Origin of the sequence: Amycolatopsis sp. cg9 (assembly GCF_041346945.1) — a bacterium.
Classification (GTDB): Bacteria; Actinomycetota; Actinomycetes; order Mycobacteriales; family Pseudonocardiaceae; genus Amycolatopsis.
Window position 1 is genome coordinate 6,240,922 of record NZ_CP166850.1, and the last position, 114,677, is coordinate 6,355,598.

Sequence of the window (114,677 nt, forward strand, 5' to 3'; positions counted from 1 at the left end):
TGAAGTTGCGCCACCAGGATTTTGCGTCCGGTAGGCGGACTCCGATCGTGACGGTGTTGCCCGTGCGGCGGTAGCCGACCGGGGTGGTGAAGGTGCGGCCTGACCGGCGGCCGGTGTAGGTGACCTGGGTCAGGTGGCGGCGGACCAGGCGGCCCCAGCGCGGTGACGTCCGCAGTGAGCCCACGCAGGTGTTGACGCGAGCCACGGCGTTCTTCGGGAGCGGGCCTCGGTATCCCACGGCGGCCTCCTTCGTCGGTGCCGCCGTCCACCGTACCGGAAACCGGAGATGAGTATTCCGGTTACCGGTGGGGCTAGCTGGAGGTGGGGAAGTTGAAGCCCGCCTCCGTATGGGGCCAGCGGGTGGTGACGACCTTGGCGCGGGTGTAGAACCGCACCCCCGCCGGGCCGTGGATGGGGCTGTCGCCGATCAGGGAGTCTTTCCAGCCGCCGAAGGAGTAATACGACATCGGGACCGGGACCGGGACGTTCACCCCGATCATGCCGACCTTGACCTCGCGCTGGAACTTCCGTGCTGCCTCACCACTGCCGGTGAAGATCGCGGTGCCGTTGCCGTAGGGGTTGGAATTGATGACCGCGATCGCCTCCTCCACCGTCTCCACGCGCACGATCGCCAGGACCGGGCCGAAGATTTCCTCCCGGTAGGCGTCCATGTCCGTGGTCACGTGGTCCAGCAGGGACGGTCCGACGAAGAAGCCGTCTTCGTGTCCGGCGACGTGCAGGTCGCGGCCGTCGACCACCACCGTGGCGCCCTGCTCCGCGCCGCGGGTGACCGAGTGGATGACGCGGTCGCGGGCGGCGGCGGTGACGACCGGGCCCATGTCACTGCCCGGATCCGAGCCGGGGCCGACCTGCACCTCGCGGGCCTTGCGTTCCAGGATCTCCACCAGCCGGTCCCCGGCTGTGCCGACGGCGACGCCGACGGAGATGGCCATGCAGCGTTGCCCGGCTGAGCCGAACGCGGCCGCGGTGAGGTGGTTGGCGGCGTAGTCCAGGTCGGCATCGGGCAGGACCACGGCGTGGTTTTTCGCCCCGCCGAGGGCTTGGACGCGTTTGCCGGTGGCGGTGGCGCGCTCGTGGACGTATCGGGCGATGGGAGTGGAGCCGACGAACGACACGGCGGCGATGTCGGGGTGGTCGAGGATCGCGTCGACGGTGGTTTTGTCGCCGTGCACGACGTTGAAGACTCCGTCGGGCAGGCCGGCTTCGGTGTAGAGGCGGGCGACGTAGCTGGCGGCGGAGGGGTCGCGTTCGCTGGGTTTGAGGATGACGGTGTTGCCGGTGGCGATGGCGATGGGGTGCATCCACAGCGGGACCATGACCGGGAAGTTGAAGGGGGTGATCCCGGCGACCACGCCGAGGGGCTGGCGGAAGTCGTGGACGTCGACGTCGCGGGAGACCTGGTCGGAGAAGCTGCCTTTGAGGGCGTCGGCGATGCCGCAGGCGTATTCGACGACTTCGCGGCCACGCACGATTTCGCCGCGGGCGTCGTCGATGACTTTGCCGTGCTCGGCCGAGACGATCTTCGCGAGTTCGTCTTCGTGTTGTACGAGCAGCTCGCGGAAGGCGAACATGACTTTGGTGCGCTGGGACAGGGAGGACTCGCCCCAGGACTCGAAGGCCTTGGCCGCGGCGGCGACGGCGGTGTCCACATCGGACGGTTCAGCCAGCAGCACGGTGGCTTGCTGGTGGCCGGTGGCGGGGTTGTGGACGGGGGCGGTGCGGGTCGAGCCCGCGGGTGTGGTGGTGCCGTTGATCCAGTGCTCGATGGTGTTCACGCCTGCTCCTCCAGGTGGTGCCGCCGGGCCGGGTGGGCCGCGGCTTGAGTTCGGGTATCGAGTGCGGCTAACCGGCCGTGCGGTTCACAGCAGCCCCACCGCGGTGTCGACCGCCTTGGCGACGTCCCCGTCGTGCGGGTAGAGCAGCGATCGCCCGACGACCAGGCCCTGCACGGTCGGTAGCGCGAGTGCCCGCTGCCACGCCGCGAAGGCCGCGTCGGCGTCCTTGACCTCGCCGCCGAGGAGGACGGCGGGCAGCGTCGAGGACGCCAGTACCCGCTCCATTTCGTCCACCACCGGCAGCTTGAGCCAGGTGTAGGCCGACGAGCGGCCGAGACCGGCGGCGATCGTGATCGACTTGATCACGGCGTCGGGGGAGAGGTCGTTGCGCAGGCGCCCGTCGGCCCAGACCGACAGGAACGGCTCGACCAGCGCGATCAGCTTGCGGTCGGCCAGGTCGTCGACCGCCCGCGCGGTGTTCTCCAGGACGGCCGGCGTCGCCGGGTCGTCGAGGCAGATCCGGGTCAGCGCCTTGCCGCCGTCGAAGCGCATCCGCTCGATCGCTTCGGCGTCGTAGCAAGCGAAGCGGTCGTCGATCTCGAAGCTCGACCCGGCCAGCCCGGTGCGGTTCATCGAGCCGATCACCGTCTTGCCGTCCAGTACGCCGAGCAGCAGCAGGTCGTCGATGACGTCCGCGGTGGCGAGCACGCCGGTGACGCCGGGGCGCTCCAGCGCGAGGCACAGCCGCTCGAGGAGCTCGCCGCGGTCGGCCATCGCCGTCGGGTTGCCGCCCACCGCGTTCGCGCCGCGGGCGGGGTGGTCCGCGGCGATGATCATCGTGCGGCCCTTGTCGTTGAACGGCGACCCGGCCCGCACCCGGTTCGCGGCCGCCTCGGCGATCGCGCCCGGGTCATGCACGCGTTGCGCGACGATCCGCCGCAGCACGTCGGTCACAGTTCCACCCCCAGCTTCGCGGGACCCGGTCGGTCCGTGATCGACGATTCCAGCGTCCCAGGACTTTGTCAAGACATATGGACAACACGTCATCCCTACAGTGGACGCCGAGGCGGTAGCATCCGGGGATGGACAAGCCGGACGTCACGTTCGCGGCCTGGGATCCCGGGCGGGAGATCGTCCTGGACCCGGGCAGCCCCGAGCCGCTGTACTTCCAGGTCTCGCGGCAGCTGCACGCCGCGATCGAGGACGGCAGGCTGCCGGCGGGGGCCCGGCTGGGCAACGAAGTCGACCTGGCCGCGAACCTGCGCCTCTCGCGCCCGACCGTCCGCCAGGCGATCCAGACGCTGGTCAACCAGGGGCTGCTCGTGCGACGGCGCGGGGTCGGCACGCAGGTCGTCCGCACCAAGGTCGCCCGGCCGCTGCGGCTGAGCAGCCTGTTCGACGACCTCACCGGGCTCGGCGGCAAGCCGGAGTCGGCGGTGCTGGCCAACCGCGTCGAGAACGCCGACGCGGAGGTGGCCGAGCTGCTGGAGGCACCCGGCCTGGCCCACGTGCGCCGCCTGACGCGGATCCGGTCCACCGACGGCGAACCGCTCGCCCTGATGAACAACTACCTGCCCGACGGCATCATCGACCCGGCCGACGACGAACTGCGCGAACGCGGCCTGTACCAGCTGCTGCGCGCGGCGGGGATCCGCCTGCACGCCGCCGAGCAGCACATCGGGGCGAGGCTGGCGACCGGCGAGGACGCCGAGCTGCTGCACGAGGAGCCGGGGGCGGCCCTGCTCACGATGCAGCGCACGACCTACGACGACACCGGCCGGGTGGTCGAGTACGGCTGGCACGTCTACCGGGCGTCGCGCTACACCTTCAACCTTTCCCTGACGAACGGACCGCAGTAGCGGGGGAGCGGGACGGCCCCGGCTACTGTCCGGAAAGGACAGTGGTGCGGCGGAGGACGAGGACCACGGTGTCGTCGGCGTGCCGGACGACGTCGTGCATCCGGGTCACCAGCTCGCGGGGCAGGGTCGCGGCCGGGTGGGTGCGGTGGGACTGCGCGAGCGCCAGCAGCCGCGCCTGGCCTTCGTCGATGTCCTTGCGGCTCTCGACCAGGCCGTCGGTGTAGAGCAGCAACGTGTCGCCCGGCGCGAGGTCCAGCTCGACGAGCTGCTTGCTGCCCGGGTCGGGGAAGCCGACGCCGCGGCCGACCGCCGGGGCGGGCAGGAGCCGGGCGGCACCGTCCGCGGTGACCAGCACCGGTTCCGGGTGCCCGCCGTTCGCCAGGCGGGTGCGGCCGGTCACCGGGTCGGCGCGGGCGAGGACGACCGTGGCCATCAGGTCGGGTTCGATCGCGGCCAGGGTGCGGGACGCGCGCTGGATCAGGTCCGGGAACGGGTGCCCTTCCAGCGCCAGGGTGCGGATCGCGTGGGTGACGGTCAGGGCGTGCCGCGTCGAGGTGACGCCGTGGCCGACCGCGTCGACCAGCGTCACGTGGACCTGGCCGTCGGGCAGGACGAACCAGTCGTAGAGGTCGCCGCCGGTCGGGGAGTCCTGGTCGGTCGGGGAGTAGTGGACGGCCAGTTCCAGGCCCGCCACGGCGGGCGGGCGCGGGCGCAGCGCGTCTTCCAGCTCGCGGAAGATGACCGCGTGCGCGCGGCGGAGTTGTTCGTCCCGCTGCTCGAGGTCGACGTACATCGCGAGCACGCCGCTGTTGGTCTCCGCCAGCTCGTGCTTGAGCTGCCGCTGTTCCTGCGTCAGCGTGTCGGCGCGGGCGATCAGCGCGAGCATCTCTTCGCGCGTCGCCCGCTCGTCGTCGGGGTCGGCGGGCGCCGCGGGCCCGCCGCCGGCGAGGTGCCAGGTGAGCGTCTCGTCGTCGCCCCGCTCGGGCAGCAGCGGCAAGGCGTTGCGGCTGTGCTGGCTCACCGCGTGGTCGAGCCGCGCGGTGACGGCGAGCCGCCGGTCCGAGGCCGCCGTGGCGATGTCGACGGTTTCGCCCGCGGTGAGCGCGGGTTCGGCGAGCAGGGTCACGGCGAGCACCAGCCGCGCGCGGTCGCCGGGGCCGACGCCCGCTTCGCCGCAGGCGGTGCGCAGCCGCGCCCGGATCCGGGCCAGGTCCGGGCGCATCAGGCGGACCTGGCCGCGCGCAGGGCGAGCATGGCCGCGTCGTCGCGCGGGTTCCGGTGCCGGTGGGCGAGCTCGGCGGCGAGCAGCAGCAGGTCCGGGACCCGGCCGGGGACGCGCCACCCGGTGCCGACGCCGTCGGTGTGCAGCACCACGACGTCGCCGTCGGCCAGCTCCACGTGCCGGACCGGCGCCGAGGGCAGCGTGAACCCGACGATGCCGGGGGTGCTGAGCAGCAGCCGGGACGCGCCGCCGCCGATGCTCGCGCCGCTGACGTTGCCGACGCCGCAGAACTCGAGCCGCCGCGGCGCGATCCGCACCAGCGCGACCGCGGCGCCGCGGGTCGTGCGGAGCGCGCGGTGCATGTTCGTGAGCTGGTGGGGCAGCGGCCGGTCCGGGTTCTGCGTGAACACGCGCACCGCCGCTTCGGCGGCTTCGGCGGCGTCGGGCCCGTGGCCGAGCCCGTCGGCGACGACGGCGGTCCGGCTGCCGGTGACGTCGGCCAGCGCGACGGCGTCGCCACAGTGCTGCTCGCCTTCGCGCGCCAGGCGGAAGTGCCCGACCGCACCACCGGGCGGGGGCGGTGCGGGCGCGAGCAGGCGGGCGGCGGCGAGCGTGCCGGCCGCGGGCGAGGACGTGATCCGGAACTCGGTCGCCATCCGGTGCACCGCGCCGAGGCCGGTGCCGAGGGTGGCGGTGGTCGTGTTGCCGTCCAGCAGCCAGTGGTCGAGGTCGGCCATGCCGGGACCGTCGTCGGCGGCCAGCACGTCCACGCCGCGCCCGGCGAGCGTCCGCTGCACGAACACCGAGCCGCCGGTGGTGTGCTTGTCGATGTTGCCCGCGAGCTCGGCGGCCACGACCGCGGCGCGTTCGGCGAGCACGTCCGGCAGCCCGGCCGCGTGCGCGGTTTCGCGGGTGACGCGGGCGGCGGCGTACGCGGCGCTGGGGTGGTCGACGTGGATCCGGTGGGTCGGCTCGGCGGCGGTGGCGGTCACGGCTGCCAGCGCGCGACCGTGACGGTGGTGCCGCGGCCCGGCTCGGTGTCGAGGTCGAAGTCGTGGACCAGGCGGCGGGTGCCGCCGAGGCCGTGCCCGAGCCCCGCGCCGGTGCTGAACCCGTCGGTCATCGCCTGCTCGACGTCGGCGATCCCCGGGCCCTCGTCGCGGACCCGCAGCCGCACCCCGGTCCGGCCGGCGGTGTCGCGCACCACGCTGACGGTCATCGTGCCGCCACCCCCGTGGATGTAGGCGTTGCGGACCAGCTCGCTGGCCGCCGTGACGATCTTCGTCTGGTCGACGATCGAGAACCCGGCGTCGACCGCGGCGGCCCGCACGGCGTGGCGGGCGGTGAGGAGGTCTTCCTCCACGTGGACGGGGTGCTCGGCGGGCGGGCGCGTCCGCTCGTCAGGAAGCATGAGGCGCCTCTTCGGCGGCCTCGACGGGACGGCGCCAGCCCAGCAGCTCCATCGCCTGTTCCGCGTTCAGCGCGGTCCGGACCCCGGTCAGCTGCAGGCCGAGCTCGGTGAGCGTCAGCGCGACGGCGGGGCGCATGCCCGCCACGATCATCCGCGCCCCGAGCAGCTGCCCGGTGCCGGCCAGCTGCATGAGCACGCGGGCGACGAAGGAGTCGACGATCTCCAGCCGGGAGATGTCGATGATGACCCCGCGGATGTCCTCGTTCGCGATCCGCGTGGTCAGCTCGTCGGTGAACGCGAGGGCGGTCTTGTCGTCCAGGTCGCTCAGCAGCCCGCTGAGCAGGATGTCCCCGAGCCGCAGGATGGGCAGTCCGGCGTTCACCCGGTCACGCCCGGGTGGGCGGTGCCGTCGCCGATGAGGCGCATCGCGGTCGCGAGCGCGTCGGCGAGGGAACCGCGGGTGACGATGTGCGAGAGGTCGATGCCCAGCTGCGTGATGGTCTGCGCGATCGACGGGCGGATGCCGCTGATCACGCACTCCGCGCCCATCAGCCGGACGGCGCTGACGGTCTGCAGCAGGTGGTGCGCGACCGCCGTGTCGACGGTCGGGACGCCGGTGATGTCGATGATCGCCACCCGCGCCTCGGCCGCCTGGATCGCTTCCAGGAGGCTGTTCATCACGACCTGCGTCCGGGCGCTGTCGAGCGTGCCGATCAGGGGTACCGCGAGGACGTGGCGCCACAACCGCACGACCGGCGTGGACAGTTCGAGCACCTGGCTGTGCTGCTCGCGGATGATCCGTTCCCGGCCCGCCGCGTAGACCTCGAAGGTCAGCACGCCCGCGCTGTCGAGCAGTTCGTCGACCAGCAACGCGGCCCGGTAGCGCAGCGCCGAGTCCTCGGTGTGCCGCTCGATCGCACCCAGCATCGTGCGCTTGAGCGCGAGGATCGCCATGGCCGTCGCCCGCGGCTCGGCACCCGCGCGGGCCCGGCGCTCCGAAAGCGACGTCAGCGCGTCGCGGACCGCGGGATCCTGGTCGACGATCCGGGACACCGGGAGGGTGCCGCCGATCGCGGCGCCCAGCGCTTCCAGCAGATCCACGGCTTCGCGGCGCAGCTCCCGGCCGGTCCCGTCGCCCGGCTCCTGGCCGGCCCAGTCCCTGGCCAGCGCGGCCCGGTCCTCCGCCAGCACGCGCGCCACCACTGTGCGGACCTGGCTGTCGTCCGTGCCCAGCACCGAGCCCTCCTCCGGTGTTCGGGGCGCGCTCTGCTGTACGCCGACTTGACTGTTGTCATATAACAACAGTTGTGTCAGCGATGCAAATCCGGGGTCTCCGCCGCGAGGGCCCGGTACTCCGCCAAGCCCGCGGCGAGCGCGGCCCGGCCGGCCGGCGTCATCTTCGCCAGCAGGGCCTCGACGCGGTCCCGCCGCCGGGACCGCAGGTCCTGCAAGTAGGCGCGGCCGCGGTCGGACAGCCGCAGCGTCAGCTCCCGCCGGCTGCGCGCGCTGGGCAGGCGGTCGAGGAAGCCCACGGCCTCCAGCCGGTCGCACAGCCTGCTGACCAGCGGCGGGGTCGAATCGAGCAGCTCGGCCAGTTCCCGCAGGTTGACCCCGTCGCGGCGGTCGAGCGCGACGACCGCGCGCAGCTGCGACACCGACAGCGGCCGCGGCGACACGTCCCGGACGCCTTCGAGCACCGATTCGAACAGGCGCGCGAGATCGGCCACCTCGTCCGGGGCCTGCTCGCGGGATCGATCCACGGCCCCCACTCTGGCATCCCTATGCTGAACCGGCAGCACAGCTCACGCGAATCGCCGTAGACCGGCACGCCGGAGCGGCGCAGACTCGACAGACTTGCCCGCGCCCGACGCGCGCGGCACCCGTGAGCAGGAGGCAGGCGTTGGACAGATCCCTGGTGGTGGAGCGTCTCCTCCGTGACGTACCGCCGCACGACCTGACCCGGGCCTTGCGCGCGGCGCTGCGCGAGCACTTCGGCGCCGAGTCGGTGGAACTGCTGATGGCCGACTACGCCCTGACCGAGCTGTGCCAGGTGGGCGAGCAGCCCTACACCTCGGAGCCGATCCCGGTCGACGGAACCACCCCGGGCGCGGCGTTCGTCGCGCAGGCGGCCACGTTCGAGCCGGCCGCCGGCGGCGTCACCGGCTACCTGCCGGTCAGCGTGCGCGGGGACCGGCTCGGCGTCCTGGCGGTCACGCTCCCGGCCGAACCCGAGCCGCCTGTCTGGGCCGAGCTCGAGCGGTTCGCCGAGGCCGTGGCGCACGAGCTGTTCGTCGCCGACCGCGACACCGACCTCTACATCCAGGCCCGGCGCTCTTCGCGGCTGACGCTCGCCGCGGAGATGCAGTGGCAGCTGCTGCCCGGCCGCGCCTGCACCCGCGCCGAGTTCGCGCTCGGCGGCCAGCTCGAACCCGCCTACGCCATCTACGGCGACTGCTTCGACTGGTCGGCGTCCGCGAGCAAGCTCGCCGTCACGCTGATCAACGGCATGGGGGAGGGCAGCGAGGCGGCGCTGCTGACCAACCTCGCGATCAACGCGCTGCGCAACGCCCGCCGCGCCGGGATCCCGCTCGACGCGCAGGCCGAGCTCGCCGACCAGGCGCTCTACGCGCACTACCGCGGCGCCGAGCACGTGGCCGCGCTGCTGCTGGAGTTCGACCTCGCCACCGGTTCGGTGGCCGTGGTCGACGCGGGCTCGCCCCGGCTCTGGCGGCTGCGGGACGGGAAGGCCGAGCGGGTCCTGTTCGACGAGCAGCTGCCGCTCGGCACGTTCGACGGCACCATCTACGAGGTCGAAGGCTTCCAGGCGGCGGAGGGCGACCGGTTCGTGTTCGTCAGCGACGGCGTCTACAACGCGCCCGGCACGCACGACGAGCGCTACGGCGACCGCGAACTCGCCGAGGCGGTCACCGCGACCGCCGAACTGCCCGCGGCGCACGTGCCGGGCGCGGTCCTGCGGGAGCTGACGACGCGCCGCCACGGCGGCCAGGCGGAGGACGACGCGATGGTCGTCTGCCTCGACTGGTTCGGCCCGGTCCCGGTGGCGGGCAGCGGAGCCGGGATTTCGGTGCGCCGGGCGGACTAGGCGTGATCCGGACGGGGTCCGGATCACGCCTCCTGGCCCGTCTTCCGCATCAGTACGGCGAGGGAACGGGCGCCGACCACGAGCGTGCCGCCGCCCGGGACCGTCCGGGGCGTCGTCAGCTGGTCGCCCGCCACACCGCCCACCAGGACGCCGCCCACCGACCGGTGGAACACCTCGCCGGTGGTGGAGTCGAGGACGATCGCCCACTCTTCGCCGTACTCGCCGCCCGGGACGGTCATCGTGATGTCGTCCTCGTGGGCGTTGAAGCAGAGCAGGAACGAGTCGTCCACCACCTGCTCGCCGCGCGCGTCGAGGTCGGGGATCGCGGCGCCGTTGAGGAAGACGGTGATGCTGCGGCCGAAGCCGGCTTCCCAGTCCTGGTCGGTCATCTCGTCGCCGGCGGGGGTGAACCACGCGATGTCGCGCAGTTCGTCGCCGCGGCGGATCGGCCGGCCGGCGAAGAACCGGCGGCGGCGGAACACCGGGTGCCGGTGGCGGAGGCCGATCACCGCCGAGGTGAACTCGAACAGCTCGCGGTTGCGCTCCAGCAGCGACCAGTCCACCCACGACAGCTCGTTGTCCTGGCAGTAGGCGTTGTTGTTGCCCTGCTGCGTGCGCCCGAGCTCGTCGCCGTGCAGCAGCATCGGCACGCCCTGCGACAGCAGCATCGTGGCGATCATGTTGCGGCGCTGGCGGGCCCGCAGGTCGAGGACCTTCTCGTCCTCGGTCGGGCCCTCCGCGCCGCAGTTCCACGAGCGGTTGTCGTCGGCGCCGTCACGGCCGTCCTCGCCGTTGGCCTCGTTGTGCTTTTCGTTGTACGAGACCAGGTCGGCGAGGGTGAAACCGTCGTGCGCGGTGACGAAGTTGATCGACGCGAACGGGCGGCGGCCGTCGTTCTGGTAGAGGTCCGACGAGCCGGTGATGCGGGAAGCGAATTCGCCCAGCGTCGCGGGTTCGCCGCGCCAGAAGTCGCGGACGGTGTCGCGGTAGGCGCCGTTCCACTCCGTCCACAGCGGCGGGAAGTTGCCGACCTGGTAGCCGCCGGGGCCGACGTCCCACGGCTCGGCGATCAGCTTCACCTGGCTGACGATCGGGTCCTGCTGCACCAGGTCGAAGAACGTGGCCAGCCGGTCGACGTCGTAGAACTCGCGGGCGAGCGTGGCGGCGAGGTCGAACCGGAAGCCGTCGACGTGCATCTCGGTGACCCAGTACCGCAGCGAGTCCATGATCAGCTGCAGCGTGTGCGGCTGGCGGACGTTGAGCGAGTTGCCGGTACCGGTGTAGTCCATGTAGTACTGCGGGTCGTTCCCGACCAGCCGGTAGTAGGCCTGGTTGTCGATGCCGCGCATGGACAGCGTCGGCCCGAGGTGGTTGCCCTCGGCGGTGTGGTTGTAGACGACGTCGAGGATCACTTCGATCCCGGCCTCGTGCAGCGCCCGCACCATCGCCTTGAACTCGTGCACCTCGCTGCCCGGTGTCGCGGGCCGGATCGAGGCGGCGTACTCGTTGTGCGGCGCGAAGAAGGCGATGGAGTTGTAGCCCCAGTAGTTGGCGAGACCGCGCTCGGTGAGGGCGTGGTCGTGCAGGAACTGGTGGACCGGCATCAGCTCGACGGCCGTGACGCCGAGGGTCTTCAGGTACTCGAGCACGACCGGGTGCGCCAGCCCGGAGTAGCTGCCCCGCAGCTCTTCCGGGACGTCCGGGTGGAGCTTGGTCAGCCCGCGGACGTGGGCTTCGTAGATCACCGTCTCGTTGTAGGGCACCTTCGGCGGCCGGTCGTTGCCCCAGTCGAAGTACGGGTTGACGACCACCGCGCGGGCGGTGTGCGCCGCGGAGTCGTCGTCGTTGCGCTCCTCGGGGCGGTCGAAGCGGTAGCCGAACACCGACTCGTCCCAGTCGACCCGGCCGGTGACCGCCTTCGCGTACGGGTCGAGCAGCAGCTTGGCGGGGTTGCACCGGAGGCCGCGGGCGGGGTCGTGCGGCCCGTGGATCCGGTAGCCGTACTCCTGGCCGGGCCCGATCCCGGTGAGGTAGCCGTGGTGGACGAACCCGTCGACCTCCGGCAGCCGGATCCGGGTCTCGGTCCCGTCCGGGTCGAACAGGCAGAGGTCGACGCGCTCGGCGACCTCGGAGAAGAGCGCGAAGTTGGTGCCGACGCCGTCGTAATCGGCTCCGAGCGGGTAGGGGGAACCGGGCCAAGGCTGCACTGGGCCTCCACAGGTGCGCGAGCGAACCCCGCCCGGGTACCCGGCCCGCCCCGGCCGAACCCGTGACGTGGCTCTCCCCGCCCGGACGGCTGCCCGGGCGCGGGGCCGCCGTCGAGCGCGGCGGCCCCGCGGAGACGTCAGCTCAGCTTCTTCTTGGCCGCTTTCGCCTTCCCCTTCACGGTGCCCTTCGCGTCCTGCAGCGGCGCGTAGGTGCTGTACAGCGCGGGGTCGGGCTTGGGCGCGGTGCCCGGGCCGCCGAGCGGTTCGGGGTCCATCAGGTACTCGAGGCCGGCGTCGGTGGTCCAGCTGGCCCCCTTGGCGCCGTCGGGCCCGTCGGAGAGGTGCCAGATGGTGTGGTTGTGGGTCTGGTCCTCCTCGTCGAGCAGCGCGTTGGGCACGATCTCGTCTTCGAGGCCGTCGGCCTTGAGCTCTTCGATCGCGGCCAGCCACTGCTTCTGGTGGACGGTGTCGCGGGCGAGGTTGAACTGCAGCATCGCCTTGACGCCGGGGTCGTCGGTCATGTTGTAGAGCCGCGCGGTCTGCAGGCGGCCCTGCGCTTCGGCGGCGGCGTTGGCGCGGAAGTCGGCCAGCAGGTTGCCGGAGGCGACGATGTACTTGCCGTTCCAGGGGGTGCCGTTGCTGTCGGCGGGCAGCGCGCCGCCGCCGGCGACGATGGCCTGCTGGGGGTCCATGCCGCCGATGACGGCGGCCATCACGGGGTCCTTGACGGCTTCGGCCGTGGCGGTGGCGGGGGCCCCTTCGAGCAGGCGGGCGACCATCGTGGCGAGCATTTCCACGTGCCCGATCTCTTCGGTCGCGGTGTCCATGATCAGGTCCTTGTACTTGCCTTCGATGCGGCAGTTCCAGCCTTGGAAGAGGTACTGCATCGTCACGGTCATCTCGCCGTAGGCGCCGCCGATGAGCTCCTGGAGCTTGTGGGCGTAGACGGGGTCGGGCTTCTCGGGCTTCGCTTCGAACTGCAGCAGCTTGGTGTGACGGAACACGGTGTTCCCTCCGACGTCCGGGGTGGTGGTCGGACGGGGCTTTCCCGGTAAGGAGACGGTTAACCCCGGATGGCCCGGCGGGTCGGCGAGCACGGCGTACGCTCGGCTCGTGCAGATGTCGCCCCACTGGCCGTCCTCGGCGGCCGTCGACCCGGTGACGCGGACCGGCTTCCGCGGAGTGGCCGCGTTATGACCGCCGCCAGGGGCTACGAACACGCCGTCGTCCGCTACGCGTCCGAGGACGAACTGGTCGCCGTCGGCGTTCCGTTCCTGACCGCGGGGATCGCCGCGGGCGAACCGACCGTCGTCTCGCTGGATCGGGAGCACACCGAGCTGCTGCGTGCGGCGCTCCCGCCGGACGCGGACACGCACTTCCTGCCGATGGGCGACCTCTACGCGCGGCCCGCCGTCGCGATCCGGTCCTACCGCGAGCTGATGGCCGGGTTCGTCGCCGGCGGGGCGGCCGGCATCCGCATCCTCGGCGAGCTCCCGCGCGCCGCGATCGACACGTCGTGGGACTGGTGGGCGCGCTACGAAGCCGCGGTCAACCACGCCTACGACGAGTTCCCGCTGCGCAGCATCTGCGCCTACGACACCCGGACGACCCCGCGCCACGTGCTCGACGACGTCGCCCGCACCCACCCGTTCGTCGCCACCCCCGGCGGCGGGCACCGCGCGAACGACGGCTTCGTCGACCCGCTGGCCTTCCTGGCCGGCCCGCGGCCGATGACGCCGCACCCGATCCAGCGCACCGAGCCGCTGATCGAGCTCACCGACCCGCAGCCGCGCGAGGCCCGGCACGCGGTACTGGCCGCGAACAAGACCGACCTGCCCGCCGCCGAGATCGACGACCTCGTCCTCGCGGTCAGCGAGATCGCCGACAACGCCCTGCGCCACGGCCGCCCGCCGGTCACCCTGCGGATCTGGGCCGGCCCCGGCTGCATGGTGGTGACGGTGCACGACACCGGCGACGGCCCCGCCGACCCGTTCGCCGGCCTGCTGCCCGCCGAGCGCGAAGTCGGCGGGCGCGGGCTGTGGATCACGCACCAGATCTGCAGCCAGGTCACGCTCCACCGCGACGACACGGGGTTCACGGCCCGGCTGACCGCCGGGAACCCGTGGCCGGCCGGGGGCACGGACTAGCCGCTTCCGGGGCGCCGGGGCGCCGGGGCGCCGGGGCGCCGGGGGGCCGCGGCCGGTGGCGCGGGGTTGAGCGGTGGCGCGGGGTGGCCGGCGCCGCGGTCGTGACCGGTGGCGCGGGGGCGAGCGGTGGCGCGGGGGCGACCGGCGCCGCGGGCGCCGCCGGCTCGGCGCGGTCGTGACCGGTGTGACTGCTGGGGCTGGTGTTCCGGACCCGGACGCACCCAATGTGGCGTTCGGTGCGTCCAACGCACCCAACGCCACATTGGGGCGCATCCGGCGGCGGCCGGCGGCGCTGTCGCGGAGCCGGAGCCGGAGTGGGAGCCGGAGTGGGAGCCGGAGTGGGAGTGGGAGCGGGCCGACCTCCGACTTCGCCGGGGTCCTGGGCCGCTTCCGGTGCGCTGCGGGGCCCGTCGTGGCGGCATACGCTGTTCGCGCTCGATCCCGATCTAAGGAGTTCACTCCCCGCTTCCGTGTGCCTCGCGAAAGGGTCCCCGCCATGTCGCAGCAGGTCAGTCCCGAAACTTCGGCCGCGGACGGGGTGAACCGGCGCAGTGTGCTCGCCGGGCTCGCCGGCGGCGTCGCCTCGATGGGGCTGCTCGCTCCCTCCGCCGCCGCCGCGGAGAGTGCTGGGCGGCCGGTGCGTGATGAACGCGTCGAGGCGCTGCTCAAGAAGATGACCTTGGCCGAGAAGATCGGGCAGCTCCAGCTCGTCGGGGACGAGAACACCGCTCGGGCGGCCCTCGCGGACGGGCGGCTCGGGGGTGTCTTCTCCGTCGTCGGCGCGGCGAAGCTCAACGCCCTGCAGCGCCTCGCCGTCGAGGGGACGCGGCTGAAGATCCCGCTGATCTTCGGTCTCGACGTGATCCACGGGTACACCACCAACTTCCCGATCCCGCTGGCCCAGGGCGCGAGCTTCGACCCTGCGGTGGCGGCCGCGGACGCGACGGTTTCGGCGAAGGAAGCCCGCAGCAGCGGCATCCACTGGACCTACGCGCCGATGATGGACGTCACCCACGAGCCGCGGTGGGGGCGGATCGCCGAGGGGTACGGCGAAGATCCCTACCTGGCCACGAAGCTCGCCGTGTCGAAGGTCCGCGGCTACCAGGGTGACGACTACGGCAAACCGGACCGGGTCGCCGCCTGCGCCAAGCACTTCGTCGCCTACGGCGGGGCCGAGGGCGGGCGCGACTACAACACCGTCGACGTCTCGCTGCAGCGGCTGCACAACCTCTACCTGCCGCCGTTCAAGGCCAGCGTCGAGGCGGGCGTCGCGACCGTGATGGCCAGCTTCAACACCATCAGCGGCGTGCCGGCGCACGGCAACGGCTACGTCCTGCACGACGTCCTCAAGGGCCGCTACGGCTTCGGCGGGTTCGTCGTCAGCGACTACACAGGCATCCAGGAGCTGATCCTGCACGGCCTGGCCGGCGACGGTGCGGACGCCGCGGCGGCCGCGCTGCCCGCCGGTGTCGACATGGAGATGGTCAGCACCACCTACGCCGAGTTCGCGCAGCGGCTGCTGGACCAGCGGCGGATCACCCGCGACCAGATCGACGACGCCGTCCGCCGGATCCTGCTGGTCAAGTTCCGGCTCGGCCTGTTCGAACGCCCGTATGCGGACGAATCGGCCGAGGTGAAAGCGCCTTCGCCCGCGGCGCTGGCCGCGTCGCGGCAGGCCGCCGCGCGGTGCATGGTGCTGCTCAAGAACGACGGGCCGGTGCTGCCGCTGGCGAAGTCGGTCGGCTCGGTGGCGGTCGTCGGCCCGCTCGGCGCGGCGACCTACGACCTCAACGGCACCTGGTCGGGCCTGGGCACCGGCGCGGGCACGACGCCGCCGGTGACGGTGGTCGACGGGATCAAGGCCGCGGCGCCCGGCGCCACGGTGACCTACGCCGCCGGGTGCACCGTGGACGGCGGCGACACGAGCGGGTTCGCCGCCGCGCAGGACGCGGCTCGCGCGGCCGACGTGACCGTCGTGGTGGTCGGCGAAACCGCCGCGATGAGCGGCGAAGCGGCGGCGCGCAGCACCATCGACCTCCCGGGCGTGCAGCAGCAGCTGGTGGCCGCGATCAAGGAGACCGGCAAGCCGTTCGTGGTCGTGCTCGTCAACGGGCGGCCGCTGACCATCCCGTACCTGCACGACAACGCGCCCGCCGTGCTCGAGGCGTGGGCGCCGGGCGTGCAGGGCGGCCACGCGATCGCGGACGTCCTGTTCGGCGCGGTCAACCCGGGCGGCAAGCTCCCGGTCAGCTTCCCGCGCGCGGTCGGGCAGATCCCGATCTACTACAACCACGAGAACACCGGCCGCCCGGCCGATCCGGCCAACAAGTACACGTCGAAGTACCTCGACCTGGAATCCGGACCGCTCTACGAGTTCGGCCACGGCCTGTCGTACACGACGTTCCGCATCGACAGCCTCCGCCTTTCGGACACCCGGATGCCGGCTCGCGGCGGCCGGCTCCAGGTGAGCGTCCGCGTCGCCAACACCGGCGGCCGCGCCGGCGACGAGGTCGTGCAGCTGTACCTGCGCGACCCGGTCGCGAGCATCGTCCAGCCCGTCCGGCGGCTCCGCGGCTTCCAGCGGGTGACCCTGGCAGCGGGCGCGTCGACGACAGTCTCGTTCACGCTGACCCCGGACGACGTCGGGTTCTACGACAACGCCGCCGCGTTCCGGGTCGAGCCGGGCAAGATCGAGGTGTACGTCGGCGCCAGCTCGTCGGCGACGCTGACGTCGAGCTTCACGGTCGTCTAGGAGCGGCAGAGCAGCGCGTCGGGCGTCCGGCTCGACCCGATCCGGCCGGTGTAGGCGACCCCGGCGATGTATTCGCCGGGGTCGCACTGGCCCTTGTAGTTGCCCGAAGCGAAGTCGCCGCCCAGGTCGCCGGACGGGCGGTTGTCGCCGCGGTCGAACCAGACCGTGCGGCCGGTGTGGCCGAGCGGGGTGGGGGAGCGGCCGCACAGGACCGCCGAGACCGCCGCGCCCTTGACGCTGTAGCCGACGACCGCGTGGTCCGGCGGGCACTGCGCCTTCGTGTAGCCGGACGCCCATTCGGTGTCCACATAGGACTCGTTGCGGACCGTGACGTACGCCGTGGGCGTGGGGAGCGTGCCGGTGCAGAGGCCGCGGTTGCCGGTGTGCGCGAGGCCGGTGAGGCGCTGGCCGTCGGGGCAGGCTCCCTTGCGCGCGCCCGGATCCCAGTCCGGCTTCGCGCGGACCTCGCGGGAGGCCTGGAAGTCGGCGTAGTCCAGGTCGAGCATCGACCAGCGCTCGGCGGGCGGGATCTGCCCGGTGCGCGACGGCGCGTCCACCAGCCGCTGCCAGGCCGGGCCGCGCCAGTCGGTGCCGTCGAGGACGTCGATGCGCCGGCCCGCCGCGTCCCACGCCAGCAGGGACCAGCCATCGCCGGAGCCGTTCGTGTGGAAGCCGACCGCGGGCCAGTAGGCGAAGTCGGTGTCGGTCTCGGCGAGGTAGTCCACGAAGTTCTCGAACCAGGCACGGGAAGCGGCGTCGGTGGTACCCCGGCCTTCGCCGAACTCGCTGATCCACAGCGGCGCGGTGTAGTGCTTGCCGGTCTCCGCCTCGACGAAGAACGCTTGCCGGTAAAGGGTGTCGCGCAGCTGCTGGGGCGTGAGGTCGCGGTAGCGCGGGTCGTGCGTCTCGCCGACGCCGGTCGCGCCGGAGTGGTTCGGGCCGGTGTAACCGTAGAAGTGCGCGGAATAGACGAGCTTCCCGGAGTCGACGAGCGTGTGCGACAGGGTGCGCGCGGGCTCCAGCGTGGGGCGGCCGTGGGCGAAGCCGTCGATGGGCAGGCCGGTCCAGTTGATGCCCTCGACGATGATCAGCAGGTCCCGGTTGGCCTCGGTGAGGATCCGGTCGGCCACCTGCCGGCTCGCGCGCTGCCAGTCGGTCCCGTTGCCCCAGCCCCAGTTCGGGTCGTCGAAGGTGTTCCGGCGGACCTCGTTGTACAGGTCGGCACCGACGACGCGCTTGTTCGCGGCGTAGCGGCGGGCCATGAACAGCCAGTCGTCCTGCCACTGCTGCTCGCTCTGCGCGGTGTTCCAGCGTTCGTTGCCGTCGAGCCCGCAGCACCAGCGCGACGTCGTGGTGTGGTTGTTGAGGATGACGGCGAACCCGCGTGCGGTGAGCCGCTCGACGACGCGGTCGTACACCTGAAGCGGCGTCAGGCCGTGCAAGCCGGGGTTGGCGGGCAGGTCGGGGACCGCGGCGGTGTCGTGGATCATCGCGTTGGAGAACGGCAGCCGCACGCTGTTGAGGCCCAGGCGTGCCAGCCCGTCGACGACGGTGTCGATCGACGCGCGGTCCAGCCCGAGCGGGGTCTGGTAGGCGATTTCGCCGGCGTGGTGGCCGGCGGGGTCGGCCGGGTCGCCCGACCCGGTCCACGTCCCGCTCGCGCCGTGCCAGTTGGCGGCCTTCAGCTTGAACCGGTCGCCGTTGGCGTCGACGATGTAGCGCCCGCGGGTGCTGAGCGGCCCCACCCAGGCCGCCGCTTCGGCCCGCGCGGGCGGGGGAAGCGGAACCAGGAAGCCGACGGCCGACAGCACGGTGAGCGCGACACTGAGGAACCTCACCGGCGGAGGTTAACCACCCGCGCGGCCGGGTGTATACGCCCACGCGGGTGCGGTGATCAGGGAATCGCGGCCTCGATGTCGGCGAGCTGGGCCGCGATGAGCTCTTCGAACGCCGCGCCGCGGTCCGCGCCGAGGGGGCGGACGTCGCGGGCGAAGTGGGCCAGCGCGGGAAAGCGCTCGGGGTCGGCGCCCAGCACGGCGACGCGGAACAGTTCCATGCCCTGCTCGCGCTCCTCGGCCGTGATGGTGGTGACCCCGGCTTCGGCCGAGATCAGCGCGGCGATGAGGATCGCGAGCCGGTGGTAGCGCACCGGGATCTCCTCGTCGGGCAGGCCCGCCTCGCGCAGTGCCTGCAGGACCTGTTCCATGACCAGCCGGGAACCGTGGCCGCCCGAGGCGTAGCGGCCCCAGATCGCCGCGATCTGCGGTTGCGTGCCGAAGGCTTCCCGCAAGCGCAGGGCCAAAGCGGTGAGGCGCTGCTTCCAGTCGCCTTCGGGCCGGTAGCCGTCCACGGCGGACACCAGGATGCGGTCGGCGAGCGCGCGCAGCAGTTCCGTCTTGGTGCGGAAGTGCCGATAGAGGCTCGAGGAGTCCGTCCCGAGCGCGGCGGCCAGCTTGCGCACGCTGAACGACTCGGCGTCGCTCGTGCGCAGCAGCTCCGCCGCCGTGTCCAGGATTTCCTCGGTCGTCCAACGCCTGCGGCCTGCCATCGCGCCCCTTTCGCCGAGGCTCAGCATAGCGTATGCACTTGCTGTTGCACGCACCGCGTGCATAATGAGGACACATGGGGTCCGGTCGTCGGGCCCGTGCTCTGGGAGGACACCGTGCTGAATTCCGCCGCACTGAACGCCGCACTCGAAGACGTCCACCGCGCCGGCGTGCCGGGCTTGTTCGCCGAAGTCCGCGACGGCGGCGACGTCTGGCGCGGTGCCGCCGGGGTCGCCGACACCGAGACCGGGCGGCCGGCCACCGCGGACCTGCGCCACCGCGTCGGCAGCATCACCAAGACCTTCACCGCCGCCGCCGTGCTGCGCCAGGCCGAGAACGGCCTGCTCGACCTCGACCGCCCGGCCCGGCACTACCTGCCGGAGCTCGTCCCCGGCGACGCGATCACGGTCCGGATGCTGCTCGACCACACCAGCGGGCTCGCCGAGTACCTGCCCTACGCCTACCCGTCGCTACGGGCGTTCCCCGATCTGGCGAACACCTCGCCGCAGAGCCTGGACGACCACCGGTTCACGCGATTCGACCCAGCCGAGCTGATCCGCCTGGGCGTCAGCGCGCCGCGCGCCGGCCGGCCGGGCGGCACTCCCGGGTGGTACTCGAACACCAACTACCTGCTGCTGTGCGCGCTTCTGGAGCACGTCACCGGTACCGCGGCCGAGAAGGTCATCACCCGGGACGTCATCGAGCGCGCCGGGCTCCGGCACACCGAACTCCCGTGCGGCACGCACGTCGACGGCCCGCATTCGCGGCTTTACGAGTCCTGGTTCGGCATGATCGACCCGCCGCGCGACTACAGCGTCTACGACATGTCGTGGGTCGGGCCGTCGGCGTCGCTGATCTCCACGGTCGCGGACCTCAACCGCTTCTACGCGCGGCTGCTGGCCGGTGAGATCGTCAGCCGGGCGTCGCTCGCGCAGATGCAACGCACGGTGCCGGTGGTTTCCCAGGAGGGCAAGGTGATTCCGTACGGCCTCGGCCTGCACCCGACGGAGGCACCGGGCCGGCCGACGTTCTGGGGCCACGGCGGCACGGTCTGGGGCGGCGGAGCACTGGCCATGACCCGCGCCGACGGCGGGCGGCAGCTGGCCCTCGCGCTGAACCTGCAGCGGTGGAACGCACTCGACGCCTCGGGCCGCCCGCAGCCGCACCCGATCGACGCCGCGCTCGCGGCCTTCCAGCGGATCGCGCTGTACGGCGAGTGAGCAGCGGCCGCCGGCGCGGCCGCTGCCCGGCTCAGTTCACCTGGTGCACGGGACGCCGTCGAGGGCGCACGCCGTCGGGAGGCCGGTGCCCGCCGCGGTGAAGCCGAAGGTCACCGCGGCGCCGGTCTTGAGCGTCCCGTTGCCGCTCGTGTTCGCGAAGTCGTGGTGCGCGCCGGCCGTGGTGCGGACCGAGCTCCACGAACTCGCCACCGTCGTCCCGCCCGGCAGGTCGAGGCCGACCCGCCACGACGTCGTCGCCGTGGCGCAGCGGTTGGTGATGGTGATCTTCGCCGTGTAGCCGGTGTCCCAAGTGGACGCCTGGGCGAAGGCCGCCGACAGGCACGAGGCCGGGGGTGCCGTCGTGGTCGTCGACGGCACCGGGGGAGTGGTGGGCGGGGCGCCGCCCGCCGACTTGAGGAACAACGACTCCGCCGGGTCGGTCTTCGTCGCGTCGACGCCGTGGCCGCCGGTGTAGTCGCGCTGCTCGTTCGCCGCCCAGTCGGGGATCGGGATGCCGGCGACGTCGAGGTGGTGGAAGGCCGAACCGTCCCAGCCGAACTGGTAGACGCGGTGGCGATCCGGGTAGTAGGCGGTGTACGGGGCACCGGCGGTGACCTGCTTGGTCATCTCGTTGCCGAAGAAGACGTTGCGGTAGCCGGAAGAACCGGACCACTTGACCGCCTTCTGCCCGGCGCCCCACCAGATCGGGAACCACGTCGACGCGTCGGGGCCACCGCCGCCCTCCTCGCCGCAGTTGGCCGTGCAGTTGCCGGACCGGTGGGCGTAGGACACCCGGACGGTGTTGAGCTCGAACAGGTTGTTGCGCTCCCAGCCGCCGTGCAGGTTGAGGTCGGAGTCGAAGGAGTTGCCGATGACGACGTTGCCGGCGGCCGACCACTGGAAGGTGAAGTGCCGCAGCCGGGTCGAGGTGTTGCCCGCGTAGACCGAATCCCAGACGCGGGAGCCGCGGAAGTAGCCGTTGCCGCCCTTGCCCTTGTTCCAGGCGCCGTTCAGCTCGTTGTTCACGATCGAGAGGTTCTTGGCCTCTTCGGTGACGATCGGGTGCGAGCCGGTCATGTCCGTGCGGACGCCGCGCACCCAGGCGTCGACGGCCCACTTGAAGACGATGCCGTGCATTTCCGCGTCGGGGGCCATGTTGCCGTAGTTGTCGTCGGCCGCCGCCGGGTCCAGGCCGGGCATCGGCTGGGTGAAGCCGAAGTCCTCGAACCCGACCCCGAGCACGGGATCCACCAGCGGCGCGGCCTTCGAGTCGTAGGTCGTGCCGTCGATCGGCGCCGAACCGTCCGAAGTGGACGTGACCGGGACGTCGTACTCGAGCGGCTTGTCGACCGTGATCGTCCGGTTGGCGGTGTCGAGCGCGGTGATCCGGAAGATCTGCTGGCGCATGTGCATGTTCAGCAGCGGGAACCCGGTGCCGGTGGCGTTCTGCTGCTGGTAGAACTTCGTGGTGTTGGCCGCACGGACGTTGACGTACCCGCCGGCGGCCAGCTTCGCGAGTGAGCCGCTGGCAGCGAGGTACACGACGCGGTCGCCGGTGCGCGCCGCGAAACCGGTGTCACCCGGCTTGGCGCGCAGCTTCACCCCGGCCTTCCAGTGCACGTTGACGGTGCCTTCGAAGATGTCCTTGCGGTTGGCCGGGGCGGCCGCGTAGTCGCTGTTGTAAGCGGGATCGACGCCGCGGGACTGCACGCGGAACAGGCCGCGTCCCGGCCACAGCCAGCCGCCCTTGCCCGCGCCGGACGTCATGCCGTCTTCGTCCCAGTCGGAGCCGTCGGGCGTCAGCGTGTCGTAGCGGGTGGTGGCGTCGGGCCGGTAGGAGAACTTCGTCGCGTCCTTGCCGGCGCCGCGCAGGATCAGGTAGTCGGCGTCTACGTGCAGTTCGCGCGTGACGTCGAACTGCCCGGCGGGGAAGGTGATCAGGCTGAGCCTGGTGTAGCTCGCCGAGGGGGAGCAGGCCGACTTGATCGAGTCGATGGCGGCCTGGATCCCGGCGGTGTCGTCGGCGTTGTCACCGGGCTTGACGCCGAACTGGCCCGCGAGCTCGGCCGGGGTGATCCGGCAGGCCGCGTCGGGGTTGACGTCGGCGTCGCCGGGCAGGGCCGCACCGCCCCGGTACCCGGCTTTGCTCCAGTCGTAGAGCCCGGCGATCGGGGCCCGCCGGTTGGCGGCCCCGAGGTCGAGATCGGTGCGTGCGCCCGGCCCCGGCGCGGCATCGGCGCGGGGCGGGACGGCGTGGACGAGTGCGGCCGCGGTCAGGCACGCGGCCGCGCCGGTGAGGACGGCGCGAAGCAAGGGACCGTTTCGGGTCACCCGAAACCTCCGGAGACTGCTGGGTGGCGGAGGTGTTGCGGCGTGACACCCGGACCGATCCTTTATAAGTCACACTCCGGACATTCGTCAATGTATGTGAATGATGTCCATGTATGTGAACAAATCAGGCGCCGCGGGCGACGGCGGTCAGCAACGTCGTCAGCTGCGCGCGGAACCGGAGCGCGCTGTGCGCCCACTGCGGGTTCTCTTCGTAGAGCTGCCGCAGGGTCGGGGACGGCCGGGACAGCTGGAAGAGGTAGGCCGCGCCGCTGATGGCCGCCGTCAGCAGCGTCTTCGCGCCCGGTTCGGTGAGGTCCGCGGCCTCGGCCAGGGCTTTCGTCAACACGGCGTACGCCGAGGTCGCCGCGGTCTTGTACTGGCGGGCGCGCGCCAGGCGGACCGCCCCCTCCAGGCTGAGGACCACGTGCGTCTGCAGGTCGCAGAACAGCGGCAACCGCTCCATCGAGCCCGCGACGACGTCGGCCACTTCGGCGGCGGTCAGTCCGTGCCTGCCGTCGAGATCGGCCAGCAGCTGGTCGCGCCAATCGGCCCAGCCCTGTTCGGCCAGCTCCAGGAGGAGCTCTTCGCGGGATTCGAAGTAGCGGCGCAGCGCCGACGGGTGCAGGCCGACCCGGTTGGTCACCTCGGTCAGCGTGACCTCCCGCACACCGCGTTCGGCCGCGAGCTCGCGTGCCGCCGTCAGGAGTGCGGTCTTGCGGGTCTCTTTGTCCTGCTCGGAGCGGGCGCGCCATGATCTTCTTCGTGACCGGCGCGTCCCGCGGGCTCGGCCGGCGGATCGTCGAGCAGGCGCTCGCCGCCGGGCACCGGGTCGTCGCGACCGCCCGTGATCCGCGGACCCTCGACGACCTCGCCGCCCGGTACGGCGAGCAGGTCCGCGTCGAGCGGCTCGACGTCACCGACGCGGCCGCGGCCGAAGCCGCGATCGCCGCCGGGGTGGCCGCGTTCGGGCGGCTCGACGTCGTGGTCAACAACGCGGGGCAGGGGGACCGGGTGGCGCTCGAGGACACCTCCCTCGACGTCTTCCGCCGTCAGGTCGAGACCAATTTCCTCGGGACCGTGTACGTCACCAAGGCGGCCGTGCCGGTCCTGCGGCGGCAAGGCGGCGGCCGGATCATCCAGGTCTCGTCGGTGGGCGGGCGCGTCGGCAGCCCGGGGATGACCGCCTACCAGTCGGCGAAGTGGGCCGTCGGCGGGTTCAGCGAGGCGCTGGCCACCGAGGTCGGCCCGCTGGGCATCAAGATCACCGTGCTGGAGCCGGGCGGGATGCGCACCGACTGGGGCGGCGCGTCGATGACCACGCCACCGATCAGCGAGCCGTACGAGGCGACCGTCGGGGTGTCCGCGCGGGCGATGGCCGGCTTCGAAGAGCACGCGAACAGCGACCCGCGGAAGGTCGCCGACCTCGTGCTCACCGTCGCCGCGCTCGACGATCCGCCGCTGCGCCTGCTCGCCGGCAGCGACGCCTACGAGTTCGGCCGGGAGGCGTGGCAGCACCGGGTCGACACCGACGGGAAGTGGGCCGGGCTGAGCCGGTCCACCGACCACGAATCCGCCGATGAGGCCTGGCGCGGTCAGCGCGGCGCGAGCCTCCCGGACGTGCGGGCGTGACGCCGATGGGTGGTCGAGGTTCCGGACGGCCCATGACTGGGTAGCCCACAGGTGTGAGGCTGAGCAGGCTGTGCCTGCTGCGACGAGTGAGAGGTGATCACATGAGCCAGGGCGACGCCCCGGTCGGGCGATCGGTGAAGACGGCGGCGGCCGGCGTTCGGGATCTCGCCGCGGAGGCCGCGCGAGTGGGTGCGGCCGCGGCCGTGCGAGCGGTGGAGATCACCGACCGGAAACTGACCGAGAGCAAGGACGAGCTGACCAAGGTCGGCCGCGCGGCGACCAAGGACCTGGACAAGAGCACGCGGGCTTCCCGCCGTGACGTGCTGTCCGGTTCCACGGCCGCCCGCGACGAAGTGCTGGCCCGCGCGGCGAAGCTGCGGGACCCGGGCCGCAAGGCCGCGCTCGCGGTCGCGGCCGTGGTGGGTTCGGCGAACGAGTCCGGCCGCCGCCGGCGCAAGGCGGTGTCGACGGCCAAGCGCGACTTGGCCGCGGCACTCCAGGAAGCGAAGGGCGTGGCGCGCGGCGAGCGCACCAAGCGGACGCGCTGGCCCTGGCTGGTAGCGGCCGGCGCGGTGGCCGCGGCGACCGTGGCGGTCGTGCAGATCCGGCGGCCGAACCCGTTGGCGGAGCAGGAAAAGCCGGCTTCGGAACCGGCCACCGACACGGCGGCCACGCTGTCCGGCGACAAGCCCGCGGCGGTGCCGGCCGAGGCGCCGGTGGCCCCGAAGCCGACTCCGGCGACGCCGCCGACTCCGGCGGGGCCGACTGGGACGGCTGGGTCGGTCGGGTCGGCGGAAAAGCCGGTCGCGCCCAAGGCGGCTCCGGCGCCGAAGCCGGCGGAGGACACGAAGAACGGCCGCGAGCCGGCCGGGCGGAGCCAGCACAAGGCTCGCTAGCCCCGGTTTCCGCCGCCCGCACCCGAGTGATCACGGGTGCGGGCGGCGGTGTGTCCGGGTAAGCGCTTGCCGGGAGAGGGGGCTCCGGGCGAGTGGGCTCGTGCCGCGGCCGGATCAGCGCGAGTAGGCCTCGGCATGAGCGGCGCCGGGGCGTACGCGACGGGTCGGTGTGCTGGTGCGAGTGGGTTTCTGCGGCCGGGGGATGAGCGGGGACCGGCCGCGTCATGAGTCGTGCGGCGGCTAGGGGGCTGGTGCCGCGGCGGATGAGCGCGGGCCGACCTCGGCATGACCGGTTCCGGGCGAGCGAGACGAGTCCGCAGGACATCAGCACGCCGCGCCTCCCGGCCCGGGTGCAAGGGCTCGCCGGAACCCCGGTCAATCCCCGTCCGCCACCCGGATGACCGTCTTCCCGCGGGTCCGGTGCGCGAACTCCGCCGGCACCTCCGCGAGCGGGCGCACCGCGCCGACCCGGACCTCGAGGCGGCCGTCCCGGACGCGCTGGGCCAGGTCCGTCAGCCGGGTGCGGTCCGGTTCGACCACGAAGAACACCGCCCGGCCGTCCTGGGGGCGTACCCGGGGCGGTTCGGCGATCGTCACCAGCGTGCCGCCCGCGCGCACCAGGGCCGCCGAGTTGTCCAGGACCTCGCCGCCGAGGACGTCGAGGACCACGTCCACCTCGCCGATCTGCTCCAGGTGGGCCGGGTCGAAGAAGGCCGACGCGCCGAGGGTGAGCGCCGTTTCGCGGTCCGCGGGCCGGCCGGTGGCCAGTACGCGCGCGCCCGCCTCGCGGGCGAGCTGCACCGCCAGGGAACCGACGCTGCCCGCCGCGCCGTGGATCAGGACCGTCCGGCCCGCGGTGAGGCCGCCGTGGTCGAACAACGCTTGCCAGGCCGTCAACCCCGAGATCGGCAACGCGGCGGCGGTGACGTGGTCGACGTCCGCGGGCAGCGGCGCGAGGTTGCGCGCTTCCACCGCCACGTATTCGGCCAGGGTGCCGTCGCGGGTCCAGTCGGCCAGGCCGAAGACGCGCTGGCCGACGGTCAGGCCCGTGGTGCCGTAGCCGAGCTCCGCGACCACGCCGGAGAGTTCGTGCCCGGGCACGCTGGGCGCGCGGTCCCGGCCCGCGCGGTCGGTCCACGTGGCCGGCCAGGTGAGCTCGCCGGGGGTGAACGCGGCCGCGTGCACCCGCACGACGACGTCGTTCTCGGCGGCGTGCGGGTACGGCAGTTCGGTGAGGACCGGTTCCGCGGTGCGGTCCCGGACGGTGATGGCTCGCACGGCGATCAACTCCGTTCGAGGGGGTTGGCCGCCATCCGGGTGGCGAGGTCGTTGCGGATCGCCGCGGCGGCCGAGCTGTCCGGCTTGCGGTCCGCCTGGTCGCGGAAGCAGCGGAGGAACTCGCCGACGAGGTCCAGCCGCGGGTACCGGGCCAGCACGTCGGCGCGGAACCCCTCGGGCAGCTCGGTCACCCCGCGTCCGGCGATGTCGGCCGCGGCGGCCCTCGACAGCAGGAAGCCCTCGGGGTCTTCGGCCGGGTCCACCTCCGCCCACATGTGCCGGACGATCACCTCGGCGAGGCGGTCCCGCCGGGCGGCCGGCCAGCCGGCGCCGGCGGCGAACACCCACGCGACGTGGCCGCCGGCGACCTCGAACGGCTTCGTGTGGCTGTCGAACTCCGGGGCCAGCCCGACGTCGTGGAGCATGGCCGCGACGAACAGCAGCTCGGCGTCGAAGTCCAGCTGGTGCGCCTCGCCGAGCGCCGTCGCCCAGGCGTAGACCCGCATCGAGTGGTTCAGCAGTGACGGCGACGAGTACGCCGCCGCCACTTCGGCCGCGGTCGTGCCGGCCGGGCCTTCGGGAAGGGAGAGTTCCATAACCCCGAGGGTACGCCTTCCATTACAACCATTGTATGTAACGTAACTTACCGCCGCCCGGAGAAGTCGACGTCGCTGCAGAAGTAGTACGACTGGTCGAGGTGGCTCGCCTGCCAGATCGTGTAGACGACGTGCCGTCCGGTCCGGGTGCCCGCGTCGACGGCGAGCTGGTACTGCCCCGCGGGGGCGAAGCGGCCGGTCTGTGCGACCAGTTCGAGGTTGCCCCAGCCCAGCGGCTGGGTCGCCGGGCTGAACCCCTGCCGGGTGACGTAGACCCGCAGGTAGTCCGCGCCGTGGTGGGCCTGGTCGGTGACGGTGAGGGTGAACCGGTTGTCCTTCTTCGCCGTCTGCCACGCGCCGACCGCGTCGAGCGCGTTGTAGCGGGGGCTTTGGGTGCGGCCGCCGCTGCACAGCTGCCCGTCGGGGATCACGCCCTGGTGGTCGCCCGCCACGCCTTCGCGGTAGAGCCCGTTCCAGTTCCACATGGCGTTCGAGTCGGCTTGCCAGGCCTGCCAGCACATCGGGTCCTGCGTCGCCATCGCCGGGTTCTGGAAGTCGCTGCCCCAGCGGGCCCAGCACCCGTAGTTGCGCGACGGCGGGTCGGTGGCGGAACCGTGCGCCTCGGCGACGCCGGTGAGCACGCCGCCCAGCAGTACCGCGGCGGCCAGGGAAAGCCAGGTCTTCCGTCCGGGAACCACGCTGTCCTCCTCGAGTCCGGGCTGGATTGGGAGCGCTCCCACGAGATCGACGGCAGACGGTACGCCGGGTGTCCGGTTTCGGCTACCGGGCGGACACGGGTGAGGCAGCGAAGAAAGCGCTTTCTGCGACGCCGCGTCGCTGAACGATTCCTGAACGGCCGAAGGGGGACGGGTGCCGGGTCCCCTGATCGGGCCCGCGATCGGGGACCCCGCGTGAGCGTGCGGGCCCGCGGCTGCCCTTGCCGGGTGCATCCGGAAAAAATGTCACGGCGGGGCCGCGTCCTCGTTCGTGAAGGGGTGTGAGTCCTTCGACCCACCCACCCGGCAAATCGATGACAAATCGATGCAACCGCTCTAGGGTCGGGCGCGGGAGGAAGGAGACCCCGTGCCCGAAGACAGCCTGCCCGTGCTGACGGTGCGCGTGCGCACCGTGCCCGAAGCCGTCGTCGTCGCCGCGCAGGGCGACCTCGACCTCGGGAGTGCGCCGGTGCTGCGCGCCCGGGCCGGAGCCGCGCTGGACGGGCAGCCGGAGGCGCTCGTCGTCGACCTCGGCGGGATCGACTTCTGCGGTTCGGCCGGCCTGCAGGTCATCGCCGAGCTCGTCGCGGCGACCGCGGCCGCGGGTGTGCCGTTCGCGCTGGTCACCGACCGCCGCGCGGTGCTGCGCGCGCTGCAGCTCACGCAGCTGGACGACACCCTCGCCCTGCACCCGACGCTGTCGGGCGCTCTCGCGTGGCTTCGCGAGCGGGCATGAACGGGGGACCGGCCGGGTAGTCCTCCGCCATGGAAGCGGAGGCGCTGCTGCAGAGCCTGACCCGCGTGGTGACCGCGCTGGACGGCACCGGCATCCGGTTCGCCGTGGCCGGCGGCCTGGCGGTGTACGCCCGCGGCGGGCCGCCGTCGGACCACGACGTCGACCTGTTCCTCAAGCCCGGCGACGCGGACCGGGCGGCGGAGGTCCTCGCCGCGGCCGGGCTGCGCCGCGTGCACCCGCCGGAGGACTGGCTGACCAAGGTCTACGACGGCGAGATCCTCGTCGACCTGATCCACCGGCCCAACCACCGGCCGGTGACCGACGAGCTGCTGGACCGCGCCGCGTTCATGCGCGTCGGGTCGACCGCCGCGCCGGTCGTGTCCGGCACCGACCTGCTCGTCGACAAGCTGCTCGTGCTCGACGCGCACCGGTGCGACTTCGCGCCGCTGCTGCAGATCGCCCGGGACCTGCGCGAGCAGGTCGACTGGACCGGGGTCGCCGTGCAGGTGTCGGCGTCCCCGTACGCCCGCGCGCTCCTGGCGCTGCTGGGCGACCTGGCCGTGATCGATCCGGAGGAGGCTCTCGTGCCCGAACCACCGCAGTACCTCGTCGCCCGGCTGAGCCGGGCCCTCGCCGAAGACCCCCGCACCGCCGAGCTCGGCGTGCACGTGACCGTGCGGGGCGAGCACGTCCACCTGACCGGCGAAGTGACCTGCCCCGCGCGGAAAGCGGAGGTGGACGCCGTCGTGGGCGAGTACCTGACCGGGGAGCTGGTGCACAACGACGTCCGGGTCGCCGACGTCCGCGAACCGGCGAGCGCGGAGGAGATCGGCCGATGAGGATCGCCGCGGTCGGGGACGTGCACCTGGGCGAGGACTCCCGCGGCCTGCTCCGGCCGGCCCTCGAGCACCTGGACGGCACCGCCGACGTCCTCCTGCTGGCCGGGGACCTCACCCGGCACGGCACGCTCGACGAAGCCCGCGTCGTGGCCGAAGAGGTCGCGGGGCTGGGCGTGCCGGTCGCCGCCGTCCTCGGCAACCACGACCACCACGGCGACGCCGCGGAGGCGATCGCCGGCGTGCTCCGGGACGCGGGCGTCACGGTGCTCGAAGGCGACGCGGCCCGGTTCGACCTGCCGGACGGCTCGCTCGGCGTCGCGGGGGTCAAGGGGTTCGGCGGCGGGTTCGCCGGGAAGTGCGCCAGCCGCTTCGGCGAGCGGGAGATGAAGGACTTCGTCGAGCACACGATGGCCTCGGCCGAATCGTTGCGCGAAGCGTTGCAGAGCCTCGACACCGACGTCGTCGTCGCGCTGACCCACTACGCGCCGATCCCCGGCACCCTGCACGGCGAGCCACCCGAGATCCACCCGTTCCTCGGCTCGTACCTGCTGTGCGAACCGATCGACGAGGTCGGGGCCGACCTGGCGCTGCACGGGCACGCCCACTTCGGGTGCGAGCAGGGCGTCACGCCCGGCGGGGTCCGGGTGCGGAACGTGGCGCAACCGGTGATCCGGAAGGCGTACGCGCTCTACGAGCTCCACCCGGCCGAGCTGTCCGCGCGGCGCTGAGCCCGGGCCTTGACGAGCGGGGCGTCCCGGGACAGTTCGCGGAAGCCGACGCCGTAGTACAGCTCGCGCGCCCGGGGGTGGCCCGGTGCGCCGAGGCAGGCGACCGTCGCGTGCCCGGCGCCCGCCGCGCGCGCCAGGTGCATGCCGTGCAGGAGCAGCGCCCGGGCCAAGCCGCGGCGCCGGAAGCCCGGGTGCGTCCCGACCGGCTCGAACTCGGCCGTCTTGTTGGCTTCGTCGAGCCACAGGATCGCCGAGCACGCCATCGTCCCGTCCGGTGCCTCGACGAGGACGTGCAGGTCGTCGCGGTACGCCGGGGCTCGCCGGAGGCCTTCGTAGCTTTCGGCGGTGTAGGTCGTGGGCGCCCAGGCGGCCACGTGGGCCTGGACCGCGGCGTCCGGCCCGGCTTCGCCGGCGGTGCGGAACCGGTAGCCCGCGGGCAGGACCGGCTCGGCGAGGTCGGTGAGGTCGCGCTCGTTGAGCTGGGTCCAGGAGCCGGTGTCGCCGAGCGCGTCGGGGTCGGTCTCGTAGCCGTGCGCCGCCCAGCGCGCCAAGGCGAATTCGTCGGCGGTGCCCGGCAGCGCCGAGCGTTCGACGTCCCCCGCCGTGGCTTCGTACCAGGCGATCACCTCGTCGATCAGCGGGGCGTGGCCGGGGTGGACCTGGTGCGCGAGCGAAGCGCCGGTGACGTCCTTGACCGTGCCGTCGCTGCGCCGCACCCGGTGGGGGAGGCGCGCCCAGGCCCACGCCACCAGGTCACCGCCGGAGAACCACAGCTCGCGGCGCCAGCTCGTGCCGGCGGCGACGTGGTCCTTGCCCCAGTTCCAGGCCAGCTCGCCGTAGGACGCGTCGCCGTTCACCAGTTCGGGGCGGGTGGCGGTGACCCGCTGCGCGAGGCCCTGCATGAGCCGGAGGTCGTCGGCGGTCGGTCCGGTGGTCATGGAACGTCACAGTGTCAGGGCCGGGTGACGCCGTCGAATCGTTTTCAGCGGGACAGCAGTCTCCGCACGGCGGCCAGCGCGGGTGCCGCGCCGATGGCGGAGAGGGACGTTTCGGCCGCGAGCCAGCATTCCCGGGCCGCGCCGGGGTCGCCGAGGCGCAGCCGGGCCTTGCCGAGCACGACCAGCGCGTAGGCCTCGCCCAGCCGGTGCCCGGTGGCGCGGAAGCCGTCGACCGCTCGCGCCGCCAGGGTTTCCGCTTCCGCCGGACGGTCCATCGAGACGTTCGCCAGGCTGGTCCTGGCTTGCTCGGCGAGGAGCCGGAAGCCGCCCCGGCCGGCGTCGCGCAGGGCGGTTTCGGCGTGCCGGGCCGGCTCGATGTCTACAGTGGACAGTCCGATCCGGGTGCTGATCAGGCCGCGCAGGTAGCCGATCTTCTCCGCCAGCCGGTGGGCCTCCGAGTATTCGGCCAGCGCCGCCGCCGGGTCGCCGCTCTGGCGGTGGAGGTCGCCGAGCGTGGCCAGCGCGTCCACTTCGAACCGCTGGTTGCCCGCCTCGCGCGCCACCGACACGGCGAGCCGCGCGGCGGGCCACGCCTGTTCGAGGTCGCCGGTGACCCGGTGCACCGCCGCGAGCCGCACCAGCGCGTCGGCTTCGTCGTCGCGGGATCCCAGTTCCCGCAACGCTTCGAGTGCCTCGGTGAGAACGGTCAGCGCCCGGGCGAAGTCGCCGGAGACGCGGTAGCCGTACCCGAGGTTGCACAGCGCGATCGCGGCCGCGTGCGGCGAGCCCAGCCGCCGGCAGAGGTCGAGCGCGCGCTCGTTGTGCTCGACGCCCTCGGCGAGGCGGCCGTGTTCGATGAGCACCGCGCCCAGGTTGATCAGCCCGTTCGCGGCGCGGATCGAGGTGCCGCGCCGGAGGGTGCCGTCCAGGGCGGCGGTGAAGTGCTCGATCGCCCGGTCGAGCCGGCCCAGGTCCAGGTGCACGACGCCGAGGGCGTGCAGGACCGAGTCGGCGCCTTCGCGGGCACCGGCGGCCCGGTAGGACTCCTGCGCGGCTTCGAGCTCGCGGAGCGCGGCCTCGAGATCACCGCGGCTCCAGGCGAGGGCGCCGAGGCTGTGCCGCATGGCCCCGGCGGCACGCTCGTCCCCGGCCAGCCGCGCGGCGCCGAGGCCGGCGGTCGCGGCCGCCTGCCAGCCGGCGTCGAGCCGGTGCGAGTGGAAGAACCCGCGCAGGAGGTCCGCGGCCCGCCAGGCGAACGGCCCCGGATCGTGCCGCGCACACCACCGGATCGCGGCCAGGAGGTTCCCGTGCTCGGCCAGCAGCCACCGCCGCGCTTCGGCGGGCTCGACGGTTTCGTCGGGCTCGGGCGCGTCGGGCAGCCGCTGCAGATCGGGGTAGAGCGCGGCCGCGGCACTCGCGGCCGCACGCAGGTAGTGGTCGAAGAGGCGGTCCCGGGCGGCGGCGCGCTCGGCGGCCGTCAGGTCGTCGCGAGCCCGGCCGGCGGCGTAGGCGCGGAGGAGGTCGTGGAGGCCGAAGCGGTCGTCGCCGCGGGGCTGGACGAGGTGGCTGGTGGCGAGCTCGCGCAGGAGCGGCCCGGCGTCGTCCCGGGCGAGCGCGGTGGCTCCGGCGAGGTCGATGTCCGCGCCGGGGAGCAGGCCGAGCAGGCGGAAGAACCGGGCCGCGGCGGGCGAGAGGGCGTCGAAGGAGAGGTCGAAGGCCCGGCGGACGCCGAGCTGCTCGGCGCCGGGGATCGCCAGCCGGGCCAGCAGGTCGGGGCCGGCTTCGTGCGTCCCGCCGACGGGTTCGGGCTGGGTGGCCCCGGCTTCGCGCGCTCGGCCGGAGGGGTCCGCACCGGCCAGTGGGTAGCCGCGCGTGTCTTCCGGTGCCGCCAGCTCGGTGAGGTAGCCGCGCACCGAACGGTCCGGCCACAGGGCCAGGTTCGCTCCCACGATCCGCAACGCCAGCGGCAGCCCCGCGCACAGGCGCACCAGCTCGCGGGCCGCTTCGTCCTCCGCGGCCACTCTCTCGGGCCCGGCCACCGAGGCCAGCAGGGTGAGCGACTCGTCCGGGGGGAGCTCGGCCAGCTCGACCAGGCGGGTGTCCACCGTGGCCGCCAGGCCGGCGAGGCGGTCTCGGCTCGTGATCAGGACCGCGCAGCCCGGAGCGGCCGGGAGCAGGGCGCGGACCTGGTCGGCGCCGGCCACGTTGTCCAGCACGATCAGCACGCGGCGGTCGGCCAGTACCGAGCGGTACAGGGCCGCGGCGTCGGCCAGTTCGGTCGGGACGCCGCCCGGGCGGACGCCGAGTGCGTGGGCGAAGCGGGTCAGGACCTCCAGCTGTTCCAGGGCCGGGACCGCCGCGTAGCCCTGGAGGTCGGCGAAGAGCTGGCCGTCCGGGAAGTGGCGGGCCGCGCGGTGGGCCCAGTGGACCGCCGCCGTCGTCTTGCCGACGCCCGCCGGGCCGACCACCACGGCGATCGGGGGATGGGTGGCCGGGGCGCGGTCCGGGCCCAGTGTCGCGTCCAAAGTGGACAGCACCGCGGTCCGGCCGACCAGGGTCGTGACGTCCGGGGGGAGCTGCCGGGGGCGGAACTCCGGGACGCCGGGCTCGTCGGCCAGGACGTCCTGGTGGGCTTGCCGCAGCCGCTCGCCGGGGCTGACGCCGAGCTCGTCGGCGAACCGCCGGTGCACCGTGCGGTAGGCCTCGAGGGCGTCGGCGCGCCGGCCCGAACCGTGCAGCGCCCGCAGGTAGGACACCCAGAACGCTTCCCGCCACGGGTGTTCGCGCGTCAGCCGGCCCAGCTCGGTGGTGATTTCGGCGGCGTGGCCGAGATCGAGGCTCACCGCGAAGTACCGTTCCTGCGCCTGCAGCCGCTCTTCGGTGAGCTCGGCCAGGTCGTCCTGGCTCAGGACGTCGGCCGGGACGTCGGCGAGCACCGGGCCGCGCCAGCAGGCGAGCGCGGTGGCCAGCAGGTCGCGTTCGGTGTCCGGCCGGTCCGCCGCCCGCGCGGCGGCGGTCAGCTCGCGGAAGCGCAGCAGGTCGTGCTGCCCGGGTCCGGTCCGCAGCAGGTAGCCGGTCGGCCGGGTCTCGACGACGCCGTCGCCGAGCGCGCGCCGGAGCCGGACCGCGTGGACCTGGATGCTCTTGCGGGCGGTGTCCGGCGGGGCGCCGCCCCACAGCAGCTCGGTGAGCCGGTCGAGCGACACCGGGGTGTTCGGCCGCATCAGCAGCGCCGCCAGCAGGGCACGCACCTTGGGCCCGGTGACGGCGACCGGCACGCCGTCCCGCTCGACCTGCAGCGGTCCGAGCACCCCGAAGCTGAGCATGTCCTCCCCGCCCCCGCGGACCGGGCAAACCGGTCACCGCGGGTGAGCGTAGCGGGACGGGTTCAGCGCGTGATCACGGGCCGCACGACCGGCGGGGTCAGCAGCGAGCCGAACACCGGCTCGGGCTCGACGATCCGCAGTGCGACGTCGTCGAAGGCGGTCCAGCAGTCGAGCACCGCCGCGCTCGCCCGGTTGACGAACCGCGAGCCGACGCAGGCCGCGCCGCCGAAGCCGTAGGGCAGGTAGCGGGCCTTGTGGCCCTCGGGCGGCCGCGCCCAGCGCGAAGGGCGGTATTCGCCGGGCTCGGCCCAGACGTCCGGGTCGCGGTGGAGCAGGTACGTGCACAGGTAGAGCCGGTCGCCGGGGACCAGCGGGACGCCGCCCAGCTCGGTGGCGGCGGTGACCTTGCGCGACAGCAGCCAGGCGACCGGCCACAGCCGCAGGGCCTCGCTGACGCGGTGGGCGGCGGGCTCGGTGCCGCGGACCGGCGCCAGCGTGGTGCCCGCCGGCGTGCCCGGCCGCCAGCCCCGGTCGAGCAGCGCGGTCCAGGCGAACACCATCGACGCGGCCCGGCAGACCGCGCCGACCAGGCCGTGCAGGGCGAGGGCGACGTCGTCGGCCGAGCCGAGCGCCGCTCGCATCGCGTCCGGCAGGGAACCGGTGCGCCCGGCCGCCCAGCGGTGGAGCGCGGCGTCGGCGCGGCTGTGCGCGAGCCGCCCCCGCAGCCGGCGCAGCGTCGTGGCCGTCCGGTCGAGCCCGTCGGACGCGGCGAGGGCGTCCTGCAGGGATTGCCGGGCTTTCGCCGGCAGGCCGGGGAAGAGCTGTTCGCCGAAGAGCTTCAGGTAGCACCCGGTAAGCGCGCCCGGCCAGGTCTCGCCGGCTTCGGCGGACCGCCGCAGCTCGGCGGTGATGCGTTCGGGCGGGACGGCCTGCCAGGCCCGGTCCAGTTCCCGCGCGAGCGCGGCGTTGACCGGGCGGCTGCGTTCGGCACCCGGCACCCAGCCGGCGACGGCGCCGAACGTCGCCGCCTTGGCTTCGAACGGCGTGGTGGTCCCGGCCAGCGCCGTGCGGACCAGTTCGTCGCCGGACACCAGGTACCGGCCCGGTTCGAACCGGCGGATCGCGATCCCGTCGCCGGCCCACCCCTCGAGGGCGGCCCGTGGATCGGTGAGGAACCCGTCCGGTTCGGCGAGTGTCTGTCGCACAGCGGTCTCCCGGGGATGCGCCGCGGCCGGGGTCGTGGTGACCCCGGCCGCGGTGGTGATCAGTAGATCTCGTAGTAGAAGCGCCAGGCGGCGCCGAGCTCGCGGGTCCGGATGCTGCGCACCACGGAGCGGGCGAAGAAGCGGATCGTCGTCATGCGGGTTCTCCTCTTTTCGATGGGTGTTGCGATTACCAGCGGAGGCCGATGTTCGACGGGCCCGCGGGCCCGCCGACGTTGGCCTCGAGAGTTTGGGCCGGCACGTTGAAGCAGACCCAGGACGACGGCGGCGCCTCGGCGGCGAACCCGGTGCGGCACACGACGCCGTTCTGGCCGTGGACGATCCACTCGGCCGGTCCGCTGCCGTGCACGTCGGCGTCGACCGAGAGGGTGCCGCCCGGGAACCAGACCGGGTCCGTCCGGCAGAAACCGCTGTCGGGGCACGTCTTCGAGGTGCCGCCCTGTTCGGTGGCCAGTGCGCCCGGCGCGGCGAGCGCGAGCGCACCGGCGGCGACCGCCCCCACGACGGCCGCCCGCTTCCCTGATCGGTTCATGTCTGCCCCTCTTCCCCTGCGGTGACGGGGGCGGGCGCCACGGACCCCCAGTCCGCGGCGCGCGTCACGACGGACGCGGGAAAGTGCTCCCCCGTGTGTCCCCCTGGCCGCCAGACGACCGGCTCCCGTGCACCGGCACGTCCCCCCTGCCGGTGCGCTCCGGACCCCAGCCCCCAGGCTCCGGCCGTCTGGCGTAACCGATCTTGCCCGACGCCGGTTAAAGCCGGGCAAAACCCGGATACTCGGCGGGGAGGTGGTGGCGCTTGACCGGAACGGTGCTCGTGCGGGTGCTGCCGGCGGCCGCGCTGGTCGTGGTGCTGGTGCTGGGACTGGTGTGGGCGCTGCAGCGCCGGCTGGTCTACCTGCCCGACACCGCGCCGGTACCGGCCGCCGCGAGCGTGCTGCCCGGCGGCGAAGACGTCCGCCTCCGCACGGCCGACGGCCTGGAGCTGGGTGCCTGGTACGTCGCGCCCCGCGACCGCGAGCCGGCGGCCACGGTGCTGGTCGCCGGTGGCAACGGCGGCAACCGGGCCGGGCGCGCCCCGCTGGCCGCGAAGCTGGCGGAGGCGGGGCTGGCGGTCCTCCTCATCGACTACCGCGGCTACGGCGGCAATCCGGGCGGCCCCAGCGAAGCGGGCCTGGCCCTCGACGTCCGCGCGGCCCACCGGTTCCTGACCGAAGAGCGGCGGGTCCCGCCGGAGCGGCTCCTGTACTTCGGCGAGAGCCTCGGGTGCGCCGTCGTGACCGAGCTGGCCACGGCGCACCCGCCGGCCGGGCTGCTCCTGCGCTCGCCGTTCACCGACCTCGCGGCCGTGGGCGCCGAGGTCTACCCGTTCCTGCCGGTGCGCCTGCTGCTGCGCGACCGCTTCCCGGTCGAGGAGCAGGTCGCGCGCGTGCGGGTGCCGACGGCCGTGGTCCTGGGCGGCGCGGATTCGATCGTGCCGCCGGCCCAGAGCCGAGCGGTGGCGGCCGCGGCGTCGGCGCGGGTGGTGGAGGTCCCCGGTGCCGGCCACAACGACCCGGTCCTGCTGACCGGCCCGGAGCTGATCGAGGCGGTCCGGGCGCTGATCCCGCGCTGACCGGTCCGGTCCGGGCGGCGTCACCGCCGCGGGATGCCCGAGGCCGTGAACGCGGTCACCGCCCCGGAGTTCGGCGACGCCGGGTGAACCGCGTCACCGGCCCAGTTTCTTCAGCAGCTCCACCCCGTCGACGACCTGGTCGGCGGGCGGGGCGGGGATGTCGACCGGCTTGCCCCAGTCCCGGTAGTCGGTGGTGCCCTTGGCCGCCGCGGGGCCGGCGGAGAAGTCGACGGCGAACCGGACGGGCCGGGCCGCGGCGTCGAGCCACAGCTGCGCGGGCACCTTGGCGGGGCTCGGCTGCTGCGCGAGTTCGGGGAACAGCTCCGGCGCCTTCGCCGGGTCGAGTTCGAGCCGGTAGTGGTTGACGGGCACGTCGCCGAGCTTCGTCTGCCCGGCCGAGACGATCCGGCCGGTCCGCTCGATCTCCGCCAGGGCCCGGCCGAGGTCCGGCAGCTTGACGGCGAGGGGGACGCCGGCGCCCAGTGCCTGCGCGACCGGGTCGGCGCTGCCGGCGTCGGTGCCGACCCACGGCTTGCCGGGGACCGCTTCCTGCGGTGTCCGCGTGAAGGTCCGCTTGCCGAGCACCCGGGTCTCGCCGCCGTCGTACACCATCGACAGCGAGGTCTCCCCGCCGTCGAACCGGAGCGAGCCGGTGAGCTGCTGGGTGGTGGGCCCGAACACGGCGGTCGTCGTGTACCCGGCGGACGGCCCGTGGCCGATCCCGGCCCGGGTGGTCCCCACCAGGCCGGCGATGTCGGTGGCCGGGGGCGCGAGCGCGGGCGGGGCCGGCGGCGGCACCGGGGCCGGGTCGCAGGCGGTCAACGCCAGTGCCGCGGCGGCGATGGTCAGGACGGACTTGCGCACCCGGGCCCCCTCGAAGTCGTGTTCCGGGGGAAGGTAGCGGGGGAAGGTCACATTCCGGGCAGGGTGTGCGCGGTGGTCCCATCGCGCATAATGGGCCACTGACCGACTGCTTGGTATGTGCCGGGCACCACACGAAGGAGACACACTGCCGTGAACTCGTTCAAGGATCGCGTCGCGATCGTCACCGGGGCCAGCCGGGGCATCGGCCTCGGGATCGCGAAGACGCTCGTCGAACGCGGCGCCAAGGTGTGCATCACCGCGCGCAAGCCGGAGGCCCTCGAAGAGGCCGTGAACTCCCTCGGCGGCCCGGACGTCGCCATGTTCGTACCCGGGAAGGCCGACGACACCGACCACCAGGACGAGGCGGTCGCCAAGACGGTCGAGACCTTCGGCCGGCTCGACTACCTGGTCAACAACACCGGCATCAACCCCGTCTACGGGCCCACCCTGGACATCGACCCGGCGGCCGCGGCCAAGATCCTGGGCGTCAACGTGCTCGCGCCGCTGGGCTGGACCAAGCGCGCCCGCGACGCGTGGATGGGCGAGCACGGCGGCGCCGTCGTCAACGTCGCTTCCGTCGCCGGTCTCGGCGCTTCGCCGGGCATCGGCATGTACGGCGTCAGCAAGGCCGCGCTGATCCGGCTGACCGTCGAGCTCGGCGCCGAGCTGGGCCCGCAGATCCGCGTCAACGCCGTCGCGCCGGCCGTGGTCAAGACGAAGTTCGCGACCGCGCTCTACGAGGGCCGCGAGGAGGAGGTCGCCTCGGCGTACCCGATGAAGCGGCTCGGCGTGCCGGCCGACATCGCGGGCGCGGTCGCCTTCCTGCTGTCCGACGACGCGGGCTGGATCACCGGCCAGACCGTGGTCCTCGACGGCGGCGTGACCCTGGGTGGTGGCCTGTGACCGGCGTCGTCGTCACCGGCGGTGGCGGCGGCATCGGTGCCGCGCTGGCCCGCCGCTTCGCCGCCGGCGGCGCCCAGGTCGTCGTGGCCGACCTCGACGGCGACAAGGCCGGCGAAGTCGCTGCCGAGATCAAGGGCACGGCGTTCGTCGGCGACGTCGCGAGCGTCGACGGCGTCGCGAAGCTGATCGAGAGCGCCCGCGAGACGCTCGGCGAGATCGACATCTACTGCGCCAACGCGGGCATCGCGCCCTTCGGCGGCGCGGAAAGCCCCGAGGAGGTCTGGGCGCGCACCTGGGACGTCAACGTCATGGCGCACGTCCGCGCGGCCAACCAGCTGCTGCCCGCGTGGCTCGAACGCGGCGAGGGGCACTTCATCGCGACCGTGTCCGCCGCCGGCCTGCTGACCAGCCTCGGCTCGGCGCCGTACTCGGTGACCAAGCACGGCGCGCTCGCGTTCGCCGAGTACCTGTCGGCGACCTACCGGCACCGCGGGATCACCGTGCAGGCGATCTGCCCGCAGGGCGTGCGCACGGCGATGCTGGAGAGCACCGGCACCGCCGGCCAGCTGCTGATGGGCGCGTCGGCGATCGAACCCGAGCAGGTCGCGGACGCGCTGTTCGCGGCGATGGAGTCGAAGCAGTTCCTGGTGCTGCCGCACCCCGAGGTCGCGGACTACTACGCGGCGCGCGCGACGCAGACCGACCGCTGGCTCGGCGGGATGAACAAGCTGCAGCGCAAGGTCGAAGCGGCGCTCGAGGCGGAATGAGCTGGCAGCCGGAGGTCGACGAGCTGGCCCGGCGGCGCGAGCTGGCCGAGCGCATGGGCGGGCCGGAGAAGGTGGCCCGCCAGCACGCCGCCGGGCGTTCGACGGTCCGCGAGCGGATCGCGGCGCTCGCCGACCCCGGCAGCTTCGACGAGATCGGCGCGCTGGCCGGCACGGCGTCCTATGTGGACGGCTCGCTGGAGTCGTTCACCCCGGCCAACTTCGTCATCGGCACCGCGCGGCTCGACGGCAGGCGGGTGGCGCTCGGCGGTGACGACTTCACCGTCCGCGGCGGGGCCGCCGACGCGGCGATCATGGAGAAGCAGGTCTACGCCGAACGGCTGGCCCACGAGCTGCGGCTGCCGCTGGTGCGGCTGATCGAGGGCACCGGGGGCGGCGGCAGCGTCAAGATGCTGGAGCAGCACGGGTTCACCTACGTCCCGGTCAACCCGGGCTGGGACCTCGTGGTGGACAACCTTTCCGCGGTCCCGGTGGTCGCGCTCTGCCTGGGTCCGGTGGCCGGGCTCGGCGCCGCGCGGGCGGTGATGTCGCACCTGAGCGTCCTGGTCGAAGGCGCCGGGCAGCTGTTCGTCGCCGGGCCGCCGGTGGTGAAGCACGCGACGGGGGAGGACCTCACCAAGGAGGAGCTCGGCGGCGCCGACGTCCACCGGCGCAGCGGTGCGGTGGACCGGATCGTTGCGTCCGAAGCCGAGGCGTTCGCCGTGGCGAAGCGGTTCCTGTCGTACCTGCCGTCCTCTGTGGACACCCTGCCCCCGGTGACGGCCACCTCGGACCCGGTGGACCGCGCCGACGAGGGGCTGCTTTCGCTGGTGCCGCGCAACCGGCGCCGGCCCTACCGGTTGCGGCCGTTGCTGGACGGCGTCTTCGACGCGGGCTCGGTGTTCGACTACGCCGTGTCGGGCGGCTCGGCGTACGCGGGACTGGCGCGGCTGAACGGGCACCCGGTCGGCGTCCTGGCCACCGACCCCTACCGCGGCGCGACGCTGACCCCCGAGGGCGCCGACGTCATGACCCGGCTGGTCGACCTCTGCGAGACGTTCCACCTGCCCCTGGTGTCGCTGACCGACCAGGCGGGCATGGTGATCGGCGCGGCGGCCGAGCGGGCGGGCGCGATCCGCCACGGTGCCCGCGCGGTCACCGCGGTCTACCAGGCGCGGGTGCCGATGGCCGAGGTGATCGTCCGGCGCGTGTTCGGCGTCGGCGGCGCGGGCCAGGTCAACCGCCACCGCCTGGTCCGCCGCTGGGCCTGGCCCTCGGGCGACTGGGGCTCCCTGCCGGTCGAAGGCGGCATCGAGGCGGCCTACCGCGCGGAGCTCGACGCGGCCGACGACCGGGCGGCGCGGATCGAGGAGATCCGCGCGCGCCTGGACGCGGTGCGCTCGCCGTTCCGGACGGCGGAGCGCTTTTCGGTCGAGGACGTCATCGACCCGCGCGAGACCCGGTCCCGGCTGTGCGACTGGATCGGGGACGCCTACGCGGTGCTGCCGAAGCTGGCGGGCCCGCCGTCGTTCGGGACGCGGCCCTAGCGGACGCGGTACCAGTGCGGCCGGAGCGGTTCGAGCGCGACCGGCTCGCCGCCGGGCCGGTCGAACATCCGGACGCCGTCGCCGAGGAGCACCGGGACGGGCAGGGCGAGGATCTCGTCCAGCAGACCGGCTTCGAGGCATTGGCGGGCGACGTCGGCGCCGAGGACGTTGACGTACTTGCCGCCGGCGGCCGCCTTCGCTTCGGCGACGGCTTCCTTCAGGTCGCCGCTGAAGGTGACCCCGGGCGCGGGGGCGGCGGGCCGGTGGGTGAGCACGAACTGCGGCCCGTCCCAGCCCCCGCCGAACGCCTTGCCCTCGCCTTCGGTGCCGCGGTGCGGGTCGTCGCCGTCGTAGGTCCGGCGCCCGACGAGCAGCGCGCCGATGCGGGGGATGAGCTCGTCGACGGCCGGGTCGGGCCCGAGGTGCGGCGTCAGCCAGGACATGTCCCCGCCGGGGCCGGCGATGAACCCGTCGAGGGAGGTGCTGAAGGCGTAGAGCAGCTTGGCCATGGGACCTGCTTTCCGTGGTGGCTTCGGACGGGAGTACTGACCGGCCGCGCCACGGAAACTCATCGGTCCGGGAACTTCGGGGGACGGCGCTCGTTCCAGCTGGCCAGTCCCTCGGCCAGTTCGGGACGGCCGAACGACTCGATCATCAGCGCCGTGGCCTCCCGCGCCGCCTCTTCGAGCGGGAGGGACGCTTCCCGCTCGAACTGCCGCTTCATCACGGCCATCGAGCGGGGCGCGCTGTAGGTCGCCAGCTCCGTCGCGTAGGCGTGCGCGCGCAGCGGCAGCTCCTCGGCGGGGACGACTTCCTGGACCAGGCCGTAGTCCAGGGCCTGCTCCGCGGTGAACGTGCGGCCGGAAAGCAGCAGGTCACGGGCCCGCCCCTGGCCGACGAGCGCCGGCAGCAGCTTCGCGACGCCGTATTCGGCGATCAGCCCGCGCCGGGCGAACGCCGTGGTGAACTTCGCGCCCGCGGCGGCGAACCGGACGTCCGCCGCGCAGGCGATGACGAACCCCAGCCCGGCACAGCCGCCGTTGATCGCGGCGACCACCGGGACACCGACCGAGGCCGCCGCCAGGACGTCCCGGAAGTTCTCGTGCCCGCCGCCGCCGGCCGGCGGAGCGGCGGCGATGCCGTCGAGCAGTCCCAGGTCGGCGCCGGGGCAGAACGCCTTGCCCGCTCCGGTGACGACGACCGCGCGGACGCCGGGGTCCGCGTCGGCCTGCCGCAGCAGGGCGCCGTAGCGGGCCTGCATCGGGACGTCCATCGCGTTGCTGCGGCCGGGTTTGTCGAACGTCAGGGTCGCGACCGCGCCGTCCGCCGCGTACCGCACGCCAGCCACAGTGGACAAGGCCGCCTCCTCGGGGTCGGCCACCATACTAAGCGGTCGCTTCGGTCATGGCCAGGTCCCGGCCTGCTCCTGGGCCGCACCGGCGCTCTCGGCAGCGGTCACGCCCCCGGCCGGTTGCCCGTCGGGATCGTGATCGGCGTGGTCGTCGGTGAGCTGACCTTGTTCAGGAACAGCATCGCGATCGCGCGGATGAACTGGTCGAACAGGTAGAAGCCCGCCGGGGCGATGGGCAGCAGGCCTTCCCGGAACGCGATGTAGGCCGGCCAGCCGGTGCGGACCAGCGTCGCCGCTGCGTAGTCGCGGGGGAGGCCGAGCCAGTCGCCGACCGCGTCGCTGAGGACGTAGCGGACGAATTCGTTGAGGAAGCCGCGGGTGACGCCCAGGTCGATCTGCGCGGTCAGGCCGAGCAGGTCCTCCGCCAGCTCCTTGCCCTCCGTCGTCGGGGACAGCAGCGGGGTGAGCACCCGCGTCGACTGCGCGTCGGCCTCGGCCCACGTCTTGGGGATGAACTCGTCCCGGACGCCGAGCAGGTGGATGGCGACCTGCCACTGGTGCAGGAAGGCCTCTTCGTCCGCGGCCGACATCGGGACGCGCCACTCGAGCAGCTTCCGGTGCACGTAGGTGCCGAGGCTGTGGAAGGTCACCAGGATGTCGCCGTTGCTGATCGGGATCTGCTCGTCGGCGACCGCCCGCCAGTGCGGCGACTGCGGCAGCAGGTGGCGCACCGCGGCGTGCACGAGGCGCGTCTTGTTGGCGGTGACCACGAACTGGCCCGAGGGCTGGAACGCGTCGAGGTCACTCAGGTCGTAGCCGAAGGTGAACGTCTTCGCCGCGCGGTCCTGCATGTTCGCCCCGCCCGCGGACCAGTAGACCGACTTGGCCTCCCGCGGGATGACCGTGCTCATGATGCCGCTGCCCAGGCCGTAGAGCATGAACAGGTAGGTGTCCTTGCGCCGGTTGAAGTCGGCGGCGCGGCGCAGCTTCGCGGCGTCGGCCCAGGACGGCAGCCGGTTGACCTGCTGGAGGTAGGTGGCGAGCTCGGCGGGCAGGCCGGTGGGCAGCGGGTCGCTGTTGTCCACCCACGACCGCAGGGCGGTGTTGACCGCGGGGACCTGGCCGGTGTCGAGAACGCCGGCCATCAGCCGGTCCACCTCGTCGTCCCACGTCCACCACGGGTCCGCGCCCGCGGCCTGCGCTCCGGTCGACGCCCAGGCCGGGACGGCGCTCGCCGCGCTCACCAGCCCCAGCGCGACGCCGAGCGAAAGAACATTCCTTCGGCTGAGATTGCTCATTTACTTACCTAGCTTCCTCGGTAGGCAGTACCTGCTTTGAGCGTCGATAAACGAGAGGCGAGCGTGCACGTTCAGGAAGAGATTCCCCATTAACATAGCGAGGCCGGTCGCCGGTCGGCAAGAGCCGTGACCGCCTGAATCGGTCCGTCGCCGGGCCCGCGGTCCGGTTCGTGGTTGACTGGCACGCATGGCCCCGCTCCCGCGCACCCCCGCCCGGCGGCCGCGGTGACGGCCGGGCCGGCCGCGGCGGCCCGGCCGCGCAACCGCAAGCAGCTCATCGTCGAGGCGGCGGCCACGCTGTTCAGCGAACGCGGCTACCACTCGGCGTCCATGGAGGAGATCGCGGCCGGCGTCGGCATCACCGCGGCCGCGCTGTACCGGCACTTCCCGAACAAGTACGCGCTGTTCGCCGAGTGCGCGAACGTCATGGTGGACCGGCTCGGCGCGGCCCTCGCGGAGGTGCCGCCGGACGGGCCGCTCGCGGACGTCCTGGCCGCCGTCACCCGGGTCACCGTCGCCCACCGCGGGGCGGGTGGCCTGTACCGGTGGGAGGCCCGCTACCTCGACCGCGACGACCGCCGCGTGCTCAAGGGGAAGTTCGGGCACGTCGTCGGCCGGGTGGCGGCCGCGGTCCGCCGTGAGCACCCCTCGCCCGACGAGCACCTGCGGGCGGTGGCGGCCCTGGGCGCGATCGGCTCCGTGACGATGCACCACAACTCGATCGCCCGGCGGCGCGTCGAAGACCTCCTGCTGGCTTCCGCGCTGCGCGTCGCCGCGACCGACACCCGGCAGGCGCTTCCGGGCGGGCCCCTCGTCGAACTGCCCGCCCTGCCCCTCCCGCGCACGCGGCGGTCGGAGATCCTCGCGGCCGCCATCCCGCTGTTCGAACGGGCCGGGTTCGCCGCCGTCACCAACGGCATGATCGCCGAAGCCGTGGGGCTGGTGCCGTCCGGGCTCTACCGGTACTTCCCCGGCAAGGCCGACATCCTGGCGGCGGCGTGCCTGCAGGCGGCCGGCCTGCTGGCCCAGGCGGTCGAGCACAACCTGCGCGGCGTGACCGGCGCGCGGGACGCCCTGATCGCGCTGACGGCGACCTACGTGGCGTACAGCTTCGAGCACCACGCCCTCACCAGCGTGGCCGACGCCGAGATCGCCGGCTTGCCCGACGGCTTGCGCCGCCCGCTGGTGGCCGCGCAGCGCGAGCACATCGCCGTCTGGGAGCAGCACCTGCGCCAAGCCCGCCCCGACCTCGACGCACGCCAGGCGCGGGTGCTGGTGCACGCCGGCTTCGGCGTGGTGGTCGAGGCCGGGCGCCGCCTGCGGTGGGCGGACCGCCCCGAGCACCGGGCCGCCGTCGCCGCGATGTTCGTGAGCGCCCTGGAGCGGTGAAGGTCACGCCGGCGGCTGAGCCGTTCGGGTGGTGGTGTGCCCGGCGGTCAAACCGCCGCGGGGCGCCGGGCGTGGGCGCGGTGTCGGCCGAATCCCGGGGGGAACCATGTTCGAACGCACTCTCGCATCGGTGGCGCTGCTCGGCGCCGCCTGCTTGCCCGGCTTGCAGGCGCCCGCGGCCGCGGCCGGCTGCACCTGGGCGATGACACCGCTGGCGCTCCCGGCGCCGTACACCAGCAGCGACGTGTTCGCGGCGGCGGAAGGCGACTGGTTCGTCGGGTCCGTGCGCGGCGACAACGCGTATTCGCAGGTGCGGTGGCACGGCGGCCAGATCGTTTCGTCGTTCCGCCTGGCCGAGGTGCGCGACATCAACTCCTCCGGCGACGTCGTGGGGGACGGCGGAACCGGGGAGTGGTGGGCCGCGAAACCCGTCGTGTACCGCGGCGGCCAGTACGTGAACCTGCCCATGCCGCAAGGGTTCCGGTCCGCCAAGGCCACGCACGTCAACAACGCCGGGGACGTCATCGGCGTCGCCTACGGCGAGTTCGGCGGCGACGTCCACCCGGTGCTCTGGGCCGCCGCGCGGCCCGGCACGGCCGAGGTCCTGAACCCGGATCCCCAGCACCTCTACGACACCTACCCGGTCGACGTCGACGAGCAGGGCCGCGTCCTGCTCTACACCGACGTCGGCGAGCGCTCGGGCGAGGTGTTCGTCCGCGCCGCAGGCGGCGGCTACCGGCAGCTCCCGCCGCTGTACCCCGGCGGTTCGGTCCTGCTGGAGGCCTTCCACGGCGGCCGCATCGCCGCTTCGGTCGTGACGCCCGAGCTGACGATGGTCGCCATCGAGGCGGACCTGGACGGCCACGTGGTGCACACGACCGCCGAAGCCGCCGACACGCTGTTCGTCGACGCCGGCACGACGATGGCCGGCGTGGCCCACACGTTCGGCCCCGAGAACTACGAACTCCGCGTGTGGGAGAACGGCGTACCCACCGCCGATCTGGCCGGCGACCCCGATTTCAACGCGGCCCCGCGCCCGGCGGGCCTCACCGACGACGGAGCACTGGCGGCCACGATCACGTGGCCGGACACCGGCCGGCCCCGCGCGGTGGCGTACCACCGCGGCTGCTGACGCGCCCCGATGTGGCGTTCGGTGCGTCCAGCGCACCCAATGTGGCGTTCGGTGCGTTGGATGCACCCGACGCCACATTGGGGGCATCGGGGACCGGACGGTCAGCCGAGGGCGTACGACCGCCGGTCGGCCAGCACCGCCGCGAGACCTTCACGCAGGTCGTCGACGAAGTACCGGGGGACCTCCAGCGACGGGAAGTGCCCGCCCGCTTCGGGCGCGTTCCACCGGACGATCCGGCGGTACCGCTCCCGCGCCCACGGGCGCGGGCACTTCTCGATGTCGCGGGGGTACATGGTGATCGCCGCCGGGACGTCGACCCGGAGCTCGGGGTCGAGCGAGTTGTGGCTTTCGTAGTAGATGCGGGCCGCCGACGCGCCGGTTCGCGTCAGCCAGTACAGGGTGACGTCGTCGAGGACGCGGTCGCGGGAAATCGTCTCGAACGGGCTGTCTCCGGTGTCCGACCACTCGGCGAACTTGTCGAGGATCCAGGCGAGCAGCCCGACCGGTGAGTCGACGAGCGAGTAGCCGATGGTCTGCGGCCGGGTCGCCTGCTGCTTCGCGTACGCCGCGCGGTGGTGCCAGAAATCGCGGGTCTCCTCGGCCCACGCGCGCTCGACCGGCGTCAGCCCGTCCGTCGTCAGGCCGGGCGGTCCTTCGGCGAACAGCGTGTGGATACCGAGCACGTGGTCCGGGAACCGGCCGCCGAGGACCGTGGTGATGTTGCCGCCCCAGTCGCCGCCGTGGGCGGTGAACTCGGGGTAGCCGAGCCGGTCCATCAGTTCGACCCAGGCGGCCGCGATCTTTTCGGTTCCCCACCCGGTGGTGGCCGGCTTGTCGCTGTAACCGAAGCCGGGCAGTGACGGGGCCACGACGTGGAACGCCGGCGTGGCCGCGTCGCCCGGATCGGCCAGCTCGGCCACCACGTCGACGAACTCGGCGATGCTGCCCGGCCAGCCGTGCGTCAGGAGCAGGGGAGTGGCGTCCGCGCGCGGGGACCGGCGGTGCAGGAAGTGGATCCCCAGCCCGTCGATGGTCGTGCGGAACTGGCCGATCCGGTCGAGGCGCGCTTCGAACGCCCGCCAGTCGTACCCGGTGCGCCAGTAGTCCACGAGCTCGACGAGGTCGGCGAGCGGGACGCCCTGGCCCCACCGGTGCCGGACCGTCTCGGCCTCCGGGAGCCGCGCGGCGGCGAGCCGCGCGCGCAGGTCGTCGAGCTCGGCGTCGGTGGCGTGGGCTTCGAACACGTGCACGTCGCTGGTGGGACGGGGCATGAGACCTCCTGACCATTGCGGAACCGGCTTAGGTGGTTCTAACACGGCGCCGCACCCGGCTGCAACCGGCTAAGGTGGTTCCATGCGTGCTGAGTTCCCCGACTTCCGCCTCGGTAGCGTGCTGGCGACCAGCTTCACGGCGACGCTGACCGAGCGCCGCGGCGACGCCGTGGAGCGCATCCCCGTGCCGCGGCGGCTCGTCGACTGGCTGGCGGTGAGCGGCCTCGCCGTGGACTCCTGCACCGCCGCCCAGCTCGGCCTCGCCCGGGAGCTGCGGGAGTCGATCCACGCCGCCGCGACGGCGGCCGCGACCGGGGCGGCGCTCCCGGCCGCGGCGGTCCGGGTCATCAACGACCGCAGCACCCAAGGCCGGGCCACCGCCGTCCTGACGCCCGGGGGCGAGCGGCGGTGGCAGCTCAGCTCGCCGTCCCGCGTCGAAGACGCCCTCGGCGTGATCGCGGCCGACGCGATCGGCATCATTTCGGGCGAGCGGGACGGGAAGCTGGCCTTGTGCGCGTCGCCGACCTGCCAAGCCGCCTTCTTCGACACCAGCCAAAGCCGCACCCGCCGGTGGTGCGACATGAACACGTGCGGGAACCGGCAGAAGAAGGCGCGCTTCCACGCCAACCGCAAGAACGCCGGCGTCACGACTCCTTGAGCATGCTGCCCCGCCGCCAGATCGCCCGGATGTCGAGCGTGCCGCCGACGTCGGTCGTCGGATCGCCGTCGACGAGCAGGAGGTCGGCGCGCAGTCCTTCGGCGACGCGGCCGCGGTCGGTGAGGCCGAAGCGGCGGGCCGTGGTCGCGGTCGCGGCGCGCAGCGCCTGGGCCGGGGTCAGGCCGGCGGCCACGAGGTACCGCAGCTCCCGGTGCAGGCTGGCGCCGTGGGCCAGGCCGCCGAAGAAGGTCTCCGCCATGGACGCGTCGGTGCCCGCCAGGATGTCGACGCCCGCGGCGGCCAGCGCCCCGACGGTCGCCAGCACGTCCTCGAGCTCGCCCTGCGGGTAGCGGTCGTAGCTGGACCGCAGGGTTTCCTCCCACTTGCCGTCGAGGCGGCGGGCGACCCGGGGGTCGTCGGCGAGGTCGCTGCCGGTGATGCCCATCATCGACGCGTCGAGGCAGACGCACGGCACGACGAACATCCCCGCTTCGGCGATCAGGTCCACGATCTCCGTGGTGTGCGGGCGGTCCATGAACACGTGGACGACCCCGTCGACGCCGGCCTCGGCGGCCATCCGGGTGGCATCGAGGGTCAGGGTGTGGGCCACGGTGAGGGCGCCGTACTTCTTCGCCTCGGCGACCCCGGCGTTCAGCGTGGCCTGGTCGAGCATCGGCAGCCCGGGGTGCCCCTCGACGCTGCCGTCGTCGATCATGAACTTGATGTAGTCGGAGCCGCGGGCGAGCAGCTGCGGGACGAACGCGGCGGCCTGCTCCGGCGTGGTGGAGAACGGCATCAGCGGCATGACCGGCGGCAGGTCGCCGGCCGGCCGGAACCCCTCCGGCATCAGTTCGCTGGGGTGGCCGCCGGGCGGGGTGATGGCGAACCCGGACGACCGGATGTCGGCCACCGTGTCGTCCTCGCTGATGTGCGCCCGGTTTTCGCGGGTGTTCAGGCCCTGCATCTCCAGCTCGGTGGTGACGCCGAACCGCAGGGCCAGCGCCTGGGAGCCGGGCGCGGAGTGGACGTGCGCGTCGATCAGGCCGGGCAGCAGGGTCGCGCCCCGGCCGTCGACGACCTCGGCGCCGTCGGGCACGTCGCCGCCGACCTGGCGGATCTTCCGGCCGTCGAGCACGACGGTCCGCACTCCCAGCATCTTCTCGCCGTCGAAGACCCGGGCTCCGGTGATGGCGGTGGTGGCCATGGTGGCCTCGCTTCCTGGTTCGCAGTTACATACCTAATGATATGCAGTTAGCGACTGGCATGCAAATGCGGGAGGTACTACGATCCGGGGGTGAGCAGCGCGCGTTCCACCGACGACCTCCTGCTGGACCGGATCGGGCCGGCGTTGTCGCGGCTGCGCCGGCGCACCCCGGCTTCGGGCCGGGACCTGTCCCGCAACCTGGTGCTGAACGTGGTCGCCGACGCCCCCGGCGAGATGACCGTCGGCGGGCTCGCCACCGAGATGGGTGTCGCGCAGCCGGTGGCCAGCCGCACGGTCGCGGCCTGCATCGCCGACGGCCTGGTGCGGCGGGCGGCTTCCCAGGCCGACGGCCGCCGGACCGTGCTGGAGCTGACGGAACGCGGTGAAGCCGAGCGAGAGCGTTTTGCCGCCGAGCAGCGTGCGGCGTTCGAAGCGATCACGGCGGACTGGCCGCCGGAGGATCGCGTCCGGTTCGCGCGGCTGCTCGTGCGGTACACCGACGACGCCGGCGCCTGGTCCCGGAGCCGCTGACCGCGCCGTGTCCACTGTGGACGTGACCGGCCTGCCGCAACATTTCCACAACTTCCCCACTGACGGTGCCACCCACCATCGGCGGACGGCCCGCGTCCGCGGGCGACGTTCCTCTTGGGAGAGGAAAGGAAATGTCCACACGCCACACCACCCGGCGGAGAGCGGCTCTGGCGCTCGCGGCCGGGTGCACCGTGCTGGTGAGCTCGCTGGCCGGGGTGCCCGCCGGGCCCGCGCTCGCGTCGAGTCACCGGGAAGCGCCGCTGATCTCCGGCGATCCGCCGGTCGACAACACCGATGTGTACGCGTTCGTCAGTCCCGACAAGCCGGACACCGTCACGCTCATCGCGAACTGGTACCCGTTCGAGGAACCCAACGGGGGCCCGACCTTCTACCCGTGGGCCACCGACGCCCACTACGACCTCAACATCGACAACAACGGCGACGCGAAGGCGGACCTCACCTACCGGTGGGACTTCCGCACCGACGACCGGCGGGGGAACGACACCTTCCTCTACAACGACGACCCGGTGACGTCGCTGGACGACCCGGACCTGTTGTTCCGCCAGACGTACACGCTGACGCTGATCGACCGGCCGAACGGGCGGGTGACCACCCTGGCCAGCGGCGCGAAGGTCGCGCCGTCGAACGTCGGGCCGGCGTCGATGCCGAACTACGGGGTGCTGCGGAACCAGGCCGTCACCGGCATCCCCGGCGGCGGGCAGAGCTTCGCCGGGCAGGCCGACGACCCGTTCTTCCTCGACCTGCGGGTCTTCGACCTGCTCTACGGCGGCAACCTGTCCGAGGTCGGGCAGGACACCGTGGCCGGCTACAACGTGAACACCGTGGCGCTGCAGGTGCCCAAGAGCGCGCTGACGCTCGCGGGGAACCCCACCCGGAACCCGAACATCGGGGTCTGGAGCGACACCGAGCGCTACTCGATCACGCTGCGGTCCCCGGGAACGCAGCAGTCGAGCGGGTCCGAGGTCCAGGTGTCGCGCCTGGGGAACCCGCTGGTCAACGAGGTCGTGGTGCCCGCGGGGCTGAAGGACAAGTTCAACTCGCTGCTGCCGGAGCAGGACCGCACGGTGCCGGCGCTGGTGAACCGGATCAACGTCCCGGAGGTGCCCGCGCTCGTCCAGCGGATCTACGGCATCCCCGCGCCGGCCACGCCGCGCAACGACCTCGTGGAGATCTTCCTGTACGGGATCACCACGAAGTTCGGCACCCAGCTCGGGAACCTGGACCTCAACTCCCAGCTGAACAACCTCGACGTCAACCCGGCGAACTTCGCGCCGTCGGAGCAGCTGCGGCTGAACACGTCGATCGCGCCGGTCGCGCAGCCCAGCCGGCTCGGGTTGCTCGGGGGTGACCGCCAGGGGTTCCCGAACGGCCGCCGGTTGGCCGACGACGTGCTCGACATCAGCCTGCAGGTGCTGGAGGGTGCCGCCGTCAGCGGTCCCGTCCAGGCGCTCGCCGCGGGGGACCGCGTCGACGCGAACAACGTTCCGTTCGGCACGGCGTTCCCGTACGTCGCGCTGCCCAACAACAAGGCGGTCAACTCGCGCTGACCCGCCGCCCGGTGGCCGCCGGCGCGCCGGCGGTCACCGCCCCACTCCGAGAGGGATGTCCGATGTCCGATACACCACCGAGCGTGCGCCGGGGGCCGCGCGCCCGCATCGCCGCCGTCGCCGGGTTGCTCGCCCTCGGTGCCGCCGTGCTGCTCGACCCCGGGCCGCCGGGCCCGGCCGTCGTGGCCGCCGGTGCGCCGAGCGCCCTCGACCGGGCGATCACGACCGCGCGGGACAAGCTCGCGAAGCGCGACCACGATCCGCGGACGTGGGCCGAGCTCGGCGCCGCGTACGTCGAGGCGGCGCGCGCCAAGGCGGATCCCACCTACTACCCGAAAGCCGAAGAGGCGCTGCGCAAATCCGTGGCGCAGCAGCCCGACGGCAACGGGACCGCGCTGGCCGGCCTGGGCGCGCTCGCCAACGCGCGGCACGACTTCGCCGCCGCCCGCGACTGGGGCCTCCAGGCCCGGGACGTGCTCCCGGACAGCGCGGCGGTGTACGGCGTGCTCACCGACGCCTACACCCAGCTCGGCGACACCGAGGCCGCCACGACCGCGTTGCAGCGCATGCTGGACCTCAAACCGGGCGTCTCGTCGTTCACCCGCGCCGCGTACGAGTTCGAGCTGCACGGCCGCGTCGAAGACGCCCGGCACGCGCTCGACCGGGCGCTCGCGGACGCCGTCGACCCCGGCGACGTCGTGTTCTGCCGCCACCTGCTGGGAAAGCTCGCCTTCGACAACGGCGACCTCGACACCGCGCAGCGCCACTTCGACGCGGGCCTGCGCGCGGTCCCGGACGCGGCGCCGCTGCTGCAGGGGAGGGCGACCGTGCTGGCGGCCCGGGGCCGGACCGGCGAAGCGCTGGCCGGCTTCGAAGACCTCGTCTCCCGGCAGCCGAACCTCGACAACCTGCAGGAGTACGCGCTGCTGCTGACGTCGGCGGGTGCGCCGGAGCCGGCGGCCCGTCAGTACGCGGTCATCGAGCGGCAGCAACGGGTCGACGCCGAGGCCGGGGCCAATATCGACCTCGAGGCGTCCCTGGTCGCCGTCGACCGCGGGAACGCCCGGCAGGCGCTCGAACTCGCCCAGGCGGAGTGGGCGCGGCGGCAGCCCGTGTTCGTCGCGGACGCGGTGGCCTGGGCCCTGCACCTGAACGGCCGCGACGCCGAAGCCCTCACCTACGCCGGCCGCGCCGCGAGCACGGGCTGGCGCAGCGCCGCGGTCGCCTACCACCGCGGCATGATCCTCGCCGGGCTCGGCCGGACCGCCGAGGCCGTCGCCGCGCTCACCGAGGCGTTGCGGATCAACCCGCACTTCTCCGCCACCGGCGCACCGGCCGCGCGGGCCGCGCTGGCGAAACTGGGAGGGACCCGATGAGCCGCACCACCCGCCCCCTGCTCGGGGCCGTGGCGCTCTGCGCCGCCATCGCCACGGCGTGCACCGCGCCCGCCCCCGGTCCGGGACCCCGCTTCGACGACGAAACCGACGGCGGCGTCCTCCGGCAGCTCAGCTGCCTGCGGCACCAGCCGCAGGCACCCGGGCCCCGCTACACCGACGACGCGCTCCGGCGCACCGACGACACGCTCGCGGTGCTCCGCTACTACACCGCCAACGCGGGCAAGGCGTACTGCGACGGCGTCGCGCCCACGGAGATCGACAAGCAGTGGGCGGGCCTCTACGTGCGCCTGGGCGCGGACCGGAAGAACGTCGCCGCGCTGCTGGACCGGACCTGAGCGGCTTCTAGAGTCGCGGTGGTGAGACCCCTCCTCGTCGCCCTGGGCCTGACCGCGGCCGTCGCCGGCGGCACCGCCTGCTCGCCCGCCGGGCCGCCGGCCGCGGTCCCGCCGGCGCCGTCCGTCGTGAGCCCGCCGCCGGTGCGGGCGGGCTTCGACTACCAGATCGGCGGCGCCTACCCGCCGGCGGACGGTGTCGAGGTGGTCAGCCGCGACCACGCCGCCGCACCCGCCGCGGGGCGCTACACCATCTGCTACGTCAACGCTTTCCAGGCCCAGCCGGGTGCCGAGGGGGAGTGGGGCGACCTGGTGCTCCGGGACGCGAACGGCGAGCCGGTGATCGACGAGGACTGGGACGAGGCGCTGCTCGACCTGCGGACGCCGGACAAGCGCGAACGCGTCGCGGCGAAGGTCGGCGCCTGGGTCGACGACTGCGCGGCCCGGGGCTTCCGGGCGGTCGAGCCCGACAACTACGACAGCTACACCCGCTCGCACGGTCTCCTCTCCGCCGCCGACGCCCAGGCCTTCGTGCGCCTGCTGTCCGCGCACGCGCACGAGAAGGGCCTGGCCGTCGGGCAGAAGAACGCGTCCGAACTGGCCGGGCGGCGCCAGGAGAACGGGCTCGACTTCGCCGTCGCCGAAGAATGCGGTGAGCAGGAGAACTGCGACGAGTACACGGCCGCGTTCGGTGCCCACGTCGTCGTGGTCGAGTACACCGACGAAGGCCTCGCGACCGCCTGCGCCCGCTGGGGTGGCTCGCTCGGCATCGTCCGCCGCGACCGCGACGTCGTTCCCGCAGGCGCACCCGGGTACGTCCGGCGCACGTGCTGAGGTCGAAATGATCGAAGCCTTTGATCGATCGGAAACCCTTGTGCGATAGTGCTTTCCGCCCGTCAGTGCCGCCGCCGGAAGGGACTGCCCGATGCCGAACTCGCCGCGACCGAGCCGACGCATGGTGCTGGGGGGAGCCGGCGCCGCCGTCGTCACCTCCGCGTTCGCGCCGGTCGCCAGGGCCGCCGAGGTGCTCACGCGGCCGGACCTCGCGATCACCGGGCGGAGCACCGACCTCGGCACCGGCTGGCGGTTCGCCCTCGCGAACCCCGACGGCGTCACCGACCCGGACGGCCGCTTCGCCGATGCCCCGCGGCCCGGCTTCGACGACTCGGCGTGGCAGGCCGTGGACGTCCCGCACGACTGGAGCATCGAGCTCCCGCCGACCCCGCGGGGCGGCACCAGCAGCGCGTCCGGCTTCTTCCGCGGCGGCCTCGGCTGGTACCGCAAGTCGTTCACCCTGCCGCCCTCGCTCGGCGGGAAGCGCGTGTCGGTCGAGTTCGACGGCGTCTATTCGGACGCGCACGTGTACCTGAACGGCGAGCTGCTCGGCAACCACCCGTACGCCTACACCGGGTTCGCCTTCGACCTCACCGGCAAGCTGCACACCGACGGGCGGACGCCGAACGTCCTCGCCGTGCGGGCGGTGAACCCGCTGCCCAGCAGCCGCTGGTACTCCGGCAGCGGCATCTACCGCCGCGTCCGGCTGGTCGTGACCGACCCGGTGCACGTCGCCCGGCACGGCACGTTCGTCACCACCCCGGACATCGCCGGCGGCGGCGGGACCGTGCGGGTGGCCACGGACGTCGCGAACGACTCCGCCGCCACCGTGGTGGCCGAGGTGCGCACGACGGTCACCGACCCGGCCGGCCGGGTGGCGGCCGAGGGGTCGGCGACCGTGGCCGTCCCCGCCGGCCGGACGGCGACGGCGGTGACCACGCCGAAGGTCGCCGCGCCGCAGCTGTGGTCGACCGGGCGGCCCCGGCGGTACCGGGTGCGGACCGACGTCGTCGTGGCCGGGCGCGTGGCCGACACGACGACCACGGACTTCGGGTTCCGCCACTTCGAATTCCACCCGGACAACGGGTTCTCGCTCAACGGCGTGCCGATGAAGCTGCGCGGGGTCAACCTGCACTCGACGCAGGGCGCGCTCGGCGCGGTGATCGACGCGGCCGCGCTGGAGCACCAGATGCGGCTGGTGCTCGCGATGGGCGTCAACGCGCTGCGGACCGCGCACAACCCGCCCGACCCGCAGCTGGTGGCGATCTGCGACCGGCTCGGGATCCTGCTGATGGTCGAGGCGTTCGACTGCTGGCGGACCGGCAAGGTCGAGTACGACTACCACCGCGACTTCGACGCGTGGAGCGGGCGCGACATCGCGGAAATGGTGCACTCGGCCAAGAACTCGCCGTCGGTCGTGCTGTGGTCGATCGGCAACGAGGTGCCGGACGCGTCGATGGCGGGCGGCCCGGCCATCGCGGCCGGCCTGATCGCCGCGGTCCGGGCGATCGATCCGACCCGGCCGGTGATCATGGGGTCCGACCGCTACCGGAGCGTGCCCGCGCCGGGCTCGCCGCAGGACCTGATCCTGCGGCAGCTCGACGGCCTCGGCGTCAACTACAACACCGCGCAGTCGATCGACGGGCTGCACGCGGCGTACCCGGACAAGTTCTTCTTCGAGTCGGAATCGTCGTCGGAGACCTCGACGCGCGGGGTGTACCAGGACCCGGACCTGCTCAACACCGGGGAGAACCACACTCCGGGCAAGCGGGCGACGTCGTCCTACGACAACAACCTGGCCTCGTGGACCTTCAGCGGCGAGTACTCGCTCAAGAAGGACCGGGACCGGAAGTTCTGCCAGGGCCAGTTCCTCTGGGCCGGGCAGGACTACCTCGGCGAGCCGACCCCGTACGACGTGTTCCCGGTCAAGACGTCGTTCTTCGGCGCGATCGACAGCGCGGGCCTGCCGAAGGACGCCTTCCACCTCTTCCGCAGCCAGTGGACGGCGGAACCGATGGTGCACCTGGCACCGGTGGATTGGACCGGGCACCGGCCGGGCGAACCGGTCGCGGTCTGGGTCTACTCCACTGTGGACACCGTCGAGCTGGTGCTCAACGGGCGTTCGCTCGGCGTCAGGAGCTTCACCCGGAAGACCACTGTGGACGGACGGCCGTACCTGGAGACGGCCGAGCCGCCGGGCGACGACAAGAACGACCCCTCGGGCAGCTACACCAGCCCGAACGGCGGCTCCGGCAAGCTGCACCTGACCTGGACGGTGCCGTTCGAACCCGGCACGCTGACCGCGATCGCCCGCGCGGGCGGCCGGGAGGTGGCCCGCGACCGGATCGTCACCGCCGGGCCCGCGCACGCGATCACGCTGACCGCACCGGACCGGGCCGAGGGCGGCGCGATGGCGTTCGTGACGGCGTCCGTCGTGGACGCCAGGGGCGTGGTCGTGCCCGGCGGCGAACCGGTGCTGCGGTTCGGCGTCCGCGGTCCCGGGCGGGTGGCCGGGGTGGACAACGGCAGGCAGGAACTGGCGCAGAGCTACCAGCAGCCGACGATCCCCGCGTTCAAGGGCCAGGCGGTGGCGGTGATCGCGGCGACCGGCGGCCGCGGCCCGATCACGGTGACGGCGACCGCGCCGGGGCTGGTGCCCGGCCGGATCACCTTGCCGGGCACCGGCTCCGGGCAGCGCAACGGGCCCGGGGCGCGGGCGGTGGAGTCGCCCGCGCCGGTCGTGGTGACCGCCGCGGACGCGAGCTACTCCGGTGCGCCGGACACGCTGCCGGCGGCGATGCTGGACGGCGACCCGGCGACCGGCTGGTCGAACTTCTACCTGAAGCCGGCGACTGCCACGCTGGCCGCGGTGAGCCGGCCGCGGCCGCGGGACTGGGTGTCGCTGGCCTGGCCCGCGGCGCGGCGGATCGGCGTGGTCACCGCCCGGTTCGTCGTCGACGCGAAGCACGCGTTGCCGACGGCGGCCGAGGTCACCGTCCGCACCGCGCGGGGGTGGGAGCCGGTGCGGAACCTCCGGATCACCTGGGGGAACGGCTCGGGCGACCCGACGACGCTCGAGTTCGATCCCGTGGTGACCGCGGAGGTGCGGGTGACGTTGTCCGCGACGGGATTCCTGCGGATCAGCGCACTGGCCGCGAGCTGACGATCAGCGGCTGCAGGGCGCCAGTGCGTCCAGGCCCTGCGGTTTCTCGGCGTTGCGGCCGATCGCCGTGGCGATGCGGTTGATCGTCGCGACGCGCTTGTCCTCCAGCGGGCCGAGGATCGCGTTCTGGACGAAGTTCGCGCCGCCTTCGCCGGCGCTCGTGACGAGGCGGTTGTTGGCTTCGGCGATCTGCGTGTCCAGGAGCTCCAGGTTGCGCTGGACTTCGGCCTGGGCCTGCGCGGGGATTTCCGGGAGCCGGCTTTCCACGTCCGGGCAGGTGATCTGGCCGGCGGCGGTGTCCTGCGCGGGCGGGGGTGCGGGGGCCGGTGCTTGCGACGAAGCCGCCCCGGAGCCGGCCTGGCCGCCCAGCGAGCACGCCGCGAGGCCGCCGAGGTTCTGCGGTTTCTCGCCCTGCCGGCCGATGGCGATGGCGATCCGGTCGATCGTCGACGCGCGTTTGTCCTGCAGCGGCCCGAGGATCGCGTTCTGGACGAAGTTGGGCCCGCCCTGGCCTTCGGTCGTGACGAGCCGGTTGTCGGCTTCGGCGATCTGGGTGTCCAGCAGCTGCAGGTTGCGCTGGACCTCGGCTTGCGCCTGGGCCGGGATCGCCGGGAGCCGGCTCGCCACGTCCGGGCAGGTGATCTGCCCGCCCGACGCCGCGCTGGCGGCGCCGGGGTCGCCGACGGTCGTCGCGATCACCAGCGCTCCCGCCGCGATGCCGAGGCCGAGGGCCGCCGTCGCGATCTTCGTCCGCCGAGAGAGGCGGTGCCGTCCACCGGTAGCAGGCATGAATCACTCCAAGTTAGCGTGAACAGAGAGGGTCCACACGGGCAGCGCGCGGTTGTTCCGAATGGCGCGGCCGACTGGGCCGCGAAGGTCATCGTGGCGGCTCCACCAGCGATTTGTCCAGTGGGAAACGGCAAACGGAGAGATGCTGAACCATTCCGAACCGCGGTCCGTATTACGCAGTGAAAGGCGGCTTGTGCGATTCCCGCGAAAGCCGGGTCTTGACGTGGCCGCCGTCGCCTCCTAGCGTCGGCATACCGACCGGTCGGTGTCCAAAGGAGGTCACTGGATGAGCTGGTACGACGCGAAGCCCTGGCTCGCGAGCTACGACGAACGGGTGCGGGACGCGGGACCGGCCAAGCCGACGACGCTGCCCGAATCGTTCCGCCGCGCCGCGGACCACGTCCCCGACCGGGCGGCCATCGCGTACTTCGACGCGCGGCTGAGCTACCGGGACCTCGACCGGCTTTCCGACGGCGTCGCGCGCTACCTGACCCGGAACGGCTTCGCGCGCGGCGACCGGCTGGCGCTGGTGCTGCAGAACATCCCGCAGTTCGTGATCGCGCTGCTCGGCGCGTGGAAGGCCGGCGGGATCGTCGTCCCGGTCAACCCGATGTACCGCGAGCGCGAGCTGACCCACGTGCTCACCGACGCCGGCGTCAAGGCGATCGTCTGCTCGCAGCGCGGCTGGAACGCCTACATCGCGAAGACCGCCGAAGGCAGCTCCGTCGAAATCTCGCTCACCACCAGCGAACTCGAGTTCCAGACCCGCGACGACGAGCGCGTGCTGGCCAAGGTCGAGAAGGAGGAGACGCCGGGCGCCACCGAACTCCTCGAAGCCGCGAACACGCCGGGGGAGAAGCCGCCGGAACCCGCCTTCGCGCTCGACGACACCGCCCTGATCAGCTACACCTCCGGCACCAGCGGCACGCCGAAGGGCGCCACCAACACCCACGGCAACATCGGCACCAACGCCGCCGGGCTCGGCTCGTTCAGCGGCCTGCCCGCCGGTTCGACGCTGTTCGGGCTCGCGCCGCTGTTCCACATCACCGGCATGGTCTGCGAACTCGGCTCCGCGATCGACATCGAGGGCACCCTCGCCCTGGCCTACCGCTTCGAGCCGGGCGTCGTGCTCGACGCTTTCCTGGAGCACCGGCCGTCGTACACGGTCGGGCCGTCCACGGCGTACATGGCGCTGATGGCCCACCCGTCCTTCAGCCGCGAGCACTTCGCGTCCTTCGCGCTGCTGTACTCCGGCGGTGCCGCGCTGCCGCCCGCGGTCGTCGAGGCGTTCCGCGCGAAGACCGGGCACTACATCCACAACGGCTACGGCCTCACCGAGACCACCGCGGGCTGCGTCGTCGTCCCGGGGACCCTCGAAGCGCCGATCGACCCGGAGTCGGGCACCATCTCGATCGGCCTGCCGGTGCCGGACACGATCGTCCGGATCCTCGGCGAGAACGGCGAAGAGCTGCCGTTCGGGCAGCCCGGGGAGATCGCCGTCGAGGGCCCGATGGTCGTCCCGGGCTACTGGAACCGGCCGGACGCCACCGCCGAGGCCCTGCCCGGCGGGCGCCTGCTCACCGGCGACATCGGGTTCATGGACGAGCGCGGCTGGGTCTACGTCGTCGACCGCAAGAAGGACATGATCAACGCGTCGGGCTTCAAGGTCTGGCCGCGCGAGGTCGAGGACGTCCTCTACACGCACCCGGCCGTCCGTGAAGCCGCCGTCGTCGGGATCGCCGACGAGTACCGCGGCGAGACCGTCAAGGCGTACGTCAGCCCGGCGCCGGGAGTGGCCGCCGATCCGGCGGAACTCGTGGCGTGGTGCAAGGAACGGCTCGCCGCCTACAAGTACCCGCGCACCGTCGTGGTGCTCGACGAACTGCCGAAGACCACCAGCGGCAAGATCCTCCGCCGCGAACTGCGGGCGAGGGGCTGATGGTCGAGACCGCCCGCGGCGCGATCGCGCCGGAAGCGCTGGGCCGGGTGCTCATGCACGAGCACCTCTTCGTGCTCAGCCCGGAATTCGTCCAGAACTACCCGGAGCACGAAGGGTTCCGCGAGGACGAGCACGTCCCCGAAGCGATCCGGCGGCTCCAGGAGCTGAAGGAAGCCGGGATCGACACGATCGTCGACCCGACGGTGATCGGGCTCGGCCGGTACATCCCGCGCGTGCAGCGGGTCGCCGCCGGGACCGAGGTCAACATCGTCGTCGCGACCGGGCTCTACACCTACAACGACGTGCCGCACTACCTGCACTTCCGCGGGCCAGGCACGCTGTTGCAGGGCGAAGACCCGCTCGTCGGGATGTTCGTCGGGGACATCCGGGACGGGATCGCCGGCACCGGCGTCAAGGCCGGGCTCCTCAAGTGCGCCACCGACGAACCCGGCGTCACCCCCGGCGTCGAACGCGTGCTGCGCGCGGTGGCGAAGGCGCACGCCGAGACCGGCACGCCGATCATGACGCACACGCACGCCGGCACCCGGCGCGGGCTGGAGCAGCAGAACGTCTTCGAGGACGAAGGTGTCGACCTGAGCCGGGTGCTGATCGGGCACTCCGGGGACTCGACGGACCTCGGGTACCTCACCGAGCTCGCCGACCGCGGGTCGCTGCTCGGGATGGACCGGTTCGGCCTGGACCTGCTGCTGCCGTTCGAGGAGCGGGTGAACACCGTCGCGGCGATGTGCGAGCGCGGCTACGCGGGCAGCATGGTGCTCTCGCACGACGCGTCCTGCTACATCGACTGGCTGCCCGCCGAGCAGCTGCCCGTGCTCACGCCGAACTGGCACTACCTGCACATCACCCGGGACGTGCTGCCCGCGCTGCGGGAGCGCGGGGTGTCCGAAACGGACATCACGACGATGCTCGTGGACAACCCCCGGCGGTTCCTGTCCCCGGCGGGCTGAGCCGTTATCCTGGTGCGTCCGATCGGAGAGGGGGTCGCGCGGTGACCCGAGCAAGCACCCGGAAGCCGGGCGAGGCGACGGGCGACGACCAGGCCGCCGTGCCCCGGCGGCTGCTGGAGCACGCCACGAAGCTGTTCGCCAAGAAGGGCTTCGACCGCACGTCCGTCCAGGAGATCGTCGAGGCCGCGGGCGTCACCAAAGGCGCGATGTACCACTACTTCGACTCCAAGGACGACCTGCTCTACGAGATCTACGCCCGCGTCCTGCGCGAGCAGACCCGGCAGCTGGAGAGCGTCGCCGACTCCGGCGCGCCGCTGCGGGAACGGCTCGCCGCCGCCGCGTCCGACGTCGTCGTGTCCAGCATCGACAACCTCGACGACAACACGATCTTCCTGCAGTCCATGCACCAGCTGTCCCCGGACAAGCGGAAGGCGGTGCGCGCCGAGCGCCGCAAGTACCACGAGCGCTTCCGCGGCCTGGTCGAAGAGGGCCAGGCGTCGGGCGAGTTCCGCACGGACAAGCCGGCCGACGTCGTCGTCGACTTCTTCTTCGGCTCGGTGCACCACCTGGGCTCGTGGTACCGGCGCGGCGGCTCGCTGACCGCCCGCCAGATCGGCGACCACTACTCGGACCTGCTGCTGGCCGCCTTGCGCCCGCCTGGTTGATTGGTGCGGTGACCGATTTCCCGCCGCTGCCCGTGCTCGGCAAGCTGACGCCGGCCGAGCGCGAGCTGATCGAGGCCGCCCGGCGCGGCGAGGTGGCGACGCCGGACGCGCCCGTCCGCGCCGACGTGCTGCGGGAGCTGCTGCTCGGCCGCCGCGGCCCGCTGGACCCGCTGGGCGTCCGCGTCGAAGGCGCCCGGATCGCCGGGACGCTGAACCTCGACCGCGTCGAAGCCGAGGCCGGCCTCACCCTGACCGGGTGCGTGGTCGTGAACCCGGTCAGCGTGCGGCGGGGCCGGCTCCCGTGGCTCGACCTGTCCGGCAGCCGGATCGCCGGGTTCGACGGCGACGGCGTCCGGATCGATGACGACCTCCACCTCGCCGGCGTGCGCGCGACCGGCTCCGGCGAGTACGGCGCGATCTGCCTGCGGGACGCCCGGGTCGGCGGCCGCGTCCACCTCGGCGATGCCGACGTCACCGGCGAGGACGGGCCCGCGGTGTACCTCGACGGGCTGGCGAGCGCCGGCCTGCGGTGCGTCGGCCTGCGGGCGGCCGGCGACGGCGAGCTGGGCGCGGTCCGCCTGCTCAACGCGCACGTCACCGGCCAGGTCAGCTTCGACGACGCCGTGCTGACCAACCGGGACGGGCCCGCGCTGCACGCCGACGGCCTCGTCGCGGACGGCGACGTCCGGCTGGTCTCGGCGGAGGTCACCGGGGCCGGCGACGACGGTGCGCTGCGCCTGATCGGCGCCCGGATCGGCGGGGAAGCCGACCTCACCGGCGCCGTGCTGACCAACGAAACCGGCCCCGCCCTCGAGGCCGACCGCCTCCACGCCGGTGACCTGCGGCTCGACGGCGTCACCGCGCTCGCGGCCGCCGAGGGCGAGGCGATCAGCCTGCTCGGCGCGCGGATCGACGGCCAGCTCAACGCCGGCGCCGCGGTCGTCGTCAACCGCCGCGGCCGGGGACTGAGCGCCGACGGCATCCGGGTCGGCGACAGCTTCCACGCCGACGGACTGACAGCGCGGGCCTCGGGGGAGTACGGCGCGCTCTGCCTGCTCAGCGCGCACGTCGCCGGCAACCTCTACCTCGACGGCGCCGAACTGACCAACGACAGCGGGGCGGCGCTGAGCGGCGACCGGCTCGCCGTCGACGGCAACTTCCGCGCCAACGAGCTGACCGCGGGCGGGTCCGGGGAACCGGGCACGGTCCGGCTGCTCGGCGCCCGGATCGGCGGCCGGGTGGACCTCGAGGGCGCGCGGCTGACCAACGACGTGAGCCCGGCGCTGTACGCCGACGGCCTGCACGTCGGCGGCAACCTGGCCCTCTCGGGCGCGACGGTCACCGGCGCCGGCGAGGAGGGCGCGATCCGGCTGCACGGCGCCGAGATCACCGGCCAGGCGCTGCTCGACGGCGTCGAGCTGGCCAACGCGTCCGGTCCCGCGTTCCTCGCGGACGCCTCGCGGGTGGGCAACTACCTCGACTTCACCGGCCTGAAGGCGACCTCTTCGGCCGGGTGGGCCGCGGTGAGCCTGTCCGGGGTGCGGGTCGAAGGCCAGGTCAGCTTCGAGGACGCCGAGATCACCAACGATGCGGGTCCGGCGCTGCACGCCGACCGCTGCCGGGTGGCGGAAACCCTGTCGCTGAGCGGGATGCGGGCCACCGGCGCCGGTGAGGAGGCCACCCTCCGGCTGCTCGGCGCGCACGTCACCGGCCAGCTGAACCTCCTCGGCGCGAAGCTCGGCCACACCGCCGGCGGGACGCTCTTGAGCCTGGAGGACGCCGTCGTCGAGGGGGCGATCTTCCTCCCCGCCGGCGTCGTCTGCGCGGAACCGGCCCGCGGCCCGCACCCGGGGACGATCGACCTCGACGGGTTCCGCTTCGGCGCGCTCGGCGCGGCCACCTGGCAGGAGTGGCTGCACCTGGTCCGGTGGCACACCGCCGTCTACCGGCCCGGCCCGTACCAGCGGCTGGCCGCCGTGGAGCGGACGTCGGGCCACGACGGCAACGCCCGGCACGTGCTCATCGCCCAGCAGCGCGACCTCCAGCGGTGGGCGCCCGAAGGCATCGGCGGCTGGCCCGCCCGGCGGTTCCACTGGCTGTGGGGCGCGCTCGCGGGCTACGGCTACCGCGCGCGCCGCACGGCGGCGGCGCTGCTGCTCGCGGTACTCGCCGCCGGCGGCCTCGGGCTCTGGGCCGGGCAGGTGGGGGAGGGCGGCCACCACGCGGCCGAGCGCGTCGCGGACTTCACGGCCGCGGCCGGCACGCCGTGCACGACCGTGGAGCTCATCGGTGTCGGGCTGGACCGCGGGCTGCCCCTGTCCCCGGGGGTGCGCGGCCGGTGCGACCTCAACACCGGCCTGGACTCGGGCCAGGCGTTCACCGTCGCGATCTGGGCGGTCCAGGCGGCGATCTGGGCGCTGGCCACGCTCGCGCTGGTCGGCTACACCGGGCTGGTGCGCAAGACCGGCTAGTGCCGCCCGATGTGGTCCAGCAGCAGGGCGATGACCTCGTCCGGGGCCTCCATCGCCATCCACTGGCTCGCGCCCTCGAGGATCTGGAAGCGGTACTCGGCGTCGATGTGGTGCACGGTCAGCTCGGCGGCGCTCTGGCCGAGGTAGGGGTCCTCGCGCCCCCAGAGGTAGAGCGTCGGCACCGCGATCCGGCCCGCGGGGATGTCGAAATCGTCGTCGGTGGCGCCGCGGTACCAATTCAGCGTCGCGGTCAGCGCGCCCGGTTCGGAAAGGCGCGCGACGGAACGTTCGACGATTTCGACCGGAATCCGGCGGCTGTAAACAGCGCGTAATTGCGCGGCTTCGTCGCGTAAGAGGTATTTCTCGGCTTTGCCGACACCGCGCCGGAAGAACCGGATGTAGCCGAGGTCGTGGAACTGCCCGTCGTCGGTCGCGGCCGCCCGTCGCAGCGCCGCCGGGTGCGGGGTGGAGAGCACGGTCAGCGACCGCAGCCGCTCCGGGTGCGCGGTGGCGAGCGCCCAGGCGATCATGCCGCCCCAGTCGCGGGCGACCAGGTGGAACCGGTCCGCGCCCTGGCTGCCGGCGAAGGCGAGGGCGTCGCCGACCAGCTGGTCGAGGGTGTAGTGCTCGACGCCGTCCGGCCGCGCGCCCGCCGCGTACCCGCGCTGGTCGACGGCCACCGCGCGGTAGCCGGCCTCGCCGAGGGCGTGCAGCTGCTCGGTCCAGGCGTCGGCGAACTCGGGCCAGCCGTGCAGGAAGAGCACGAGCTCGCCGTTCCCGGGCCCGGCCGCGAGCGCGCTGTGCCGCCGACCGCCGACGGCGATCGTCAATTCTTCCAGCGTGCCGGGCACACCGGCATCCGTCGGCACGACGGCGAATTCCATGGCGCCCAGGCTAGATCGGGGCCGCCGGGAGAGCTATGGGGAGAAGGGCACTTTTGCCACCCTTTTGCCTCTCGCGTGGCCTGGCTCACAGAATTTTCGCTCAGATGAGCGAAAATTCCGTGACCGGGGGTGGCTCAGTTCTTCCAGACCACCGGGGACTTGTCGTAGCCGTCGCCCTTGTCGAAGGTCGCCGCTTCGACCGCGGAGCCTTCGCGGGCGCCCTGCAGGGTGCAGGTCTCGAACTTCGCGCCCGCCGTCGCGAAGTCCTTGCCCGCGGTGCCGGACTTGCAGCCGTCGGTGCTGCCGGTGATGATCACGCCGGTCGAGCGGCCGTCGGCGCCGAGGGCGCGCAGGCTCACCGACGCGTAGGACAGGTCGGCGCCGTCGACGTTCTCGACCGTCGCGCGCAGGTAGTACGGCGTGATGCCCTTGGCCTTGTCGCCGTACTTCGCCAGGTCGGCGTTTTCGCCCTTTTCGATCGCCGTCACGGTGATCGCGATGGTGCCGGACTTGGTCGTGCCGTACTTGAAGGGGACCACCGCGCGCTCGCCGAGCTTGAGTTCGGTGCCGGGCTTGGTGACGTCACCGGCCGGGGCGGCCGCGGCCGTCGACGACCCGGCGGTGGCCGGCGCGGGGGCCGCCGGGGTCTCGGACGGCGCGGCGGGGGCCGCCTGGCCGGACTCGCCACCGCACGCGGAGAGCAGGAGGGCGCCGGCGACGGCGGCGAGCAGGGCGGTGGAGCGGACGTGCTTCATGGATCTCCTCGTGCAACCCGCCGGACGGGTTCCGGCGGGGCGGAGCCGGAGCGCCGCGGCCGCCCCCAGGACAGTCGCGGCGACCCGGCGGGGTGCCCTCGCGGCTCCGTCAGCGGGACGCTAACCCGGGCGCCGCGCCGCCGGTGTGGGCCGTTCGCACCACACGCGGGTCACAGATCGTCGACGCCGATCAGGCCGTCCTGGATGGCGCGCGCGACGAGCGCGGCCTTGGTCGGCGCCTCGCGGCCGATGCGCGCGTACTTGACCCGGATCCGCTCCAGGTGGGAGTTCACCGTGCTGGGCGAGATCCCGAGCCGGAGCGCGACGAACTCCTTCGACTCGGACTGGAACCACTCGACGAGCACCTCGGCTTCGCGCGCCGAGAGCGCGGGCCGCGTCTCCGACCGGTCCCCGGCGAGCGCCCCGGCCAGCGACGGCGGCGTGTACGGCCGGTCCTGCGCCGCGGCCCGCGTCGCCTCCACCAGGTGGTCGGCGCCCTCGGCCTTCGTCAGGTAGCAGAGCGCGCCGAGCTCGAGGCACTGCAAGGCGACGTCGTCGTCCGCGCGCATCGAGTAGACGACGACCCGGCGCCCGGCCTCCGCGAGCCGCCGCAGGTCGCCGAACGCCGGCGCGGGGCCGCCCAGGTGCAGGTCGAAGATGACCACGTCGGCGGTCGCGCCCGCGCCCAGCCAGGCGGCCTTGACGTCTTCGCCGTCCGCGACGACGTCGATCGGCGGGTCGCCGGCCGCCAGCCAGAACGCCACGCCGGCGCGCACCGCCGGGTGGTCGTCGACCACGACGGCCGTCACTCGGGTCGCCACCGCGCCTCCATCCAGGTCTGTCCGTCCCGGGACTGGGACGCGACGGGGACCGCCGCCGATCCGCCGATTTCGGTGGTGCCGTCCGCGACGACCGCGACGCGGACGAGTTCGGGCGTGCGCAGGACGCTCACCCGGGCCCGCGTCCGGGCGGCGGCCAGCGCGGTGAGCACCGGCCCGGTCAGCTCGCGGCGCACCGGAGCCGGGACGGCCACGGGATCACCGCTGACGGCGAGCGCCACCGCGACCCCGCGCCGCTCGGCGACGTCGAGGCAGGCGGTGACCTCGTGCACGAGCGGATCGGGCACGTCATCGTTCTCCGCGAAGAGCCGCCGCAGCTGCGCGGCGGCCAGCCCGCACCGGGCCCGCGCCTCCGCCGTCCGGGGATCGACGGTCCCGTCGGCGAGCCCGGCCAGCAGCGGCAGGGTCGCCCCGAGCTGCTCGGCGAACCCGGTCCGCAGCGCCCGCCCGGCCTGCGCGGCGACGGCGGCCCGGGTGGCGAGCCGCTCCCGCTCGGCCCCCGCGGCGGCGGCTTCCCCCGCCCGCCGGTCGAGCAGCTTGATCAGCCCGGCGACGGCGAGCTGGAAGACGGTCACGCCGAACACCACGATGGCGGCATCCCCGAGCTCGGTCCGCGCGACGGGCCCGGCGACCAGGAACTGCGCCACGCTGGCGGCGGCGTGCACGCCGAGCGCGGTGACGAGCGCGGGCACGCGGTCGGCGAGCAGCACCAGGAGGTGCCAGCCGACGAGCCCGAAGGACCAGTGCGGTTCGCGGAAGAAGGAATCGGGCGGCAGCGCGGCGGTCGCGACGACGGAGGCGCCCAGGACGACCAGGGTGCCGGCGACGGAGACCGCTAGGGGCAGCGGCTTCCGCCGCAGCACCCACCAGGCACAGCCGGCGGTGACGGCGCCGAGGACGACGAAGGCGAGGTCGGCGGCGAGGGGCGGTCGGTAGGCGGACTGGTGGCGGAGGAGGGGACCGAGCCCGAGCCCGGGCTGGATGACGGCGGTGACACCGAGCAGCACGACCCGGATGGCCGCGGCAAGCCGGACAGCGGGTTCGGCGGGGAGCCGGGTTGGTGGGGCGGGTTCGGGTGATGTGTCGGCGTGGGGCGGCCGTGGTCCGGTGCCGGCTGGCTGGCCCGCCGGTTCGGCCGGGATCCGGCTCGGAGGGGCCGGTTCGGTTGGTGTGCCGGTGTGGGGCGGCCGTGGTGGGGTGCCGGCCGGTTGGCTTGCCGGTTCGGCTGGGGGCTGCCTGGGTGGGGTGGCCGCGGCAGGCCGGACGGAGGGTTCGGCGAGGAGCCGGGTTGGTGGGGCGGGTTCGGGTGGTGTGTCGGCGTTGGGGTGTCGTGGTGGGGTGCCGGCCGGTTGGCTTGCCGGTTCTGTCGGGATCCGGCTCGGAAGGGCCGATTCGCCTGATGCGTCGGTGCGGGGCCGCGATGGCGGAGCGGGCGGCTCGTCGACGGGGTCAGGCATGCGTCCGCCTCGGCGCCGCAGCGCTCTCCACAGCGGAGTCCGGTGCCTCGCCCGACCACCGCAACGTCACCGTCGTCCCCGCCCCAGGCCGCGACGTGATCTCCGCCGTGCCGCCGGCCGCGCGCATCCGCTCCACCACCGAGCCTCGCACGCCCCTCCGGGAGGGCGGCACCTGCGCCGGGTCGAAGCCGGCTCCGTCGTCCGCGACCGTCACCTCCACCCCGCCCGGCACCGGCGCCAGCCGCACCGAGACCGACGAAGCACCCGAGTGGCGCTCGGCGTTGCGGAGGGCCTCCTCCGCCGCCCGCACCAGCGCGAGTGCCGCCGAGGCCGGGATCTGCGGGACCGGGTCCCAGACCGCCGCCACCGGGAGCGACCGGCCCGTCGACACCATGCGCAGCCCGGCTTCGAGGTCGACCGGGTCTTCGCCGCCGGTCAGGATGGCGAGGTCGTGGGCCGCGTAGCCGGCCACTGCCGCCGGGTCGGTCGTGGCGCCCGAGGCGACCGCCAGGAAGGTCGCCGAGGCCGTGTCGTGCAGGAGGGCCAGGTATTCGCGCTCGCGGCGGCGGCGGTCCCGGCTCAGCGCCGCCGCCTGCTCGACCGCCGCCTGCCCGGCGCGGGCCGCGTCGGTGCGGGCGGCCGAGCGGCCGAGGACCACGTACGCGATGCGGGCGAGCACCGTCTCCACGACCACCCGCAGCACCACCGGCAGCCACGAGCCGGGACCGGTGACGGCTCCCGTGGCGAGCAGCGCCACCAGCGCCGGCCCGGTGAGCCGCGGCGGGTGCTCCCACTGCCACGTGATCGCGGTGATCGTCAGGACGTTGACCGCCCACAGGCTCGCCTCGCCGGGCACCGAGGTGAGCCACGGCTGAGCGGCGCACACCGCCCCGGCCCGCAGCACGGACAACGCGAACGACGTGCGCGGTCCGGCGAGGACGTCGGCGACGCCCGCACCGAAGGTCAGCCCGAGCAGGGCGAACGCGAGCGGGAGCGCGCCGCCGGGGGTGGCGACGACGCCGAAGACGCCGACGATCCCGGTCGCGACCGCCCGGGCCGGGCCGGCGAACTGGGCGACCGAGGCGCGGAGCTGGGATTCCACCGAGCCGGCCGGGCTGGTGGTCATCGCGCTCCCGGGAACGGCGGAAATCGGTCAGCCCGTTTCTACCAGCTGACGCCGTGACGGCCACCTCGAGGAACCGAGGTGGCCGTCACGAACGGGGGTCACGCGGGCAGGTTCACCAGGTCGGCCAGGCGGGCGCGGTGCCGGCCGGGCGTGCCCAGCGCCAGCTCGTCCGCCTTGGCGCGCTTCAGGTACAGGTGCGCCGGGTGCTCCCACGTCATCCCGATGCCGCCGTGCAGCTGGATCGCCTCCTCGACGGCCTTGACCGCGATCGGCGCGTTGCGGGCCTGGGCGACCGCCACCGAGATCGGCACGTCGGTGGCCGTGGCCAGCGCGTCGGCGGCGTTGCGGGCCGCCGCGCGGGCGAGGACCAGTTCCGTGTACAGGTTGGCCAGCCGGTGCTTCAGCGACTGGAACCCGCCGACCGGGCGGCCGAACTGGTAGCGGCCCTTCAGGTAGGAAACCGTCTCCGTCAACGCCCACTCGGCGACGCCCGTCTGCTCCGACGCGAGGATGCCCGCCCCGAACAGCAGCGCCTGCTCCAGTGCCGCGGCCGCTTCCGGGCCCGAGGCCACCAGCACCGCCGGTGCGTCCGAAAGCGACACGTCGGCCACGCGGCGGGTCAGGTCGAACGAGACCAGTTCCGACACCGTCGCGTCGCCCGCGGAGACCACGTACAGCCCGGGACCGTCCGGGCCCGCGGCCGGGACGACGAGCAGGTCCGCCACCGACGCGTCGGCGACCGTGCCCACCCGCCCGCTCAGCGTGCCCTCGGGGGAGGCGGTCACCGACGACGGGAAGCCCGCGCCCGGCGCCGTCGTCAGCGGCACGGCCAGCGCGCCGATCGCCTGCCCCGCCGCGAGCTTGCCGACGAAGTCGCGGTCGCCGGTGTTCAGCAGCGCCGTCGTCGCCAGCACGACGCTGCCCAGGAACGGCACCGGCGCCACGCTGCGGCCCAGCTCCTCGGCCACCACGGCGACCTCGCGGGCCGACGCGCCGTGGCCGCCCAGCTCCTCGGGCACCGCCAGCCCGGCCACGCCGACCTCGTCGGCCAGCGTGCGCCACAGCTTCAGGTCGTAGCCCTCGGCCGTCTCGACCCGCGCCAGCAACGCCGAAGCGTCGGCCTTGTCCTTCAGCAGGTCCCGGACCGAAGCCCGCAGGTCCTCCTCGACGTCCGAATACAGCAGGTCAGTCATCGGGGGAGGTCCTTCCAGGCGACGTCCTTGTCGACACGCGGCTCCGAGGGCAGCCCCAGCACGCGCTCGGCGATGATGTTGCGCAGGACCTCCGAGGTGCCGCCCTCGATGGAGTTGCCCTTCGCGCGCAGGTAGCGGTAGCCGGCTTCGCGGCCGGTGAAGTCGACGATCGCCGGGCGCCGGAACGACCAGTCGTCGTAGGCCAGGCCTTCTTCGCCGAGCAGCTCGACCTCCAGGCCGGTGAGCGCCTGGTTCAGCTCGGAGAACGCGACCTTCATGGCCGAACCCTCCGGCCCGGGCGCGCCCGCGGTCAGCTGCTGGCGCAGCCGGGTGCCGGCCAGCCGCAGCGTTTCGGCTTCGACCCAGCGCTGCACCAGCCGGTCACGCAGCTCCGGCGTGCGCAGCTCGGGCCGCTCGCGCCAGGTCTTCGCGACGATCCCGATCAGCCCGCCTTCGCGCGGCTGGACGTGCCCGCCGATCGCGACGCGCTCGTTCATCAACGTCGTCTGCGCGACCTTCCAGCCTTCGCCGACCGCGCCGAGGCGCTGGGCGTCGGGGATCCGGACCTCGGTCAGGAAGACCTCGTTGAACTCGGCCTCGCCGGTGATCTGGCGCAGCGGCCGGACCTCGACGCCGGGCGCGGTCATGTCGCACAGGAAGTAGGTCATGCCCTGGTGCTTCGGGACGTCCGGGTCGGTGCGGGTGACCAGGATCGCCCACTGCGACTCGTGCGCACCCGACGTCCACACCTTCTGGCCGGTGACGATCCAGTCGTCGCCGTCGCGGACGGCCCGGGTGCCCAGTGCCGCGAGGTCGGAGCCGGCGCCCGGCTCGGAGAACAGCTGGCACCACACCTCCTCGCCGGTCCACAGTGGACGCAGGTAGCGCTCGCGCTGCTCCGGCGTGCCGAAGGCGAGGATGGTCGGCGCGGCCATGCCGAGGCCGATCCCGATGCGGCGCGGGTTGTTGTCCGGCGCGCCCGCGCCGGTGAACACACCGTCCACAACGGACTGCAGTGCGCGCGGCGCGTTCTGCCCGCCGAGGCCGGCGGGGAAGTGGACCCAGGCGAGCCCGGCGTCGAACCGGGCCCGCAGGAAGTCCAGCCGGTCCGTCGACGCGGGGTCGTGCGCGGCGAGGAACTCGGTCGCCTGGCGGGTCAGGTCTTCGGCGGTGACAGTCACTTCGCGCCCTCCGAGAGGTACTTCTTCAGCTCACGCCGGGCGAGTGAGCGCTTGTGGACCTCGTCCGGCCCGTCGGCCAGCCGCAGCGTGCGGTTGCCCGCCCACATCGCGGCCAGCGGGAAGTCCTGGCTGACGCCGCCCGCGCCGTGCACCTGCACGGCCTTGTCGAGGATCCACTCGACGGTGATCGGGGTGGAGATCTTGATCGCCTGGATCTCGGTGTGCGCGCCCTGGTTGCCGACGGTGTCCATCAGCCACGCGGTCTTGAGCACGAGCAGCCGCTGCTGCTCGATCTTCACCCGCGACTCGGCGATCCAGTCCTGCACGACGCCCTGCTGCGCGATCGGCTTGCCGAACGCCTCACGCGAAATCGCGCGGCGGCACATGAGTTCCAGCGCCCGCTCGGCCATCCCGATGGCGCGCATGCAGTGGTGGATGCGGCCCGGCCCGAGGCGGGCCTGGGCGATCGCGAACCCGTCGCCTTCCCCGGCGATGAGGTTTTCGACCGGCACGCGGACGTCTTCGAAGATGACCTCGGCGTGCCCACCGTGGTCGCTGTCGTCGTAGCCGAAGACGTGCATGCCGCGCTTGACCGTCAGGCCCGGGGTGTCGCGGGGGACCAGGATCATGCTCTGCTGCTTGTGCGGCGCGGCTTCGGGATCGGTCTTGCCCATCACGATGAAGATCTGGCACGCGGGGTTCATCGCGCCGGAGATGTACCACTTGCGGCCGTTGACCACGTACTCGTCGCCGTCGCGCCGGATCGCGGTCTCGATGTTGCGGGCGTCGGAGGAGGCGACGTCCGGCTCGGTCATCGCGAACGCGGAGCGGATTTCCCCGGCCAGCAACGGTTCCAGCCACTGCTTCTGCTGCTGCTCGTTGCCGAACATGGCCAGCACTTCCATGTTCCCGGTGTCCGGCGCGGCGCAGTTGAGCGCGGTCGGCGCCAGCCGGATGCTGCGGCCGGTGATCTCCGCCAGCGGCGCGTACTGCAGGTTCGTCAGGCCCGCGCCGTGCTCGCCGGGGAGGAAGAAGTTCCACAGGCCGCGCTTGCGCGCCTCGGCCTTGAGCTCTTCCACGACCGGCGGCATCGCCCACGGGTCGTCGCGTTCGGCGAGCTGCTGCTCGAACACCGGCTCGGCGGGGTAGATGTGCGAGTCCATGAACTCGAGGAGCTTCCCGCGCAGCTCCTCGGTCTTCTCGTCGAACGCGAAGTCCATTTACTTCTCCTCTTTGAGAATCTCGTTGCCGTGCGAGATGAGCAGCGGGACACCGGCCCCGACGCCTTCGAAGCCCGCGCCGACCGTCTTGCCCTGCGTGTAGCGGTAGTGGATGCCTTCCAGGATCACGGCCAGCTTGAAGAACGCGAAGCTGACGTACCAGTTGAGCTGCGAGACGTCCCGGCCCGAGCGCTCGGCGTAGCGCCGCACGACCTCGTCGGTCGTCGGGTAGCCCGGCGCGGAGCTGGCGTTGGACACGAACTGCAGCGACACCTTGTCGCGCTCGGCGTAGGCCACCAGCAGCGCGAGGTCGGTGAGCGGATCGCCCAGTGTCGACATCTCCCAGTCGAGCACCGCGGAGATCTCGTCGGCTCCGTCGACCAGGACGTTGTCCAGGCGGTAGTCGCCGTGGACGATCGACGGCTTGCCGGACACCGGCACCGCGGCGGCGAGCCGGTCGTGCAGCTCTTCGATGCCGTCGAGGTCGCGGCTGCGGGAGGCGTCGAGCTGCTTCTTCCACCGCCGCAGCTGCCGCTCCAGGAAGCCGTCCGGCCGGCCGAAGTCGCCGAGCCCGACGGCGGCCGGGTCGACCGAGTGCAGGTCGACGAGCGTGTCGACCAGTGCGTCGGCGATCGCCCGGGTGCGTGCCTCGCCGAGCTCCGCGAGCTCGTCGGCGGTCCGGTAGGGCGTGCCCTCGACGAAGCTCATGACGTAGAACTGCGCCCCGATGACGTCGGTGTCCTCGCACAGCAGGAGCGCCTCGGGCACCGGCACGGCGGTGTCGCGCAGGCCCGAGATCACCCGGAACTCGCGGGTCATGTCATGCGCGGTCGGCAGCACGTGCCCGAGCGGCGGGCGGCGCACCACCCAGCGCGACCGGCCGTCGCCCACCACGTAGGTGAGGTTCGACCGGCCGCCTTCCACGACGTCCGCGGTCAGCTCCCCGGCGACCAGGCCGGGCCGGTGCGCGTCCAGGTGGGCGCGCAGGCGGCCCAGGTCGAGGCCCGGCGGGTCGGTCGGGTTCATCCAGCCTCCTCAAGCGTCTTGCGAGGGAGCATACCGACTAGTCGGTATGACGTACAGAGAGTGCCGGGAAGCGTCACTTTCCCTACGAAAGTGACGCTTCCCGGCGGTGTCACGCGAGGAACCGGGTGACCCACTCGGCGACGCAAGCGGGCTTCGCTTCGCCGTCGATCTCGACCGTCCACTTCGACACCGCCTGCTTGCCGCCCGGGATGTCGGTGACCTCCACCAGCTCGGCCCCGGCGCGCACCTTCGAGCCGACCTTCACCGGCTGCGGGAAGCGGACCTTGTTGAGGCCGTAGTTGATGCCCATCTTGGTGCCGTTGACCCGGTAGATCTTCGGCCCGAACGCCGAGAGCAGCGACAGCGTCAGGAAACCGTGGGCGATCGTGCCGCCGAACGGGCCCGCGGTCGCGCGCGGCTCGTCGACGTGGATCCACTGGTGGTCGTCGGTGGCGTCGGCGAACTGGTTGACCCGCTCCTGGGTGACCGTCAGCCACTCGCTGTACCCGAGGTGCTCGCCGACCGCGGCGGCGAAGGCGTCGAGGTTGTCGAATTCGCGCACGATGCTCAGTCCTTCGGTCCGCCGGCGACGTAGATGACCTGGCCGGACACGAATCCGGCACCTTCACTGACCAGGAACGACGCCAGGTTGGCGATGTCGTCGGGCGTGCCGACGCGCTGCGCCGGGATCTGCGACGCCGCCGCGGCCTTGAAGTCCTCGAAGCTCATGCCGAGCCGCTCGGCGGTCGCCGCGGTCATGTCGGTGGCGATGAAGCCCGGCGCGATCGCGTTCGCCGTGACGTTGAACTTGCCCAGCTCGATGGCGAGGGTCTTGGTGAAGCCCTGCATGCCGGCCTTCGCGGCGGAGTAGTTGACCTGGCCGCGGTTCCCCAGTGCCGACGTGCTCGACAGGTTGACGATCCGGCCGTACTTCTCCTGCGTCATGTACTTCTGCACCGCGCGGGTCATCAGGAACGAACCCTTGAGGTGCACGCCGAGCACGGAGTCCCACTCCTGCTCGGTCATCTTGAAGATCAGGTTGTCGCGGGTGATGCCGGCGTTGTTGATCAGCACGACGGGCGGGCCGAGCTCGTCGGCGACCCGGCCGACGGCCGCCTCGACCTGCTCGGCGTCACTGACGTCCAGCGCTACACCGACGGCCTTGCCACCCTTCGCGACGATCGCCTCGGCGCCCTGCTTGACGCCGGCCTCGTCCAGGTCCAGCAGCGCGACGGCGAAACCGTCCTCGGCCAGCCGCGCGGCCACGGCGGCACCGATACCGCGGCCGGCACCGGTGACCACGGCGACACGGGAAGGGGAATCGGTCACGGGGGACCTCCTCGTCGTTGAGAAGCGGGCTCGTGCCCGCGAGCCTACTAAGCAGTTGGTCACCCGACGATACGCGGGAGGAGTTCCCGATGTGGCGCAGGCATGCGCAGGATCATAGCCGTGTCGGACGGCCGGAAGCCCGGCTACTCCAGGTGGGGGAACCCGGTTCGGGTGGTCCGGGTGCGGCACCCTTGACTTGCCGCCCATCGCCCACCGCGGGCCGCCGGGGCCGGGAAAGGGGCGTGCGCCGCGCTCGCCGCACCCGGCACCGCTCCGGCGATGCCGCACCGCGGCGACCTCGAAGGCGGCGCCGACCGCATCCGCGGCGGCGACGGCCACGACTCGATCCACGGCGGCTACGGCGACGACCTGGCCAACGGCGATTCTGGCGGGGACACCGTCTTCGGCGACGACGGCGCGGACGTGCTGTGGGGCGGCAAGGGCGGCGCCGACGCGGCCAACCCGAACGACCGCGGCGTCAACGACTCGCTCGTCGACTACGTGCTCGGCGGCAAGGGTGCGACGACCGGCCCGTCGGTCGACCCGAACACCGGCGCGCTCGGCTCGGACATCATCGACTGGCGCCCGCGCGGGACGTACGGCTCACCCGGCTCGTCGACGTGTTCGGCGAACCCGTGGCCGCAGACGTTCGGCAACGGCAAGAACGCGGTCACGGTGGACCCGTGCTCGTGGTTCGAGCTGACGAACCTCGACAACGCCGACACTCCCCGGGCGCGGGCCAGGGCCCGGCGGACGTCACGACGGCGGGCACCCCGGCCTTCGACGAGCTGGCCCTGGTGTACCAGTCGGACCTGCAGGGCCACGGGGCCGGACCGGCGTTCCCGACCACCCCCGGCCACTTCGACAACCCGAACGCCTGCGCCCCCTGAGCGGGGACCGGCCAAGGCGGGCGCCCGGATCCCGGGCGCCCGCCTTCTTGCTGCGCGACGCCGCCAGGGCGGGGCCGCTGCGGGACTAGTCCGATCGGGTAGCGCGGTGGCGGAGGCTAAACCTCGCGACGGCACACGCGTGTGGCGTGCGACAACACGTTGTTTTCACACAGTTCGCGTTTTCGAACCAGCGATTCGCCCCCGACCGCGGGAGCGCGCTCGCCGGCCGAGTCATCGAGGTGGGGTCCGTGTCTTTTTCGGGATTGGTCTTCGCGCCCAGACGGAGATCGCTGGCGGCTCGAATGGTGTCGGTCACGACGGTGGTGGCGCTGGCACTCGGCGCCGCCACGGTGATCGAGACCGTCGCGACCGCCGCGCAAGCCCCGGTCGCGCCGGTGCACGTGGAGTCGCGGCCGGACGTGGTGTCCGCGGCCGTGTCGGCGCGGGCGCAGGGGTCGCGCGTCGAAGTGGAGTCGTTGCGCACCGAAACGTCGACGACGTGGTCGAATCCCGAGGGGACGCTGACGACGGAGGCGCACGGCGCGCCGATCCGGTTCAAGGACACCACCGGCCGCTGGCGCCCGGTGGACCTGGCGTGGCGCAAGAACGCGGACGGCACGGTGGCGCCCGCCGGTCACCCGATGGGGCTGGCGCTGGGGCGCAAGAACGCGAAAGCGGGCACGGCGTTCGTCGCGGCGGCCTCGGACCCCGCCCGTCAGGTCGAATGGCTGACGCCGTGGACGCTGCCGGAACCGGTGCTGGACGGCACCAAGGCGACCTACGCCGACGTCCAGCCGGGAATCGACCTGGTGATGCACACCCGCCGCTCCGGGTTCGAGTACGACTTCGTGGTCAAACGCCGGCAGGCGACCGCGCCGTCGTGGCGGATCCCGTTGCACCTCAAGGGCTTGACGGCGAAGCAGCAGCCGGACGGCACGATCGACTTCCTCGACTCGGCGAACAAGGTGCACTCGAGCATCCCGGTGCCGCTGATGTGGGACGCGGCGGTCGACCAGCGCAGCGGCGAACCCGTCAACCGTGCCAAGGTCGGCACGGCGGTGGAGACCGCGGGCAACGGCGCCGCGACGCTGGTGATCACGCCGGACCCGGCGTGGTTCACCGACGCCAAGCGGACGTACCCGATCACGGTCGACCCCACCTACGCCTCCGGCACGGCCTACTCCAGCTTCGACACCTGGGCCCAGACGGACTACACGACCGACCAATCGGCCTCCCCGGAACTGAAGCTGGGCACGTACAACGCCGGCGCGGTCAAGGCCCGCTCGTTCCTCAACTTCGCGGTCGCGCCGTTCAAGGGCAAGCAGATCGTCAGCGCGAACCTGTTCCTCTTCGAAACCTGGTCCTACTCCTGCACCGCGTCCGCGTTCGTGGTCAAGAGCTCCACCCCCGCGACCACGGCGACGCGCTGGACGTCGCAGCCGACCATCGGCGCCCAGTACGGCTCGGCCTCGTGGGCCAAGGGCCACGACGGGAACTGCCCGGCGGGCCGGGTGTCCGTGCCGATCACCGGCCTGGTCCAGGCGTGGTCGAACGCGACGTACCCGACCGGCGGCCTGACCGTGATGGCGGCCAACGAAGCCGATTCCAACTCGTGGAAGAGATTCCACTCCAGTGAAGGCTCGGCGGACCCCTACATCTCCTACACCTACAACCGGCCGCCCGCCGCACCCGCGATCCCGACGGTCACCGAAACCCTCGGCTACGCCGCGCCGGGCGGAGCGACCTACTACTACTCCGCCGGCCGACGGCCATGGGTGCAGACCAAGGGCACCGACGCCGACGGCAACACGGTCCGCTACGAGTTCGAGTACCACACCTCGACCGTGGTGTCCTCGACGACGCTGAAAGCCAGCTGCACAAGTTCGGCATACGCCTCCGGGACCACCGCGGGCTGCCGGCCCACCGCTGAACTCCCGGACAACACGGCCATCGTCGTGCGGGCGAGGACCTTCGACGGCTCGCTGCGCTCCGGCTGGTCGGGGTGGGTCCTGATCCGCGTCGGTTCGGCCGTGCCCGCCGCTCCGACGATCACCTGCCCGTACGCCGACGGTTCCTGGACCGACACGCCGCCCGCGGCGAACTTCACCTGCACGATCGCCGCGCCCGGTCCGGGCTTCAACGCCCCGGGATACGTCAGGGTCACCGTCGACGGCCAGCTCCGTCCCACCAACTTCACCGGCGGCGCACCGGGGCAGCTCAAGATCACTCCCTCCAGTGACCCGAACGTCGGCAAAGCGGTCATCACCCTGCCGAGCTCCCAGGGGCTGCACACCATCAAAGCCCAGGCCGAAACGCCGGCCGGCAAGCTGTCCACCGCCGCGAACTACTCGTTCGGCTACGGTGGCTCGACGTTGAGCAGCCCCGCGGTCAGCCCGCGGCTGACGACGACCGGCGCCGTCAAGATCGCCGCGTCCGGTCCGCCCAAGGGCAGCTCCGGCACGCCCACGGCGTCGGTGCGGTGGCGGCTGTCCGGCTACGGCGGTGCGAACGAATCGACCGGGTGGAACACCGCGGCCAGCGCCCCGCTGACGGTCACCGACAACGGCGCCGCCGGGGTGACCGTGGCGGGGACCTGGAACACCACCGCCGACACGCAGGACGGGCAGCTCGACGCCGACCCGAACACCGCCGGCGTGCAGCCGACCCCGCTGAACGACCGGCAGCCGGTGCTGCTGGACGTCCAGGTGTGCCTGACCTACACGAGCACGACGCAGTGCACCTGGTCGCAGACCAAGAGCAGCGTGCTGCGGGTGCCGCACGCGTTCGGCAACGGCTTCCCCACGGCCGACGTCGGACCGGGTCAGGTGGCGCTGTGGACCGGCGAGTTCGCCACCGAAGCGACGGACATCTCGGTGCCCGGCTACACCGGCGATCTGACCGTGTCCCGGTCGCATTCCACCTTCGCCGGCGCCAACGACACCGTCAGCGGCGTGTTCGGCCCGGGCTGGACCGCCGGGTTCGACGGCGCCGAAGCCGGCGTCGCGGGCATGCAGGTCATCGACAACACCCGGACCGACGGGACGATCGCGCTGGTCGACGGCGACGGTTCGTCGATGGTCTTCGAGTCGCCGAGCGGCAAGCGGCGCACCACCGCGACGCTGGAAGCCGGCACGTGGGTACCGGCGGAGGAGGACGCCGCCCAGGCCAGGGCCAAGCTCACGGTGAGCGGTGCAGGCGCCGAGACCGTCATCGCCTACACCGAGGACGACGGCACGACGACCACCTTCGTCACGACCGCCGCCACCGCGCCGTCCGCCACCGCGGCCGGGAAGTTCCGGCCGGCCGGCATCGCCGAGCCCGGGGTACCGGGAAAGACCGCGTACAGCTACGACGCCGCCGGCCGGGTCGCCCGCATCGTGGCGCCTTCGGCACCCGGTGTCGGGTGCACCGACGGGCAAGGCGGGTACACCAACGCGATCGGCTGCCGGTCGCTGCGGTTCGACTACGGCACTTCCGGCTCGGCCACCGGCCGGTTGACCGCCGCCTGGCTGGACATCTTCAACCCGGACAAACCCGGTGGCGCCGGTATGGATTCGATCAAAGTCGCGTCCTACGGCTACGACGCGGCCGGACGGCTCGCGACCGCGACCGATCCCCGCAGCGGCCTGTCCACCGCCTACGGCTACGACCCGGCCGGCCGCCTCACCTCGATGACGCCGTCCGGTCAGATCCCGTTCCAGCTCACCTACACCGCCGCACCGGACGTCAAGCTGGCCAACGTGAAGCGGGACCGGCCGGCGGGCGACCCGGCGGGCGGGACCGCCACCCTCGCGTCGTTCGTCTACGACGTACCGGTCTCGGGCGCCGGGCTGCCCGATCTTTCCCCGCAGTTCGTGGCCGGGTGGGACCAGCGGTCGGCGCCGGTCAAGGGGTTCGCGGTCTTCGGGCCCGAACACCCCGTCGGTTCCACCTCGCCGTCGGGGGTCGCCGCCGGTGACTGGGAGTTCGCCGAGCTGCAGTACGCCGACAGCGAGGGCTACACGGTGAACACCGCGGAGTTCGGCGCGGGCGCCTGGCAGTACACCGCCGTCGACTACAACGCCAAGGGCAACGAAATCCGGACGCTGGACCAGCGAGCACTCCGGCAGATCATCGACGGCCAGCAGACCGCGGCCGATCAGCTCGCGTCGATCACCGCTTACAACCAGGACGAAACCCTGATCACCGACAGCTACGGACCGGCGCGGATGGCGACCTTGCGGGACGGCACCGCGAAGCTCCTCCGCACGCACCGCAAGATCGAATTCGACCAGGGCGCCCCCAACGGCGGCGTCAACCCGGCCACCGGGCTGCCGTACCGGCTGGCCACGACCGAGACCACGTTCGCCAACGACCCCGGCACCGGCCAGGACGTGGAGGTGGTCAGCCGCACGTTGACCGACTACGCGCCCCCGGTGGCCGGCGACCCCGACGGCTGGGCGTCCGGTCTGCCCGGCCGGGTGACCACCGACGTGGACCTGAACGGCACGGTGTCGCCGGGCGACGTCAGCCGGGTCACCCGGTACGACGCCGAGAACCGGGTGGTGGAGACGCGCCAGCCGACGTCGGACGGGACGGACGCGGGCACCACCGAGACGGTGTACTACACGGCAGCGGCCACCACGGCGCACCCCGAATGCGGCGCGAAACCCCAGTGGGCCGGCCTGGTCTGCGCCAAGGTCCCGGCGGCGGCGCCGTCGGCGGGACCGCCGCTCCCGACGACCACCACGACGGGTTACGACTACCTGCTGGCTCCGTCCACCGTGACCGAGAAGTCGGGGGCCGTCACCCGCACGCGGACCATCGCGCACCTCGCCGACGGACGGGAAGCGGCGGTCACGACCTCGGTCACCGGCTTGGCCGGGTCGACCCCCACCACCACGAAGGAGACCGCCTACGACCCGGTCACCGGCGCCGCGACGACCACCACCGCCCGGAGCGCGGACGGCACCGTCGCGGCCGTCGTCACCAAGGGGTACGACGCTTGGGGGCGGCAGATCAGCTACCAGCCGTCCGGGGAATCGGCGACGACGACGGTCTACGACGCCGGCGGGTCCGTGGCGACCGTCACCGACGCGAACGGGTCCACCCGGTACAGCTACGACGGGGTGGACGCGGCCGGGGCCACCGAGCGGCGCGGCCTGCTCACGAAGGTCGAGGTGACCACGGCCGGTTCGACCTGGACCTCCGCCGGTGCCTACGACGCCGGAAGTGACCTGGTCACGCAGCAGTTGCCGGGCGGGATGACCCAGCGGACGGAGTTCGACAACACGGGCACCCAGACCGGGCTGACCTACACCGGAGCCGACGGCGGCTGGCTGTCCTGGTCGCTGGACAACGACGCGACCGGGCGGGTCGTGCGCGAATGGACGCCGGACGGCGCGGCCTTCACCGGGCCGGCCGCCGGCGACGAACCGGGCGACGTCGGCGACGCCCAGCCCTACGACCGCGGCTACGCCTACGACGGGGCCGGCCGGCTCACCGAAACCCGGGACCGGACGGCCGCGGCCACCGGCGTCGACGTCACCGATCCGGAGACCGCACCGGGCTGCGTCACCCGCGCGTACTCGTTCGACGGCAACGACAACCGGCTGGGCAAGGCGACCAGGCCCGCCGCGACGGACGGCTCCTGCAGCGGCACGGGCGGCACCACGGTGTCGCGCACGTTCGACAGCGCCGACCGGCCGGTCACCGGGTACGGCTACGACGAGCTGGGCCGCACCCGGGTCCTGCCCGCCGGGGACGCACCCCAGCAGGCCGGCGGCGCGGTGTCGCTCGACTACTACGACGGCGACCAGGCCCGGGCCATCACGCAGAACGGGGTCACCACGACGTTCACCCTCGACGCGCTGGACCGGCGGCTGTCCGAAACCGTCACCGGCGGCGGCACCACGACGGTGAACCTGCGGCACTACACCGACGGCTCGGACAACCCGACGTGGGTCAGCGCGGGCGACGCGACCCGCCGTTACGCGGAACTCGTCGGTGACGGTCTCGCGCTCACGGTGGACCAGGCCGGCGTCGGCTCGCTGACCCTGACCGACCCGCACGGGGACGTGGTGTCCACTGTGGACCTGCCGTCGGCCGCGAGCACCGCCACGGCGTTGAACGGCTGGAACGACTACGACGAGTACGGCAACCCGGCCGCCGCCAACACCAACCAGACCGGCCCGGCGGCGTACGGCTGGCACGGCTCGGCACAGCGGGCGGTGTCCGGCGCCGGCTTGACCCTCATGGGAGCCCGCCTCTACAACCCGGCGACCGGCTTGTTCCTCACCGTGGACCCGGTCCGCGGCGGCAACACCAACGCCTACAACTACCCGGCCGACCCGGTCAACACGGCCGACCTGACCGGCCAGATGAACAAACAGGAGGGCGGAGGCGGCGGCTGTGCCTGCAAGAACGGCACGAAGGCCAAGAAGAACGTCGTCAAGAAGCTGAAGAGAGCGAAAAAGCTGCTCCGCAAGGCTTCGGCGAAGGCCAAGCGCAAGCTCGGGAACACGCTGAGCAAGGCCTTGAACCGCATCCAGCGGGCGAACTTCCGGAGCATCGACATCGTCTGCTTCATCGCGATCATGTCCCTGATCTCGGCGATAGCCTGGTTCATCGGCTCCTTCACACCGTGGACGTGGTGGGGCATCGCAGCCGCCGCGGCGGCGATCGTGGCCGCGTACGCGTTCGTGCAAAACGCCTGCTTCGGCTGGACGAACTACCGGTTGTGACGGCTTGCCGTCCGATGTGAACCACGGCTGAAGGCGGCTCTCGCCGTACGGTGAGAGCCGCCTTCAGCTTTTCGCATTCCGCGTGTCCGGGGTCAGGTTCGCGTTCCGCGCCCTAGTCGGCGCCCGAGCGCATTCGCGTGTAGTCCTTGACTTTTTCGAGCGCGAAAGCGGTCGATTTGGAGTTCGGCGATATGACGGCTACGGCTTCGGCAAATTTCAACAACGTTTCGGGATGATGTACGATGCATGCTTTCGCAATAGCGGAGATGTGCGGTCGGGTTATCGGTATCTCTTCTACGCCGAGGTCGACACCAAGGGCCTCCATGAGCGTCTCGATGGCAAGATTCCGGCCGGCGAGTTCGCGTAGTTCGGGTACTCTTTCCAGGGCGTCGACGACTTCGTCGAGGTCTCTGGTGCTCGAAACCACGCGCGGCGACGGTCTCGTGTCGAGCATGGCTCTGGCTTGAGCGGTCGACGGACCGTCCGATCCCATCATCATGTCGACGATGTCCAGCAGTCTGACGAGAGCGCCTGGTTGCTTGCGGCATGCCAGAACGATGGCGAAGAGGTGTGGCCGTGCTGCCGGGTGCTCGGCGATGGCCAGACTGAATTCCAGATCTTCGGTGAGAATCTGGAGGGCGAGGCGCCGCCCGTCGGCTTCGCGAAGGGCTTTGAACTGAAACAGCTGGTCGACGAATTCCCCGAGTCGGCGGTGAAATTCCTGGCCACCGGGTAGTGAAAGATTTTCGCTCGCGGTCGAGGGGCTTCCGGCGCTGGTCCGCGACTCGGATGAGGTCGGGGGTGCATCGGCGACGGGCGTGGTGTGGAACGTGCCATCGTGTGCGTTCTGCCACAACTGCTCGAACGAATCGAGGATTGCTTCTTCGTTGCGAATGCGCCCCAGCTGGATGAACGCCGCAACGACCCAGAGCATCACGTTCCGGTTCGGCAGCTCGACGGTGATCAATGCCCTGTGGCAGGTGGTCGTCGAGAAGGGACGACTGCCGGTGCCGTCCTCGGACCAATTGTGAGCGATCCAGCGGGCGACTTGAGCGACGCTCGGATAGCCGGCTTTCGCGTGCAACTGGTGCAAAGCGGTATTGAGTGTTCGGAGCGGGCCGGGAGGCAGGTCCGGCTGGTGCCAAGTGCGGCCCATGGCGTCCTCCTCTCGTGGCATCACGCGACGTAACTCATCGTAAACCGGGTTGGTGACGATCAGCCCGCGCGATCGGAGTTCGTCGGGCCGATGGCGCTCGGACTTGGTCCGGAACCGCACTTGTGGGGAGGAGCTCAGATGGGCGTAACGAGTTGTCAGCGGGGATAAATTCGCTCCTGACCTGCTGGAATAGTGGGTCCTGGCGGTAAGGCGTACCTGGCGAGCAGGAGTGGGAGCGGACATGGACAGACCGCGTGCGCGGCGACGGTCAGAGAGCGGTGCGGTTTTGGACTCGGCCGGATGGAGGCAGCTGGCCCGCCTGGTCGAGCTGGCCTTCGCCGGTGAGCGCGAGTCGTTCGTGCGCATGCTCGTGGTCCTCGTTGTCGTCGCGTCGGTGGGGCTGGCGGCGATCGGCTTGCTCGGACCGACGCTCGTCGGGGGCGTCGGCGGCGGGGCGATGCTGCTGAGTGCGTTCCGCCGGCGATCATCGTTTTGGGAATCTTCGCGGCAAGTCCGCGGATCCTGTCCCCGATGCGCGGGTACGGCAAAGGCAATTCCCGAGATGTCCCGTGCTGTTCAGGGCGCTTCATCGGCGACGCAGTGAGCTTTCCTCGTCCCGGAAGCGCTGGACGTCGTCGTGCGGGCGGCGTACGGCATCGGCTTTCTCGCCTGGCTCGCCGACACCAGGGTCTTTCGCTTCCGACTACGCCTTGATCGCGATCTTCGACAGCCTTCTCCGTGGCGCCTTCCCTGCTCGGAAGCGGGCGAGGCGCTACCGTATCGGTACGTCAGCGAGAGGGTGATCAGGAGGCTGGGTGGCGGAGCACGGTGACGCACCGCCCTTCGAGCCGACGACCTATCGCGGGCCGCAGTTGCCGGTTCCACGAGAGCTGCCTCCCGATATCTCCGGGTTCATCGGCCGGACCGAGCAGCTCGACGAGCTCGACCGGCTGCTCGACGGTTCCAGGACCACGACCTCCGTCGTGATCTCCTCGCTCTCCGGCACGGCGGGAGTGGGGAAGACCGCCTTGGCCGTGCACTGGGGTCACCGGGTGCGTGAGCGGTTCCCCGATGGGCAGCTCTACGTCAACCTGCGTGGCTATGACGCGGAGGACCCTGCTGCGCCCGAAGACGTGCTGGCCGATCTCCTGCGTGCGCTCGGTATCGCCGAGGCCACGATGCCGGCCGGCCTCGATCGCAGGGCCAGCATGTACCGGTCGATGGTGGCCGATCGGCGCATCCTGGTCGTCCTGGACAACGCCCGTACGGCCGATCAAATCGAGCCCTTGCTGCCGGGAACGGTCAGCTGCTTCGTGGTAGTCACAAGCCGTGACGCCCTTCCGGGCCTTTCGATCACCCAGGGGGCCTCCCGGGTGACCGTCGACCTGCTTTCGCACGAAGACGCGGTGGAGCTCCTGCGACGGCGGCTCGGGAAGCGCGTGGACGACGAGTTCGCCGCGGCGGACGAGCTGGTCGAGCAGTGCGCGTGTTTGCCGATCGCGCTGCGCATCGTGGCCGAGCTGGCCCTGGCGAGGCCGCTGTCCAAGCTCGGCGACCTCGTCCGCGAGCTCGCCGATGAACAGCGGAAGCTGGCGATCCTCGGTTCGAGCGGCCACGCGCGTGTTGCCGTGCGTTCGGTGTTCTCCTGGTCGTACCAGCAACTGAGTCCGCTGCAGGCACGAGCGTTCCGGCTGATGAGCGTGCCGCCCTCCGGCTGCGCCATCGACGACTACGGGCTGGCTGCCCTGGTCGGGGGCATCACTCTCGCCGAGGCGGGCGATGCGCTGCACAGCTTGATGCGCGTCAATCTCGTCCGGGAGGCCACGGACGGCAGATTCTTCCTGCACGACCTGCTGCGCGCCTACTCCGCGGAATTGGGCCGGGAATCGTCACACCGCAACGAACGAGAACACGCGCTCGATCGCCTGTTCGTCTACCACACGTACATGTCATGTCGAGCGCTCGATCTGCTCAGCCCCCAGCACGGCCGCAACCGGCCGGCGATACCCGGACCGGCCGGGCCCGCGTTGAAGCTGAAGAACGACGAACAGGCCATAGCCTGGTTGACCGCCGAGCGGCAAAACGTCGTGGCCATCGCGAGGCGATTCCGCGAAAAGGAGCCCGGGGATCCGCAAAGCCCGGTCACCGCACTCTGCCAAGTTACCGCCGAGCACAATCTGGGGCTGTTCGCGCGCTACGTCGGTGACGTGCCCGGTGCACTGCAGCACTTCGAACGGGCGGGTAGAGCGCTGGCGTCCTCGGAGCTCACCTACCTGAGGCGGATCTGGCTGGACCAGGCCGAAGCTCTGTTGCTGGCCGGCCTGTCGAACGAGGCGGCCAACAGCTTGGACGAAGTGATCGCGGCCGCCGAGCACGCGGTCGACGAGGTGGATCTCGCAGAAGCTGAGCTGCTCCGCGCGGTGGCGGCACTGCTCGACGGGAACGGTCGCGCCGCCCATGAATTCGCGCATGCCGCCGAACGGAGGTTCTCGGCGAACGGGGACATCGGCTGGTCCGCGATCGCGGCGCTGACCCGCTTGCGAGCGGACGTCAAGCTCGGACTGGCGACCGGAGCGGTCACCGGCTGGCTGGCCGGCTGCGCGGTGCGACTGGCCGACCGCCTCCGAGCCCTGAGGCTGGTCGACGAGTCCGCAGCGGCGCGTCTTCTGGCCGTTCGGGTTCTTCTCCGGCTGAGCCGGGTGGGGGAGGCCGAAGCGGAGATGGCCAGAGTGCCGAAGCCGCGCTACATGACGCCGACCGACCACCAGGTCCTTCGCTGGCTCTGCCGGGCGGAGATTGCGGTCGCGGTGGGTGATCGGCGGCGCGCTCTTTCGTGCGTGCGCAACGGGCTCATCGAGCTGGATCACCGCAACGACCGCCCCGCCGGGCCGGATCTGGCCGGCGGCACCGCGATGCACGCCCGCGAACTGGGACAGCTGGGAATCCAGATGATGCTCAGCGACCGGACGGCGGATCAGGACCCGCAGCGACTCTTTGCGTGGCTGGAACTCGCACGCGCGACGGCCTACCGCTACGAGTCGCCGATCGACGACCCGGTGCTCGCCGAACGCGTAGACGCGTTCCGCCAGCTGACCCGGTCGCTCCAGCTGGCCCAGTTGCGGGGTGAGCCCGCCGCCGAGCTGGTCTCCCGCCACAACACTCTGCAGCAAGAGATCTCTCGCCTCGGCCGGCAGGCCAACACGCGCGGTGGTTTCCGGCGGCGGGCCAGCTTTTCCCAGCTCACGGACCAGCTCGGCGACCGCGCTTTCGTGAACTTCCTGGCGATCGGCGAGACCCAGCTCGCGGTCGTGATCGCCGATGGGCACGCCCACGTCGTGCAGATCGGCAGCCGTCGCCGCGCGGAGGAACTCGCGTGGGAGCTTTACGCGGACATCGATGCCTACGCCCCTGACGACTTGCCCCTGCCCCTCGCCGAGGTGGTGATCGCCTCGGCGCGTCGGCGAGCCGGATCCCTGGACGACCAGTTGCTCGCGCCGCTGGCGAAGCTGCTGTCCGATCGCGAACTGGTGATCGTTCCGAGCGGGCCACTGCATTCGATCTCGTGGGGAGCGTTGCCCTCGCTGCATAGCCGTCCGTACGTGGTCACCCCTTCCGCAACGGCGTGGCTGGCGGCGGATCGTCCGCCGACCCGCGACCGCGCTGGTGAGACGGTCCTGATTCGCGGGCCCGGCGTCGAGGCCGACGGGAGTGAGTTCGAAGACCTGGTCAGGCTGTATCCGCACGCCATGTCCTTGAGCGGGCGGGATGCCACCGTCTCCGCGGTGCTGGAGCGCCTGGACGGGGCGGGGATGGCTCACCTGGCGGTTCAGGGCCAGCATGAGCCGGAGAACGCTTTGTTCTCACGGCTCGAGCTGGCGGACGGTCCGCTGTTCGCCCACGACGTCCTCCGGCTCGGAACGCCGCCGGCTCAGGTGGTGCTGGCGGCGAGCGAGCTCGCCTTGACCCACGTCAGGCCGGGCGACGAGCCGCTGGGGTTCGCCGGCGCATTGCTGGCGTCCGGTGTCAGCACGGTCGTGGCCGCGGTGACAAGGGTCGGCCGGAACGCCGCAACGCAGGCCATGACCGAGTTCCATCGACGGGTCTCGGCGGGGAGTCGGCCGGCGAGCGCACTTGCCGAGGTGACGGCACAGGACCCGTACCGGCGACCGTTCGTGTGCGTGGGTGCCAGCTGATCGGTCTTCGCAACGCTTGCCAGGCGAGCAGGGCGGCACCGGAGATCAGCTCGCCGATCGCTGAGCCACGGGTTGGCCCAGCGTGACAAATCTACGGGTAGTACCGGTTTGAGTTGCAGCGTGGCCGTGGTGGCCAGGTCGCGGACCGCCACCCAGAGCTTCTTGAACCGGACCGGGTCGCCGCCGAGGTGCCCGACGATTCCGGACACCACCTCCCACGACGGAAGCTCGCCCCGCTCAGCAGGTTCCCGATCGTGGTGTGGGACGCGCCGGTCGCCTTCGCGATGGTCGCGGGCTGAGGGGCGCCGGAGCTCCGGCGCAGCACCCGCAGCTCGGTGCACAGCCGGACGACGGCGGCCCGGGCCATGGTCGGGGTGGATCACCGGACGAGGGGAGAACGACCGTGCCGCACGACGTGCTGTACCTCGGGCTGCCCGCGGTCTCGGCGCTGACGTGGCTCGCCGGGTCGGCGATGATCCTGCGCGCCGCGGGGGCGGCGATGAGGTGTCAGCGGGGGCAGGGGCCGAAGTACAGGCACTCGATCGCCGCGCGGGGGGCGAGGGAGGCGGCGTGGGGTTCCAGTTCGTCGAGCAGGGTGGTGAGGCGGTCGAGGTCGGCCTCGCCGCCGGGGGTGAAGGGGACGAACCGCTCCGCCGTGTCGTGGACGGGGCAGCCGTTGGTGTGCAGGTTGCCCGCCGGCACGAGGGCGAAGACCTCGGTGCCGGTGTCGTCGAACGTGAAGTAGCCCTGCAGGCGGACCGGGGTCGTCGTCGCGACCTCGTTGATGTGCCGGCCGCCGAAGCTGGCGGGGTAGTGCCAGCCGGCGGTGGGGTCGTCGGCGAAGCGGTCGTGGCCCGGGTCCCGCCCGCCCGCCAGGTGCCAGCCGCGCGCGAGGAGGAACTCGTGCACGGCGAGCTGGCGGGCGAACAGCGGGTCGGTCGTCATCGTGGGTTCCCTCCCGAACGCGGCGATGTACCCACCCAGTGTCGTCCCCGGCGGTCCGCCACGACCGGGTGACCACCCCCCGCTACACGATCCCGGCGCCGATCAGCTGCTCCCAGATGACGCTCTGGTCGACGACCTCGACGCCGAGTTTCTCCGCCTTGGTCAGCTTGCTCGCGCCGACGTCGGCGCCGGTGATGAGGAAGTCCGTGCTCGCCGAAACCGACGAAGCCGTGGTGGCGCCCGCCTTTTCGCAGTGGCGCTGGAACGTCGGGCGGGGCACCTTCTCGCCCGAACGCGGGTCGCTGATCGCGCCCGTCACCACCACCGTCTTGCCCGCCAGGGGCGCCCCGGCCGCGACGACCGGGGGCAGGTCCTCCTCGCGGACGTCGAGGGATACGCCCGCCTTCCGCAGCCGTTCGAGCTCCGGGCGCAGCCGGGTGAGGTGCTCGATCAGCGAGGCCGCGACCTTCGGGCCGATGTCCTCCACCGCCACGAGCCCCTCCTCGCCCGCCTCGGCGACGTCTTCCAGCGAGCCGAAACCCGCTCGGCACAGGCGAGCCGCGGTGCCTTCGGAAGCCATCGGGATCGCCAGGCCGATCAGCGCGCGGCGCAGGCCGACCGCGCGGCTCGCGTCGATCGACTCGATCATCCGCGTGGCCGAGACCTCGCCGACGCGGTCGAACTCCAGCAGTCTTTCCTTGGTCAGCCCGTAGAAGTCCGACGGGTGCTCCAGGATCCCCGCCTCCGCCAGGCGTTCGATCCACACCCCGCCGATGGCGTCGATGTCCGCCGCCGCCCGCGACGCCCAGTGGATCAGCCGGCGCACGGTCTGCGCGGGGCAGGAAACGTTGGTGCAGAACAGTTCCCGGCTGTTGCCCTGCTCGGTCAGCGGCTGCCCGCACGACGGGCAGGCGTCCGGCGGGACGATCTCCCGCTCGGCGCCCGTGCGCTTCGACGCGTCGAGCACGCCGGCGACGAACGGGATGACGTCACCCGCGCGGCGCACCAGCACGGTGTCGCCGATCTTGATGCCGCGGGCGCGGATCACCTCCTGGTTCGCCAGCGTCGCGCGGGTGACCGTCGTGCCGCCCACGAACACCGGTTCCAGCCACGCCACCGGGGCGATCTTGCCGGTCTTGCCCACGTCCCAGACCACGTCGGCCAGCACGGTCGTCTTCTCCTCGGCGGCGAACTTGAACGCCAGCGCGCCGCGCGGCGAGCTCGACCGGGTGCCGGCCGCGGCGTACGCGTCACGATCCGCCAGCCGCAGCACCGCGCCGTCGAGGTCGTAGTCCAGCTCGTTGCGCTGCTGCTCGATGGTGGTGATCGCGGCCTGCGCGGCGTCCGCGCCGGCGCAGTGCCGCATGTCGGCCGCGGTGAACCCGAGCGCCACCAGCGCGCGCTCGAGGTCGGTGGCCGCGCTGTCGGGGTCGGTGTGCAGGTCGAAGGCGAAGAACCGCAGCCGCCGCTCGGCGACCGTCGCGGGATCCTTCGCGCGCAGCGTGCCCGCGGCCGCGTTGCGCGGGTTGATCAGCGGCTTGTCCGGGTGCGCGGTGTTGTACGCGGCGAACGTGGATCGCAGCATGACGGCCTCGCCGCGGACCTCGACCCGGCCCGGCGCGTCCACCCGATCGGGGATGCCGTCGGTCAGCGCGCGCACCAGCACCGTGACGTCGTCACCCGTCGTGCCGTCGCCGCGGGTGACCGCGCGCGCCAGCCGGCCGTTCTCGTAGACGACGGCCAGCGAAAGGCCGTCCAGCTTCGGCATGACCACGACCGGCTGGCCGGGGAAGCGGTCGAAGAACGCGGCGACCTGCTCGGGCTTGGTCGCCTTCTCCAGCGACAGCATCGGGCGCGAGTGCCGGATCGGCGCGTGCAGCACCGCCGGCGCGCCGACCTGCTCCAGGGGGTTCGGGTCGGGCGCGAGCTCCGGGTGCGCCCCGATCAGGCTCCGCAGCTCGTCCTCGACCGCGTCGTACTCCGCGTCCGCCACCAGCGGCGAACCCCGGTAGTAGGCGTCGCGCAGCGCGACGACGCGGTCGGCGAGTTCCTGGATGCGTTCCTGAGCGTTCACGGGGAGGACGTTACCGGGCACCACCGACAAAACCGGGACCGTGCTGGAGGAGCTCCAGGCTTACGATGACGATCATGCGATTCGCCATCAAGACTTCGCCGCAGAACACCGAATGGGCGGACATGCTCGCCGTGTGGCAGGCCGCCGACGAGATCGAGCTGTTCGAATCCGGCTGGACGTTCGACCACTTCTACCCGATCTTCTCCGACTCCTCCGGGCCGTGCCTGGAGGGCTGGGTGACGCTCACCGCGCTCGCGCAGGCCACCAAGCGGCTGCGGGTGGGCACGCTGGTCAGCGGCATCCACTACCGCCACCCCGCGCTGCTGGCGAACATGGCCGCGACGCTCGACATCGTCTCCGGCGGCCGGCTGGAGATCGGCATCGGCGCGGGCTGGAACGAGGAGGAGTCCGGCGCGTACGGCATGGAGCTCGGCACGGTCAAGGAGCGCAGCGACCGGTTCGAAGAGGCCTGCGAGGTCCTCGTCGGGCTGCTGACGCAGGAGACCACCACGTTCGAAGGTGCGCACTACCAGCTCAAGGACGCCCGCTGCGAGCCGAAGGCCGTGCAGACGCCGCACCCGCCGATCTGCATCGGCGGCAGCGGCGAGAAGCGGACGCTGCGCACGACCGCGAAGTACGCCCAGCACTGGAACTTCGTCGGCGGCACCCCCGAAGAATTCGCCCACAAGCGTGACGTCCTGCACGCCCACTGCGCGGACATCGGGCGCGACCCGGGCGAGATCACGCTCTCCTCGCACGTCCGGCTCGGCCCCGACGGCGACTACGCGAAGGTCGCCGCCGAGGCGGAGGCGCTCGGCGAGGCAGGGCTGGACCTGGCGATCGTGTACCTGCCGCCGCCGCACACCCCGGCGGTGCTCGAGCCGCTGGCGAAGGCGCTCGAACCGCTGCGCTAAGCCGGGGTGCGCAGCGCCGCGACGGCCGCCGCGATGCCCCTCTCGTCGTAGCTGCCGGTGGGCAGGGCCGCGCTGTGGGCGTGGCGGACGACGCCGCCGGCGTCGACGAGGACGCTGCCCGACCGCTGCAGCGCGCCGAAGACCGCCTTGCCGAGGCCCACCGCCTCGTGGGGCGTGCCGTGGCGGCCGGTGACGACCGGGAACGGGACGTCGTGCTTCGCCCGCCAGGCGGCCGCCGTCTCGCGGTCTTCGGGCACCGCGACGAGGACGCGGACGCCGTCGGCCGCCAGCGTTTCCGCGTTCCCGGCGAGGGCGCGGACGTGCCGGCGGCAGACCGGGCAGGTCGTCGAGCGCATGAAGTAGAGCAGCACCGCGTGGCCGCCGAGGTCGACGGCGCGCCCCGCGGTGTCGACCAGCTCCAGCGGCGGGAGCGGGGTTCCGGGTTCGAGCATGGCTGTCCTTTCGGGATCACAGCCGGGCGCGGACGGCGGTCCGCGCCCGGTGCAGGTGGGATTTCATCGCCGCCGTGCTGAGGCCGAGCGCCTCCGCGACCGTCCGCCCCGGCTGCCCCAGGACGTCGCGCAGCACGAGAACGCGGCGCTGCACGTCCGGCAGCGTCTGGATCGCCAGTGCGACGCGCTCGGCTTCGAGCCGCTTGAGCGCTTCGTCCTCGGCCGAGTCCGTGAGCCCGGGCTCGGGCTCGGTGCCGGTGTCCAGCAGCCGCCGGGTGCGGCGCAGGCACTCGTTCCGCACGATCCGGAACATCCAGGAGGCGAGCGCCGCTGTCGCGCGCAGGGAGCCGATCTTGCGGTAGAGGACGATCAGCGCCTCCTGGGCCGCGTCCTCGGCGTCCTGCGGTGACGCGCAGAGGTGGTCGGCGAAGCGCCGCACGTGCGGGTGCGCCCCGTGCACGACCGCCGTGAGCGACTCGAGGTCACCCCCTTGCGCGGCTTCCACGAGCTGCTCGCTGACCCACCCCATCCGGCGCTCCTCCCGGTTCGACGACGACACCCATAAGAGGGCGCGTCCCGCCGAAAGGATTCACCCCGCCCAGTGGCGGATCGCGAACCGGCCGCCGTCGCGGCGGATCTCGGCCGCGCCCGGGCCCGCGAAGTGCGCCGGGACGACGAGTTCCCCGGTGTCGGCCGCCCGTTCGAGGACGGCGCGCCGGGTGGCGGCGGCTTGCCGCGGGTCCTCGCAGAAGCAGCTGCTGTGCTCGGGTTCGAGGAGCTGCACCGGGCTGTGCAGCAGGTCGCCGACGAACACCGCGCGGTCCGTCCCGGACGCGAGGCGCAGCACCGACGAACCGGGGGTGTGGCCGGGCGCGGGCTCCAGGGTGAGGTTCCGGTCGATGCGGTGGCCGCCTTCCCACAGCACCGCGCCTTCGCGCCGGACGCCGGCCGCGGCGAGGCGGTCGAGGAACGGCGTGGCCAGGTGGTCGAACAGGGGGATCTGCGGGCGGTCCCGGTCGTTGCCGACGCCGGTGTCGACGAGGATGACGCGGCCTTCGCTGCGCAGCACCTAGGTCTGGACCGCGTGTTCGGCGGTGGGTGCACGACGGGTAGGTCTCCGGCCGCATGATCTTCTTCGTCTTTGATCCAGCTACCGGAGACCTCGCTCGTCTCCAGGAATCGACGTGCCCACGCCGCCTTCACGACGACGCGTAACAATCCACGCTGAGAATCGACGATACAACCAGCGCACCACCAAGCGGTTGCGGACGAGCAGGAAGAGTCGTCGGGTCCTTCGTGCCCCTCTGGCCCGATGACCTGCATCAACGCGGCACAACTCAGCACGGGGAGGTCGAGTGGGTGACCCAAACGCAGATGCCCGGACGTACGCGTGGAACTGGTTCGCTCTGCACTCCGGGCAACGTATGCAACTGGTGAATTTCTGGCTCGTGGCTATCGCGTTCCTGGGGGCCGCCTTCGTGCAGGCCCGTGCCGGCAACCTCATAGCGGTGGCCGCGGGCGTGAGCGCGATCGGCGCGGTGGCGAGCGCCGCCTTCGCAATGCTGGACACACGAACACGCAATCTGGTCCGCATCGGCGAGGTCGCCCTCCTGAATCTGGAGGAGAAGCGCACATCAGACGGCGCGGACTCGGACCTGGAACTCGTCGCGGCGTCGCACGCGGCACGGCCGTCGCCACTTCTGTCCTATCGGATCATCATACAAGGACTGCAGATCTTCGTCGGCGTTGTCTTCGCTGCAGCGTTCGTGCTCGCGATCGCCGTCAGATGATGGGAAGGCTGCGGTCACTGCCGACGAGTCCGCCGATGAGATGTCGGGACGTCTGAATGCCGGAAACCAACTCAGGCCTGTTCGCAGAACGCGTGGCTGCGCGGGAAAAGCACCTGCCACGCCATTGGGCGGAGGCCCACCTCCTCGAACACGGCGCAGACGGATCAACCGAAGGTCGAATGACGTTCGACTCCTTCGTCGTGCACGTCCGCGACGCCGGGGAGATCACCTGGGTCGTGCACGGCCCGGCCGGCTCCGGAAAGACGACCGTTCTACGCGCACTGGAGATTGCGCTCCTCAGAGCAGAGGTGCCAGTCCTGTTCGTGAACGCTTCCATGCTCAGGCGAGCGCCGATCACCAAAGGAATGGACGCTGTAGACTTCGTTCGGCAATCGCGACCTCCTGGAATTCCGGAGAAGCTTTGGAAATCGCGGGTCAAACACAGGAAGGTGGTTGTTCTCCTCGACGGCGTCAACGAGATACGTCGCGAGTTCCCGACCGGACGGGAAGCGCGTCTGATCACTCAGTTGGCCGGAGGCAACCACGGACTCGCGGTGGTGCTGACGAGCCGTCAGGCAGATGAATCGATCGGCGAGTTCAGGTCTATACGGCGACTCCGTCTGCAGGACCTCACCCAAGAGCAGGTAAGAGCCTATCTGGCCGATCACGGGCTGGATCCGGACAGGCACCTTGCTTGGCTGCGGAAGATCGGCCTCGCGGGATTGTCGTCGAACCCCCTGTTGCTGGAAGCGCTCGTCACACACGTCAGCCGGCACACAACCGACGACGTGCGGGATCCCAACTCGCGTGCGGAGCTCGTCCGCAACGCCGCGCACAGGCACATGGCACCCGACCGGGTCCCTCCGAAAGTCAGTCACCACATCGAATCCGGCATGTCAGTGGATTCAGTCTGGTCCGCGTGTGCCGTGCTGTCCCACTTCGGCGAGTCAGGCGAATTCACGAGACACGAGGTTCTCCAGATTCTCGGAAAATGCCTTCCTGCCGAGTCTGCGACCGACTTCCTCGACTTCTTTCTGAATGCAGGGCCTATCGATTCGGATGTTCAGGTATCGGCCGTGACCGCGCGATCCTACTCGCTCAGTCATCAGCGGTATGCCGAGTGCGGTCTTGCGCTGGGTTGGGGCCCCCGGACTCCGCCGCCGATTGCATCGTCCGGTGAGTTCTTCGGAGGTTTCATCGCCGACTGGTGCGCCCTGCAGCCCGATCCGGCAAGAGCGACGGCCATGATCGTCAAAGCCGCGGCTGCGGAGTTCCGGTTCGAGACGGTCTGCGACCTCGTGGTCGCCAACGCCCCCCTCATGGATGAAGAAACGAAGAACGAAGCCTGGCGCGCGCTCGGCCGTGGTCTCACGATGTCGCGCGCGCGCCGGACCAGGCTGGCGGACGAACTCGGGTCGCTGCCTCGTGCGACCGCTGTAGAAGGAATCTCGAGAGGGCTCCTCGACGGCCTCGCCGCCGACGACACGGAGGTCTGGGCACTCGTCCGGGATGCGCTGATCACCGGGACACTGGACGGGCGGCAGCTGCAGAAGTACTTCCGCCAGGCCGATCGCCGCAGGTCCATCGAGGGGGAGCTGGCCAACCCGCGTAGGTCGAAGACGACATCCCCCGAGCCGGCGCGCACAACAGGCGCCGCCGTCGTGCAGGAGCACGTCTCCGAGAGGGAGGAAGTGCGTCCGCCCGGCGCGGACCGCGCGCCGGGTGACAAAGGTACCGGCGTCCCCACGTCATCGCTCGCTCCCGATGTAGCTACCGCGGGAGGCGCCTCGGACGTCGGCGATGCCGTCCACTTCGCGGAGCTCACCACGGACCGTCTGATCCGAATGCTGGTGGACGACGAGAAACATGTGCGCGTACAGGCCGCTATCCAGTTGAACGGTCGCCCGGACGTCGACTCACCTGTGCTGGCCGCCTTCGAGGATCTCGACGACATCGACTCGACGATTCGCATGCTGAGCGCCCTTGGCAGGATCGGCTCGCCTGTATTCATCCCGACCTTGGCGAATTTCCTGGACGATGCTGATGTCGTTGTCCGCGGCAAAGCGCTCACGGCGCTGGGCCGTATCGGGTCGCCGGCCGCTGCGGAGAAGATCCGGCCCAAGCTCCTCGATGCGGATGGCGGGGCCAGAGGTGCGGCAGTGACCGCTCTGGGGCGTTGTGGCAACGTTCAGGACGTGCATCGGATCGTAACCGTCATGAGCGATCAGGATACGATCACCCAGTTCTCCGCGATCGGCGCCATGTTCCGATTCTTCAACTACCGCGGACCGGGCGAGACTCGTGAGGAGTTCCCGGCGGAAGATGTCGCCCTCGCGGTAGCGGCCCTTGATGGCGCCGAACCGGGATCCCTCGTGGCGTTCTGTTCGATGATTCAGAAGACGGCCGTCCCGAATCGGGAAGCAATCCTGGACCGGCTGACCCGTCATTCGGTGGCCAAGGTTCGCGGGGCGGCCCTGACTGCGCTCGGCAGCGTGCATCCCGAACTCGGCGCGGACCGCGCTCGCGCGATGCTGGACGACCGAGACGACGTGAACCGAGCGGCGGCCATCACGGTGATCTACCGGAGCGGAGCAGCCGATGCAGAACTCCTGCGTGGATTCCTCTACGATCCTGCGAGCTGCGTGCGCGGAACGACGTCCCAGGCCGTTGGCCGGCTCGGCGACCTCGTCTCCCTCGATCGGGTCATCGAGCTCCTCCGGGACGTGGACCCCATAGTCCGTGGTTCCGCGGCCACGGCCTGTGCGCTGCTCAACGGTGTCCAGGCGGTGCCCATCCTGGTACAGATGCTGGACGACCCGATGGACAACGTCCGCGGCTCAGCGGCAAAGGCACTGGGTCTGCTCGGCGCCCCCGAGGCGATCGATCCGTTGTGTCGTTCACTCGCAGACTGCGTCCCCTATGTCCGCGGAACGGCTGCGGCGGCGCTCGCGGTCCTCGCCGATCCGGCCGCGACTTCCGCGCTCATCCCCGTTGCGGCTGACCCCGACGCTGGGGTCCGCAGGGCGGCAGTCGGGGCTCTGGGCAGAATTGGAGATTTGACAGGTCTGCCGAGCATCATCGAGGCGATGCACGACGAGGATGCCGCCGTCCGGTGGAACGCCGCGACGGCAGCAGGCCGTATCGGTGATCCGTCCGTCTGCGACATCCTCGTCCCGCTGCTGGAGGACGAGGACTCGCACGTGCGCGGCGCGACTGCGACGGCACTCGGCTGGCTGGGACAGGAGTCTTCGGTCGCTCCTTTGATGAACAGCGCGAAAGACAGCGTCGCCCGGGTCCGCGGTTCGGTCGCGACCGCACTCGGCCGGATCGGAGACCCGCGATCGGTACCGGTCTTGGTTGCCCTGGCGATCGACAAGGACGACGTTGTGCGCTCGTCGGCGGTCACCGCCGTCGGCCGCGGGGGTTTCACCTCCGCGATGGACTTGGTTCGCGCCGCATTGATCGATGATTCTCCGGAAGTGCGAGGCGGAGCTGTTCGCGCAATGGCCCGATTGAGCCCGACGTCCGACCTGAGGGAGGTCTTGGCAGACCGCGATCCCAGAGTCCGTCGGGCGGCCATCGCCGCGATCGGTGACAGCTCCGGCACGGACGACGGTATGCTGCTCCACGCTCTGAACGACGACGACGAAGAGGTCCGCCTCGTCGCCGTCGTCGCGTTGGGAAGGCGACATTCCGCTGGGGCGGTGGCCTACCTGCAGCAGGCGCTGGACGATCCGTCCGAAGCCGTCGGCAGCATGGCCGTGCAGTCCCTGGGCCAAGTGGTCGACGAAGCGGACCGGACCGTGCTCATCCAAGCCCTGAGATCGTCGCGGCGAGCGGTTCGGCTGGCGGCCGCTGACGTCCTCGGCGTGGACGCTGGACCAGGCACCAGGTCTGCACTGGAAGACCTTCTCCGCCATCCCGACGGTCGAAGTAGAGCGGCCGGTGCGCAGGCACTCGGCCGGATCGGAGACGCTCTGTCCGAGCCGGCGCTGATAGAGGCGTTGCGGGACCCCGACAGCTACGTGCGCGGCTTCGCTGCGGCCGCCCTCGCTCGGACCAGCGTGGGTTCGGAGAACGCTCGGACCGCGCTGCTCGGGAGGCTGGGCGATCCCGTCGAGGCGGTGGTCGGCATGGCTGCCCGCGCACTGGGCGCCCTCGGCGGCGAGAACGTCGCAGATGCTCTGCGGAGGTGCGCATCGGACAGCGATGTGAGTCTGTGGACACGGGCAACAGCAGTTCAGGCTGTCGCACCACTGTTCCATCGTCCGCAGGAATGGCTGAGAGTCCTCGCCGATCAATTCACGGGATCGTCTCCGCGATCAGGTGCGGCCAAGTTCCGTGGCGCGACCATCGCCGCCGTCATCCGTGGCCCATGGGACGACGACGTCTGCCGGTGGACGACGGGCATCCTTCTCGAGGATCGTGACCCCATCAACCAAACCGCCGCCGCGGCAGTGCTGGCGAAACACGGACGGCTCCCCGTCGAATTGGCAGCTCGGTTCCTGTCCAACCTGGAGGACGCCGGCCGGCTGCGCCGCAGCGACACCATCCCGGAGCGCCTCACCGGTGACGCGGCAGCAGCCGCCGTGCTCCGAGGGGTCACCGCGTCCTCTGCAAGCGATCCGGCAGGAGTCGCGAACGCGAGTGCGTTCGTGGCCGGCGCGCTCAACCGAACCGCTTCGTCCAGCATGGTGAGCTCTGCGCTCTCGGCACTGGACGCTCTGGATTCCGCAGCGGCACGCTCGTTCCTGGATGACTTGACCAAGAGCCTGACCAGTGACACGAGGACGCGCTTCGCGACCCTCATCGACCGGGCGGCGGAGCGGCTGACCGAAAGAACCGCAGAAGAGGAATCCTATCGAAGGCTCAGTCGGACACCGGAACGGTTCTTGGAAGCCTTCATGCGCTCGAACTCAGAAGGAGAGGACGCTACTCCCGCCATGAGTTGCGACATCGGCCTCATCACGATCATCGGAGAAGAATCGCGGGCGGTGATCGAGTGGCTCGAGGAACACGATCCTTCTGCCGAGAAACGGGGGCCGGGAGGAGTGCGCTTCGTGTATCGAGCCGATGTGCCCGCGGGCTCCGGAAGATCGCGGATCGTCATGACCCAAGCGATAGAACAGAATCAAACGTCGGCAAGCAACGCCGCCGACTACCTCGTCGAGCACTTCTCACCTCGTTTCCTGATCTTGCTCGGCGTAGCCGGCGGAATCCACGCCGATGTGACGCTCGGCGATGTCGTCATAGGTACCCACGTCATCGATTACGGTCCGGCGGCGAGTACCTCGAACGGGCCCCGTCATCGCGGGTCGGCATTCCGTCCACCGGTGCGTGTCGTCGCGGCCTTGAACAACTACTTCGCGCGACACGGTGAGCCACGACAGCTCACCGCGCACCACGAGAGCGCGGAGCTTGGTCGCTCCCTGTTCGCGCTGCAGAGGGGTCCGATCGGAACCGGACCTCGCGTCGTGAAGTTCAAGGATGCGGAGGAGCGGACCTTCCTGAGCAATTACAATGAGAAGACGCTCGCGCTCGAGACTGAAGCAGAGGCGGTCGCACGTCATTTCTATGAGCAGGGCGACGATGGGACGATCACCGGCTACATGGTTCTCAGGGCAATTTCCGACCATGCTGACGAGGAGAAAGATGACCGGTGGAAGTTGGCGGCGTCCCGGAACGCAGTCGCCGCGCTCAAAGAGCTCCTTCCCGTAATCGTCGAGGCTCTGTAGTCGCGAGGAGGTTGCCGCCGGTGAACATCAGCTGAACACCGTTGCGTCGTCAACGGTCGAGCGCCGGGACGAGTATGTCACGGGAGCGCTGTGCGAGTAGCCGATTGCCTGTGAGGTTGGGGACGCGGTTCGTCGGTGGTTTGCGGGCGAGTAAGGCGTGGCCGCGGCAGTGATTGTAGGTGCGACCAGCCCGGTGGCGCTGCTAGACGTTCGGTTTCGGTGGGGTAGAGCCTGCTGTAAGCCCATTCCTCCAGTCTCCACGTCGTCCCATGGGTAGGTTCGCGCGCCTTGCCGATCGGGAGGTCCAAAATCCGATCGAGGACGGTCGCGGCAAACTGCTCGTCGCCCTTGATTCCTCGCTGATTCGGGGGAAATTGCGTCCGTTCCGGTCGTGTTAGCGTGACCGCAGGCCGCGCAGGGCGGTGTCCACCAGCTGGTCGGTGTACTCCGGGGTCAGCGGGCCGGTGCGCTGGAGCCAGCGGTTGAGCAGCGGGCCCCACAGCAGGTCGACGGCCACGTCCAGGTCGAGGTCCGTGGCCAGTTCGCCCGCCTCCTGGGCGCTGCGCAGCCGGGTCTTCTTCAGCTCGCGCATCGGGCCGTCCAGGCGCTTCGCGTAGTCCGCCGCCAGGGCCGGGTCGTGGACGATTTCGGTGTGCAGGGCGCGCATCGGCCGGTCGTAGCGCGGGTCGGCGAGCTCGGTGAGCGTGGCACGGAGGACCAGTTTCAGGTCGGCGGCCAGGTCGCCGGTGTCGGGCAGGGCCGCGTCCTCGCCTTCGCCCGCGAGTGTCAGGAAGGCGTCGAACAGCAGCGCGCCCTTCGACGGCCACCAGCGGTAGATCGTCTGCTTGCCGACGCCGGCGGCCTGGGCGATGCCTTCGATGCTGAGCTTCGCGTAGCCCAGCGTCCCGGCGAGGTCCAGCGCGGCGGCGAGGATGGCTCGCCGCGCGGTTTCGCTGCGGCGGCTGGGGTCGGGGGATCCGGGCACCCGCCCAACCTAGCACCGGCAAGACGAGACGGACCGTCTTGACGATCGACGTGCGACCGTGGCACTCTCGACGTCACCGAGGCGAGACGGGCCGGTCCGTCTCGTGAGAGGAGAAGCCATGGAAACCGCGCGCGTCTGGTTCGTCACGGGAGCCGGCCGGGGGCTCGGCCGCGCCTTCACCGAAGCCGCGCTCGCCGCCGGGGACCGGGTGGCCGGCGTGGCGCGTGACGTCTCGCCGCTGGCGGACCTCGCCGCCGCGCACCCGGAGCGGCTGCTGGCCTTCCCGCTCGACGTCACCGACCGGGCGGCGGTCTTCGCCGCCGTCGACCGCGCCGCCGCGCACTTCGGGCGGCTCGACGTCGTGGTCAACAACGCCGGGTCGCTCCACACCGGGATGGTCGAGGAGTTCGGCGAGGCGCAGGCCCGCGCGCAGCTGGACCTCAACTTCTTCGGCGCGCTGTGGGTGAGCCAGGCCGTCGTGCCGCACCTGCGGGCCCGGGGGAGCGGGCACATCCTGCAGATCTCGAGCATCGGCGCGCTCGGCGGGTTCCCCAGCACGGGCCTCTACAGCGCGAGCAAGTTCGCGCTGGAGGGGATGAGCGAGGCGCTGGCCGCCGAGGTCGCCGGGTTCGGGGTCAAGGTCACCGTCGTCCAGCCCGGCGGCTACTGGACCGGCCTCTACGACAGCAGCACCGCGGCCACGCCGGACCCGCGCTACGACGGGCTGCGGGAGGAACTCGCGAAGCAGTGGGCCGAGGGTTCGGTCGACAGCGAGCCGCGGCTGGCCGCCGAAGCCGTGCTGAAGCTGGTCCGGAGCGACGACCCGCCGCTGCGGCTGCTGCTCGGCAGCATGGTCTACGACCTCGCCTTCACCCTCTCGCGGCAGCGCATGGCGACCTGGGCGGGCTGGGAGGAGGTCAGCCGCGCCGCGGAGAAGGCGGTGCCGATGCCGGGCTGAGGCGCGGACCATGATCGGATGGCGGCATGCGGGTTCTCTCGGAAGAGCAGCTGGGCGCGGTGCTGGCGGGGGTGGCGGCGCCGGTGCCACGGGTGGTGGTCAGCGGGAACTTCGCGACGCCGGCCCGGGCGCTGGCCGTCCTCGACGCGGCGCTCGCGGAGTACCGGCTGTTCGCGCTGAACGCGCAGGACGGCGTGCCGGACCGGCCGGGCGTGCTGCTCGAGACCCCGTTCGTCGGGCCGGGGATGCGCGGCCGCGCCGGGCTGCGGTACTTCCCGTCCCGGCTGTCGCTGGTGCCGCAGCTGCTCAAGCAGTCGCTGCCACCGGACGTCGTGCTGGTGCACACGTCGGTGCCGGTCGACGGGGCCGTGTCGCTGGGCACCGAGGTCAACATCCTGCCCGCGGCGATCGAAGCCGTCCGCGCCCGCGGCGGCCTGGTGGTCGCGCAGGTGAACCCGCGGATGCCGTTCACGCACGGCGACGGGCTGCTGCCGGTCGACGAAATCGACTACGCGCTCGAGGTCGACGAGCCGCTCCGGTCGCCGGTGCCGCGCCCGCTGGGCGGTACCGCGCGGGAGATCGGCGAGCGGGTGGCCGGCCTGGTCGCCGACGGCGCGACGCTCCAGCTGGGCATCGGCGGGATCCCGGACGCGACGCTGGCCGCGCTGACCGGCCGCCGCGGGCTGGCGGTGTGGTCGGAGATGTTCAGCGACGGCGTGCTCGCGCTCGACCTCGCCGGCGCCCTCGACCCGGCCGAGCCGGTCACGGCGTCGTTCGTGTTCGGCAGCGCCGAGCTGTACAAGTGGGTCGACCGCAACCCCCGGGTGCGGTTGCTGCGCACGGAAAAGACGAACGACCCCGCGGTGATCGCCCGCCAGCGCCGGCTGGTGTCGGTGAACAGCGCGCTGGAGGTCGACCTGTACGCGCAGGCCAACGCGAGCCGGGTGCGCGGAGCGATCTACTCGGGCTTCGGCGGGCAGACGGACTTCGTGGTCGGCGCGCTGCACTCCCCGGGCGGCCGGGCGATCATCGCGCTCCCGTCGTGGCACCCCAAGGCGGACGTCTCGACCGTGGTGCCGCGGCTGGCCGGCCCGGTGACGTCGTTCCAGCACAGCTTTTTCGTGAGCGAGCACGGCGTCGCGGCGATCTGGGGGCACGACGCCGGGGAACAGGCCCGGCAGATCGTGGCGCGGGTCGCGCACCCGGATGCACGCGCGGAGCTGCGGGAGCGCGGGCGGGAACTGGGTTTCGCGCTGCCGTAGCGGCTACGGGCTTCGTCGCGCAGGGTGGCCGGGCCGCGGTCGCGCGCCGCCGGCCGCCGGGGGTGCGGCGCCGGGGGTGCGCCCGCCGGTGATCGGCCGCCGTCCCGGCCGGACCGCGTCGCGGCATTTCACGCGGCCGCCCGGGAACGGGAAACGACGATTCCGCGATTCCGGTGATCAATGACCGGGAATTTCCGGTGGTTACTCGATTCTGTTACGAACCCGGTGTGGGTTCACTCCATCGTGTAGTAGTGCTGCGGGCGTTGCCGTGCTTATTGGCGCGCAGTAGCGAGGAAGGTAGGGTCGCTCGGCGGAAGAAACCCGAATGGCTGATGAACCAGAGAGAAATGACTTTTGGATTTCGAAGCATTGGCCACCCAACTGCGCGAACTCCGGGAAAACGTCGCCGGCGTGACCGGTACGGTGCTCGCCGCCGTCGACGGGATACCCATCATCGCCGACGCGGACGACCACCTGGATCCGGCGAAGATCTCCGCGCTCGCCGCCGCCGACCTGGGAATCGCACGTCAGGCGGCCGAAATGACGGGGAAGGGCACGCTCAGCCAGACCGTCGTGTTCGGCAGCGAGGGCTACATGGCCGTCTACGCCGTGGGGCGGCTGGCGCTGATGGTCGTGCTCGGGGACAAGGGACTCAACGTCGGGCGCCTGCTGTTCGAGGCCCGGCCCGTCATCGAGCGCATCGGCACGATCCTGGCCGCGTAGCGGAGAAGCCGCACAATGGAAGGAAGCAGCATGATGATGAACATCGACACCGCCCTCAAGGAAGCCATGTCCATCACCGGAGCCGTCGGCGTCGCGCTGGTCGACTACGACAGCGGCATGTCGCTCGGTACCAGCGGCGGCGGCGAGTGGCTGGACCTCGACGTCGCCGCGGCCGGCAACACCGAGGTCGTCCGGTCGAAACTGCGGGTCATGTCCTCGCTGTCGCTCAACGACACCATCGAGGACATCCTGATCACGTTGCACCGCCAGTACCACCTGATCCGGTTGATGAACTCCTCGCGGAATTCGCTGTTCCTCTACCTGGTGCTGGACCGGGAGCGGGCGAACCTGGCCCTGGCCCGCCACTACCTCAAACGAATCGAAGCCGATCTGCAGGTGTAGCCCGCGCACGCACGGGAGGAGGCGGCGATGACCGGAGGCGGCTCTCGCGCCGCACTCGTCATCGGCTCGGCGTTCATGCACGACCTCGGTTCCCTGTTCCCGGTGACGATGAGCCTCGCCGGCGACGACCTCGCGTTCACCTTCGTGTCGTCCTGCCCCTCACCCGACGCCGTCGGGGAGTGGGTCGGGCTGCGCTCGGGTGCCGTCGTGGCCGGCCGGGTCCTGCACTTCTTCGTCGACGCGAACGGGCGGCGGATCCGCGTCGAGCTCGCCGGCACCGCGGTCCGGGCCCTGATCGTGCTCGCGGACGAGATGACCGCGGCGACGGTGCACGCGCCGTGGCTCGGGCGCTGGCAGGACCAGATGCCCTGCCTGGTGCAGGTCGCGATCGACGAGCTCGCCCGGCGGCTTTCACGCTGCCGGCACCGGGCGGGCGGCGCCGACCCGCTGATCGACCTGCAGCTCGCCTACCGGCCGGACCAGGAGTACCAGGCCCGGCTCGCCGGCGCGCACGAACGGGTGCGCGGTTTCATCGCCCCGGTCCGCCCGGTGCTGGCGATGCGCTGGCGCACGGCGACTTCGGCGCAGCGCAAGGCGTTTTTCGACGAACTGCCGGACGCGGTCCCGGCCCGCGGCTGGCTGCGCCGCCGCCGGACGGTCCGGTTGATGGGTCTCGAGGTGGAGGTGGCGCACTGAGCGGGGCCGGTGTCTTGAATGAGTCGTTCAGGACCTCCGGAGACCTGAATGAGTCATTCAAGACGTCGGGGACCCCGCGGCGGCGCGCACCGGGGCCTCGAAGATCCGGGCCATCCGGGCGTAGCCGACGTCGTTCGGGTGGAACCAGTCAGCGGCGAGGCTGCCGCGCAACGGACCCAGCGCCGGGCCGCGGAATTCGGCCAGGTGGACCTGCCCGCGGTCCGCCGCCGCTTCGATGAGGGCGTTGATCGCCCGGGCCTCGGGGTTGCCCCGGGGCAGGGTGGCGACCACCGAACACCCCACCGGGAGCCCGGCGAGCAGTTCGGCGAAGCGCTCCGGCGTGCCGCGGCGGCGGGCCGGGGTCAGCATGTCGTTGGCGCCCACCAGGACCGTCACCAGTGCCGGCGCCGCCGGGAGCGCGTGCAGCCGGGGCAGCTGGCCGGTCAGGACGTCGGCGATGCGGGCGCCGGACGCGGACAGGTTGACCACGGCGAAGGGCTCGCCGAGGCGGGCGTTCAGCCGGGGTACCCAGCCGCCGGCGACCGTGTCGGCGCCGATGCCCTGCGTCATCGAGTCGCCGAGCGCGGCCCACAGCGGCCGGCCGGAGCCCACGGCGGTGCGTCCGGCCTCCGCCCAGGCGCGCGCGTAGGGCTCCTTCTGCGCCCGGACCCGGCGGACGCCGGGCAGCACGGCGGCGGCTACGTCGAGCAACACGGGTACGTCCCTCCTCATCGCGGTCACCGGCATTCGGAGCCGGTCCGGCGGTGGATGGGACTCAGGCGGGCCCGGTGCCGGCCGCGAGCAGGCGCAGCACGAGCCCGGAGACGACCAGCAGCACACCGAGGAGGAAGAGGACGCCGGCCCCGAGGACCAGGCCGCCCGCACCGAGGACGACACCGAGCGGGACCACGGGCTGCTCCGTTCCGGCGGCCACGTCGGGGGGCGCGCCGCGGCAGTGGTACCCGGTCGGGCGACCCGCCAAACGGGTTCGGCCGCGGCGCCGCGGGGTAGTGACACCGTGACCCGAGACGGTGGAGGCAGCGGTGAACGACAAGCTGGAAAACAAGGCCGAAGAGCTCAAGGGCAAGGCGAAGGAGGCGCTCGGCAACGCCACGGACAACGAGCAGTGGCAGGCCGAAGGCCGGGCCGAGCAGGGCAAGGCCAACCTCAAGCAGGCCGGCGAGAAGGTCAAGGACGCGGTCAAGGGCGTCCTCGACTGACCGCGGGGTCCGGCCACGGCAGCCGTGGCCGGACCCGCGGACCGCGTCACCGGGTGAACGTGAACCAGTTGACGTTGACGAAGTCCGACGCGCTGCCGGAGAACGTCAGGTACAGGTCGTGCACCCCGGTCGCCGAGCCGACGACGTTGGCCGGCACCGTCTGCCAGCTCTGCCAGCCGCCGTTGTTCGCGAAGTCGATCTCGGCGAGGACCGGGCCCGTGACGCTGTCCAGCCGGGCCTTGATCGCGCCGCTGACCCCGGCGGCCGCGCCGGAGGCGAGGCGGGCGACGAACTGGTGCGGCGAGCTCGAGCCGAAGTCGACGCGGGCGTACTTCAGCCAGTCGCCGTTCGCGATCCAGCCGACGTCGACGCCGCCGCCCGTGTCGCCGCAGGACTCGTTCTGCGTGCCGCTCTGGGCGTTGTAGGCCTCGGCCTGGATGGTCGAGTACGCGCTCGTGCCGCCGCTGCCGGGCGGGGTGGTGCCGCCGCCCGCGCCCGGGCCCAGGGAGACCGTCCACGACGTCGGGGCCGGGTCCTGCAGGTGACCGTCGACGGGCTGGGCGCCGGTCGGGCCGACGTCGTCGTACGGGAAGGCGTAGCCGATCGACGCGTACTGGTGCACCAGGCGGGCGTAGTGGTTGGTCGTGGCGTCCTGGTAGTAGTTGGCGGGCGCGACGCCGTCGGGCTGGTTGCCGCCGCCGGACACCAGCAGGCTGCTGCGGTTGAGCGCCGCGGCGAGCCGGGCGGCGATCGCGCCGCGCGCGTCCGCGCCGGAGTTGTAGAGCGGCCCGCTCGCGCAGCCGAAGATGTCGATGGCGCTCGGCTTGGTGAACGGCACGCCGTTGGTGTTCAAGCCGGCGAACACGATCGCGTCGCCGCTGACCGTGCCGGTGTAGGAGCCGATCCCGCCCTGGCCGTTGATCGTCAGCGGCGTCGAGCGGTAGTGGTCCCAGACGGCGTTGAGGTAGTTCGTCCAGTAGCCGCCGAAGTCGACGGGGGAGTGGCCTGGCGCGAGCACCCGCACCACCTTGCCGGACGAGTCGGTCACGACCAGCCGGTCCCACGGCGCGCCGTCCGCGTTGTGCTGGGCGCGCAGCCCGTCCGCGATGCTCCCGAGGGCGCCGTTCGGCAGCGGGCTGACCGATTGCGAGCCCGCCGCGCCGGTGGTGGCCATCGACACCGGCAGCGCGACCATGTCGACGTAGCTGATGTTCGCGTAGAGGTTCGCGCTGTTGTAGGTGAACTCGCAGAACGTCCAGTTCGTCTGCCAGTTCGGGTCCGAGCTGGTGAAGCCGGGCTGCACCAGCCCGGGGCCCGGGTTGACGAAGAACTGGATCTTCTTGTCGACCGAGAACCAGACGCGGCCGCCGATGAGGTAGTCGGTCAGCGTCACCGTGAGCTGCGAACCCGAGGCGCCGAGCGGGATGGCGTAGTCCGGGATCGGCGTCACCGGCGCGGACGGGTTGGGCAGCGCCTGGAACCGGCCGTCGGCGGTGACGAAGCCGGGGCGGCCCGAGGTGTCCGCGCCGCTGATGTAGGCGTAGACGGTGCCGCTGCTCGAATTGTTCTTCAGCGTCAACGGCAGAGCCGCGGCGGCTCGGGCGCGCGGCGCGGTGGCGGCGGACCACAGCGGCGTGCTCGCCGCGGCGACCAGGCCCGCGGTGACGAAGGTACGCCTCGACAGCATGGCACCTCCTCGGGAAGGGCGGGGTTCGCGGGGCAGGCCGCCGCGTCCGCCGGACAGAGTGACCGGACCGTAGGTACGCGGTTCGCGGCCGGTCAATATCCGGCGGCCCGGCTCGGGTACTGACGGCCCCCGACACTGCCCTTTCGCCGCCCGGACCACCGATCCCGGTGGTCCGGTGTTCGTCCACTGTGGACACGAGTGAGGGCGGCGGTGGTGAACCGGCCGGCGCGCTCAGCGGTCCCGGTTCTCCTGGTCGAAGGTGAGGCCCACGACTTCCCGGTACGGGATTTCGTAGGTCTCGCCGGTCGAAGTCGTGACGACGAGGTGGCCCTCCTGCCAGATCCGCTTCCAGCGCAGCCGGACCTCGACGGTGGTCCGGGCCGGGACCGTCACCTCGATCTCCTCCTCGAACGTCCGCTCCTCCTGCACCGCGTCCGCCTGCGTCGCCTTGACCGTCCGCTCGAGCTCGCCGCGCAGCTCGGCCACCGAAAACAGCTGGACGCTCCCGGACGCGGCCCGCCGCGTCGTCCGCTCGAAGCCGAGCTCCTGCCGTCGGGTCCAGGTGCGCCGGGCGCGCAGGCGGCGGACCGACGAGCTGCCCGAACGGGAGTTGTCGATCGTGCGGGTCTCGGTCCCGTCGGGCTCTTCGCTGCGCCCGGTCCGCACTTCGGCCGTCGACAGCAGCCGCGGGGCTCGGCCGCCGGCGGCCGTTCCGCGAGGTAGTTGCGCAACACCGCTTGAAGGATGGGGACGGCTAGTTCCAGCATGGCGGACCTCCCGCGTCAGCCTCGTATTCTCGCACCCCGGACGGCCCGCCGGCGTGCTTGACTTGGGGGGCGGGCCGGTCGCCCGGCCCGGGACGGGAGGAGGGGCGTCATGTCCTCGGACCGGCACGGGCCGTCCGCTGTCCGGCGGCAGGCGGCGAAGGAGATCCTCGCGGTCGAACGCACGGAGCCGCGGCCGGGCTGGCTGGTCGTGACCGCGGTCGGGGAGATCGATGCGGTGTCCGTGCGGTTGCTGCAGCGCGCGACGTGGCAGGAGGCGGCCGCGGTCACGGTGGTGGACCTGTCCGGCGTGACCCTGCTCGGGGCGGCCGGGCTGCGGGCGCTGGCCCAGGCCGCCCGGCGCGCGCGGGACGACGGCGGCCGGCTGCTGCTGGTCGTCCCGCCGCACCCGGTGTCGGTCGCGCTGTCGATGTTCTGGCCCGGTGACGACGTCCGCGGGTTCGCGACGCTGGCGGAGGCGCTGCGGGCGGGTTCCGGGGACCCGGGATGAGCTCGGGCCCGGACGACCGGCCGGTGTTCGTGCTCGAGCCGGACGCGGTCCCGCCGCTCAGCGCGCTCCGGCGGTGGACCTCCCGGGCGCTGCCCCGGCTGGGCGCGGACCACCTGTGGGCGGTGCACCTGGTCGTGACCGAGCTCGCCACGAACGCCCGCGAACACGGCGCCGGCCGGGTCACGGTCACCGCTTCGGCCGACCCGTTCCCGTGCTCGGCGTTGCTGGAGGTGCACGACGGCGGCGGCGAGCGCCCGGTGGCCGGCGAGCCGGAGCCCGGCACCCCGCGCGGCCGGGGATTGCTCCTGGTGCGCGAACTTTCGCGGGCTTGGGGCGTGCGCGGCACCGAGGCCGGGAAGGTGGTGTGGGCGCGGATCGACTGCGGGAGCGGGACGATCCGGCCGTGTTCGGTGCGGGCGGAGCCGATCGCGATGGATCCAGAGCCTTGCTGACCGCGTGGGCTGGTCAGTCGGGTGCGGTGGTGCGGCGTTCGGTGGTCAGGACGGCCCAGACGGCTTTGCCGCCGGACCACCGTGGGCTGCAGCCCCACCGCTGTGCGGAGTGCGTTACGAGGTGCGGGCCCGGATCGGCGGAGTTGATGGCGATGGAGCCTTGCTGACCGCGTGGGCTGGTCAGTCGGGTGCGGTGGTGCGGCGTTCGGTGGTCAGGACGGCCCAGACGGCTTTGCCGCCGGACCACCGTGGGCTGCAGCCCCACCGCTGCGCCGAGTGCGCCACCAGGTGCAGGCCCAGGCCGGCGGAGCCGGGACGGGGGCGCGGGGACGGCACGGCCGGGCGCGGGTCGTCGTCGAGCACCGCGACGGTCAGCCGCCCGTGGCGCAGGTCCAGCCGGAGCGTGGCGGCGGACGTCGTGTGCTGGACCGCGTTCGTCGCGAGCTCGCCGGCGACGAGGATCCCGTCGTAGACGAAGTGCGTGACGCCCCATTCCGCGCACGCCCGGCGCACGGCCGCCCGGGCGAGCGCCGGGGCTTCGCCGGTGCGCGGCAGCACCAGCTCAGCCTGCCGCCGGGCCGCCTTGCCCAGTGCGCGTTCCGCGCTGGGGATGTCTTCGCCGATGGCGGCCTCGCGGTGGACCCCGTGCGCGCGCAACGCGCGTGCGTGACCGGCGGTGCCGGTGGCGAGTGCGAGCGGGATCCCCGGCCAGATCCGGATCCGCCGGGCGACGTGCGCGAACACCCCGACCGGGGCGACCGGGCCGAAGTCGAGGTCGCCGACGCCGGCGATCACCGCGTCCGGGCCGTCCGCCGCGATCTGGAGCAGGCCGTCGCGCAACCGCCGGTAGCTGCCGAGGTGCAGCCCGCCCCGCACGGTGACCAGCGTGTAGTGCGGCCGGGCGGCGACTTCGAGGTCGAGCGTGCCGTGCATCGTCTCTCCTCCGCCGAAAACCCGGTATGGCCACGCTAGGTCCGCACCGGCGCGCGCGGTAGGCCCACACGGGCGGGTGAGGCTGTGGTACGCGGCTGTACCTCGGACCTACTCGCTGGTAGGTTACGGCTGTCGTGTGATCCACTTCATGATTCAAAGGGGAGTCATGATCCGCAAGCCCGTCCGTTTCCCGGCCCTCGCCGCCGCGCTCGCGCTGGTGCTCGCCGCCGCGCCGGCGACCGCGGCCGACGCCCGGTCGTCCGATTCCTTCTACTCCTACGACGGCAGCGCACCGCTGTCGTCCTTCGCGCCAGGGACCGTGCTCAAGACCCGGACCCTGCCCTACCACGTCGTCGGCCTCGCGACGCCGGTGCAGGCCGTGCAGCTGCTCTACCGCACCACCGACGCGCAGGGCCGGCCGGCCGCCAACGTCACCTCGGTCGTCCGCAGCATCACCGGCGACCGCACGAAAGCCGTTTCCTACCAGTCGGCCTACGACTCGCTCGACCCCGACGACTCGCCGTCGCGCGCGATCGCCGGGGACGTCACGCTCGGCGGGCTGCTGCCCAACGGCGAATCGCTGCTGCTGCTCCCGTCGCTGCTGCTGGGCTACAACGTCGTCGTGCCCGACACCGAAGGGCAGACCGCGGACTTCGCCGCGGGGCCGGAGTACGGCACCACCACCCTCGACTCGATCCGCGCCGCGACGAGCTCGGCCGCCACGGGGATGGACGGCCGCACGAAGTTCGGGCTCCTCGGCTACTCGGGCGGGGCCATCGCGACCGGCTGGGCGGCCGCCCTCGCGCCGAGCTACGCCCCCGAGGTCAACGCGAACCTCGTCGGCTTCACCGAAGGCGGGGTGCTCGTCGACCCCGCGCACAACCTCAAGTACGTCGGTGGCAGCCCGGTGTGGTCCGGGGTCATCCCGATGGCATTGGTCGGCGTCGCGCGCGGCTTCGGCATCGACCTGCGGCCGTACGCGAGCGACTACGGGCTCAAGGTGCTCGACGAGCTGGAGCACGCGTCGATCATCACCGCGCTGGGCCGCTACCCGGGCCTGACGTGGCAGAAGCTCGTCAAGCCGGAGTACGCGAACCCGAATTCGGTGCCGCCGTTCGTCGCGGCGGTGAACAAGGTCAACATCGGTTCGGCGCCGACGCCGTCGGTCCCGGGCTTCATCGCCCAGGGCAACGCCGGGTTCCTCGAAGGCACCACGAGCAACCTGCCGGGCATCGGCACCGGGGACGGCGTGATGGTCGCCGGCGATGTGCGGGCGCTGGCCCGGCAGTACTGCGCCACCGGCAACGGCACCATCAAGTACGTCCAGTACGACGCGCTCAGCCACGTCGGCGGCGCGGCGGCGTGGGCCCCCGCGGCGATCGGCTGGCTGGCCGACCGCTTCGCCGGCAAGCCCGCGCCGTCCAGCTGCGGGCGCATCCCGGCGGGGAACTCGCTCGCGCCGGAGCAACCGGCCTGACCCACCCGGACCCCAGCGGTCCGCCGCGCGCCGGTCGTGAGTGGGGAACAGGGTTCTGACCCGGTTCCCCACTCACGACCTCGGGCGGGGGCATCGGGTGAACGGATCTCGTCGGCCCCGCTGCCCGAATGTGCCGAAATCGTCGTCGCCCGATCGGGAAATGCGGCTGAGCAGAATTGCCCGAAAGGGCAGCCGTCATTTTTTTCCGCGCCGGAACTAATGCGCGCTCGTGTGCGGCAGAAGACTACGCAGGGTGTCGGAGGGCTCGAGTCCCAGTTCTTCCAGCAGCGTGCAGCGGCACTGCTCGTACTGGTGCTGCGCCGCCGCCCGGTTGCCCGCCGCGAGGTGGGCGTCGATGAGGACGCGGTGGGCGCTCTCGCGCAACGGCTCCGCGCGCACCGCGGCCAGGCCGGCGGCCACCGCCTCGCCGTGGCGGCCGGCCGTGGTGAGGCGTTTGGCCATGGCTTCCAAGGCGTAGAGCCGCAACTGGTGGTACTGCTCCTGTTCGATCAGCACCCACTCGTTGTCCGACCATTCGGGCAGCAGGTCGGCCGACAGGTCGTCGCGGGTCTGGCGGGTCAGGATGTCGTCGCACAGGCACGTCTTGTCGAGCAGGCAGTGCGCACGCGCGACCGCGTCGTGGATGTCGACGGTGATGTTGCCCGCCAGCGCCATTTCCTGCGCGGACGCGTCGATGACGCGGTGCCCGGTGCGCGACGCGCGCCACAGCGAGGAGCGCAGGTTCGCGTTGGCGCGGGGCGTCGTCGCCTCCGGCCACAGCGTTCTCGCCACGTACGTCCTCGTCCGCGGGCGGTCCTGCAGCGCCAGGAAAGCGAGCAACCGCTGCGCGCTGTGCGACAGCACGACGGGATCGTCCCCCACCACCAGCATGAACCCCTTGAGCAGCCGAAGTGTCACGATCTGTGTTGCTTCAACGCGCATCGGTTCCCCAACCTACGCCCCGCCACCGATCGGATCGACCCCACCGTGGGGCAATTCGCGACCCGCATGGGAAACGTTACGGGGAATTATCGTCGATGGGGCGTCAACGGGGCGTCACGAAAACGTCATCGGGCCTGCTCCCAGCTCGTCCAGCCAGCTTTGCACGGCCGCGTGCACCGCTTCCCGGGAGGTCACCGCGATGGGCCGGGCCTCGTCGGTGCCGACCGTGGAGAGGATGCGGACCCGCAGGGCGCCGGGCTCGCCGCCTTCCAGCCACGCACGCAGGACCATGCTGCCGGACCGTTCCTCGGGGACCTCCACGGACGCAGGATGCGCGCAGGCCTGTCACCACGGCGTCGCCGCCGCGTGTGCGGCCACGTCAACGCCCGCGCCGGGAACGCCGTCGTGACGCTCGCGCGACGCGCGGGTCGCGGACCGGCCACGCCACCCCTGCGATGCTGCCGCGGCACAGCAGGGGAGGACTGGCATGGGCGATTTCGGCGTTGTCGCCGACGTGTCGACGATCATCGTCGACCGGCTCACCGAGGCGTTGCGCGGGCTGGATCCGAACGACCCGCCGACGGCGGTGCTGAGCGACCTCGAGGACCGGCCGAGCCGGGCCACGCTCACCGTTTTCCTGTACGAGATCGCCGAAGACCCCACGTCGCGCAACCGGCAGCCGGTGCGGTCGCTGCCGCCGGCCGCGCCCACGAGCCGCAAGCCGCCGATGGCGTTGCTGCTGCGGTACCTGATCACGCCGTGGGGCGGCAGCCAGGCCACGCAGCACCAGATGATCGGCCGCGCGCTGCAGGTCTTCTACGACGACGCGATCTGGACCGGTGAGGAGCTGACCGGCAGCCTGGCCGGCACCACGGAGGCGCTGCAGTTCACGCTGACGCCGCTGACGCTCGACCAGAAGTCGTGGATCTGGTACGCGATCCAGAAGCCCTACCGGCTGTCCCTCAACTACGAGGTCCGGGTCGTCAACCTCGACTCGCTCGACGTTTCCGAGCTGCGGCTGGTCCGCAGCCGCACGATCAACGGGACACCGGTGCCATGACGCGCTTCTACCCCCTCGAATCCTCCGTCCTGCACAGCCCGGCCTGGTTCGTGCCGTTCGACGAATTCGCCCAGCGCGCCCGGGCCGCCGACGTGAGCACCGAGCTGGAGCGCTTCGACCCGGCCGGAAGCGCCTGGGTGCTCCAGGAAACCCCGGCGATCCGCACGCCGAGCGCGGTGATCGCCTACCCGGAGCTCGGCCGGCGCCGGGGCCCGGGCGCGCAGCCGGAGCGGTTCCGGGTGCGCTTCGGCGCCATCGGGTTCGCGCCGCTGTACCCGGCCGACGGCGAGGACTTCGACGCGGCACTGGCCGGCGTCGAGTTCACCGCGTACCCGTACGACGACACCACCCCGCCCGCGCTGGCCGGCGAGCCGCGCGTGGTCCGGCTGCTGCCGAGCGTCGCTTTCCCGTACGGGCCCGGCGTCCGCACGGTCCACGGCGTCGTCGTCGACGCGGTGAACCAGGCGCCGGTGGCGAACGCGCTGGTAGAGGCGCGGGGGGTCACGAGCCGGGACGGCGTCGCGTGGCTGGAGCGGACGCTGACCAGCGCGGCCGGCGCGTTCCGGCTCGCGCTGC

General features: G+C 72.3%; 99 protein-coding genes and 2 pseudogenes (2 of these 101 only partly in view). 46 read left to right on the plus strand and 55 right to left on the minus strand.

The genetic code is table 11. From position 1 onward, the window contains the following. From AB5J73_RS29070 to AB5J73_RS29080, 3 genes are all read right to left on the minus strand, one after another. Window positions 1-238, minus strand: the 5' portion of a protein-coding gene (locus AB5J73_RS29070) for a hypothetical protein (RefSeq protein ID WP_370961846.1). The gene continues 122 nt to the left of window position 1, outside the view; 238 of the gene's 360 nt are visible here — the first part of the coding sequence; its start codon is at window positions 236-238; its stop codon lies beyond the left edge, outside the window. A 73-nt stretch (window positions 239-311) separates the two neighbouring features. Continuing rightward, window positions 312-1,796 carry a CoA-acylating methylmalonate-semialdehyde dehydrogenase gene (locus tag AB5J73_RS29075; RefSeq protein ID WP_370961847.1) on the minus strand — a complete coding sequence of 495 codons (1,485 nt, stop codon included), beginning with the start codon at window positions 1,794-1,796 and terminating at the stop codon, window positions 312-314. 84 nt (window positions 1,797-1,880) lie between these two features. Beyond that, window positions 1,881-2,750, minus strand: a complete 870-nt coding sequence (locus AB5J73_RS29080; RefSeq protein ID WP_370961848.1) for an aldolase — start codon at window positions 2,748-2,750, stop codon at window positions 1,881-1,883. Between the two features lie 128 nt (window positions 2,751-2,878). On the opposite strand from AB5J73_RS29080, the gene AB5J73_RS29085 reads away from it, so the two are divergent. Continuing rightward, complete coding sequence (locus AB5J73_RS29085) at window positions 2,879-3,655, plus strand: GntR family transcriptional regulator (protein WP_370961849.1); 777 nt, start codon at window positions 2,879-2,881, stop codon at window positions 3,653-3,655. Between the two features lie 22 nt (window positions 3,656-3,677). Here AB5J73_RS29085 and AB5J73_RS29090 read toward each other — a convergent pair whose 3' ends face one another. From AB5J73_RS29090 to AB5J73_RS29115, 6 genes are all read right to left on the minus strand, one after another. Beyond that, entirely contained in the window at window positions 3,678-4,877 is a 1,200-nt protein-coding gene (locus AB5J73_RS29090; protein ID WP_370961850.1) for a PP2C family protein-serine/threonine phosphatase, read from the minus strand. After that, window positions 4,877-5,869, minus strand: coding sequence for a SpoIIE family protein phosphatase (locus AB5J73_RS29095; RefSeq protein ID WP_370961851.1), 993 nt, complete (start codon window positions 5,867-5,869; stop codon window positions 4,877-4,879). Before AB5J73_RS29095 ends, AB5J73_RS29090 begins: the two co-directional genes overlap by 1 nt. After that, window positions 5,866-6,288, minus strand: a complete 423-nt coding sequence (locus AB5J73_RS29100; RefSeq protein ID WP_370961852.1) for an ATP-binding protein — start codon at window positions 6,286-6,288, stop codon at window positions 5,866-5,868. The genes AB5J73_RS29095 and AB5J73_RS29100 overlap by 4 nt, the downstream gene beginning before the upstream one ends. Next, on the minus strand, window positions 6,278-6,670 hold the full coding sequence (locus AB5J73_RS29105) for an STAS domain-containing protein (RefSeq protein ID WP_370961853.1): 393 nt from the start codon (window positions 6,668-6,670) through the stop codon (window positions 6,278-6,280). The genes AB5J73_RS29100 and AB5J73_RS29105 overlap by 11 nt, the downstream gene beginning before the upstream one ends. Continuing rightward, window positions 6,667-7,524, minus strand: coding sequence for an STAS domain-containing protein (locus AB5J73_RS29110; RefSeq protein ID WP_370961854.1), 858 nt, complete (start codon window positions 7,522-7,524; stop codon window positions 6,667-6,669). The genes AB5J73_RS29105 and AB5J73_RS29110 overlap by 4 nt, the downstream gene beginning before the upstream one ends. 74 nt (window positions 7,525-7,598) lie before the next feature. Further along, window positions 7,599-8,057 (minus strand): MarR family transcriptional regulator, encoded by a 459-nt coding sequence (locus tag AB5J73_RS29115; protein ID WP_370961855.1) that lies wholly within the window; start codon window positions 8,055-8,057, stop codon window positions 7,599-7,601. Window positions 8,058-8,188: 131 nt separating this feature from the next. Here AB5J73_RS29115 and AB5J73_RS29120 point away from each other — a divergent pair, with 131 nt between their 5' ends. Beyond that, window positions 8,189-9,391 (plus strand): PP2C family protein-serine/threonine phosphatase, encoded by a 1,203-nt coding sequence (locus AB5J73_RS29120; RefSeq protein WP_370961856.1) that lies wholly within the window; start codon window positions 8,189-8,191, stop codon window positions 9,389-9,391. 23 nt (window positions 9,392-9,414) lie between these two features. Here AB5J73_RS29120 and glgX read toward each other — a convergent pair whose 3' ends face one another. Both glgX and AB5J73_RS29130 read right to left on the minus strand, forming a co-directional pair. After that, a complete protein-coding gene (glgX, locus tag AB5J73_RS29125; RefSeq protein WP_370961857.1) occupies window positions 9,415-11,598 on the minus strand; it encodes a glycogen debranching protein GlgX in 2,184 nt (727 codons plus the stop codon). Between the two features lie 137 nt (window positions 11,599-11,735). Further along, window positions 11,736-12,602 (minus strand): manganese catalase family protein, encoded by an 867-nt coding sequence (locus tag AB5J73_RS29130; RefSeq protein ID WP_370961858.1) that lies wholly within the window; start codon window positions 12,600-12,602, stop codon window positions 11,736-11,738. Window positions 12,603-12,791: 189 nt separating this feature from the next. On the opposite strand from AB5J73_RS29130, the gene AB5J73_RS29135 reads away from it, so the two are divergent. Together AB5J73_RS29135 and bglX are read left to right on the plus strand one after the other, a co-directional pair. Beyond that, window positions 12,792-13,745 (plus strand): anti-sigma factor RsbA family regulatory protein, encoded by a 954-nt coding sequence (locus AB5J73_RS29135; protein ID WP_370961859.1) that lies wholly within the window; start codon window positions 12,792-12,794, stop codon window positions 13,743-13,745. 496 nt (window positions 13,746-14,241) lie between these two features. Continuing rightward, complete coding sequence (gene bglX / locus AB5J73_RS29140) at window positions 14,242-16,497, plus strand: beta-glucosidase BglX (protein WP_370961860.1); 2,256 nt, start codon at window positions 14,242-14,244, stop codon at window positions 16,495-16,497. On the opposite strand, the gene AB5J73_RS29145 is transcribed toward bglX, so the two are convergent. Further along, on the minus strand, window positions 16,494-18,335 hold the full coding sequence (locus AB5J73_RS29145) for a glycoside hydrolase family 5 protein (protein WP_370961861.1): 1,842 nt from the start codon (window positions 18,333-18,335) through the stop codon (window positions 16,494-16,496). The genes bglX and AB5J73_RS29145 overlap by 4 nt on opposite strands. Before the next feature lie 56 nt (window positions 18,336-18,391). After that, the gene (locus AB5J73_RS29150; protein WP_370961862.1) at window positions 18,392-19,045 is read right to left on the minus strand and encodes a TetR/AcrR family transcriptional regulator; all 654 of its coding nucleotides are present in this window, start codon (window positions 19,043-19,045) and stop codon (window positions 18,392-18,394) included. A 114-nt stretch (window positions 19,046-19,159) separates the two neighbouring features. On the opposite strand from AB5J73_RS29150, the gene AB5J73_RS29155 reads away from it, so the two are divergent. After that, window positions 19,160-20,263 (plus strand): serine hydrolase domain-containing protein, encoded by a 1,104-nt coding sequence (locus AB5J73_RS29155; RefSeq protein WP_370961863.1) that lies wholly within the window; start codon window positions 19,160-19,162, stop codon window positions 20,261-20,263. Between the two features lie 36 nt (window positions 20,264-20,299). On the opposite strand, the gene AB5J73_RS29160 is transcribed toward AB5J73_RS29155, so the two are convergent. Both AB5J73_RS29160 and AB5J73_RS29165 read right to left on the minus strand, forming a co-directional pair. Further along, a complete protein-coding gene (locus AB5J73_RS29160; RefSeq protein WP_370961864.1) occupies window positions 20,300-22,594 on the minus strand; it encodes a cellulose binding domain-containing protein in 2,295 nt (764 codons plus the stop codon). Between the two features lie 124 nt (window positions 22,595-22,718). Further along, complete coding sequence (locus AB5J73_RS29165) at window positions 22,719-23,297, minus strand: TetR family transcriptional regulator (RefSeq protein ID WP_370973376.1); 579 nt, start codon at window positions 23,295-23,297, stop codon at window positions 22,719-22,721. 47 nt (window positions 23,298-23,344) lie between these two features. Here AB5J73_RS29165 and AB5J73_RS29170 point away from each other — a divergent pair, with 47 nt between their 5' ends. Continuing rightward, window positions 23,345-24,223 (plus strand): SDR family NAD(P)-dependent oxidoreductase, encoded by an 879-nt coding sequence (locus AB5J73_RS29170; protein WP_370961865.1) that lies wholly within the window; start codon window positions 23,345-23,347, stop codon window positions 24,221-24,223. A 101-nt stretch (window positions 24,224-24,324) separates the two neighbouring features. After that, complete coding sequence (locus tag AB5J73_RS29175; protein ID WP_370961866.1) at window positions 24,325-25,119, plus strand: hypothetical protein; 795 nt, start codon at window positions 24,325-24,327, stop codon at window positions 25,117-25,119. A gap of 375 nt (window positions 25,120-25,494) precedes the next feature. On the opposite strand, the gene AB5J73_RS29180 is transcribed toward AB5J73_RS29175, so the two are convergent. Genes AB5J73_RS29180 through AB5J73_RS29190 form a run of 3 tightly spaced genes read right to left on the minus strand, consistent with a single transcriptional unit; the run spans window position 25,495 to window position 27,691 of the window. After that, on the minus strand, window positions 25,495-26,397 hold the full coding sequence (locus AB5J73_RS29180; protein WP_370961867.1) for an NADP-dependent oxidoreductase: 903 nt from the start codon (window positions 26,395-26,397) through the stop codon (window positions 25,495-25,497). Window positions 26,398-26,402: 5 nt separating this feature from the next. Further along, window positions 26,403-26,993: an HD domain-containing protein gene (locus tag AB5J73_RS29185; RefSeq protein ID WP_370961868.1), complete on the minus strand. Its 591-nt coding sequence runs from the start codon at window positions 26,991-26,993 to the stop codon at window positions 26,403-26,405. Between the two features lie 47 nt (window positions 26,994-27,040). Next, on the minus strand, window positions 27,041-27,691 hold the full coding sequence (locus AB5J73_RS29190; RefSeq protein WP_370961869.1) for a lytic polysaccharide monooxygenase: 651 nt from the start codon (window positions 27,689-27,691) through the stop codon (window positions 27,041-27,043). A 385-nt stretch (window positions 27,692-28,076) separates the two neighbouring features. Here AB5J73_RS29190 and AB5J73_RS29195 point away from each other — a divergent pair, with 385 nt between their 5' ends. From AB5J73_RS29195 to AB5J73_RS29205, 3 genes are read left to right on the plus strand one after another with little or no spacing between them, the layout of a single operon-like run. Next, entirely contained in the window at window positions 28,077-28,445 is a 369-nt protein-coding gene (locus AB5J73_RS29195) for an STAS domain-containing protein (protein WP_370961870.1), read from the plus strand. A 29-nt stretch (window positions 28,446-28,474) separates the two neighbouring features. Beyond that, window positions 28,475-29,284 (plus strand): nucleotidyltransferase, encoded by an 810-nt coding sequence (locus tag AB5J73_RS29200; protein WP_370961871.1) that lies wholly within the window; start codon window positions 28,475-28,477, stop codon window positions 29,282-29,284. Next, entirely contained in the window at window positions 29,281-30,012 is a 732-nt protein-coding gene (locus AB5J73_RS29205; RefSeq protein ID WP_370961872.1) for a metallophosphoesterase, read from the plus strand. The genes AB5J73_RS29200 and AB5J73_RS29205 overlap by 4 nt, the downstream gene beginning before the upstream one ends. Here AB5J73_RS29205 and AB5J73_RS29210 read toward each other — a convergent pair. From AB5J73_RS29210 to AB5J73_RS29225, 4 genes are all read right to left on the minus strand, one after another. After that, window positions 29,973-30,950, minus strand: a complete 978-nt coding sequence (locus tag AB5J73_RS29210; RefSeq protein WP_370961873.1) for a GNAT family N-acetyltransferase — start codon at window positions 30,948-30,950, stop codon at window positions 29,973-29,975. The genes AB5J73_RS29205 and AB5J73_RS29210 overlap by 40 nt on opposite strands. A gap of 44 nt (window positions 30,951-30,994) precedes the next feature. Beyond that, window positions 30,995-34,276: a BTAD domain-containing putative transcriptional regulator gene (locus tag AB5J73_RS29215; protein ID WP_370961874.1), complete on the minus strand. Its 3,282-nt coding sequence runs from the start codon at window positions 34,274-34,276 to the stop codon at window positions 30,995-30,997. A 62-nt stretch (window positions 34,277-34,338) separates the two neighbouring features. Further along, window positions 34,339-35,481: a cytochrome P450 gene (locus AB5J73_RS29220; protein ID WP_370961875.1), complete on the minus strand. Its 1,143-nt coding sequence runs from the start codon at window positions 35,479-35,481 to the stop codon at window positions 34,339-34,341. Between the two features lie 187 nt (window positions 35,482-35,668). Next, a complete protein-coding gene (locus tag AB5J73_RS29225; RefSeq protein ID WP_370961876.1) occupies window positions 35,669-36,031 on the minus strand; it encodes a hypothetical protein in 363 nt (120 codons plus the stop codon). A 263-nt stretch (window positions 36,032-36,294) separates the two neighbouring features. Here AB5J73_RS29225 and AB5J73_RS29230 point away from each other — a divergent pair, with 263 nt between their 5' ends. Continuing rightward, entirely contained in the window at window positions 36,295-37,110 is an 816-nt protein-coding gene (locus AB5J73_RS29230) for an alpha/beta hydrolase (RefSeq protein WP_370961877.1), read from the plus strand. A 93-nt stretch (window positions 37,111-37,203) separates the two neighbouring features. Here AB5J73_RS29230 and AB5J73_RS29235 read toward each other — a convergent pair whose 3' ends face one another. Next, a complete protein-coding gene (locus tag AB5J73_RS29235) occupies window positions 37,204-37,974 on the minus strand; it encodes a hypothetical protein (protein ID WP_370961878.1) in 771 nt (256 codons plus the stop codon). Window positions 37,975-38,124: 150 nt separating this feature from the next. On the opposite strand from AB5J73_RS29235, the gene AB5J73_RS29240 reads away from it, so the two are divergent. From AB5J73_RS29240 to AB5J73_RS29250, 3 genes are read left to right on the plus strand one after another with little or no spacing between them, the layout of a single operon-like run. Further along, window positions 38,125-38,877 (plus strand): SDR family oxidoreductase, encoded by a 753-nt coding sequence (locus AB5J73_RS29240; RefSeq protein WP_370961879.1) that lies wholly within the window; start codon window positions 38,125-38,127, stop codon window positions 38,875-38,877. After that, window positions 38,874-39,644: an SDR family oxidoreductase gene (locus AB5J73_RS29245; protein WP_370961880.1), complete on the plus strand. Its 771-nt coding sequence runs from the start codon at window positions 38,874-38,876 to the stop codon at window positions 39,642-39,644. The genes AB5J73_RS29240 and AB5J73_RS29245 overlap by 4 nt, the downstream gene beginning before the upstream one ends. After that, a complete protein-coding gene (locus AB5J73_RS29250; protein WP_370961881.1) occupies window positions 39,641-41,188 on the plus strand; it encodes an acyl-CoA carboxylase subunit beta in 1,548 nt (515 codons plus the stop codon). Before AB5J73_RS29245 ends, AB5J73_RS29250 begins: the two co-directional genes overlap by 4 nt. Here the strand turns inward: AB5J73_RS29250 and AB5J73_RS29255 are convergent. The 3 genes from AB5J73_RS29255 to AB5J73_RS29265 form a co-directional block, all read right to left on the minus strand. After that, complete coding sequence (locus AB5J73_RS29255) at window positions 41,185-41,697, minus strand: dihydrofolate reductase family protein (RefSeq protein WP_370961882.1); 513 nt, start codon at window positions 41,695-41,697, stop codon at window positions 41,185-41,187. The genes AB5J73_RS29250 and AB5J73_RS29255 overlap by 4 nt on opposite strands. Before the next feature lie 59 nt (window positions 41,698-41,756). Next, window positions 41,757-42,572 (minus strand): enoyl-CoA hydratase-related protein, encoded by an 816-nt coding sequence (locus AB5J73_RS29260; protein WP_370961883.1) that lies wholly within the window; start codon window positions 42,570-42,572, stop codon window positions 41,757-41,759. Between the two features lie 71 nt (window positions 42,573-42,643). Further along, window positions 42,644-43,837: an oxygenase MpaB family protein gene (locus AB5J73_RS29265; protein WP_370961884.1), complete on the minus strand. Its 1,194-nt coding sequence runs from the start codon at window positions 43,835-43,837 to the stop codon at window positions 42,644-42,646. Between the two features lie 225 nt (window positions 43,838-44,062). Between AB5J73_RS29265 and AB5J73_RS29270 the strand changes: the two genes are divergently transcribed. Then, a complete protein-coding gene (locus AB5J73_RS29270) occupies window positions 44,063-45,226 on the plus strand; it encodes a TetR/AcrR family transcriptional regulator (RefSeq protein WP_370973378.1) in 1,164 nt (387 codons plus the stop codon). 106 nt (window positions 45,227-45,332) lie between these two features. Further along, window positions 45,333-46,358, plus strand: a complete 1,026-nt coding sequence (locus tag AB5J73_RS29275) for a hypothetical protein (protein WP_370961885.1) — start codon at window positions 45,333-45,335, stop codon at window positions 46,356-46,358. Between the two features lie 101 nt (window positions 46,359-46,459). On the opposite strand, the gene AB5J73_RS29280 is transcribed toward AB5J73_RS29275, so the two are convergent. Then, a complete protein-coding gene (locus AB5J73_RS29280) occupies window positions 46,460-47,629 on the minus strand; it encodes an epoxide hydrolase (RefSeq protein ID WP_370961886.1) in 1,170 nt (389 codons plus the stop codon). A gap of 82 nt (window positions 47,630-47,711) precedes the next feature. On the opposite strand from AB5J73_RS29280, the gene AB5J73_RS29285 reads away from it, so the two are divergent. Next, a complete protein-coding gene (locus tag AB5J73_RS29285) occupies window positions 47,712-48,287 on the plus strand; it encodes an ABATE domain-containing protein (protein ID WP_370961887.1) in 576 nt (191 codons plus the stop codon). Here the strand turns inward: AB5J73_RS29285 and AB5J73_RS29290 are convergent. After that, window positions 48,274-49,491, minus strand: coding sequence for an amidohydrolase family protein (locus tag AB5J73_RS29290; protein WP_370961888.1), 1,218 nt, complete (start codon window positions 49,489-49,491; stop codon window positions 48,274-48,276). The two genes, AB5J73_RS29285 and AB5J73_RS29290, sit on opposite strands and share 14 nt — an antisense overlap. Window positions 49,492-49,581: 90 nt before the next feature. Between AB5J73_RS29290 and AB5J73_RS29295 the strand changes: the two genes are divergently transcribed. From AB5J73_RS29295 to AB5J73_RS29320, 6 genes are all read left to right on the plus strand, one after another. Next, window positions 49,582-50,022, plus strand: coding sequence for a MarR family winged helix-turn-helix transcriptional regulator (locus AB5J73_RS29295; RefSeq protein WP_370961889.1), 441 nt, complete (start codon window positions 49,582-49,584; stop codon window positions 50,020-50,022). Window positions 50,023-50,153: 131 nt separating this feature from the next. Then, entirely contained in the window at window positions 50,154-51,590 is a 1,437-nt protein-coding gene (locus AB5J73_RS29300; protein WP_370961890.1) for a DUF4331 domain-containing protein, read from the plus strand. 62 nt (window positions 51,591-51,652) lie between these two features. Continuing rightward, window positions 51,653-52,966: a tetratricopeptide repeat protein gene (locus AB5J73_RS29305; RefSeq protein ID WP_370961891.1), complete on the plus strand. Its 1,314-nt coding sequence runs from the start codon at window positions 51,653-51,655 to the stop codon at window positions 52,964-52,966. After that, complete coding sequence (locus tag AB5J73_RS29310; RefSeq protein ID WP_370961892.1) at window positions 52,963-53,322, plus strand: hypothetical protein; 360 nt, start codon at window positions 52,963-52,965, stop codon at window positions 53,320-53,322. Before AB5J73_RS29305 ends, AB5J73_RS29310 begins: the two co-directional genes overlap by 4 nt. 21 nt (window positions 53,323-53,343) lie before the next feature. Further along, on the plus strand, window positions 53,344-54,153 hold the full coding sequence (locus AB5J73_RS29315; RefSeq protein ID WP_370961893.1) for an endo alpha-1,4 polygalactosaminidase: 810 nt from the start codon (window positions 53,344-53,346) through the stop codon (window positions 54,151-54,153). 121 nt (window positions 54,154-54,274) lie between these two features. Then, window positions 54,275-57,316 (plus strand): glycoside hydrolase family 2 TIM barrel-domain containing protein, encoded by a 3,042-nt coding sequence (locus tag AB5J73_RS29320; RefSeq protein WP_370961894.1) that lies wholly within the window; start codon window positions 54,275-54,277, stop codon window positions 57,314-57,316. 3 nt (window positions 57,317-57,319) lie between these two features. On the opposite strand, the gene AB5J73_RS29325 is transcribed toward AB5J73_RS29320, so the two are convergent. After that, on the minus strand, window positions 57,320-58,105 hold the full coding sequence (locus AB5J73_RS29325) for a hypothetical protein (RefSeq protein WP_370961895.1): 786 nt from the start codon (window positions 58,103-58,105) through the stop codon (window positions 57,320-57,322). Window positions 58,106-58,391: 286 nt separating this feature from the next. Here AB5J73_RS29325 and AB5J73_RS29330 point away from each other — a divergent pair, with 286 nt between their 5' ends. The 4 genes from AB5J73_RS29330 to AB5J73_RS29345 are packed head-to-tail and all read left to right on the plus strand — an operon-like array spanning window position 58,392 to window position 64,148. Beyond that, the gene (locus AB5J73_RS29330; RefSeq protein ID WP_370961896.1) at window positions 58,392-60,044 is read left to right on the plus strand and encodes an AMP-binding protein; all 1,653 of its coding nucleotides are present in this window, start codon (window positions 58,392-58,394) and stop codon (window positions 60,042-60,044) included. Then, window positions 60,044-61,012, plus strand: coding sequence for a phosphotriesterase (locus AB5J73_RS29335; RefSeq protein WP_370961897.1), 969 nt, complete (start codon window positions 60,044-60,046; stop codon window positions 61,010-61,012). The genes AB5J73_RS29330 and AB5J73_RS29335 overlap by 1 nt, the downstream gene beginning before the upstream one ends. Window positions 61,013-61,053: 41 nt before the next feature. After that, window positions 61,054-61,677: a TetR/AcrR family transcriptional regulator gene (locus tag AB5J73_RS29340; protein WP_370961898.1), complete on the plus strand. Its 624-nt coding sequence runs from the start codon at window positions 61,054-61,056 to the stop codon at window positions 61,675-61,677. 8 nt (window positions 61,678-61,685) lie between these two features. Next, window positions 61,686-64,148: a hypothetical protein gene (locus tag AB5J73_RS29345; protein ID WP_370961899.1), complete on the plus strand. Its 2,463-nt coding sequence runs from the start codon at window positions 61,686-61,688 to the stop codon at window positions 64,146-64,148. Here AB5J73_RS29345 and AB5J73_RS29350 read toward each other — a convergent pair. From AB5J73_RS29350 to fabG, 11 genes are all read right to left on the minus strand, one after another. Continuing rightward, window positions 64,145-65,032 carry an alpha/beta fold hydrolase gene (locus AB5J73_RS29350; RefSeq protein ID WP_370961900.1) on the minus strand — a complete coding sequence of 296 codons (888 nt, stop codon included), beginning with the start codon at window positions 65,030-65,032 and terminating at the stop codon, window positions 64,145-64,147. The genes AB5J73_RS29345 and AB5J73_RS29350 overlap by 4 nt on opposite strands. A 134-nt stretch (window positions 65,033-65,166) precedes the next feature. Further along, entirely contained in the window at window positions 65,167-65,787 is a 621-nt protein-coding gene (locus AB5J73_RS29355; protein WP_370961901.1) for a hypothetical protein, read from the minus strand. Between the two features lie 170 nt (window positions 65,788-65,957). After that, a complete protein-coding gene (locus tag AB5J73_RS29360) occupies window positions 65,958-66,608 on the minus strand; it encodes a response regulator (RefSeq protein ID WP_370961902.1) in 651 nt (216 codons plus the stop codon). Then, window positions 66,593-67,633 carry a hypothetical protein gene (locus AB5J73_RS29365; RefSeq protein ID WP_370961903.1) on the minus strand — a complete coding sequence of 347 codons (1,041 nt, stop codon included), beginning with the start codon at window positions 67,631-67,633 and terminating at the stop codon, window positions 66,593-66,595. Before AB5J73_RS29365 ends, AB5J73_RS29360 begins: the two co-directional genes overlap by 16 nt. A 442-nt stretch (window positions 67,634-68,075) precedes the next feature. After that, entirely contained in the window at window positions 68,076-69,209 is a 1,134-nt protein-coding gene (locus tag AB5J73_RS29370; protein WP_370961904.1) for a sensor histidine kinase, read from the minus strand. A gap of 98 nt (window positions 69,210-69,307) precedes the next feature. Next, window positions 69,308-70,402, minus strand: a complete 1,095-nt coding sequence (locus AB5J73_RS29375) for an acyl-CoA dehydrogenase family protein (protein ID WP_370961905.1) — start codon at window positions 70,400-70,402, stop codon at window positions 69,308-69,310. Next, a complete protein-coding gene (locus AB5J73_RS29380; protein WP_370961906.1) occupies window positions 70,399-71,583 on the minus strand; it encodes an acyl-CoA dehydrogenase family protein in 1,185 nt (394 codons plus the stop codon). The genes AB5J73_RS29375 and AB5J73_RS29380 overlap by 4 nt, the downstream gene beginning before the upstream one ends. Continuing rightward, window positions 71,580-72,803, minus strand: a complete 1,224-nt coding sequence (locus AB5J73_RS29385) for an acyl-CoA dehydrogenase family protein (RefSeq protein WP_370961907.1) — start codon at window positions 72,801-72,803, stop codon at window positions 71,580-71,582. Before AB5J73_RS29385 ends, AB5J73_RS29380 begins: the two co-directional genes overlap by 4 nt. Further along, window positions 72,804-73,829 (minus strand): phosphotransferase family protein, encoded by a 1,026-nt coding sequence (locus AB5J73_RS29390; protein ID WP_370961908.1) that lies wholly within the window; start codon window positions 73,827-73,829, stop codon window positions 72,804-72,806. It abuts the gene before it with no gap. 109 nt (window positions 73,830-73,938) lie between these two features. Next, a complete protein-coding gene (locus AB5J73_RS29395) occupies window positions 73,939-74,391 on the minus strand; it encodes a MaoC family dehydratase (RefSeq protein WP_370961909.1) in 453 nt (150 codons plus the stop codon). Window positions 74,392-74,396: 5 nt separating this feature from the next. After that, window positions 74,397-75,158: a 3-oxoacyl-ACP reductase FabG gene (gene fabG / locus AB5J73_RS29400; protein ID WP_370961910.1), complete on the minus strand. Its 762-nt coding sequence runs from the start codon at window positions 75,156-75,158 to the stop codon at window positions 74,397-74,399. A gap of 279 nt (window positions 75,159-75,437) precedes the next feature. Here fabG and AB5J73_RS29405 point away from each other — a divergent pair. Beyond that, window positions 75,438-75,548, plus strand: a pseudogene (locus AB5J73_RS29405) (hypothetical protein); the annotation flags it as partial. Window positions 75,549-75,655: 107 nt separating this feature from the next. Here AB5J73_RS29405 and AB5J73_RS29410 read toward each other — a convergent pair. Further along, the gene (locus AB5J73_RS29410; RefSeq protein ID WP_370961911.1) at window positions 75,656-75,832 is read right to left on the minus strand and encodes a hypothetical protein; all 177 of its coding nucleotides are present in this window, start codon (window positions 75,830-75,832) and stop codon (window positions 75,656-75,658) included. 9 nt (window positions 75,833-75,841) lie between these two features. Here AB5J73_RS29410 and AB5J73_RS29415 point away from each other — a divergent pair, with 9 nt between their 5' ends. Both AB5J73_RS29415 and AB5J73_RS29420 read left to right on the plus strand, forming a co-directional pair. Continuing rightward, window positions 75,842-76,048: a hypothetical protein gene (locus AB5J73_RS29415; RefSeq protein WP_370961912.1), complete on the plus strand. Its 207-nt coding sequence runs from the start codon at window positions 75,842-75,844 to the stop codon at window positions 76,046-76,048. Between the two features lie 302 nt (window positions 76,049-76,350). Further along, a complete protein-coding gene (locus AB5J73_RS29420; protein ID WP_370961913.1) occupies window positions 76,351-82,770 on the plus strand; it encodes a DNRLRE domain-containing protein in 6,420 nt (2,139 codons plus the stop codon). Between the two features lie 112 nt (window positions 82,771-82,882). Here the strand turns inward: AB5J73_RS29420 and AB5J73_RS29425 are convergent, their stop codons facing one another. Then, window positions 82,883-84,046 carry a hypothetical protein gene (locus AB5J73_RS29425; protein ID WP_370961914.1) on the minus strand — a complete coding sequence of 388 codons (1,164 nt, stop codon included), beginning with the start codon at window positions 84,044-84,046 and terminating at the stop codon, window positions 82,883-82,885. Between the two features lie 121 nt (window positions 84,047-84,167). Here AB5J73_RS29425 and AB5J73_RS29430 point away from each other — a divergent pair, with 121 nt between their 5' ends. Beyond that, on the plus strand, window positions 84,168-84,530 hold the full coding sequence (locus tag AB5J73_RS29430) for a hypothetical protein (protein ID WP_370961915.1): 363 nt from the start codon (window positions 84,168-84,170) through the stop codon (window positions 84,528-84,530). A gap of 211 nt (window positions 84,531-84,741) precedes the next feature. Next, window positions 84,742-88,119 carry a CHAT domain-containing protein gene (locus AB5J73_RS29435; protein WP_370961916.1) on the plus strand — a complete coding sequence of 1,126 codons (3,378 nt, stop codon included), beginning with the start codon at window positions 84,742-84,744 and terminating at the stop codon, window positions 88,117-88,119. A gap of 507 nt (window positions 88,120-88,626) precedes the next feature. Here the strand turns inward: AB5J73_RS29435 and AB5J73_RS29440 are convergent. Together AB5J73_RS29440 and ligA are read right to left on the minus strand one after the other, a co-directional pair. Continuing rightward, the gene (locus AB5J73_RS29440; RefSeq protein WP_370961917.1) at window positions 88,627-89,064 is read right to left on the minus strand and encodes a hypothetical protein; all 438 of its coding nucleotides are present in this window, start codon (window positions 89,062-89,064) and stop codon (window positions 88,627-88,629) included. Window positions 89,065-89,146: 82 nt separating this feature from the next. Further along, on the minus strand, window positions 89,147-91,138 hold the full coding sequence (gene ligA / locus AB5J73_RS29445; RefSeq protein ID WP_370961918.1) for an NAD-dependent DNA ligase LigA: 1,992 nt from the start codon (window positions 91,136-91,138) through the stop codon (window positions 89,147-89,149). 74 nt (window positions 91,139-91,212) lie between these two features. Between ligA and AB5J73_RS29450 the strand changes: the two genes are divergently transcribed. Then, window positions 91,213-92,052 (plus strand): LLM class F420-dependent oxidoreductase, encoded by an 840-nt coding sequence (locus AB5J73_RS29450; RefSeq protein ID WP_370961919.1) that lies wholly within the window; start codon window positions 91,213-91,215, stop codon window positions 92,050-92,052. Here the strand turns inward: AB5J73_RS29450 and AB5J73_RS29455 are convergent. The 3 genes and pseudogenes from AB5J73_RS29455 to AB5J73_RS29465 form a co-directional block, all read right to left on the minus strand. After that, window positions 92,049-92,504, minus strand: coding sequence for a peroxiredoxin family protein (locus tag AB5J73_RS29455; RefSeq protein ID WP_370961920.1), 456 nt, complete (start codon window positions 92,502-92,504; stop codon window positions 92,049-92,051). The two genes, AB5J73_RS29450 and AB5J73_RS29455, sit on opposite strands and share 4 nt — an antisense overlap. 16 nt (window positions 92,505-92,520) lie before the next feature. Then, window positions 92,521-93,033, minus strand: a complete 513-nt coding sequence (locus tag AB5J73_RS29460; RefSeq protein WP_370961921.1) for an RNA polymerase sigma factor — start codon at window positions 93,031-93,033, stop codon at window positions 92,521-92,523. 60 nt (window positions 93,034-93,093) lie between these two features. Next, window positions 93,094-93,573 (minus strand): annotated as a pseudogene (locus tag AB5J73_RS29465) (MBL fold metallo-hydrolase); the annotation flags it as partial. 379 nt (window positions 93,574-93,952) lie between these two features. Here AB5J73_RS29465 and AB5J73_RS29470 point away from each other — a divergent pair. Continuing rightward, window positions 93,953-94,294 carry a hypothetical protein gene (locus AB5J73_RS29470; RefSeq protein WP_370961922.1) on the plus strand — a complete coding sequence of 114 codons (342 nt, stop codon included), beginning with the start codon at window positions 93,953-93,955 and terminating at the stop codon, window positions 94,292-94,294. A gap of 56 nt (window positions 94,295-94,350) precedes the next feature. Next, window positions 94,351-100,029: a HEAT repeat domain-containing protein gene (locus AB5J73_RS29475; RefSeq protein WP_370961923.1), complete on the plus strand. Its 5,679-nt coding sequence runs from the start codon at window positions 94,351-94,353 to the stop codon at window positions 100,027-100,029. A 394-nt stretch (window positions 100,030-100,423) separates the two neighbouring features. Here AB5J73_RS29475 and AB5J73_RS29480 read toward each other — a convergent pair whose 3' ends face one another. Next, complete coding sequence (locus tag AB5J73_RS29480) at window positions 100,424-101,014, minus strand: TetR/AcrR family transcriptional regulator (RefSeq protein ID WP_370961924.1); 591 nt, start codon at window positions 101,012-101,014, stop codon at window positions 100,424-100,426. Window positions 101,015-101,132: 118 nt separating this feature from the next. Here AB5J73_RS29480 and AB5J73_RS29485 point away from each other — a divergent pair, with 118 nt between their 5' ends. The 5 genes from AB5J73_RS29485 to AB5J73_RS29505 all read left to right on the plus strand — a co-directional run bounded on the left by AB5J73_RS29485 (window position 101,133) and on the right by AB5J73_RS29505 (window position 105,055). Next, window positions 101,133-101,972 (plus strand): SDR family oxidoreductase, encoded by an 840-nt coding sequence (locus AB5J73_RS29485; protein WP_370961925.1) that lies wholly within the window; start codon window positions 101,133-101,135, stop codon window positions 101,970-101,972. Between the two features lie 26 nt (window positions 101,973-101,998). Continuing rightward, on the plus strand, window positions 101,999-103,234 hold the full coding sequence (locus AB5J73_RS29490) for an acetyl-CoA hydrolase/transferase family protein (RefSeq protein ID WP_370961926.1): 1,236 nt from the start codon (window positions 101,999-102,001) through the stop codon (window positions 103,232-103,234). Window positions 103,235-103,588: 354 nt separating this feature from the next. Beyond that, the gene (locus AB5J73_RS29495) at window positions 103,589-103,957 is read left to right on the plus strand and encodes a roadblock/LC7 domain-containing protein (protein WP_086864027.1); all 369 of its coding nucleotides are present in this window, start codon (window positions 103,589-103,591) and stop codon (window positions 103,955-103,957) included. Between the two features lie 36 nt (window positions 103,958-103,993). Further along, complete coding sequence (locus AB5J73_RS29500) at window positions 103,994-104,359, plus strand: hypothetical protein (RefSeq protein ID WP_370973380.1); 366 nt, start codon at window positions 103,994-103,996, stop codon at window positions 104,357-104,359. Window positions 104,360-104,386: 27 nt separating this feature from the next. After that, window positions 104,387-105,055 carry a hypothetical protein gene (locus tag AB5J73_RS29505; RefSeq protein WP_370961927.1) on the plus strand — a complete coding sequence of 223 codons (669 nt, stop codon included), beginning with the start codon at window positions 104,387-104,389 and terminating at the stop codon, window positions 105,053-105,055. 57 nt (window positions 105,056-105,112) lie between these two features. Here AB5J73_RS29505 and AB5J73_RS29510 read toward each other — a convergent pair whose 3' ends face one another. Together AB5J73_RS29510 and AB5J73_RS29515 are read right to left on the minus strand one after the other, a co-directional pair. Further along, window positions 105,113-105,769: an SGNH/GDSL hydrolase family protein gene (locus AB5J73_RS29510; protein ID WP_370961928.1), complete on the minus strand. Its 657-nt coding sequence runs from the start codon at window positions 105,767-105,769 to the stop codon at window positions 105,113-105,115. Window positions 105,770-105,830: 61 nt separating this feature from the next. Further along, complete coding sequence (locus AB5J73_RS29515; RefSeq protein ID WP_370961929.1) at window positions 105,831-105,965, minus strand: hypothetical protein; 135 nt, start codon at window positions 105,963-105,965, stop codon at window positions 105,831-105,833. A 133-nt stretch (window positions 105,966-106,098) separates the two neighbouring features. Here AB5J73_RS29515 and AB5J73_RS29520 point away from each other — a divergent pair, with 133 nt between their 5' ends. Further along, window positions 106,099-106,275, plus strand: coding sequence for a CsbD family protein (locus AB5J73_RS29520; protein ID WP_247024481.1), 177 nt, complete (start codon window positions 106,099-106,101; stop codon window positions 106,273-106,275). A gap of 46 nt (window positions 106,276-106,321) precedes the next feature. Here the strand turns inward: AB5J73_RS29520 and AB5J73_RS29525 are convergent, their stop codons facing one another. Together AB5J73_RS29525 and AB5J73_RS29530 are read right to left on the minus strand one after the other, a co-directional pair. Then, entirely contained in the window at window positions 106,322-107,962 is a 1,641-nt protein-coding gene (locus AB5J73_RS29525) for a beta-1,3-glucanase family protein (protein ID WP_370961930.1), read from the minus strand. A 231-nt stretch (window positions 107,963-108,193) separates the two neighbouring features. Continuing rightward, window positions 108,194-108,628: a hypothetical protein gene (locus AB5J73_RS29530; protein ID WP_370961931.1), complete on the minus strand. Its 435-nt coding sequence runs from the start codon at window positions 108,626-108,628 to the stop codon at window positions 108,194-108,196. A 210-nt stretch (window positions 108,629-108,838) separates the two neighbouring features. Here AB5J73_RS29530 and AB5J73_RS29535 point away from each other — a divergent pair, with 210 nt between their 5' ends. Continuing rightward, window positions 108,839-109,237: an STAS domain-containing protein gene (locus AB5J73_RS29535; RefSeq protein ID WP_370961932.1), complete on the plus strand. Its 399-nt coding sequence runs from the start codon at window positions 108,839-108,841 to the stop codon at window positions 109,235-109,237. Next, window positions 109,234-109,689: an ATP-binding protein gene (locus AB5J73_RS29540; protein WP_370961933.1), complete on the plus strand. Its 456-nt coding sequence runs from the start codon at window positions 109,234-109,236 to the stop codon at window positions 109,687-109,689. Before AB5J73_RS29535 ends, AB5J73_RS29540 begins: the two co-directional genes overlap by 4 nt. 180 nt (window positions 109,690-109,869) lie before the next feature. Here the strand turns inward: AB5J73_RS29540 and AB5J73_RS29545 are convergent, their stop codons facing one another. Then, on the minus strand, window positions 109,870-110,622 hold the full coding sequence (locus AB5J73_RS29545; RefSeq protein WP_370961934.1) for an ATP-binding protein: 753 nt from the start codon (window positions 110,620-110,622) through the stop codon (window positions 109,870-109,872). Window positions 110,623-110,788: 166 nt separating this feature from the next. On the opposite strand from AB5J73_RS29545, the gene AB5J73_RS29550 reads away from it, so the two are divergent. Then, on the plus strand, window positions 110,789-112,099 hold the full coding sequence (locus AB5J73_RS29550; protein WP_370961935.1) for a lipase family protein: 1,311 nt from the start codon (window positions 110,789-110,791) through the stop codon (window positions 112,097-112,099). A gap of 216 nt (window positions 112,100-112,315) precedes the next feature. Here AB5J73_RS29550 and AB5J73_RS29555 read toward each other — a convergent pair whose 3' ends face one another. Both AB5J73_RS29555 and AB5J73_RS29560 read right to left on the minus strand, forming a co-directional pair. Then, window positions 112,316-113,017 (minus strand): BTAD domain-containing putative transcriptional regulator, encoded by a 702-nt coding sequence (locus tag AB5J73_RS29555; RefSeq protein ID WP_370961936.1) that lies wholly within the window; start codon window positions 113,015-113,017, stop codon window positions 112,316-112,318. Window positions 113,018-113,155: 138 nt separating this feature from the next. Next, window positions 113,156-113,362 carry a hypothetical protein gene (locus AB5J73_RS29560; protein WP_370961937.1) on the minus strand — a complete coding sequence of 69 codons (207 nt, stop codon included), beginning with the start codon at window positions 113,360-113,362 and terminating at the stop codon, window positions 113,156-113,158. 166 nt (window positions 113,363-113,528) lie between these two features. On the opposite strand from AB5J73_RS29560, the gene AB5J73_RS29565 reads away from it, so the two are divergent. Further along, complete coding sequence (locus tag AB5J73_RS29565; protein WP_370961938.1) at window positions 113,529-114,101, plus strand: DUF4255 domain-containing protein; 573 nt, start codon at window positions 113,529-113,531, stop codon at window positions 114,099-114,101. Beyond that, window positions 114,098-114,677, plus strand: the 5' portion of a protein-coding gene (locus tag AB5J73_RS29570) for a carboxypeptidase regulatory-like domain-containing protein (RefSeq protein ID WP_370961939.1). 155 nt of this gene lie beyond the right edge of the window; 580 of the gene's 735 nt are visible here — the first part of the coding sequence; its start codon is at window positions 114,098-114,100; the stop codon falls past the right edge of the window. Before AB5J73_RS29565 ends, AB5J73_RS29570 begins: the two co-directional genes overlap by 4 nt.

Coding starts and splice junctions, on each gene's coding strand:
- AB5J73_RS29300 (WP_370961890.1), top strand. CDS start 50,154: ATGTCCACACGCCACACCACCCGGCGGAGAGCGGCTCTGGCGCTCGCG.
- AB5J73_RS29540 (WP_370961933.1), top strand. CDS start 109,234: ATGAGCTCGGGCCCGGACGACCGGCCGGTGTTCGTGCTCGAGCCGGAC.
- AB5J73_RS29250 (WP_370961881.1), top strand. CDS start 39,641: ATGAGCTGGCAGCCGGAGGTCGACGAGCTGGCCCGGCGGCGCGAGCTG.
- AB5J73_RS29485 (WP_370961925.1), top strand. CDS start 101,133: ATGGAAACCGCGCGCGTCTGGTTCGTCACGGGAGCCGGCCGGGGGCTC.
- AB5J73_RS29500 (WP_370973380.1), top strand. CDS start 103,994: ATGAACATCGACACCGCCCTCAAGGAAGCCATGTCCATCACCGGAGCC.
- AB5J73_RS29135 (WP_370961859.1), top strand. CDS start 12,792: ATGACCGCCGCCAGGGGCTACGAACACGCCGTCGTCCGCTACGCGTCC.
- AB5J73_RS29305 (WP_370961891.1), top strand. CDS start 51,653: ATGTCCGATACACCACCGAGCGTGCGCCGGGGGCCGCGCGCCCGCATC.
- AB5J73_RS29460 (WP_370961921.1), bottom strand. CDS start 93,033: ATGGGGTGGGTCAGCGAGCAGCTCGTGGAAGCCGCGCAAGGGGGTGAC.
- AB5J73_RS29455 (WP_370961920.1), bottom strand. CDS start 92,504: ATGCTCGAACCCGGAACCCCGCTCCCGCCGCTGGAGCTGGTCGACACC.
- AB5J73_RS29320 (WP_370961894.1), top strand. CDS start 54,275: ATGGTGCTGGGGGGAGCCGGCGCCGCCGTCGTCACCTCCGCGTTCGCG.
- AB5J73_RS29350 (WP_370961900.1), bottom strand. CDS start 65,032: ATGGAATTCGCCGTCGTGCCGACGGATGCCGGTGTGCCCGGCACGCTG.
- AB5J73_RS29545 (WP_370961934.1), bottom strand. CDS start 110,622: ATGCACGGCACGCTCGACCTCGAAGTCGCCGCCCGGCCGCACTACACG.
- AB5J73_RS29205 (WP_370961872.1), top strand. CDS start 29,281: ATGAGGATCGCCGCGGTCGGGGACGTGCACCTGGGCGAGGACTCCCGC.
- AB5J73_RS29385 (WP_370961907.1), bottom strand. CDS start 72,803: ATGGACTTCGCGTTCGACGAGAAGACCGAGGAGCTGCGCGGGAAGCTC.
- AB5J73_RS29375 (WP_370961905.1), bottom strand. CDS start 70,402: ATGACTGACCTGCTGTATTCGGACGTCGAGGAGGACCTGCGGGCTTCG.
- AB5J73_RS29085 (WP_370961849.1), top strand. CDS start 2,879: ATGGACAAGCCGGACGTCACGTTCGCGGCCTGGGATCCCGGGCGGGAG.
- AB5J73_RS29430 (WP_370961915.1), top strand. CDS start 84,168: ATGGACAGACCGCGTGCGCGGCGACGGTCAGAGAGCGGTGCGGTTTTG.
- AB5J73_RS29565 (WP_370961938.1), top strand. CDS start 113,529: ATGGGCGATTTCGGCGTTGTCGCCGACGTGTCGACGATCATCGTCGAC.
- AB5J73_RS29475 (WP_370961923.1), top strand. CDS start 94,351: ATGCCGGAAACCAACTCAGGCCTGTTCGCAGAACGCGTGGCTGCGCGG.
- AB5J73_RS29390 (WP_370961908.1), bottom strand. CDS start 73,829: ATGAACCCGACCGACCCGCCGGGCCTCGACCTGGGCCGCCTGCGCGCC.
- AB5J73_RS29370 (WP_370961904.1), bottom strand. CDS start 69,209: ATGACCACCAGCCCGGCCGGCTCGGTGGAATCCCAGCTCCGCGCCTCG.
- AB5J73_RS29440 (WP_370961917.1), bottom strand. CDS start 89,064: ATGACGACCGACCCGCTGTTCGCCCGCCAGCTCGCCGTGCACGAGTTC.
- AB5J73_RS29490 (WP_370961926.1), top strand. CDS start 101,999: ATGCGGGTTCTCTCGGAAGAGCAGCTGGGCGCGGTGCTGGCGGGGGTG.
- AB5J73_RS29225 (WP_370961876.1), bottom strand. CDS start 36,031: ATGAACCGATCAGGGAAGCGGGCGGCCGTCGTGGGGGCGGTCGCCGCC.
- AB5J73_RS29275 (WP_370961885.1), top strand. CDS start 45,333: ATGTTCGAACGCACTCTCGCATCGGTGGCGCTGCTCGGCGCCGCCTGC.
- AB5J73_RS29525 (WP_370961930.1), bottom strand. CDS start 107,962: ATGCTGTCGAGGCGTACCTTCGTCACCGCGGGCCTGGTCGCCGCGGCG.
- AB5J73_RS29285 (WP_370961887.1), top strand. CDS start 47,712: ATGCGTGCTGAGTTCCCCGACTTCCGCCTCGGTAGCGTGCTGGCGACC.
- AB5J73_RS29335 (WP_370961897.1), top strand. CDS start 60,044: ATGGTCGAGACCGCCCGCGGCGCGATCGCGCCGGAAGCGCTGGGCCGG.
- AB5J73_RS29090 (WP_370961850.1), bottom strand. CDS start 4,877: ATGCGCCCGGACCTGGCCCGGATCCGGGCGCGGCTGCGCACCGCCTGC.
- AB5J73_RS29355 (WP_370961901.1), bottom strand. CDS start 65,787: ATGAAGCACGTCCGCTCCACCGCCCTGCTCGCCGCCGTCGCCGGCGCC.
- AB5J73_RS29200 (WP_370961871.1), top strand. CDS start 28,475: ATGGAAGCGGAGGCGCTGCTGCAGAGCCTGACCCGCGTGGTGACCGCG.
- AB5J73_RS29150 (WP_370961862.1), bottom strand. CDS start 19,045: ATGGCAGGCCGCAGGCGTTGGACGACCGAGGAAATCCTGGACACGGCG.
- bglX (WP_370961860.1), top strand. CDS start 14,242: ATGTCGCAGCAGGTCAGTCCCGAAACTTCGGCCGCGGACGGGGTGAAC.
- AB5J73_RS29550 (WP_370961935.1), top strand. CDS start 110,789: ATGATCCGCAAGCCCGTCCGTTTCCCGGCCCTCGCCGCCGCGCTCGCG.
- AB5J73_RS29185 (WP_370961868.1), bottom strand. CDS start 26,993: ATGGAACTCTCCCTTCCCGAAGGCCCGGCCGGCACGACCGCGGCCGAA.
- AB5J73_RS29100 (WP_370961852.1), bottom strand. CDS start 6,288: ATGCTTCCTGACGAGCGGACGCGCCCGCCCGCCGAGCACCCCGTCCAC.
- AB5J73_RS29535 (WP_370961932.1), top strand. CDS start 108,839: ATGTCCTCGGACCGGCACGGGCCGTCCGCTGTCCGGCGGCAGGCGGCG.
- AB5J73_RS29310 (WP_370961892.1), top strand. CDS start 52,963: ATGAGCCGCACCACCCGCCCCCTGCTCGGGGCCGTGGCGCTCTGCGCC.
- AB5J73_RS29420 (WP_370961913.1), top strand. CDS start 76,351: ATGGTGTCGGTCACGACGGTGGTGGCGCTGGCACTCGGCGCCGCCACG.
- AB5J73_RS29505 (WP_370961927.1), top strand. CDS start 104,387: ATGACCGGAGGCGGCTCTCGCGCCGCACTCGTCATCGGCTCGGCGTTC.
- AB5J73_RS29210 (WP_370961873.1), bottom strand. CDS start 30,950: ATGACCACCGGACCGACCGCCGACGACCTCCGGCTCATGCAGGGCCTC.
- AB5J73_RS29170 (WP_370961865.1), top strand. CDS start 23,345: ATGATCTTCTTCGTGACCGGCGCGTCCCGCGGGCTCGGCCGGCGGATC.
- AB5J73_RS29215 (WP_370961874.1), bottom strand. CDS start 34,276: ATGCTCAGCTTCGGGGTGCTCGGACCGCTGCAGGTCGAGCGGGACGGC.
- AB5J73_RS29280 (WP_370961886.1), bottom strand. CDS start 47,629: ATGCCCCGTCCCACCAGCGACGTGCACGTGTTCGAAGCCCACGCCACC.
- AB5J73_RS29450 (WP_370961919.1), top strand. CDS start 91,213: ATGCGATTCGCCATCAAGACTTCGCCGCAGAACACCGAATGGGCGGAC.
- AB5J73_RS29255 (WP_370961882.1), bottom strand. CDS start 41,697: ATGGCCAAGCTGCTCTACGCCTTCAGCACCTCCCTCGACGGGTTCATC.
- AB5J73_RS29265 (WP_370961884.1), bottom strand. CDS start 43,837: ATGAGCAATCTCAGCCGAAGGAATGTTCTTTCGCTCGGCGTCGCGCTG.
- AB5J73_RS29260 (WP_370961883.1), bottom strand. CDS start 42,572: ATGGTGGCCGACCCCGAGGAGGCGGCCTTGTCCACTGTGGCTGGCGTG.
- AB5J73_RS29330 (WP_370961896.1), top strand. CDS start 58,392: ATGAGCTGGTACGACGCGAAGCCCTGGCTCGCGAGCTACGACGAACGG.
- AB5J73_RS29325 (WP_370961895.1), bottom strand. CDS start 58,105: ATGCCTGCTACCGGTGGACGGCACCGCCTCTCTCGGCGGACGAAGATC.
- AB5J73_RS29175 (WP_370961866.1), top strand. CDS start 24,325: ATGAGCCAGGGCGACGCCCCGGTCGGGCGATCGGTGAAGACGGCGGCG.
- AB5J73_RS29290 (WP_370961888.1), bottom strand. CDS start 49,491: ATGGCCACCACCGCCATCACCGGAGCCCGGGTCTTCGACGGCGAGAAG.